The sequence below is a fragment of the Enterobacter cloacae complex sp. S3 genome (assembly GCF_014930495.1).
Taxonomy (GTDB): Bacteria; Pseudomonadota; Gammaproteobacteria; order Enterobacterales; family Enterobacteriaceae; genus Enterobacter; species Enterobacter asburiae_B.
Genome location: NZ_JADBRD010000004.1, coordinates 57,990 through 158,465 on the forward strand (window position 1 = coordinate 57,990; position 100,476 = coordinate 158,465).

The 100,476-nt window shown below is 57.9% G+C and carries 97 protein-coding genes and 1 tRNA gene; 62 read left to right on the forward strand and 36 right to left on the reverse strand.

All coding sequences use genetic code 11. The features are described from left to right. Nucleotides 1–103: 103 nt before the first annotated feature. A tRNA-Gln gene (locus IM317_RS00570) sits at nucleotides 104–178 on the forward strand. Nucleotides 179–288: 110 nt separating this feature from the next. Here the strand turns inward: IM317_RS00570 and ubiF are convergent. Beyond that, nucleotides 289–1,464, reverse strand: a complete 1,176-nt coding sequence (ubiF, locus tag IM317_RS00575; protein WP_033144936.1) for a 3-demethoxyubiquinol 3-hydroxylase — start codon at nucleotides 1,462–1,464, stop codon at nucleotides 289–291. 135 nt (nucleotides 1,465–1,599) lie between these two features. On the opposite strand from ubiF, the gene miaB reads away from it, so the two are divergent. The 10 genes from miaB (at nucleotide 1,600) to rihA (ending at nucleotide 11,825) form a co-directional block, all read left to right on the forward strand. Further along, nucleotides 1,600–3,024, forward strand: a complete 1,425-nt coding sequence (gene miaB, locus IM317_RS00580; protein ID WP_033144935.1) for a tRNA (N6-isopentenyl adenosine(37)-C2)-methylthiotransferase MiaB — start codon at nucleotides 1,600–1,602, stop codon at nucleotides 3,022–3,024. A 163-nt stretch (nucleotides 3,025–3,187) separates the two neighbouring features. Then, on the forward strand, nucleotides 3,188–4,234 hold the full coding sequence (locus IM317_RS00585) for a PhoH family protein (protein WP_008501053.1): 1,047 nt from the start codon (nucleotides 3,188–3,190) through the stop codon (nucleotides 4,232–4,234). Next, nucleotides 4,231–4,698 carry an rRNA maturation RNase YbeY gene (gene ybeY, locus IM317_RS00590; RefSeq protein WP_033144934.1) on the forward strand — a complete coding sequence of 156 codons (468 nt, stop codon included), beginning with the start codon at nucleotides 4,231–4,233 and terminating at the stop codon, nucleotides 4,696–4,698. The genes IM317_RS00585 and ybeY overlap by 4 nt, the downstream gene beginning before the upstream one ends. Before the next feature lie 89 nt (nucleotides 4,699–4,787). Next, nucleotides 4,788–5,666: a CNNM family magnesium/cobalt transport protein CorC gene (gene corC / locus IM317_RS00595; RefSeq protein WP_193362458.1), complete on the forward strand. Its 879-nt coding sequence runs from the start codon at nucleotides 4,788–4,790 to the stop codon at nucleotides 5,664–5,666. Between the two features lie 5 nt (nucleotides 5,667–5,671). Further along, nucleotides 5,672–7,210 carry an apolipoprotein N-acyltransferase gene (gene lnt / locus IM317_RS00600; RefSeq protein ID WP_033144933.1) on the forward strand — a complete coding sequence of 513 codons (1,539 nt, stop codon included), beginning with the start codon at nucleotides 5,672–5,674 and terminating at the stop codon, nucleotides 7,208–7,210. Nucleotides 7,211–7,562: 352 nt separating this feature from the next. Next, nucleotides 7,563–8,468: an amino acid ABC transporter substrate-binding protein gene (locus IM317_RS00605; protein WP_033144932.1), complete on the forward strand. Its 906-nt coding sequence runs from the start codon at nucleotides 7,563–7,565 to the stop codon at nucleotides 8,466–8,468. A 155-nt stretch (nucleotides 8,469–8,623) separates the two neighbouring features. Next, nucleotides 8,624–9,364, forward strand: coding sequence for an amino acid ABC transporter permease (locus IM317_RS00610; RefSeq protein ID WP_023310756.1), 741 nt, complete (start codon nucleotides 8,624–8,626; stop codon nucleotides 9,362–9,364). Further along, a complete protein-coding gene (gene gltK, locus IM317_RS00615) occupies nucleotides 9,364–10,038 on the forward strand; it encodes a glutamate/aspartate ABC transporter permease GltK (RefSeq protein ID WP_014883002.1) in 675 nt (224 codons plus the stop codon). The genes IM317_RS00610 and gltK overlap by 1 nt, the downstream gene beginning before the upstream one ends. Further along, the gene (locus IM317_RS00620; protein ID WP_014883001.1) at nucleotides 10,038–10,763 is read left to right on the forward strand and encodes an amino acid ABC transporter ATP-binding protein; all 726 of its coding nucleotides are present in this window, start codon (nucleotides 10,038–10,040) and stop codon (nucleotides 10,761–10,763) included. The genes gltK and IM317_RS00620 overlap by 1 nt, the downstream gene beginning before the upstream one ends. A 120-nt stretch (nucleotides 10,764–10,883) precedes the next feature. Continuing rightward, nucleotides 10,884–11,825 carry a pyrimidine-specific ribonucleoside hydrolase RihA gene (gene rihA, locus IM317_RS00625; RefSeq protein ID WP_033144931.1) on the forward strand — a complete coding sequence of 314 codons (942 nt, stop codon included), beginning with the start codon at nucleotides 10,884–10,886 and terminating at the stop codon, nucleotides 11,823–11,825. 149 nt (nucleotides 11,826–11,974) lie between these two features. Here rihA and IM317_RS00630 read toward each other — a convergent pair whose 3' ends face one another. Further along, on the reverse strand, nucleotides 11,975–12,457 hold the full coding sequence (locus IM317_RS00630) for a zinc ribbon-containing protein (protein ID WP_032661386.1): 483 nt from the start codon (nucleotides 12,455–12,457) through the stop codon (nucleotides 11,975–11,977). A gap of 214 nt (nucleotides 12,458–12,671) precedes the next feature. Between IM317_RS00630 and leuS the strand changes: the two genes are divergently transcribed. The 14 genes from leuS to lipA all read left to right on the forward strand — a co-directional run bounded on the left by leuS (nucleotide 12,672) and on the right by lipA (nucleotide 27,635). Next, nucleotides 12,672–15,254, forward strand: a complete 2,583-nt coding sequence (leuS, locus tag IM317_RS00635) for a leucine--tRNA ligase (protein WP_033144930.1) — start codon at nucleotides 12,672–12,674, stop codon at nucleotides 15,252–15,254. A gap of 14 nt (nucleotides 15,255–15,268) precedes the next feature. After that, nucleotides 15,269–15,838, forward strand: a complete 570-nt coding sequence (gene lptE / locus IM317_RS00640) for an LPS assembly lipoprotein LptE (protein WP_033144929.1) — start codon at nucleotides 15,269–15,271, stop codon at nucleotides 15,836–15,838. After that, nucleotides 15,838–16,869 carry a DNA polymerase III subunit delta gene (gene holA, locus IM317_RS00645; RefSeq protein ID WP_033146506.1) on the forward strand — a complete coding sequence of 344 codons (1,032 nt, stop codon included), beginning with the start codon at nucleotides 15,838–15,840 and terminating at the stop codon, nucleotides 16,867–16,869. The genes lptE and holA overlap by 1 nt, the downstream gene beginning before the upstream one ends. Further along, nucleotides 16,862–17,527, forward strand: coding sequence for a nicotinate-nucleotide adenylyltransferase (gene nadD, locus IM317_RS00650; protein ID WP_033144928.1), 666 nt, complete (start codon nucleotides 16,862–16,864; stop codon nucleotides 17,525–17,527). The genes holA and nadD overlap by 8 nt, the downstream gene beginning before the upstream one ends. 269 nt (nucleotides 17,528–17,796) lie before the next feature. After that, complete coding sequence (rsfS, locus tag IM317_RS00655; protein WP_023334893.1) at nucleotides 17,797–18,114, forward strand: ribosome silencing factor; 318 nt, start codon at nucleotides 17,797–17,799, stop codon at nucleotides 18,112–18,114. A gap of 3 nt (nucleotides 18,115–18,117) precedes the next feature. Next, nucleotides 18,118–18,585 (forward strand): 23S rRNA (pseudouridine(1915)-N(3))-methyltransferase RlmH, encoded by a 468-nt coding sequence (gene rlmH, locus IM317_RS00660; RefSeq protein ID WP_023310748.1) that lies wholly within the window; start codon nucleotides 18,118–18,120, stop codon nucleotides 18,583–18,585. Between the two features lie 28 nt (nucleotides 18,586–18,613). After that, nucleotides 18,614–20,515 (forward strand): peptidoglycan DD-transpeptidase MrdA, encoded by a 1,902-nt coding sequence (gene mrdA / locus IM317_RS00665; protein ID WP_033144927.1) that lies wholly within the window; start codon nucleotides 18,614–18,616, stop codon nucleotides 20,513–20,515. A gap of 2 nt (nucleotides 20,516–20,517) precedes the next feature. Next, nucleotides 20,518–21,630 (forward strand): peptidoglycan glycosyltransferase MrdB, encoded by a 1,113-nt coding sequence (gene mrdB / locus IM317_RS00670; RefSeq protein ID WP_023310746.1) that lies wholly within the window; start codon nucleotides 20,518–20,520, stop codon nucleotides 21,628–21,630. A gap of 16 nt (nucleotides 21,631–21,646) precedes the next feature. Next, on the forward strand, nucleotides 21,647–22,759 hold the full coding sequence (gene rlpA / locus IM317_RS00675) for an endolytic peptidoglycan transglycosylase RlpA (protein ID WP_033144926.1): 1,113 nt from the start codon (nucleotides 21,647–21,649) through the stop codon (nucleotides 22,757–22,759). Between the two features lie 139 nt (nucleotides 22,760–22,898). Continuing rightward, complete coding sequence (gene dacA, locus IM317_RS00680; RefSeq protein ID WP_032638844.1) at nucleotides 22,899–24,110, forward strand: D-alanyl-D-alanine carboxypeptidase DacA; 1,212 nt, start codon at nucleotides 22,899–22,901, stop codon at nucleotides 24,108–24,110. A 106-nt stretch (nucleotides 24,111–24,216) separates the two neighbouring features. Further along, the gene (gene ybeD / locus IM317_RS00685) at nucleotides 24,217–24,480 is read left to right on the forward strand and encodes a DUF493 family protein YbeD (RefSeq protein WP_006177135.1); all 264 of its coding nucleotides are present in this window, start codon (nucleotides 24,217–24,219) and stop codon (nucleotides 24,478–24,480) included. Between the two features lie 95 nt (nucleotides 24,481–24,575). Beyond that, nucleotides 24,576–25,217, forward strand: coding sequence for a lipoyl(octanoyl) transferase LipB (gene lipB / locus IM317_RS00690; RefSeq protein WP_033144925.1), 642 nt, complete (start codon nucleotides 24,576–24,578; stop codon nucleotides 25,215–25,217). Nucleotides 25,218–25,508: 291 nt separating this feature from the next. Next, nucleotides 25,509–26,462 (forward strand): YbeF family transcriptional regulator, encoded by a 954-nt coding sequence (locus IM317_RS00695; RefSeq protein WP_032665064.1) that lies wholly within the window; start codon nucleotides 25,509–25,511, stop codon nucleotides 26,460–26,462. Nucleotides 26,463–26,669: 207 nt separating this feature from the next. Then, on the forward strand, nucleotides 26,670–27,635 hold the full coding sequence (gene lipA, locus IM317_RS00700; protein ID WP_013097595.1) for a lipoyl synthase: 966 nt from the start codon (nucleotides 26,670–26,672) through the stop codon (nucleotides 27,633–27,635). A gap of 81 nt (nucleotides 27,636–27,716) precedes the next feature. Here lipA and tatE read toward each other — a convergent pair whose 3' ends face one another. Then, nucleotides 27,717–27,920: a twin-arginine translocase subunit TatE gene (gene tatE / locus IM317_RS00705; RefSeq protein WP_033144924.1), complete on the reverse strand. Its 204-nt coding sequence runs from the start codon at nucleotides 27,918–27,920 to the stop codon at nucleotides 27,717–27,719. A gap of 125 nt (nucleotides 27,921–28,045) precedes the next feature. After that, nucleotides 28,046–28,834: a deaminated glutathione amidase gene (locus tag IM317_RS00710; protein WP_033144923.1), complete on the reverse strand. Its 789-nt coding sequence runs from the start codon at nucleotides 28,832–28,834 to the stop codon at nucleotides 28,046–28,048. A 67-nt stretch (nucleotides 28,835–28,901) separates the two neighbouring features. Here IM317_RS00710 and crcB point away from each other — a divergent pair, with 67 nt between their 5' ends. After that, the gene (gene crcB / locus IM317_RS00715) at nucleotides 28,902–29,285 is read left to right on the forward strand and encodes a fluoride efflux transporter CrcB (RefSeq protein WP_033144922.1); all 384 of its coding nucleotides are present in this window, start codon (nucleotides 28,902–28,904) and stop codon (nucleotides 29,283–29,285) included. 219 nt (nucleotides 29,286–29,504) lie between these two features. Here crcB and cspE read toward each other — a convergent pair whose 3' ends face one another. Both cspE and pagP read right to left on the reverse strand, forming a co-directional pair. Further along, the gene (cspE, locus tag IM317_RS00720; protein ID WP_002439184.1) at nucleotides 29,505–29,714 is read right to left on the reverse strand and encodes a transcription antiterminator/RNA stability regulator CspE; all 210 of its coding nucleotides are present in this window, start codon (nucleotides 29,712–29,714) and stop codon (nucleotides 29,505–29,507) included. Nucleotides 29,715–29,904: 190 nt separating this feature from the next. Continuing rightward, nucleotides 29,905–30,522 (reverse strand): lipid IV(A) palmitoyltransferase PagP, encoded by a 618-nt coding sequence (gene pagP, locus IM317_RS00725; RefSeq protein ID WP_045142917.1) that lies wholly within the window; start codon nucleotides 30,520–30,522, stop codon nucleotides 29,905–29,907. 392 nt (nucleotides 30,523–30,914) lie between these two features. On the opposite strand from pagP, the gene dcuC reads away from it, so the two are divergent. Together dcuC and rna are read left to right on the forward strand one after the other, a co-directional pair. After that, nucleotides 30,915–32,282, forward strand: a complete 1,368-nt coding sequence (gene dcuC / locus IM317_RS00730; RefSeq protein ID WP_023310737.1) for an anaerobic C4-dicarboxylate transporter DcuC — start codon at nucleotides 30,915–30,917, stop codon at nucleotides 32,280–32,282. 94 nt (nucleotides 32,283–32,376) lie between these two features. Next, complete coding sequence (rna, locus tag IM317_RS00735) at nucleotides 32,377–33,186, forward strand: ribonuclease I (protein WP_033144920.1); 810 nt, start codon at nucleotides 32,377–32,379, stop codon at nucleotides 33,184–33,186. Here the strand turns inward: rna and IM317_RS00740 are convergent. Further along, nucleotides 33,180–33,797, reverse strand: coding sequence for a flavin reductase family protein (locus IM317_RS00740; protein WP_033144919.1), 618 nt, complete (start codon nucleotides 33,795–33,797; stop codon nucleotides 33,180–33,182). The genes rna and IM317_RS00740 overlap by 7 nt on opposite strands. A gap of 267 nt (nucleotides 33,798–34,064) precedes the next feature. On the opposite strand from IM317_RS00740, the gene rnk reads away from it, so the two are divergent. Together rnk and yldA are read left to right on the forward strand one after the other, a co-directional pair. Beyond that, complete coding sequence (gene rnk / locus IM317_RS00745; RefSeq protein ID WP_033144918.1) at nucleotides 34,065–34,475, forward strand: nucleoside diphosphate kinase regulator; 411 nt, start codon at nucleotides 34,065–34,067, stop codon at nucleotides 34,473–34,475. 139 nt (nucleotides 34,476–34,614) lie between these two features. Next, nucleotides 34,615–34,704, forward strand: a complete 90-nt coding sequence (gene yldA, locus IM317_RS24160; protein ID WP_272481390.1) for a small membrane protein YldA — start codon at nucleotides 34,615–34,617, stop codon at nucleotides 34,702–34,704. 8 nt (nucleotides 34,705–34,712) lie between these two features. Here the strand turns inward: yldA and IM317_RS00750 are convergent, their stop codons facing one another. After that, the gene (locus IM317_RS00750; RefSeq protein WP_032661072.1) at nucleotides 34,713–35,951 is read right to left on the reverse strand and encodes a zinc-dependent alcohol dehydrogenase; all 1,239 of its coding nucleotides are present in this window, start codon (nucleotides 35,949–35,951) and stop codon (nucleotides 34,713–34,715) included. 180 nt (nucleotides 35,952–36,131) lie between these two features. On the opposite strand from IM317_RS00750, the gene uspG reads away from it, so the two are divergent. Next, nucleotides 36,132–36,560, forward strand: a complete 429-nt coding sequence (uspG, locus tag IM317_RS00755; RefSeq protein WP_023310731.1) for a universal stress protein UspG — start codon at nucleotides 36,132–36,134, stop codon at nucleotides 36,558–36,560. A gap of 60 nt (nucleotides 36,561–36,620) precedes the next feature. Here the strand turns inward: uspG and ahpF are convergent, their stop codons facing one another. Together ahpF and ahpC are read right to left on the reverse strand one after the other, a co-directional pair. Beyond that, on the reverse strand, nucleotides 36,621–38,186 hold the full coding sequence (gene ahpF, locus IM317_RS00760) for an alkyl hydroperoxide reductase subunit F (protein WP_033144917.1): 1,566 nt from the start codon (nucleotides 38,184–38,186) through the stop codon (nucleotides 36,621–36,623). Nucleotides 38,187–38,313: 127 nt separating this feature from the next. Then, entirely contained in the window at nucleotides 38,314–38,877 is a 564-nt protein-coding gene (gene ahpC, locus IM317_RS00765; protein ID WP_008501015.1) for an alkyl hydroperoxide reductase subunit C, read from the reverse strand. Nucleotides 38,878–39,499: 622 nt separating this feature from the next. Between ahpC and IM317_RS00770 the strand changes: the two genes are divergently transcribed. The 3 genes from IM317_RS00770 (at nucleotide 39,500) to IM317_RS00780 (ending at nucleotide 42,406) form a co-directional block, all read left to right on the forward strand. After that, nucleotides 39,500–40,399, forward strand: a complete 900-nt coding sequence (locus IM317_RS00770; protein ID WP_049014980.1) for a LysR family transcriptional regulator — start codon at nucleotides 39,500–39,502, stop codon at nucleotides 40,397–40,399. A gap of 172 nt (nucleotides 40,400–40,571) precedes the next feature. After that, nucleotides 40,572–41,795: a phosphoadenosine phosphosulfate reductase gene (locus IM317_RS00775; RefSeq protein WP_033144916.1), complete on the forward strand. Its 1,224-nt coding sequence runs from the start codon at nucleotides 40,572–40,574 to the stop codon at nucleotides 41,793–41,795. Beyond that, nucleotides 41,780–42,406, forward strand: a complete 627-nt coding sequence (locus IM317_RS00780; protein WP_033144915.1) for a ParB/RepB/Spo0J family partition protein — start codon at nucleotides 41,780–41,782, stop codon at nucleotides 42,404–42,406. Before IM317_RS00775 ends, IM317_RS00780 begins: the two co-directional genes overlap by 16 nt. Here IM317_RS00780 and IM317_RS00785 read toward each other — a convergent pair whose 3' ends face one another. Further along, on the reverse strand, nucleotides 42,407–43,567 hold the full coding sequence (locus IM317_RS00785) for a pyridoxal phosphate-dependent aminotransferase (RefSeq protein ID WP_033144914.1): 1,161 nt from the start codon (nucleotides 43,565–43,567) through the stop codon (nucleotides 42,407–42,409). 122 nt (nucleotides 43,568–43,689) lie between these two features. Between IM317_RS00785 and IM317_RS00790 the strand changes: the two genes are divergently transcribed. The 3 genes from IM317_RS00790 to IM317_RS00800 are packed head-to-tail and all read left to right on the forward strand — an operon-like array spanning nucleotide 43,690 to nucleotide 45,529. Next, a complete protein-coding gene (locus IM317_RS00790; RefSeq protein ID WP_033144913.1) occupies nucleotides 43,690–44,304 on the forward strand; it encodes a methylthioribulose 1-phosphate dehydratase in 615 nt (204 codons plus the stop codon). Next, the gene (mtnC, locus tag IM317_RS00795; RefSeq protein WP_033144912.1) at nucleotides 44,301–44,990 is read left to right on the forward strand and encodes an acireductone synthase; all 690 of its coding nucleotides are present in this window, start codon (nucleotides 44,301–44,303) and stop codon (nucleotides 44,988–44,990) included. Before IM317_RS00790 ends, mtnC begins: the two co-directional genes overlap by 4 nt. Then, nucleotides 44,987–45,529: an acireductone dioxygenase gene (locus tag IM317_RS00800; RefSeq protein WP_033144911.1), complete on the forward strand. Its 543-nt coding sequence runs from the start codon at nucleotides 44,987–44,989 to the stop codon at nucleotides 45,527–45,529. Before mtnC ends, IM317_RS00800 begins: the two co-directional genes overlap by 4 nt. A gap of 96 nt (nucleotides 45,530–45,625) precedes the next feature. On the opposite strand, the gene IM317_RS00805 is transcribed toward IM317_RS00800, so the two are convergent. Beyond that, entirely contained in the window at nucleotides 45,626–46,096 is a 471-nt protein-coding gene (locus IM317_RS00805; protein WP_033144910.1) for an SRPBCC family protein, read from the reverse strand. Between the two features lie 42 nt (nucleotides 46,097–46,138). Beyond that, a complete protein-coding gene (mtnA, locus tag IM317_RS00810; RefSeq protein ID WP_033144909.1) occupies nucleotides 46,139–47,155 on the reverse strand; it encodes an S-methyl-5-thioribose-1-phosphate isomerase in 1,017 nt (338 codons plus the stop codon). 104 nt (nucleotides 47,156–47,259) lie between these two features. Between mtnA and mtnK the strand changes: the two genes are divergently transcribed. Beyond that, nucleotides 47,260–48,459: an S-methyl-5-thioribose kinase gene (gene mtnK / locus IM317_RS00815; protein WP_033144908.1), complete on the forward strand. Its 1,200-nt coding sequence runs from the start codon at nucleotides 47,260–47,262 to the stop codon at nucleotides 48,457–48,459. A 62-nt stretch (nucleotides 48,460–48,521) separates the two neighbouring features. Here mtnK and IM317_RS00820 read toward each other — a convergent pair whose 3' ends face one another. The 4 genes from IM317_RS00820 to IM317_RS00835 all read right to left on the reverse strand — a co-directional run bounded on the left by IM317_RS00820 (nucleotide 48,522) and on the right by IM317_RS00835 (nucleotide 53,432). Further along, nucleotides 48,522–49,763, reverse strand: a complete 1,242-nt coding sequence (locus IM317_RS00820) for an LVIVD repeat-containing protein (protein WP_033144907.1) — start codon at nucleotides 49,761–49,763, stop codon at nucleotides 48,522–48,524. A gap of 89 nt (nucleotides 49,764–49,852) precedes the next feature. Further along, the gene (locus IM317_RS00825) at nucleotides 49,853–50,917 is read right to left on the reverse strand and encodes a sugar ABC transporter substrate-binding protein (RefSeq protein WP_033144906.1); all 1,065 of its coding nucleotides are present in this window, start codon (nucleotides 50,915–50,917) and stop codon (nucleotides 49,853–49,855) included. Nucleotides 50,918–50,937: 20 nt separating this feature from the next. Continuing rightward, on the reverse strand, nucleotides 50,938–51,933 hold the full coding sequence (locus IM317_RS00830) for an ABC transporter permease (protein WP_033144905.1): 996 nt from the start codon (nucleotides 51,931–51,933) through the stop codon (nucleotides 50,938–50,940). After that, on the reverse strand, nucleotides 51,930–53,432 hold the full coding sequence (locus tag IM317_RS00835; RefSeq protein ID WP_033144904.1) for a sugar ABC transporter ATP-binding protein: 1,503 nt from the start codon (nucleotides 53,430–53,432) through the stop codon (nucleotides 51,930–51,932). The genes IM317_RS00830 and IM317_RS00835 overlap by 4 nt, the downstream gene beginning before the upstream one ends. A gap of 159 nt (nucleotides 53,433–53,591) precedes the next feature. Between IM317_RS00835 and IM317_RS00840 the strand changes: the two genes are divergently transcribed. The 4 genes from IM317_RS00840 (at nucleotide 53,592) to IM317_RS00855 (ending at nucleotide 56,346) form a co-directional block, all read left to right on the forward strand. Further along, complete coding sequence (locus IM317_RS00840) at nucleotides 53,592–54,680, forward strand: oxidoreductase (RefSeq protein WP_033144903.1); 1,089 nt, start codon at nucleotides 53,592–53,594, stop codon at nucleotides 54,678–54,680. Between the two features lie 57 nt (nucleotides 54,681–54,737). After that, complete coding sequence (locus IM317_RS00845; RefSeq protein WP_032661029.1) at nucleotides 54,738–55,481, forward strand: SDR family NAD(P)-dependent oxidoreductase; 744 nt, start codon at nucleotides 54,738–54,740, stop codon at nucleotides 55,479–55,481. 183 nt (nucleotides 55,482–55,664) lie between these two features. Then, nucleotides 55,665–55,961, forward strand: coding sequence for a type II toxin-antitoxin system RelE/ParE family toxin (locus IM317_RS00850; protein ID WP_033144902.1), 297 nt, complete (start codon nucleotides 55,665–55,667; stop codon nucleotides 55,959–55,961). Then, complete coding sequence (locus IM317_RS00855; protein WP_033144901.1) at nucleotides 55,942–56,346, forward strand: helix-turn-helix domain-containing protein; 405 nt, start codon at nucleotides 55,942–55,944, stop codon at nucleotides 56,344–56,346. The genes IM317_RS00850 and IM317_RS00855 overlap by 20 nt, the downstream gene beginning before the upstream one ends. Here the strand turns inward: IM317_RS00855 and IM317_RS00860 are convergent. From IM317_RS00860 to entC, 7 genes are all read right to left on the reverse strand, one after another. Next, nucleotides 56,343–56,540: a YbdD/YjiX family protein gene (locus IM317_RS00860; protein WP_006809671.1), complete on the reverse strand. Its 198-nt coding sequence runs from the start codon at nucleotides 56,538–56,540 to the stop codon at nucleotides 56,343–56,345. The genes IM317_RS00855 and IM317_RS00860 overlap by 4 nt on opposite strands. 96 nt (nucleotides 56,541–56,636) lie before the next feature. Continuing rightward, entirely contained in the window at nucleotides 56,637–58,742 is a 2,106-nt protein-coding gene (gene cstA, locus IM317_RS00865; RefSeq protein ID WP_033144900.1) for a pyruvate/proton symporter CstA, read from the reverse strand. 149 nt (nucleotides 58,743–58,891) lie between these two features. Next, nucleotides 58,892–59,305, reverse strand: coding sequence for a proofreading thioesterase EntH (entH, locus tag IM317_RS00870; protein WP_023310710.1), 414 nt, complete (start codon nucleotides 59,303–59,305; stop codon nucleotides 58,892–58,894). Between the two features lies 1 nt (nucleotide 59,306). Beyond that, entirely contained in the window at nucleotides 59,307–60,062 is a 756-nt protein-coding gene (gene entA / locus IM317_RS00875) for a 2,3-dihydro-2,3-dihydroxybenzoate dehydrogenase EntA (protein WP_033144899.1), read from the reverse strand. Then, entirely contained in the window at nucleotides 60,059–60,913 is an 855-nt protein-coding gene (locus tag IM317_RS00880; protein WP_033144898.1) for an isochorismatase, read from the reverse strand. Before IM317_RS00880 ends, entA begins: the two co-directional genes overlap by 4 nt. Nucleotides 60,914–60,923: 10 nt before the next feature. Further along, nucleotides 60,924–62,534, reverse strand: coding sequence for a (2,3-dihydroxybenzoyl)adenylate synthase EntE (entE, locus tag IM317_RS00885; RefSeq protein ID WP_033144897.1), 1,611 nt, complete (start codon nucleotides 62,532–62,534; stop codon nucleotides 60,924–60,926). Nucleotides 62,535–62,543: 9 nt separating this feature from the next. Next, nucleotides 62,544–63,719 carry an isochorismate synthase EntC gene (gene entC, locus IM317_RS00890; protein WP_033144896.1) on the reverse strand — a complete coding sequence of 392 codons (1,176 nt, stop codon included), beginning with the start codon at nucleotides 63,717–63,719 and terminating at the stop codon, nucleotides 62,544–62,546. Between the two features lie 188 nt (nucleotides 63,720–63,907). Between entC and fepB the strand changes: the two genes are divergently transcribed. Then, nucleotides 63,908–64,867: a Fe2+-enterobactin ABC transporter substrate-binding protein gene (fepB, locus tag IM317_RS00895; RefSeq protein WP_033144895.1), complete on the forward strand. Its 960-nt coding sequence runs from the start codon at nucleotides 63,908–63,910 to the stop codon at nucleotides 64,865–64,867. 83 nt (nucleotides 64,868–64,950) lie between these two features. On the opposite strand, the gene entS is transcribed toward fepB, so the two are convergent. Continuing rightward, a complete protein-coding gene (gene entS / locus IM317_RS00900) occupies nucleotides 64,951–66,186 on the reverse strand; it encodes an enterobactin transporter EntS (RefSeq protein ID WP_033144894.1) in 1,236 nt (411 codons plus the stop codon). Nucleotides 66,187–66,294: 108 nt separating this feature from the next. Here entS and fepD point away from each other — a divergent pair, with 108 nt between their 5' ends. From fepD to fepC, 3 genes are read left to right on the forward strand one after another with little or no spacing between them, the layout of a single operon-like run. Continuing rightward, nucleotides 66,295–67,299 (forward strand): Fe(3+)-siderophore ABC transporter permease, encoded by a 1,005-nt coding sequence (gene fepD, locus IM317_RS00905; protein ID WP_033144893.1) that lies wholly within the window; start codon nucleotides 66,295–66,297, stop codon nucleotides 67,297–67,299. Then, a complete protein-coding gene (gene fepG, locus IM317_RS00910; RefSeq protein ID WP_072196612.1) occupies nucleotides 67,299–68,288 on the forward strand; it encodes an iron-enterobactin ABC transporter permease in 990 nt (329 codons plus the stop codon). The genes fepD and fepG overlap by 1 nt, the downstream gene beginning before the upstream one ends. Next, on the forward strand, nucleotides 68,285–69,085 hold the full coding sequence (gene fepC, locus IM317_RS00915) for an iron-enterobactin ABC transporter ATP-binding protein (protein ID WP_033144891.1): 801 nt from the start codon (nucleotides 68,285–68,287) through the stop codon (nucleotides 69,083–69,085). The genes fepG and fepC overlap by 4 nt, the downstream gene beginning before the upstream one ends. Nucleotides 69,086–69,193: 108 nt before the next feature. Here fepC and entF read toward each other — a convergent pair whose 3' ends face one another. From entF to fes, 3 genes are read right to left on the reverse strand one after another with little or no spacing between them, the layout of a single operon-like run. Beyond that, the gene (gene entF / locus IM317_RS00920) at nucleotides 69,194–73,051 is read right to left on the reverse strand and encodes an enterobactin non-ribosomal peptide synthetase EntF (protein WP_033144890.1); all 3,858 of its coding nucleotides are present in this window, start codon (nucleotides 73,049–73,051) and stop codon (nucleotides 69,194–69,196) included. Then, nucleotides 73,048–73,260: an MbtH family protein gene (locus IM317_RS00925; RefSeq protein WP_033144889.1), complete on the reverse strand. Its 213-nt coding sequence runs from the start codon at nucleotides 73,258–73,260 to the stop codon at nucleotides 73,048–73,050. Before IM317_RS00925 ends, entF begins: the two co-directional genes overlap by 4 nt. Nucleotides 73,261–73,270: 10 nt before the next feature. Then, entirely contained in the window at nucleotides 73,271–74,467 is a 1,197-nt protein-coding gene (fes, locus tag IM317_RS00930; RefSeq protein ID WP_033144888.1) for an enterochelin esterase, read from the reverse strand. 146 nt (nucleotides 74,468–74,613) lie between these two features. Here fes and IM317_RS00935 point away from each other — a divergent pair, with 146 nt between their 5' ends. Continuing rightward, complete coding sequence (locus tag IM317_RS00935; RefSeq protein ID WP_033144887.1) at nucleotides 74,614–76,854, forward strand: TonB-dependent siderophore receptor; 2,241 nt, start codon at nucleotides 74,614–74,616, stop codon at nucleotides 76,852–76,854. A gap of 110 nt (nucleotides 76,855–76,964) precedes the next feature. Then, nucleotides 76,965–77,621 (forward strand): enterobactin synthase subunit EntD, encoded by a 657-nt coding sequence (gene entD, locus IM317_RS00940; protein WP_033144886.1) that lies wholly within the window; start codon nucleotides 76,965–76,967, stop codon nucleotides 77,619–77,621. Between the two features lie 95 nt (nucleotides 77,622–77,716). Here the strand turns inward: entD and nadS are convergent, their stop codons facing one another. The 3 genes from nadS to betT all read right to left on the reverse strand — a co-directional run bounded on the left by nadS (nucleotide 77,717) and on the right by betT (nucleotide 80,560). Next, complete coding sequence (gene nadS, locus IM317_RS00945) at nucleotides 77,717–78,001, reverse strand: NadS family protein (protein ID WP_033144885.1); 285 nt, start codon at nucleotides 77,999–78,001, stop codon at nucleotides 77,717–77,719. 40 nt (nucleotides 78,002–78,041) lie between these two features. Next, nucleotides 78,042–78,389, reverse strand: coding sequence for a type II toxin-antitoxin system RelE/ParE family toxin (locus IM317_RS00950; protein ID WP_033144884.1), 348 nt, complete (start codon nucleotides 78,387–78,389; stop codon nucleotides 78,042–78,044). Nucleotides 78,390–78,526: 137 nt separating this feature from the next. Then, nucleotides 78,527–80,560, reverse strand: a complete 2,034-nt coding sequence (gene betT / locus IM317_RS00955) for a choline BCCT transporter BetT (RefSeq protein ID WP_029741651.1) — start codon at nucleotides 80,558–80,560, stop codon at nucleotides 78,527–78,529. Nucleotides 80,561–80,688: 128 nt separating this feature from the next. On the opposite strand from betT, the gene betI reads away from it, so the two are divergent. The 8 genes from betI (at nucleotide 80,689) to IM317_RS00995 (ending at nucleotide 89,580) form a co-directional block, all read left to right on the forward strand. Next, nucleotides 80,689–81,276 (forward strand): transcriptional regulator BetI, encoded by a 588-nt coding sequence (gene betI, locus IM317_RS00960; RefSeq protein ID WP_032662864.1) that lies wholly within the window; start codon nucleotides 80,689–80,691, stop codon nucleotides 81,274–81,276. Between the two features lie 13 nt (nucleotides 81,277–81,289). Further along, nucleotides 81,290–82,762 (forward strand): betaine-aldehyde dehydrogenase, encoded by a 1,473-nt coding sequence (betB, locus tag IM317_RS00965; RefSeq protein WP_033144883.1) that lies wholly within the window; start codon nucleotides 81,290–81,292, stop codon nucleotides 82,760–82,762. A 13-nt stretch (nucleotides 82,763–82,775) separates the two neighbouring features. Further along, the gene (betA, locus tag IM317_RS00970; RefSeq protein WP_033144882.1) at nucleotides 82,776–84,440 is read left to right on the forward strand and encodes a choline dehydrogenase; all 1,665 of its coding nucleotides are present in this window, start codon (nucleotides 82,776–82,778) and stop codon (nucleotides 84,438–84,440) included. 590 nt (nucleotides 84,441–85,030) lie between these two features. After that, entirely contained in the window at nucleotides 85,031–85,594 is a 564-nt protein-coding gene (locus IM317_RS00975) for a fasciclin domain-containing protein (RefSeq protein WP_023334833.1), read from the forward strand. A gap of 43 nt (nucleotides 85,595–85,637) precedes the next feature. Further along, nucleotides 85,638–86,192 carry an RNA polymerase sigma factor gene (locus IM317_RS00980; protein ID WP_033144881.1) on the forward strand — a complete coding sequence of 185 codons (555 nt, stop codon included), beginning with the start codon at nucleotides 85,638–85,640 and terminating at the stop codon, nucleotides 86,190–86,192. After that, nucleotides 86,189–86,836, forward strand: coding sequence for an anti-sigma factor domain-containing protein (locus tag IM317_RS00985; protein ID WP_033144880.1), 648 nt, complete (start codon nucleotides 86,189–86,191; stop codon nucleotides 86,834–86,836). Before IM317_RS00980 ends, IM317_RS00985 begins: the two co-directional genes overlap by 4 nt. Nucleotides 86,837–87,111: 275 nt before the next feature. Continuing rightward, nucleotides 87,112–87,852 (forward strand): SDR family oxidoreductase, encoded by a 741-nt coding sequence (locus IM317_RS00990; protein ID WP_033144879.1) that lies wholly within the window; start codon nucleotides 87,112–87,114, stop codon nucleotides 87,850–87,852. Nucleotides 87,853–87,885: 33 nt separating this feature from the next. After that, nucleotides 87,886–89,580, forward strand: coding sequence for a thiamine pyrophosphate-binding protein (locus tag IM317_RS00995; protein ID WP_033144878.1), 1,695 nt, complete (start codon nucleotides 87,886–87,888; stop codon nucleotides 89,578–89,580). A gap of 33 nt (nucleotides 89,581–89,613) precedes the next feature. Here the strand turns inward: IM317_RS00995 and IM317_RS01000 are convergent, their stop codons facing one another. Then, on the reverse strand, nucleotides 89,614–90,312 hold the full coding sequence (locus IM317_RS01000) for a GNAT family N-acetyltransferase (RefSeq protein ID WP_033144877.1): 699 nt from the start codon (nucleotides 90,310–90,312) through the stop codon (nucleotides 89,614–89,616). Between the two features lie 201 nt (nucleotides 90,313–90,513). On the opposite strand from IM317_RS01000, the gene IM317_RS01005 reads away from it, so the two are divergent. The 5 genes from IM317_RS01005 (at nucleotide 90,514) to IM317_RS01025 (ending at nucleotide 95,593) form a co-directional block, all read left to right on the forward strand. Further along, nucleotides 90,514–92,082: an ABC transporter substrate-binding protein gene (locus IM317_RS01005; RefSeq protein WP_033144876.1), complete on the forward strand. Its 1,569-nt coding sequence runs from the start codon at nucleotides 90,514–90,516 to the stop codon at nucleotides 92,080–92,082. 144 nt (nucleotides 92,083–92,226) lie between these two features. Then, nucleotides 92,227–93,240, forward strand: coding sequence for an ABC transporter permease (locus IM317_RS01010; RefSeq protein WP_033144875.1), 1,014 nt, complete (start codon nucleotides 92,227–92,229; stop codon nucleotides 93,238–93,240). After that, nucleotides 93,240–94,073 (forward strand): ABC transporter permease, encoded by an 834-nt coding sequence (locus IM317_RS01015; protein ID WP_033144874.1) that lies wholly within the window; start codon nucleotides 93,240–93,242, stop codon nucleotides 94,071–94,073. The genes IM317_RS01010 and IM317_RS01015 overlap by 1 nt, the downstream gene beginning before the upstream one ends. Next, nucleotides 94,066–94,902: an ABC transporter ATP-binding protein gene (locus IM317_RS01020; RefSeq protein WP_033144873.1), complete on the forward strand. Its 837-nt coding sequence runs from the start codon at nucleotides 94,066–94,068 to the stop codon at nucleotides 94,900–94,902. The genes IM317_RS01015 and IM317_RS01020 overlap by 8 nt, the downstream gene beginning before the upstream one ends. Further along, nucleotides 94,889–95,593 (forward strand): ABC transporter ATP-binding protein, encoded by a 705-nt coding sequence (locus IM317_RS01025; protein WP_033144872.1) that lies wholly within the window; start codon nucleotides 94,889–94,891, stop codon nucleotides 95,591–95,593. Before IM317_RS01020 ends, IM317_RS01025 begins: the two co-directional genes overlap by 14 nt. A 69-nt stretch (nucleotides 95,594–95,662) precedes the next feature. Here the strand turns inward: IM317_RS01025 and IM317_RS01030 are convergent, their stop codons facing one another. The 4 genes from IM317_RS01030 to budA all read right to left on the reverse strand — a co-directional run bounded on the left by IM317_RS01030 (nucleotide 95,663) and on the right by budA (nucleotide 99,656). Next, nucleotides 95,663–96,136, reverse strand: a complete 474-nt coding sequence (locus IM317_RS01030) for a cold-shock protein (protein ID WP_023310683.1) — start codon at nucleotides 96,134–96,136, stop codon at nucleotides 95,663–95,665. A 256-nt stretch (nucleotides 96,137–96,392) separates the two neighbouring features. Beyond that, nucleotides 96,393–97,163, reverse strand: coding sequence for a (S)-acetoin forming diacetyl reductase (locus IM317_RS01035; RefSeq protein ID WP_024906954.1), 771 nt, complete (start codon nucleotides 97,161–97,163; stop codon nucleotides 96,393–96,395). A gap of 20 nt (nucleotides 97,164–97,183) precedes the next feature. Then, on the reverse strand, nucleotides 97,184–98,863 hold the full coding sequence (gene alsS / locus IM317_RS01040) for an acetolactate synthase AlsS (RefSeq protein ID WP_033144871.1): 1,680 nt from the start codon (nucleotides 98,861–98,863) through the stop codon (nucleotides 97,184–97,186). A gap of 13 nt (nucleotides 98,864–98,876) precedes the next feature. Further along, nucleotides 98,877–99,656, reverse strand: coding sequence for an acetolactate decarboxylase (budA, locus tag IM317_RS01045; protein WP_033144870.1), 780 nt, complete (start codon nucleotides 99,654–99,656; stop codon nucleotides 98,877–98,879). 105 nt (nucleotides 99,657–99,761) lie between these two features. Here budA and IM317_RS01050 point away from each other — a divergent pair. Further along, nucleotides 99,762–100,476: LysR family transcriptional regulator (locus tag IM317_RS01050; protein WP_193362459.1), on the forward strand; the 715-nt coding region annotated here is incomplete at its 3' end.

A 100,476-nucleotide genomic window follows, 5' to 3' on the forward strand; every position in this document is an offset into this window, starting at 1 on the left:
CGCCAAGCGGTAAGGCACCGGATTCTGATTCCGGCATTCCGAGGTTCGAATCCTCGTACCCCAGCCAATTTAAAAAGTCGTTAAGCAGTTTGTTTAACGCAATTGGGGTGTCGCCAAGCGGTAAGGCTCTGGTTTCTGATACCAGCATTCCGGGGTTCGAATCCCTGCACCCCAGCCACTTAAGTAACAAAAAAGCCCGCTCTGCGGGCTTTTTTGTTTTTGTTGTTCAGGATGGTGCGGCCTGATGCCCTCACCCTGCCCCTCTCCCACTGGGAGAGGGGAAAAAGATTAGAGTCCCAGCGCGTATTTCAGCGCCTGACGCTTCAGACCACCGGCACGTTCCGCTGCCATCAATCCAATATTACGCAGAATGCGCACCGGGGCTAAGTCATTGCTGAACCCGGCATAAAACAGATCCATCCCCGACTGCATAATAAAGTTATCCGCCATGCGTCGCGTCTGGTAACGCTTCAGGATCTGATGGCTGGCCCAGTTTTCCGCGTGCCCGCAGGCGCTGCTCAGCACATCCAGTAACGCATCGACATCACGGTACCCCAGATTCACGCCCTGCCCGGCCAGCGGATGAATGGTGTGCGCTGCATCGCCCACCAGCGCCAGCCCTTCACGGGCATACTGCAAAGCATGGCGCCGAGTGAGGGGAAACGCCCCGGCAGCCACCGGCGTAACGTTGCCCAGACGGCTTGGAAAATGCAGGCGAATTTCCCGCTGCAATTGTTCCATTGAAAGCCCCTGCAGCTGGCGAATGCGTGCCGGTTTGTCGTACCAGACCAGCGATGCCCAGTTATCAAACAGCGGTAAAAACGCATGCGGGCCATTCGGCGTAAAGTGCTGCCACGTGCTTTCTCCCGGCGCATTCTCGCACTCGACGGTAATCAGCATGCAGGATTGCTCATACTGCCAGGCATGAACGCCAATTCCCGCCATCTGTCTGACCTGCGAGTTAGCGCCGTCCGCTCCGACGACGAGCTTAACGGCCAGTTCATCGCCGCTGTTGAGCGTCAGCGAATACCCGCTCTCCTGGGGATGCAGAGCCTTAATCGACGCCGGAACGCGCAGCGTCACCTTCGGGTGCGCCTCCAGCGCCTGCCAGAGCGCCTGCTGAAGCACGTTGTTTTCCACCATATAGCCCAGGCGCGGCAGCTTCAGCTCAGCGGCATCAAACGCGACGTGGGCGTTTTCCCACTCCCAGGTTTCAAGACGGCTGTAAGGATGGGCGCGCATCGCCAGCACCGCCTCCCAGACGCCCAGCCCGCGCAGCAGATCGACGGACGCCGCGCTGATCGCGGATATGCGCACATCCGGTTTGCCGGCGGGATCGAAGGCCGGCGGAGCAGCCTGTTCAATTACCGTTACCTCAAATCCCTGCTGCGCCAGCCCCAGCGCCAGCGCGCCGCCGACCATACCGCCGCCGACAACGGCAACTTCGGTGTGTAGGAGTGTCATGGTCAATTTTCCTTATTGGAGAATCCCTTAAGTTTACCGGATTTTTGCGGTCCTGAGACACATAACCTTCATACTGGTCACAACCCCACCAAAGCATTACAATACGCGGCTTGCAATCCTGAGCTGAGCAAGTCGATGACTAAAAAACTCCATATAAAAACCTGGGGCTGTCAGATGAACGAATACGATTCATCCAAGATGGCCGATCTGCTGGATTCAACCCACGGATACCAGCTGACTGAAAATGCGAAAGAAGCGGACGTGCTGCTGCTGAACACCTGTTCGATTCGTGAAAAAGCGCAGGAAAAAGTCTTTCACGTGTTAGGCCGCTGGAAGCTTCTCAAACGAAAAAATCCGGATCTGATCATCGGGGTGGGTGGCTGCGTCGCGTCGCAGGAAGGTAAGCTGATCCGCCAGAGAGCCCCGTATGTGGATATCGTCTTTGGCCCTCAGACCCTGCACCGCCTGCCGGAGATGATCAATCAGGTTCGCGGCAACCGTAGCCCGGTCGTTGACGTCAGCTTCCCGGAAATCGAAAAGTTTGACCGTCTGCCGGAGCCGCGCGCCGATGGCCCGACCGCCTTCGTCTCCATCATGGAAGGCTGCAACAAATATTGCACTTACTGCGTGGTGCCTTACACCCGTGGTGAAGAAGTCAGCCGTCCGGCAGACGATATTCTGTTTGAAATTGCGCAGCTTGCCGCACAGGGCGTTCGCGAAGTGAACCTGCTGGGCCAGAACGTGAACGCCTGGCGCGGGGAAAACTACGACGGCACCACCGGCAGCTTTGCCGAACTGCTGCGTCTGGTGGCCGCGATTGACGGTATCGACCGCATTCGCTTTACCACCAGCCATCCGATGGAGTTTACCGACGACATCATTGACGTGTATCGCGATACGCCAGAGCTGGTGAGCTTCCTGCACCTGCCGATTCAGTGTGGATCTGACCGCGTGTTGAACCTGATGGGCCGCCCGCATACGGTGCTGGAGTACAAGTCCACCATTCGCAAGCTGCGTGAAGCGCGTCCGGATATCCAGATCAGCTCCGACTTTATCGTCGGCTTCCCTGGCGAAACCGCTGATGACTTCGAGCGCACCATGAAGCTCATCGGTGAAGTGAATTTTGACGTCAGCTACAGCTTCATCTTCTCTGCGCGTCCTGGAACACCTGCGGCCGATATGGTTGACGATGTGCCGGAAGAAGAGAAAAAGCAGCGTCTGTATATTCTGCAGGAGCGTATTAACCAGCAGGCCAACGCGTGGAGCCGCCGTATGCTCGGCACCGTTCAGCGCATTCTGGTGGAAGGCACCTCCCGCAAGAGCATTATGGAACTCTCCGGTCGTACCGAAAACAACCGCGTGGTGAACTTTGAAGGCACCCCGGATATGATCGGTAAATTCGTGGACGTCGAGATTGTCGAAGTGCTGACCAACTCGCTGCGCGCGAAGCTGGTACGCACCGAGGACGAAATGGGCCTGCGTATTGCCGAGTCACCGGAATCCGTGATCTCTCGTACCCGTAAAGAAAACGATTCTGGCGTGGGGATTTACCAGCCTTAATCCTCCTGGCCTGCCTTTCCGGCAGGCCTTGTATTTCCTCTCATCGTCCCCAATATCTTCCGCAACGCTTGCGCCTTTATTCTGTGGCGTGAATAATTTCGGTAATGACCGTTTTATTACGTCCTATCGCAATGGGTCAGTTAACCAATTAAAGAGGAACAGTTTGAATATAGATACGCGTGAAATTAGCCTTGAGCCAGCAGACAACGCTCGCCTGCTGAGCCTGTGCGGGCCGTTTGATGACAACATCAAACAACTGGAGCGACGTCTGGGTATCGAAATCAATCGTCGCGATAATCATTTCAAACTTACCGGACGCCCTATCTGCGTCAACGCCGCTGCGGACATTCTGCGTAGCCTGTATGTGGATACATCACCCATGCGCGGCGAAATTCAGGATATCGAACCGGAACAAATTCACCTCGCCATTAAAGAGGCGCGCGTGCTTGAGCAGAGCGCGGAAAGCGTGCCGGACTACGGCAAGGCCATTAACATCAAGACCAAACGTGGCGTTATTAAGCCGCGTACGCCAAACCAGGCGCAGTACATCGCCAATATCCTCGACCACGACATCACCTTCGGGGTGGGGCCGGCGGGGACGGGTAAAACCTATCTGGCCGTTGCCGCTGCGGTAGATGCGCTGGAACGCCAGGAGATCCGTCGTATTCTGCTGACCCGTCCGGCCGTTGAAGCGGGCGAAAAGCTGGGCTTCCTGCCGGGCGATCTGAGCCAGAAGGTCGACCCGTATCTGCGCCCGTTATACGATGCGCTGTTCGAGATGCTCGGCTTTGAGAAGGTTGAGAAGCTCATTGAGCGTAACGTTATCGAAGTTGCCCCGCTCGCCTACATGCGCGGTCGTACGCTGAACGATGCGTTCATCATTCTCGATGAGAGCCAGAACACCACCATCGAACAGATGAAGATGTTCCTGACGCGTATCGGCTTTAACTCGAAAGCGGTCATTACCGGTGACGTCACCCAGATCGACCTGCCGCGCAGCACCAAATCCGGCCTGCGCCACGCCATTGAGGTGCTGGCCGAGGTCGACGAAATCAGCTTTAACTTCTTCCACAGTGAAGACGTGGTACGCCACCCGGTGGTCGCGCGTATCGTTAACGCCTATGAAGCCTGGGAAGAGGCGGATCAGAAGCGTAAGGCCGAACTGGCCGCAGAACGTAAGCGCGAAGCGCAGGAGCAAGAACAGAAATGAGTCAGGTGATCCTCGATTTACAGCTGGCCTGTGAAGACAATTCCGGCATGCCAGATGAGGCACAGTTTCAGAAATGGCTGGATGCCGTTATTCCTCAGTTTCAGGAAGAATCAGAAGTGACGATTCGCCTGGTTGATGAAGCAGAAAGCCATGAGCTTAACCTGACCTATCGCGGGAAAGATAAGCCGACCAACGTGCTCTCATTCCCGTTCGAAGCGCCGCCGGGCATTGAGATGCCGCTGCTGGGCGATCTGATCATCTGCCGTCAGGTGGTTGAACAGGAAGCGAAAGAGCAGCAAAAGCCGCCTGAGGCCCACTGGGCGCATATGGTGGTACACGGCAGCCTGCATCTGCTGGGCTACGATCACATTGAAGATGACGAAGCGGAAGAGATGGAGTCCCTCGAGACAGAGATAATGCTTGCTCTGGGCTATGAGGATCCGTACATTGCCGAGAAAGAATAGTCCGTCACCTGACGGACTCACATGCCGCCACGAAAGGATATCGCGTGGCGGTAAACGTTGAACTAACAAGAGAACCCTTAACAAACGCCATGAGCGACGACAATTCACACAGTAGCGACACGACAACCAGTAAAAAGGGATTTTTCTCCCTCATTCTGAACCAGCTTTTCCACGGCGAACCCAAAAACCGTGATGAACTGCTGGAGCTGATTCGTGATTCCGGGCAGAACGACCTTATCGACGAAGATACGCGCGAAATGCTCGAAGGGGTTATGGACATCGCCGACCAGCGCGTTCGCGATATCATGATCCCCCGCTCGCAGATGATCACCCTGAAACGTAACCAGACCCTGGACGCGTGCCTCGATGTGATCATCGAATCCGCCCACTCGCGTTTCCCGGTCATCAGCGAAGACAAAGATCACATCGAAGGGATTTTGATGGCCAAAGATCTGCTGCCGTTTATGCGCAGCGATGCCGAAGCTTTCAGCATGGAAAAAGTGTTACGCCAGGCCGTGGTTGTGCCGGAAAGTAAACGTGTGGATCGGATGCTGAAAGAGTTTCGCTCTCAGCGTTACCACATGGCGATTGTTATTGATGAGTTTGGTGGCGTTTCCGGTCTGGTCACGATCGAGGATATTCTTGAGCTGATCGTGGGCGAAATCGAAGACGAGTACGACGAAGAAGAAGATATCGACTTCCGGCAGCTTAGCCGCCACACCTGGACCGTACGCGCGCTGGCCTCGATTGAGGACTTTAACGACGCCTTCGGTACCCACTTCAGCGATGAAGAGGTCGATACCATTGGCGGGCTGGTGATGCAGGCCTTTGGCCACCTCCCGGCGCGCGGTGAGACCGTTGACATTGACGGTTACCAGTTCAAAGTGGCAATGGCCGACAGCCGACGTATTATACAGGTTCACGTCAGAACGCCGGACGACTCACCGGTGCCAAAACTGGAAGATTAATGTAAATGGCATTTGCCCCACTGCTTGAACGCCAGCGCATCCGTTTGCTGCTGGCGCTGTTACTCGGAGCCAGCGGTACGCTGGCTTTTTCTCCTTACGATATCTGGCCCGCCGCCATTCTCTCCCTGATGGGGCTTCAGGGCCTGACCCTGAATCGTCGTCCGGTACAGGCTGCGGCTATCGGTTACTTCTGGGGACTGGGGCTGTTTGGCTCAGGCATCAACTGGGTCTATGTCAGCATCGCCCAGTTTGGCGGTATGCCTGGCCCGGTTAACGTCTTCCTGGTGGTATTGCTCGGCGCGTATCTCTCGCTCTATACCGGTCTGTTCGCCGGCATCCTTTCTCGCCTGTGGCCAAAAACCACCTGGCTGCGCGTCGCCATTGCCGCGCCGGTGGTCTGGCAGATAACCGAGTTCCTGCGCGGCTGGGTGCTGACGGGCTTCCCGTGGCTGCAGTTCGGCTACAGCCAGATTGACGGCCCGCTGAAAGGACTGGCGCCGGTAATGGGCGTTGAGGCCATCAACTTCCTGCTGATGGTGGTGAGCGGCCTGCTGGTCCTGGCGCTGGTCCAGCGCTGCTGGAAGCCGCTGGCTGTGGCGCTGGTGCTGTTTGCCCTGCCCTTCCCGCTGCGTTATATCCAGTGGTTCACGCCCGAGCCAGAGCGCACCCTGCAGGTGTCCATGGTGCAGGGGAATATTCCGCAGTCTATGAAGTGGGATGAGAAAGAGCTGCTGAATACGCTGAAGATCTACGCCAACGCCACCGAAGAGGTGATGGGTAAATCCCAGCTGATTATCTGGCCGGAATCTGCGATCCCCGATCTGGAAATTAACCAGCAGCCGTTCCTCAACATGATGAACGACCTGCTGCTGGCGCACGGCAGCACGCTGATCACCGGGATTGTCGATGCGCGTCTGAATCAGCAGAACCGCTACGACACCTACAACAGCATCATTACGCTGGGGAAAGATAGCGAGTACAGCTACCACTCCACTGACCGGTACAACAAGAACCACCTGGTGCCGTTTGGTGAATTTGTCCCGCTGGAGTCGATTCTGCGCCCGCTGGCCCCGTTCTTTGACCTGCCGATGTCCTCTTTCAGCCGCGGCCCGTACGTACAGCCTCAGCTGCACGCGCACGGCCTGGCCCTGACGGCGGCCATCTGCTACGAAATCATTCTCGGCGAGCAGGTACGCGATAACTTCCGCCCGGATACTGACTATCTGCTGACCATCTCCAACGACGCCTGGTTTGGTAAGTCAATCGGCCCGTGGCAGCACTTCCAGATGGCACGTATGCGCTCTCTGGAGCTGGCGCGTCCGCTGCTGCGCAGCACCAACAACGGCATCACGGCTGTGATTGGTCCGCAGGGTGAAATTCAGGCGATGATCCCGCAGTTTACCCGTGAGGTACTGACCACTAAAGTCACGCCAACCACCGGGCTGACGCCATACGCGCGCACCGGCAACTGGCCGCTGTGGATACTGACCGTGCTGTTCGGCTTTGGCGCGGTGCTGATGAGCCTGCGTCAGCGTCGGAAATAACCTTCCCTCCTGTTGCCGGGTGGCGTAGCCGCCACCCGACAATTTTCTCCAGACTCCCATTCTGGCACGCCTATTGCTTTGTTTATTCAGGTAAACGCAGTTTGGCTTAACGTGCAACTTTGTCGCACCAGCGTAGATCATCGGTAGCACCGAAACGGTGCAACGGGAGATATTTGCCTCTGCTTGGTGCGGCGCGCTTCGCAAAAATAAACAATAACGCAGCAAAATCTTTACATTAAGCCAGACTAAATGTTAACAAGCTTGCATAACACTGCACTCGCACTGCGCGAGATATAACAACATCACAATGGGTATCAATGCGTCGCTGGCGCTGATAAAAAAGGAGTTGGGTATGCAATTACGTAAACTGGCCACAGCAATGCTGGTTATGGGAATGTCTGCAGGCGTGGTTCACGCTGAAGATGCGCCTGCAGCAGGCAGCACTCTCGACAAGATTGCCAAAAACGGCGTCATCGTGGTCGGCCACCGTGAATCTTCTGTCCCGTTCTCTTACTACGACAACACGCAAAAAGTCGTGGGCTATTCACAGGATTACTCCAACGCCATCGTTGAAGCTGTGAAGAAAAAGCTGAACAAACCTGACCTGCAGGTGAAGCTGATCCCAATCACTTCACAGAACCGTATTCCACTGCTGCAAAACGGCACCTTTGACTTCGAGTGTGGCTCCACCACCAACAACCTCGAGCGTCAGAAACAGGCTGCCTTCTCTGACACCATCTTTGTCGTGGGCACTCGTCTGCTGACGAAGAAAGGCGGCGAGATCCAAGACTTCGCTGACCTGAAAGGCAAAGCGGTTGTTGTGACCTCCGGTACCACGTCAGAAGTGCTGCTGCACAAGCTGAACGACGAGAAGAAAATGGATATGCGCATCATCAGCGCGAAAGACCATGGCGACTCCTTCCGTACCCTGGAAAGCGGTCGTGCCGTCGCGTTTATGATGGATGACGCCCTGCTGGCGGGCGAACGTGCGAAAGCGAAGAAACCAGACAACTGGGATATCGTCGGTACCGCGCAGTCCAAAGAAGCCTACGGCTGTATGCTGCGTAAAGACGATCCGCAGTTCAAAAAGCTGATCGATGACACCATCGCTCAGGTGCAGACCTCCGGCGAAGCGGAAAAATGGTTCGACAAATGGTTCAAGAACCCGATTCCACCAAAAAACCTGAACATGAATTTTGAACTGTCTGACGACATGAAAGCGCTGTTCAAATCTCCAAATGACAAGGCTCTTAACTAATTAGAACAACAGGGGCGGGATCTCCTGCCCTCTCGATTGTCGGGAAGCATGGACAGACTATACGTTGAGTGGTCGTTCCCCACTCAGCGCGAAAAATGAGCTTCTCACCAATCTTCGAGGGTAGCGCTGCTACCCTTTTTTTTCTGGAGTTTATTATGTCAATAGACTGGAACTGGGGCATATTCCTGCAACAAGCCCCGTTCGGCAACACCACCTATCTTGGCTGGCTGTGGAGCGGCTTTCAGGTCACCGTGGCACTATCGATAACGGCGTGGATTATCGCGTTTCTTGTCGGTTCTCTGTTCGGTATTCTGCGCACCGTCCCTAACCGTTTTCTTTCAACGCTTGGCACCCTGTATGTGGAACTGTTCCGTAACGTTCCGCTGATCGTGCAATTCTTTACCTGGTATCTGGTTATCCCGGAACTGCTGCCGGAAAATATTGGCATGTGGTTCAAGTCGGAACTGGATCCGAACGTGCAGTTCTTTGTCTCCTCCATGATGTGTCTGGGGCTGTTTACCGCTGCGCGCGTTTGCGAGCAGGTGCGTGCCGCCATTCAGTCATTGCCGCGCGGACAAAAAAACGCGGGCCTGGCGATGGGCCTGACGCTGCCCCAAACCTACCGCTACGTGCTGCTGCCTAACGCCTACCGGGTTATCGTTCCACCGATGACCTCCGAGATGATGAACCTGGTGAAAAACTCGGCCATCGCCTCGACTATCGGCCTGGTCGACATGGCCGCGCAGGCGGGCAAGCTGCTGGATTATTCCGCTCACGCGTGGGAATCCTTCACCGCGATCACGCTCGCGTATGTTCTGATTAACGCTTTCATCATGCTGGTGATGAACCTGGTTGAACGCAAAATCCGCCTGCCGGGTAATCTGGGGGGCAAATAATGTACGAATTTGACTGGAGTTCTATCGTTCCATCCATGCCTTACCTGCTTGATGGCCTGGTGATTACCTTAAAAATCACCGTTATTGCCATCATCATTGGTATCGTCTGGGGCACCCTGCTGGCCGTCATGCGCCTGTCGAGCTTTAAGCCGCTCGCCTGGTTTGCGACCGCCTACGTTAACGTGTTCCGCTCCATCCCGCTGGTGATGGTGCTGCTGTGGTTTTACCTGATTGTGCCCGGCTTCCTGCAGAACGTGCTGGGGCTGTCGCCGAAAACCGATATCCGTCTGATCTCCGCCATGGTGGCGTTCTCAATGTTCGAGGCCGCTTACTACTCGGAGATTATCCGAGCGGGCATTCAGAGTATCTCCCGCGGGCAATCCAGCGCCGCGCTGGCGCTGGGAATGACGCACTGGCAGTCCATGCAGCTCATTATTCTGCCGCAGGCGTTTCGCGCCATGGTTCCGCTCCTGCTGACCCAGGGCATCGTGCTGTTCCAGGATACCTCGCTGGTCTACGTTCTGAGTCTGGCAGACTTCTTCCGTACCGCGTCAACCATCGGTGAACGTGATGGTACGCAGGTCGAGATGGTGCTCTTTGCGGGTGCGGTCTATTTTGTGATTAGTTTAAGCGCGTCGCTGTTGGTCAGCTGGCTGAAGAAAAGGACGGTATAATGATTTCCCTGAAAAATGTTTCTAAATGGTATGGGCACTTTCAGGTGCTGACCGACTGCTCCACCGAAGTCAAAAAAGGCGACGTGGTGGTGGTATGCGGGCCGTCCGGCTCCGGTAAATCGACGCTGATTAAAACCGTCAACGGACTGGAGCCGGTGCAGCAGGGTGAGATCGTTGTCAACGGCACCAAAGTCAACGATAAGAAAACTAATCTCGCCCAGCTTCGCTCTCACGTTGGCATGGTGTTCCAGCACTTTGAGCTGTTCCCTCACCTCTCCATTATTGAGAACCTGACGCTGGCGCAGGTAAAAGTGCTGAAGCGTGATAAAAAAGCGTCGCGCGAGAAAGGTCTGAAGCTCCTGGAACGCGTTGGGCTTTCGGCGCATGCCGATAAGTTCCCGGCACAGCTTTCTGGCGGCCAACAGCAGCGTGTGGCGATCGCCCGCGCGCTGTGCATGGATCCGGTGGCAATGCTGTTTGATGAGCCAACGTCGGCGCTCGATCCAGAGATGATCAATGAAGTGCTGGACGTAATGGTCGAGCTGGCGCACGAAGGGATGACCATGATGGTGGTGACCCACGAAATGGGCTTTGCCCGTAAAGTGGCCAACCGCGTAATCTTTATGGACGAAGGGAAAATTGTCGAAGACTCACCGAAAGAAGAGTTCTTCGCTAACCCGAAATCCGAACGTGCGAAGGATTTCCTCGCGAAAATCCTGCATTAATCTTCCCGGTGCGCAATCTGCGGATTGCGCACTGCTTCACGCTTTCACTCACTTCCGCTCGTCGGCGTCACATTGCAGCGTTAACCTTGTCACAAAATAACGCTACGTATGGAGAACGCTATGGCACAGCCTATTATTCTCGATTGCGATCCGGGTCATGACGACGCGATCGCGCTCGTCCTCGCTCTTGCCTCCCCTGAACTCGAGGTAAAAGCCGTCACCTCGTCCGCCGGAAACCAGACGCCGGACAAAACCCTGCGCAACGTGCTGCGCATGCTCACGCTGCTTAAACGCACCGACATTCCTGTCGCCGGCGGGGCCGTGAAGCCACTGATGCGCGAGCTGATTATTGCCGACAACGTTCATGGTGAAAGCGGGCTGGACGGTCCGGCACTGCCGGAGCCGGGTTTCACGCCGCAAAACTGTACCGCCGTGGAGCTGATGGCGAAGGTTCTACGTGAGAGTGCAGAACCGGTAACGCTGGTGGCAACCGGACCGCAAACCAACGTTGCGCTGCTGCTGAACAGCCATCCTGAGCTGCATAATAAAATTGCCCGAATTGTGATTATGGGCGGGGCCATGGGGCTGGGGAACTGGACGCCTGCGGCGGAGTTCAACATCTTTGTCGACCCGGAAGCCGCGGAAATCGTCTTCCAGTCCGGCTTACCGATTGTAATGGCGGGACTGGACGTTACCCACCGCGCGCAGATTATGGCGGACGATATTGAGCGATTCCGCTCCGTGGGTAATACGGTCGCGACAACCGTGGCCGAGCTGCTCGACTTCTTTATGGAGTATCACAAAGTAGAGAAATGGGGCTTCCACGGCGCGCCGCTGCACGACCCGTGCACCATTGCCTGGCTACTGAAGCCGGAGATGTTCACCACGGTGGACAGATGGGTTGGTGTTGAGACGCAGGGAAAATACACCCAGGGAATGACGGTGGTGGATTACTACTCGCTGACGGGGAATAAACCGAATACCACGGTGATGGTGGACATCGACCGCGAGGCGTTTGTGGATTTGCTGGCGGAGAGACTTGCTTACTATAGTGCGGCCTGATGCCCTCACCCCAACCCTCTCCCACGGGGAGAGGGGGCAAACACTAAAAACGGCAACGTGGTTGCCGTTTTGCTTTTACCATGTGCAGCCTGATGCCCTCACCCCACCCCTCTCCCACTGGGAGAGGGAGCAGAGAGTTTTGCTTTTATTTATGGCTCAAACGGCCGACGCTGGAACTGATCGTGGCCGCATTTCGGACACAGCGGCAGGACATCCGGCGTATATACCGCAATATGATGGTGGCAATTCTCACACACCAGATTTCCCAAGCCGACCACCTCACCACTGTGATACACGCCGTGATGGTTCAAATCCTGAAAGACCTCGCGCCACTCCAGCTGCGTTTTATCCGTGATGTCGGCCAGCTCTTGCCACAGGCTCTCTTTAATCACCCGCATAAAAACGCTGTCCGTGACCTCCTCCTGGCTCTCCTGGTAGCTGCGCGCGAACTCTTCCAGATCGCGACGCACGGCGCGCGTCACCTCTTCCACTTCGGTTCGCGTTAACTCACCCGTTTGCGTCACGCGGGCACGCGCTTGCTCCACCAGCGCGTCGATATCTCGCTCGCCGTTACGCAGCCGTTCCGTCAGTGTCGCCACCAGTTCGCGGTAAAATTGAGCAACCTTGTTCATCATTTTGCCTCCCGGGTAAGTAACTATTTCTAATAATAGACCTTATTTCATCGCCGCTTTGTCAGGTGAAGCACAGACCCGGTAAATTCCTGCAAAGCGCATTTGTGCGAAAGGCTGTTTTGACGCGGGCGTTTGGGCTATGCTATGCGGATCTGAATTACCACATACATTGGCTACATTTGTAGCTGTATTGAAAACAGGACCACTGGCTGCCATGCAAGAGCAATACCGCCCGGAAGAGATAGAATCAAAAGTCCAGCAACACTGGGACGAGAAGCGCACCTTTGAAGTAACCGAAGACGAGAGCAAAGAGAAGTATTACTGCCTGTCGATGCTTCCCTATCCTTCTGGTCGACTACACATGGGCCATGTGCGTAACTACACCATCGGCGATGTGATTGCACGCTACCAGCGCATGCTGGGTAAAAACGTTCTGCAGCCTATCGGCTGGGATGCGTTCGGTCTGCCTGCGGAAGGCGCGGCGGTCAAAAACAACACCGCACCGGCGCCGTGGACGTACGACAATATCGCGTACATGAAAAACCAGCTCAAGATGCTGGGCTTTGGCTATGACTGGAGCCGCGAGCTGGCAACCTGTACCCCGGAATACTATCGCTGGGAGCAGAAGTTCTTCACCGAGCTGTATAAAAAAGGCCTGGTTTATAAGAAGACCTCTGCCGTTAACTGGTGTCCGAACGACCAGACCGTTCTCGCGAACGAACAGGTTATCGACGGCTGCTGCTGGCGCTGTGACACCAAAGTTGAGCGTAAAGAGATCCCACAGTGGTTTATCAAAATCACCGCTTACGCTGATGAGCTGCTGAACGATCTGGATAACCTCGACCACTGGCCAGATACCGTTAAGACCATGCAGCGCAACTGGATCGGCCGTTCTGAAGGCGTGGAGATTACCTTCAACGTTGAGAACTACGACCAGACCCTGACTGTCTACACCACCCGTCCGGACACCTTCATGGGCGCGACCTACCTGGCCGTGGCCGCAGGTCACCCGCTGGCGCAGAAAGCGGCAGAGAATAACCCGGAGCTGGCCACCTTCATTGACGAGTGCCGCAACACCAAAGTGGCCGAAGCCGACATGGCGACGATGGAGAAAAAAGGCGTCGCGACAGGCTTCTATGCGAAGCATCCGCTGACTGGCGAAGCGATTCCTGTCTGGGCAGCGAACTTCGTGCTGATGGAGTACGGTACAGGCGCGGTAATGGCCGTTCCGGGCCACGATCAGCGCGACTACGAGTTTGCCACCAAATACAGCCTGCCGATTAAAGCCGTTATTCTGGCCGCCGATGGTTCTGAACCCGACCTGTCCGAACAAGCGCTGACCGAAAAAGGCACCCTGTTCAACTCCGGTGAATTCAGCGGCCTGAGCTTCGAAGAGGGCTTCAACGCCATCGCCGATAAGCTGGCCTCTCTGGGCGTAGGCGAGCGTAAAGTTAACTTCCGTCTGCGCGACTGGGGCGTGTCCCGTCAGCGTTACTGGGGCGCGCCAATCCCAATGGTAACGCTGGAAGATGGCACCGTGATGCCAACGCCGGAAGATCAGCTCCCGGTGATCCTGCCGGAAGACGTGGTCATGGACGGTATCACCAGCCCGATCAAAGCCGATCCTGAGTGGGCAAAAACCACCGTCAACGGTCAGCCTGCGCTGCGTGAAACCGACACCTTTGACACCTTTATGGAGTCATCCTGGTACTATGCGCGCTACACCTGCCCGCAGTATCAGGACGGTATGCTCGATTCCGATGCGGCAAACTACTGGCTGCCGGTTGATATCTATATCGGCGGCATCGAACACGCCATCATGCACCTGCTCTACTTCCGCTTCTTCCACAAACTGATGCGCGATGCAGGCATGGTGAACTCTGACGAACCAGCAAAACAGCTGCTGTGTCAGGGCATGGTACTGGCAGATGCGTTCTATTACGTCGGTGCTAACGGCGAGCGTAACTGGGTTTCTCCGGTTGATGCGATCGTCGAGCGCGACGAGAAAGGCCGTATCGTTAAGGCGAAAGACGCCGAAGGTCATGAACTGGTCTATACCGGCATGAGCAAGATGTCTAAGTCGAAAAACAACGGCATCGATCCGCAGGTAATGGTTGAGCGTTACGGTGCGGACACCGTGCGTCTGTTCATGATGTTTGCCTCTCCGGCCGACATGACCCTGGAATGGCAGGAGTCCGGCGTGGAAGGGGCGAACCGCTTCCTGAAACGCGTCTGGAAACTGGTTTACGAACACACTGCACTGGGCGATGCCCCGGCGCTGAACGCCGCCGCACTGACTGAAGATCAGCAGGCGCTGCGTCGCGATGTTCATAAAACGATTGCGAAAGTGACCGATGATATTGGTCGTCGTCAGACCTTCAATACCGCAATTGCGGCTATTATGGAACTGATGAACAAGCTGGCGAAAGCCCCGCAGGACGGTGAGCAGGATCGTGCCTTAATGCGTGAAGCGCTGCTGGCCGTCGTTCGCATGCTGAACCCGTTCACTCCGCACGTCAGCTTTACCCTGTGGCAGGAGCTGAAAGGCGAAGGCGATATTGACAACGCGCCGTGGCCGCAGGCTGACGAAGCCGCGATGGTGGAAAACACGACGCTGGTTGTGGTCCAGGTAAACGGCAAAGTCCGCGGTAAAATTACCGTGGCGGTCGATGCAACCGAAGAACAGGTTCGCGAGCGCGCGGGCCAGGAACCTCTGGTCGCAAAATATCTTGAGGGCGTTACCGTACGTAAAGTGATCTACGTACCGGGTAAACTGCTCAATCTGGTCGTTGGCTAAGCGCGGGAGGAAACGTGCGACAACTGGCAACAATACTCTTATCACTGGCGGTGCTTGTCACCGCTGGCTGTGGCTGGCACCTGCGCAATACCACGGCGGTGCCTGCTGAGATGAAAACGATGATTTTCGACTCATCGGATCCGAATGGTCCACTCAGCCGGGCAGTTCGTAATCAGCTGCGTCTGAACGGCGTTGAGCTTGTTGAGAAACAAACGCTGCGCCAGGATGTACCGTCTCTGCGTATCATCGGAGGAGGTCTGTCGAGAGATACGGCCTCCATCTTCCAGGACGGTCGTACAGCTGAATATCAGATGGTGCTGACGGTCAACGCAGCGGTCCTGATCCCGGGTAAAGACATCTATCCGATCAGCACGAAAGTGTTCCGTTCGTTCTTCGATAACCCGCAGACGGCGTTGGCAAAAGATGCCGAACAGCAGATTATCATCAACGAAATGTACGACAAGGCGGCGGAACAGCTGATCCGTAAACTGCCAGGTATTGCAGCGTCTACCCGACAAGGCTCTGACATTATTGAAAAACCGGTTGCTGGCACGCTTCCTGCTGCTAACTCTCTGGGCAAATGATGATCAGGCTGTATCCTGAACAACTCCGCGCGCAGCTCAAAGAAGGGCTGCGCGCGGCGTATCTGCTTCTTGGAAACGATCCGTTATTGCTTCAGGAAAGTCTGGATGCCGTGCGGCATGAAGCCGCCTCTCAGGGCTTCGATGAACACCACACCGTCCAGCTGGATAACAACACCGACTGGAATGCCCTCTTCTCACTCTGTCAGGCGATGAGCCTTTTTGCGTCGCGCCAGACTATTCAGATCCTGCTGCCGGAGAACGGCCCTAACGCGGCCATCAATGAACAGCTGACCACGCTGGTCAGCCTGCTTCACAGCGATCTGCTGCTGATTGTGCGCGGCAACAAGCTCACCAAAGCGCAGGAAAATGCGGCGTGGTTCACCCAACTCGCAGCCCGCGCGGTACAGGTTACCTGTCAGACGCCTGAACAGGCGCATCTGCCAAAATGGGTGGCAGCGAGAGCGAAGCAGAACAACCTTCAGCTGGATGATGCGGCGAACCAACTGCTCTGCTACTGCTATGAAGGTAACCTGCTGGCCCTGGCGCAGGCGCTGGACAGACTCTCCCTGCTCTGGCCAGATGGCAAGCTGACCTTGCCGCGCGTCGAGCAGGCCGTTAACGACGCGGCACACTTCACGCCGTTCCACTGGGTGGACGCGCTGCTGTCGGCGAAAAGCAAACGCGCCCTGCATATTCTGCAACAGCTGCGTCTCGAAGGGAGCGAACCGGTTATTCTGCTGCGTACGCTGCAGCGCGAATTATTGCTGCTGATTACGCTCAAGCGTCAGTCGGCCCATACGCCGCTGCGTTCGCTGTTTGATAAACACCGCGTGTGGCAAAATCGCCGGGCTTTGATCACCGAAGCCGTCAACCGCCTGAGTCATGAACAGCTTCGTCAGGCTGTGCAGCTTCTGATGCGCGCTGAGCTCACGTTAAAACAAGATTATGGCCAGTCGGTCTGGGCGGAGCTGGAAAGCCTTTCTCTGCTGCTCTGCCACAAGGCGCTGGCAGACGTTTTTATTGATGGATAGCATGCATTCTTTACAGGCCTTATATGGCGGCACCTTCGACCCGGTACATTACGGGCATCTGAAGCCGGTTGAAATTCTGGCGAATCTGATCGGCCTTCAGCGCGTCACCATCATGCCCAACAATGTCCCGCCCCATCGTCCACAGCCCGAGGCGACCAGCGAGCAGCGAAAAGAGATGCTTGCCCTTGCCATCGCAGATAAACCGCTATTCCGACTTGACGAGCGTGAGCTGCGTCGCGACACGCCCTCCTGGACGTCTCAGACGCTTCAGGAGTGGCGCGCCGAACAAGGGCCAGACCAGCCGCTTGCCTTTATCATCGGCCAGGATTCTCTGCTGAATTTCCCTACGTGGCATCAGTATGAAACCATCCTGGAGAACAGCCACCTGCTCGTCTGCCGCCGTCCCGGCTATCCGCTGACCATGCGCGAAGAGCAGTACCAGCAGTGGCTGGAAGACCACCTCACGGATAATGTTGAAGATCTTCACAACCAGCCTGCCGGGAAGATCTATCTGGCGGAAACGCCGTGGTTTGATATCTCTGCAACCCTCATTCGCGAGCGTTTACAGCAGGGTTTAGCGTGTGACGATCTGCTGCCATCTCCGGTGCTGGCCTATATCCATGCGCACGGTTTGTATCAGAAAAGCGCAGATGAATAGCCGGAGAGCATAAAAAGCGGCATATTGTTTATCCCGCCTTGACAGGGTAAGCCATACTGTTATTCTCCGCTGCCAGACTTTCCCGCCGATCATTGCTTTACAGAAATTGTTTTACAAAAATGGCAATGCAATCTCAGGCGGAGGGTGGGATGATACCCGCCTTCAAAAGCCCGGCCGGAGACATTTGTCCCGACGCAGGCGTGAGTTCAGGTATACTGTCTGGCTTCGAATTCAAAGTTTTACAATCTCATTCACCCCAGGGGGAAAACTTGCAGGGTAAAGCACTCCAGGATTTTGTTATTGACAAAATTGATGACCTGAAAGGTCAGGACATCATCGCTATCGACGTTAAGGGTAAATCCAGTATTACCGACTGCATGATCATCTGCACCGGTACATCGACGCGTCATGTTGTTTCAATTGCCGATCACGTGGTTCAGGAATCGCGTGCAGCAGGGCTGTTGCCGCTGGGTGTTGAAGGTGAAGCGACGGCTGACTGGGTGGTAGTCGACCTCGGCGATGTGATTGTCCACGTCATGCAGGACGAGAGCCGTCGCCTGTATGAGCTGGAAAAACTCTGGGGTTAATGCGTGAAGTTGCAGCTGGTCGCCGTCGGCACCAAAATGCCGGACTGGGTACAAACCGGTTTTACTGAATATTTGCGTCGTTTTCCAAAAGACATGCCGTTCGAGCTGGTGGAAATTCCCGCCGGTAAGCGCGGCAAGAACGCTGATATCAAACGTATTCTCGATAAAGAGGGCGAACTGATGCTGGCTGCCGCTGGCAAAAACCGCATCGTCACCCTTGATATTCCAGGTAAACCCTGGGATACGCCGCAGCTGGCGCAAGAACTGGAGCGCTGGAAGCAGGATGGCCGTGACGTCAGTCTGTTGATTGGCGGACCAGAAGGGTTATCCCCTGCCTGCAAAGCAGCGGCTGAACAAAGTTGGTCCCTCTCCGCGCTGACGCTTCCCCACCCGCTCGTTCGGGTACTGGTGGCAGAAAGCCTGTATCGCGCGTGGAGCATTACTACCAACCACCCCTATCACCGCGAGTAATGACTGACCAGGGTAGATTAAGCAGCGGATGAAACTACAGAATTCTTTTCGCGACTATACGGCTGAGTCCGCGCTGTTTGTGCGCCGGGCGCTGGTCGCCTTTACCGGGATTTTGCTGCTTACCGGCGTGCTGATCGCCAACCTCTATAATCTGCAAATTGTCCGCTTTACCGACTACCAGACGCGTTCAAACGAAAACCGCATTAAGCTGGTGCCTATCGCACCCAGCCGCGGCATTATTTACGATCGTAACGGCACCCCGCTGGCGTTGAACCGCACCATCTATCAAATCGAGATGATGCCGGAAAAAGTCGATAATGTTCAGGATACGCTGGAAGCGCTGAAAAGCGTTGTCGACCTTAACGATGACGATATCGCGGCGTTTAAAAAAGAGCGCGCCCGCTCTCACCGCTTCACCTCGATTCCGGTTAAAACCAATTTGACGGAAGTCCAGGTGGCCCGCTTTGCGGTGAATCAGTACCGTTTCCCCGGCGTGGAAGTGAAGGGATATAAGCGTCGCTACTATCCCTACGGCTCCGCGCTGACGCATGTGATTGGCTACGTTTCCAAGATTAATGACAAAGACGTCGACCGCCTTGATAAAGATGGCAAGCTGGCCAACTACGCTGCTACGCACGATATCGGTAAGCTGGGGATCGAACGTTACTACGAAGACGTTCTGCACGGGCAAACCGGCTATGAAGAGGTTGAGGTTAACAACCGTGGACGCGTGATCCGTCAGCTAAAAGAAGTGCCGCCTCAGGCGGGGCATGACGTCTATCTGACGCTCGACCTCAAACTTCAGCAGTATATCGAAACCCTGCTGGCGGGTAGCCGTGCAGCCGTTGTGGTCACCGATCCTCGTACCGGCGGTATCCTGGCAATGGTCTCCATGCCTAGCTATGACCCGAACCTCTTTGTTGATGGGATTTCGAGTAAAGACTATTCCGGTCTGCTGAATGACCCGAACACGCCGCTGGTCAACCGCGCGACGCAAGGGGTTTACCCGCCGGCATCCACGGTTAAACCGTACGTGGCGGTCTCTGCGCTGAGTGCCGGCGTCATCAACCGTAATACCAGCCTGTTTGACCCGGGCTGGTGGCAGCTGCCGGGTTCAGATAAGCGCTATCGTGACTGGAAAAAATGGGGCCACGGTCATCTCAACGTCACCAAATCGCTGGAAGAATCTGCGGATACCTTCTTCTATCAGGTGGCGTATGACATGGGTATCGACCGCCTGTCAGAGTGGATGAGCAAATTCGGCTACGGGCATTACACCGGCGTGGACCTTTCAGAAGAACGTTCTGGCAACATGCCAACGCGTGAATGGAAGCTGAAGCGCTTTAAAAAACCGTGGTATCAGGGTGACACCATTCCGGTAGGTATCGGTCAGGGCTACTGGACGGCAACGCCGCTTCAGATGAACAAGGCCATGATGATCCTCATCAATGACGGCGTGGTAAAAGTGCCGCATCTGCTACAGAGTACGGTTGAAGACGGCAAAAAAGTGCCGTGGAATCAGCCGCACGAGGCCCCGGTGGGTGACATCCATTCCGGCTTCTGGGAAATTGCGAAAGACGGTATGTACGGCGTGGCAAACCGCCCGAACGGTACCGCGCATAAGTACTTCACCGGTACGCCGTACAAAGTGGCCGCGAAATCCGGTACTGCGCAGGTGTTTGGTCTGAAAGCCAACGAAACCTATAACGCGCACCGCATTGCTGAACGTCTGCGTGACCATAAGCTGATGACGGCGTTTGCCCCTTATGATAACCCGCAGGTCGCGGTGGCGATGATTCTGGAGAACGGCGGTGCCGGGCCAGCAGTAGGGACCATCATGCGCCAGATCCTTGACCACATTATGCTGGGTGATAACAACACCGAACTGCCGGCTGAAAACCCGGCCGCCGCTGCGGCGGAGGACCAATAATCATGACGGATAATCCAAATAAAAAATCGCTGTGGGATAAAATCCACATCGACCCAGCCATGCTGCTGATCCTGCTGGCTCTGCTGGTATACAGCGCCCTGGTTATCTGGAGCGCCAGCGGCCAGGACATCGGCATGATGGAGCGCAAAATCGGCCAGATCGCCATGGGTCTGATCATCATGGTGGTGATGGCGCAAATCCCGCCGCGCGTCTACGAAGGCTGGGCGCCCTACCTCTACATCTTCTGTATTATTTTGCTGGTTGCGGTAGATGCGTTTGGCGCCATTTCAAAAGGGGCGCAGCGCTGGCTGGATCTGGGCGTTGTCCGCTTCCAGCCCTCGGAAATTGCCAAAATCGCCGTTCCATTGATGGTGGCACGCTTTATCAACCGCGACGTCTGTCCGCCGTCGCTGAAAAACACCGCCATCGCGCTGGTGCTGATTTTCCTGCCGACGCTGCTGGTTGCGGCGCAGCCTGACCTTGGCACCTCAATTCTTATCGCCCTTTCCGGCCTGTTTGTCCTTTTCCTGTCGGGACTGAGCTGGCGCCTGATTGGCATCGCGGTGGTGCTGATTGCAGCGTTCATTCCTATCCTCTGGTTCTTCCTGATGCATGATTACCAGCGCCAGCGCGTCATGATGCTGCTCGATCCGGAAACCGATCCGCTGGGCGCGGGCTATCATATTATTCAGTCCAAGATTGCGATTGGCTCCGGCGGCCTGCGCGGTAAAGGCTGGCTGCACGGCACGCAGTCGCAGCTGGAATTTTTACCGGAACGCCACACCGACTTTATCTTTGCCGTACTGGCGGAAGAGCTGGGGCTGGTTGGTATCTTAATATTGCTGGCGCTGTACGTACTGCTGATCATGCGGGGATTGTGGATTGCAGCACGCGCACAAACCACTTTTGGTCGCGTCATGGCCGGCGGGTTGATGCTGATTTTATTCGTTTATGTCTTCGTAAATATTGGTATGGTGAGTGGTATTCTGCCGGTGGTAGGCGTACCGCTGCCGCTGGTGAGTTACGGAGGCTCGGCACTGATCGTGTTGATGGCCGGGTTTGGTATCGTGATGTCGATCCATACCCACAGAAAAATGTTGTCAAAAAGCGTATAAAAATAAGGGGATCGGAATGCGTAAGCAGTGGCTGGGGATCTGCATCGCGGCAAGTTTACTTGCGGCCTGCACAAGTGATGATGGTCAGCAACAGGCAACCGTCGCGCCGCCGCAGCCTGCGGTGTGTAATGGCCCGATCGTTGAAATTAGCGGTGCCGATCCCGTTTATGAACCGCTGAATGCCAGTGCCAATCAGGATTACCAGCGCGACGGCAAAAGCTATAAAATTGTTCAGGATCCTTCCCGTTTCAGTCAGGCGGGCTTTGCCGCCATTTATGATGCCGAGCCAGGCAGTAACCTGACGGCTTCCGGGGAAGTGTTCGACCCAATGCAGCTGACGGCAGCACACCCGACGCTGCCGATCCCGAGCTACGCCCGTATCACCAACCTGGCGAATGGCCGTATGATCGTCGTGCGGATCAACGACCGTGGTCCTTACGGAAATGACCGGGTGATTTCCCTGTCGCGCGCGTCTGCCGATCGCCTGAACACCTCGAACAACACCAAAGTCCGTATTGACCCGATTATCGTCGCACAGGATGGTTCGCTCTCCGGGCCGGGTACCGCGTGTACGACGGTGGCAAAACAGACCTATGCCCTTCCTGATCGCCCAAATCTTGACGGCGGAATGGGAAGCGTCTCGTCTCCGGCAGAGCCTGCTCAGCCGGGGGGAGAAATACGCCCGATCAGCAATGACACGCTGCAAAGCGAGGATTCTACCGGCGCGCCGGTAAAGAGTAGTGGCTTTCTTGGCGCACCGACGACCTTAGCCTCGGGCGTGCTGGAAGGCAGTGAGCCGACTCCAGCCCCTGCTCCCGTTGCGGCACCAGTAACCCAGCCGGCTCCCGTAACGGCGCCTGCAGCCACGCAAAGTGCGGTGGTAGCGGCTCCAGCAGCGGCAAGCGGCAGCTATGTGGTTCAGGTAGGCGCAGTGAGCGATCAGGCCCGGGCCAGGCAGTATCAACAGCGTCTGAGCCAGCAGTTTGGCGTACCGGGACGCGTTGAGCAGAACGGCGCGGTCTGGCGCATTCAGATGGGACCGTTTGCCAGCAAATCGCAGGCCGCGTCCCTGCAGCAGCGTCTGCAGAATGAAGCTCAACTTCAGTCATTTATCGCTGTTGCGAAATAATTAACCGGCGGTATCCGAATTGTCAGTTAGTGTAAAACACATTCACAAACTCATGCTTAAAGTCGGATGCCTGCCTGAATAGCATTTGCTATAGTAAGGCACTTTTTTTAATTCCATCACGGATGTCGTAGTTCTGACCATGAAGACCACTTTTTCTGCTCGTTTTGTGCAGCGCATGGCGCTGACCACGGCCCTTTGCGCTGCTGCGCTCTCTGCAGCTCACGCCGATGACCTGAATATCAAGACCATGATCCCTGGCGTTCCGCAAATCGACGCGGAATCCTACATCCTGATCGATTACAACTCTGGCAAAGTGCTGGCAGAACAGAATGCCGATGCCCGCCGTGACCCGGCCAGTCTGACCAAAATGATGACCAGCTACGTTATCGGCCAGGCGATGAAAGCAGGTAAATTCAAAGAATCGGATCTGGTCACCATCGGTAACGATGCGTGGGCAACCGGGAACCCTGTTTTCAAAGGTTCCTCTCTGATGTTCCTGAAGCCGGGTATGCAGGTTCCTGTTTCCCAGCTGATTCGCGGTATCAACCTGCAGTCTGGTAACGATGCCTGCGTGGCGATGGCCGACTTCGCCGCCGGTAGCCAGGATGCCTTCGTGGGCCTGATGAACAGCTACGTTAACGCACTGGGTCTGAAAAACAGCCATTTCCAGACCGTACACGGCCTGGATGCAGACGGTCAGTACAGCTCTGCACGTGACATGGCCCTGATTGGCCAGGCGCTGATCCGCGATGTACCGAATGAATACTCTATCTATAAAGAGAAAGAGTTCACCTTCAACGGTATTCGTCAGACCAACCGTAACGGCCTGCTGTGGGATAACAGCCTGAACGTTGACGGCATCAAAACAGGCCACACCGACAAAGCGGGCTACAACCTGGTGGCCTCTGCCACTGAAGGTCAGATGCGTCTGATCTCTGCCGTGATGGGCGGCCGTACCTTTAAAGGTCGTGAAACAGAAAGCAAGAAACTGCTGACCTGGGGCTTCCGCTTCTTCGAAACCGTGAACCCACTGAAAGCAGGCAAAGAGTTTGCGTCTGAACCCGTCTGGTTCGGCGACAATGACCGTGCTTCACTCGGCGTTGATAAAGATCTCTATCTGACCATTCCACGCGGTCGCATGAAGGATCTGAAAGCCAGCTACGTGCTGAACAGCACCGAGCTGCATGCCCCGCTGCAGAAAAACCAGGTTGTGGGTACGATCAACTTCCAGCTGGATGGAAAAACGATCGATCAGCGTCCGCTGGTTGTTCTGCAAGAAATTCCTGAAGGCAATTTCTTCGGCAAAATCATTGATTACATTAAATTGATGTTCCACCACTGGTTTGGTTAAAAATTGAACACTTGAAAGTGTGATTTTGATCCCCATATACTAAGTATCCTGATAACTCCCACCTGACGTGGGAGTTATTATTTTTTGACGTTACGCCGGAGCTGACATGAAAACCAAACTTAACGAACTGCTTGAATTCCCAACCTCATTTACCTACAAAGTAATGGGTCTGGCGAAACCTGAGCTGGTTGATCAGGTGGTTGAAGTGGTACAGCGCCATGCGCCGGGTGACTACTCTCCGTCAGTAAAACCAAGCAGCAAGGGCAACTACCACTCGGTTTCTATTACCATCACTGCGACACATATTGAGCAGGTGGAAACGCTGTACGAAGAGCTCGGCAATATCGAAATTGTTCGTATGGTGCTGTAGTCCCTTTGCGGTTACCCGGTTTGCCGGGTAACCCCTCTCCCCCGCTGTGATATACTCCTCCACACCTTTTGTCCCTCGTCTTCGGAGACGCAGTTTTGTATCAGGATAAAATTCTGGTCCGTCACCTCGGGCTGCAACCTTATGAGCCTGTCTCCCAGGCTATGCATGACTTCACCGATTCACGCGATGACAGCACCCCAGATGAGATCTGGCTGGTCGAACACCTGCCGGTATTTACGCAAGGCCAGGCGGGTAAAGCAGAGCATTTGTTAATGACGGGAGATATCCCGGTTATTCAGAGCGATCGCGGCGGTCAGGTCACTTATCATGGGCCCGGTCAGCAGGTGATGTACGTCCTGCTCAATCTGAAGCGCAGAAAGCTGGGCGTGCGTGAACTGGTTACCTTACTGGAACAAACTGTCGTCAACACGCTGGCGGAATATGGTATTGACGCACATCCACGCGCCGATGCGCCGGGAGTCTACGTTGGGGAAATGAAGATCTGCTCACTGGGGCTGCGTATTCGTAAAGGTTGCTCATTCCATGGCCTGGCCTTGAATATTAATATGGACCTTGCGCCTTTCCAGCGCATTAACCCCTGCGGCTACGCCGGCATGGAAATGACGCAAATGCGTCAGTGGGTTGAAACCGCTACGCCAGAACATATTCGTCCCGTGCTTTTAAAGCAGATGTTAGCGCTACTTAACAATCCCCCATACGAATATATCCCTGCTTAATACATCATACAACATGGCTCGATAATTTGGCGGGCCACTGTTTATTTACAGCTTTTGCACTTTACAATAATCCACAGATTCTATATTTTCGAAGCGCCCGAATATTACCGTCACATATTATTTAGCCTCCAGCAAGCATGGCAAACACGGCATAAGTAAGGTGAGCAATTATCACACAACCGTTTGCCCTTGATAAACAAGTGAAACAAAACCAACACTTTACGAATCTCTACAAGCATAATAAATAAATTCAACTATCATTCATATTGTGAATGTATACGGAGTGAAAGCGTGGAGTATAATAATTTACCAGCCAAACGACTGAATGAACCCGGTGGCGAAGACAAGCCGCAAATTTTTCGGACTTTACGTAATATTGATCTCAATTTACTGACTATTTTTGAGGCGGTATATGTCCATAAGGGTATCGTTAACGCTGCGAAAATTCTTAATCTCACGCCATCAGCAATAAGCCAGTCAATCCAAAAGCTACGCGCTATATTTCCCGACCCGTTATTTATCCGTAAGGGCCAGGGGGTAACGCCGACGGCTTATGCCACGCATCTCCACGAGTACATCAGCCAGGGGCTAGAGTCGATTCTGGGCGCACTGGATTTAACCGGGAGCTATGATAAGCAGCGAACCATCACCATCGGCTGTTCCCCTTCTGTCGGGGTGCTGGTGATGCCGGCGATCTTCCAGGCCGTAAAAGAGCATGCTCCGCAGCTCCTGCTTCGCAATGTGCCTCTCAATGAACCTGACATTCAGCTTGCCCAGTTCCAGACGGACCTGATTATTGAAAGCGGCAGCTTCAGTGCCAGAGCGCTGGGGCAAAATGTGCTTTATGCGGATAACCTGGTACTGGTTTGCCGCCAGCAGCATCCTGCTCTTAGCGAGCCGTTAACCATCGAAAACCTGCGCAACTACGATCACTCGTCTTTCATGACCGAAGGGCAATCTAATCATGCACTTCGTCAGCGTATTGATGAAATTTTCCCGGAACGTCAGATCAGCTTCAGCAGTTACAATATGTTTACCACCGCATCCCTGATCGGCAGCAGCGATATGCTGTGCGTTATGCCATCACGCCTGTACAGCCTGCTACAAAAATGCTGGCCGCTGGAAAGCATCCCGCTCAGCCAGCTTAATGCGGAATCTATCGAGATTTCACTGCATTACAACAAGCTGAGTTTGCGCGATCCGGTCCTGGAAAACGTCATCCGCATCATCCGTCAGGCCTTCTGACAGGTTTAGCCAGCACAAGCCCCTGCAACCCGCAGGGCAAAAGGCACAAAACAACAACTATTTTACAAATTGGCGATCTGGCAGGCTGCTTTAACGACCGTTTCAATGATATACTGCCTGTCGTTCGTTCAAAAATAGTTGATAAATACAACATTCCCTTGAATTGAAACGCTTTCCTTCGATATTCGCAACTGGAACACGCACGCTATGAGTAAACCCATTGTGATGGAACGCGGTGTTAAATACCGCGATGCCGATAAAATGGCCCTTATCCCGGTTAAAAACGTGGCTACAGAGCGCGAGGCGCTGTTAAGAAAACCGGAATGGATGAAAATCAAACTTCCGGCCGACTCTTCGCGTATCCAGGGGATCAAAGCGGCGATGCGCAAGAATGGTCTTCACTCCGTGTGTGAAGAAGCCTCTTGTCCGAACCTTGCTGAATGTTTCAATCACGGTACCGCGACGTTTATGATTCTGGGTGCTATCTGTACCCGCCGCTGCCCGTTCTGCGATGTTGCTCATGGCCGTCCAGTCGCGCCTGATGCTAACGAACCCCAGAAACTAGCGCAGACCATCGCTGACATGGCGCTGCGTTATGTGGTTATCACATCCGTTGACCGTGACGACCTGCGTGATGGTGGTGCTCAGCACTTCGCCGACTGTATTACGGCCATTCGCGAGAAAAGCCCTAACATCAAAATCGAGACGCTGGTGCCTGACTTCCGCGGCCGTATGGACCGCGCGCTGGATATCCTGACCGCGACGCCGCCAGATGTGTTTAACCACAACCTGGAGAACGTGCCGCGTCTTTACCGTCAGGTCCGTCCGGGCGCTGACTATAACTGGTCCCTGAAACTGCTGGAGCGTTTCAAAGAAGCGCATCCGCATATTCCGACCAAGTCTGGTCTGATGGTGGGTCTGGGTGAAACCAATGATGAAATCATCGAGGTGATGCGCGATCTTCGCCGCCACGGTGTGACCATGCTGACCCTGGGACAGTATCTGCAGCCAAGCCGTCACCACCTGCCGGTGCAGCGCTACGTGAGCCCGGACGAGTTCGATGAAATGAAAGCCGAAGCGATGGCGATGGGCTTCACCCACGCTGCCTGCGGCCCATTCGTTCGCTCCTCATACCATGCCGATATGCAGGCTAAAGGCGAAGAAGTTAAATAATGCTGTAATATTCATTTACAGTAATACAAAAAAACCGGCCTCATGAGCCGGTTTTTTTTCGCAAGCCCTCAGGCGTTGCTGTCACTCTTTGTGAGAAAGCTTGTCTGCCGGGACGTTATCCTCGGCGCTTTTCTTCACCGCTGCATCATCATCGTTCATCGCTTTCTTAAAGCCTTTGATGGCAGCCCCCAGGTCACCACCCAGCGTGCGTAACTTCTTGGTACCAAACAGCAGGACGACCAGTGCGGCAACCACCAGCAGTTTGGTAATACTAATCTCACCCATAGATACCTTCTTTACTTAAAACAGGCTGCATTCAGCGCCAAAACCTGACTGTATTAACGGTCATTTTGCGCGTGCACACAATAGCAATCTGTAACAAGGTGAATCAAGCATTGTTGAAAAAAACATCACAATAATTGCGGTGGCGCAAACCGACGATTGCGAAGAACGGGTAATTGCTGACGCGCAAGCGCAATTCTCTCTAAGTTTATCTCCGCCACCAGCACATGCGGGGCTTCAGCGGCGGCGGCGATCGTCACCCCCAGCGGATCAACCACCCTGCTTTGCCCGATGTTTTTCGTGCCACATTCCCCTGCGGCAACGACATAGCAGGTTGTATCCAGCGCGCGTGCCGCAAGCAGCGTTGCCCAGTGATGCTCTTTTAACGGCCCTTTGACCCACGCGGCAGGCAGTACCAGCACGTCAGCCCCCTGCAGCGCCAGATGGAGCGCCAGCTCGGGAAAACGCAGGTCATAGCAGGTCATCAGTCCGATCTTAAATCCGTCAATCTCCAGCAGCGGAGGGATATTGTCTCCGGGGTCAACGCGTCGCGACTCCTGGATGCTGAACGCATCATAGAGGTGAAGCTTGGCGTAATGTGCCACGATGGCCCCGTCACGAATCGCCACGAGCGTATTCACCGCGCGACCCGGCGTGGAGGGAACATGGATCGTTAAGATCGTCGTCATCGTATTGCCTGCGCTTTGGCCGAGCAATTGCTGTAAGAATTCGCCATCCAGCGGCTGCGCGGACTTCACGGATAAATCCGGATCGTTATCATCCCTGGCCAGCAGCGCCTCGGGGAGAACCAGCAGCGATGCGCCTTTCTGCCGGGCCTGCATCATCAGTTCGACGCACGTGAGCGCATTTTCACGCCAGTCAGGCGTGACCACAAATTGCCCTACCGCTACATACATATTTGTCCCCTCATCATAAACGGCGTTAAACTCGCTTCTCTTACACATCAAATAGCAGGTATTTAGCGTGTTACAACTTCTTTTAGCCGTTTTTATTGGTGGGGGAACGGGTAGCGTTGCGCGATGGTTTCTGAGTATGCGGTTTAACCCCCTGCATCAGGCGATTCCTATGGGGACACTTGCCGCAAACCTGATTGGTGCCTTTATCATTGGTATGGGGCTGGCTTGGTTTAACCGAATGACGCACATCGACCCAATGTGGAAGGTGTTGATTACCACCGGATTCTGCGGCGGTTTGACCACCTTCTCAACCTTTTCTGCGGAGACGGTTTTTCTCTTTCAGGAAGGCCGTATCGGCTGGGCGCTGATGAATGTGGCGATCAATATGCTCGGCTCCTTTGCGATGACGGGGATCGCATTTTGGCTATTTTCTTCCGCAAGCGCGCATTAACAGCCGAACCGTTAATGTTGGCTTAATTTTTCTCTGTCACTCTGAATGTAATACTGAACGAGGGTGACAGAATGAAACAGAGTCTGATGAGCGCAGGAATGGTGTTGTTGAGCGTGCTGATCGTTGCCAGCTTCCTGAAAATGTATCTGCTTGGCTGATTCAAAACGAAAAAAACCCGCTCAGTGAGCGGGTTTTGAAATTCTTGCTGACGCGTCTGAATTACAGAGCGATTACGTTAGCAGCAGAAGGGCCTTTGGCACCGTTAGTGATTTCGAACTCTACACGCTGACCTTCAGCCAGAGTTTTGAAACCATTAGACTGGATTGCAGAGAAGTGTACGAACACGTCTTTGCTGCCATCTTCAGGAGTAATGAAACCGAATCCTTTGGACTCATTAAACCACTTAACGTTACCTTTAATCTTAGACATCAAAATTACCTTTACATTAAAAAACGACACAAATGCTGTGTCGGTTATCAGTACATCAATTGTGGGACCTTTTGTCCAGCGGATCTTTGATAAAAAGTGACTAAAGTCGCGTTAATTTTCACTGACAGATTTTTATCGCTTATGAATCAACGCCTGCGCGTTTTTTCACCAGCATGTAACGTTTTGTCAGTTAAAACTGAAAACGCATCCAGGCGAAGTAAACGTTACCGTTGTTGTACGTACCCGGAATGTAGGTCATCTGGAACGTTGCGGGGCCATAGCCGATAGAGGCCAAAGGCAGCAGTACCGGGATTGGAATGTATTTCCAGTTGTCACGTGCAGTAACCCCGGCGGTATAGCCCAAACCGACGTGGAAGTTCTCGTCCGCTAGCGGGCGCCAGGTTTTTTCCCAACCATACCCCCCAATCGGCTCCCATTTATTAAACGAGTCTTTGAAGGCCATCAAATAGATGCCATGCCAGTTTCCCTTTTCATCCCAGCGCGACTGGCCAAAACCCGCGCCCCACGGACGCTCGTTGTATTTATCGGTTTTCTCTTTGTCATAAGCAAAACGCGCATGCCACGTTATTGCCGGGACATAGAGATCATAATGTTCAGGTGCCGTCCATGTCTGGGAAACATTATCCGTAAAGGTTGAGAACCAGCCTTTATCCGTCGCGTTGCCTTCTGCCTGTGCAACAGAACAAAACGTTAACTGCCCAAAAATAAACAACAAAATAGAGAAAAATGTATTACGTACAATCACAATGCAATTACCATTCTTAGTATTCGAGGCAAAGTTTACCATAAAGTAGTTGAATCAAAGCTTAACGACATCGGCGTTATTCCTAATTATTCAGCTTCTTTTCGGGAATATTCTTAAGGAAAGGCGGCAATGCGTTCAAAATAAACCCACAAGGGGTGTGACTTTACCCATTTAATGTTCTGAATCAGTGACATGTAAAACCACACAAAACATTAACAATTTGTTATCATTATTAGGACATATTGCGCTATTTCTGACGGTCAAGGCCCTCATGACATAAATGTATGGGCCATGGCAAAAAGACGGTTGTTCTGTTCTTTAGTCGTCTGTTTATTGATTTTAATCAGCAAGAACAGGCCAATTATTCGGCACATTTTCATCCTTCTTTTTTTTGATTTTTTGTGCTCCATTGCAGCAGAGATACAGGGGAAATCATGCTTACGTTATTCGAACTCCTTATTGGAGTCGTCGTCATTGTCGGCGTCGCACGCTACATCATTAAAGGCTACTCGGCCACGGGCGTATTATTTGTCGGCGGTCTAACGCTGCTGATTATCAGCGCAATAATGGGGCACCAGGTGTTACCTGCCAGCGCGACCAGCACCGGTTACACGGCTACAGATATTGTTGAATACATTAAAATATTGCTCATGAGCCGCGGCGGCGATCTGGGTATGATGATCATGATGCTGTGCGGTTTTGCAGCCTATATGACCCATATCGGCGCCAACGACATGGTCGTTAAGCTTGCCTCTAAACCCCTGCAATACATCAACTCGCCGTATCTGCTAATGGTCGCAGCCTATTTCCTCGCCTGCCTCATGTCACTGGCCGTTTCGTCGGCTACAGGGCTTGGCGTACTGCTCATGGCGACGCTGTTCCCGGTCATGGTGAACGTCGGTATCAGCCGTGGCGCGGCCGCGGCAATTTGCGCGTCTCCGGCAGCGATTATTCTCTCCCCGACCTCCGGCGACGTTGTGCTGGCGGCAAAGGCGGCGGAGATGTCACTCATCGACTTCGCCTTTAAAACCACGTTACCGATCTCAATTGTTGCCATCGTGGGCATGGGGATCGCGCATTTCTTCTGGCAGCGCTATCTCGATAAGAAAGAAAACATCAGCCATGAAATGATGGACGTGAGTGAAATCACCACGACCGCTCCCGCGTTCTATGCCATTCTGCCGTTCACCCCGATCGTCGGAGTGCTGATTTTTGACGGAAAATGGGGTCCACAGCTGCACATCATCACCATTCTGGTCATCTGTATGCTGCTGGCCGCCGTGCTGGAGTTTGTGCGCGGTTTTAACACGCAAAAAGTCTTCTCGGGTCTGGAAGTTGCGTATCGCGGTATGGCGGATGCCTTCGCTGGCGTGGTGATCCTGCTGGTTGCAGCGGGCGTTTTTGCCCAGGGTCTGAGCACGATCGGCTTTATCCAGAGCCTGATTTCTATCGCCACCTCGTTCGGCTCCGCCAGTATTATCCTGATGCTGGTTCTGGTGGTGCTCACCATGCTGGCGGCGATGACCACCGGTTCCGGTAATGCGCCTTTCTACGCTTTCGTTGAGATGATCCCGAAACTGGCTCACTCCTCCGGTATTAACCCGGCCTACCTTTCCATTCCCATGCTGCAGGCGTCAAACCTGGGCCGTACCATTTCGCCGGTGTCGGGTGTGGTCGTCGCCGTTGCCGGGATGGCGAAAATCTCGCCATTCGAAGTCGTCAAACGCACCTCAGTGCCCGTTATAGTTGGTCTGATTATCGTGATTATCGCCACGGAAGTGCTGGTACCCGGCGCGGCCTAAGCTAAATTAGGGATATCCAAAAAGCGCCTGTAGGCGCTTTTTGTGCTTTAATAACTTCCAGAAATTAATCGTGCTCATTCGATCAGGAAATCATATGTTCAGGAAGGATATCGTCATCCCGTCTGGCGCAATCGCGCTTGCTCTCTGTCTCTTCTCCGCACAGGCGGAACCGCTGAAGGCAACACAGTATGGCGATTTCGATCGCTATGTGCTGGCTCTGTCCTGGCAAACCGGTTTTTGCCAGAGCATGGTCGAACGCAACCGCAATGAACCTGACGAATGTCGCCTGCAAAAAGAGCGCGATAATAAAGCCGATATTCTGACCGTTCACGGTCTATGGCCTGGCCTGCCGAAATCTATTGCCGCACGCGGCGTGGATGAACGTCGGTGGATGCGTTTTGGCTGCGCCACGCGCCCCATTCCGAACATGCCGGAAGTAAAGGCTAGCCGCAAATGCGATGCCGCCGAAACCGGACTGTCGCTTTCCGCAGCCGCAAAGCTCAACGACGTGATGCCGGGCGCGGGCGGTAATTCCTGCCTGGAACGTTATGAATATGCCAAACATGGCGTCTGCTTTGGTTTCGATCCGGATGCCTATTTCGGCACGATGGTGCGGATGAATCAGGAAGTTAAAAACAGCGCGGTCGGTAAATTCCTCGCCGATAATTACGGGAAAACCGTCAATCGCAGCGACTTTGACGGTGCCGTTGCCAAAAGCTGGGGCAAAGAAAACATCAAAGCGATCAAGCTGACCTGCAACGGCAATCCGGCGTATCTGACCGAGATGCAGGTTTCGCTGAAGGCGGACACCATTAACAACCCGCTTTCTGCGGCGTCATTTGCCCCGCAGCCACATCCGGGTAACTGCGGAAAACAGTTCGTGATTGATAAAGCCGGCTACTGATCCGCGCCCGGGCGCACCATATCAAACCGGTTTTCGTCACTGATGCCATAATACGCCGTCGGCCCACCCGCACGCAGGATGGGCTGCGCTTTCGCCGTCTGGTAAATCCCCTCTTCCAGCAGCGTTTCGGCAATATGGATACCGACCACCTCCCCCAGCACCAGCCACGTATCGACCGGTGTGCCGTCGGCACAGGTAAGCTGAATGCACTGCGACAGGCGGCACTCAAAGTTCACAGGGCTTTCTGCGACGCGGGGCGCTTTGACCAGCTGGCTCGCCGCTGGCGTTAACCCGGCAAAGCTAAATTCATCCCGATCGTGCGGAAGCATCGCAGAGGTTTGGTTCATCGCTTGCGCGAGATCGCGCGTCGCCAGGTTCCAGACAAATTCCTTTGTTTCGGTAATATTACGCACGCTGTCCTTCCAGCCGTTGCTGGAAAAGCCGATGATCGGCGGGCGATAGTTAAAGCAGTTAAAGAAGCTATACGGTGCGAGGTTGAGCTGACCGGCCTTGTCGCATGAGGAGATCCAGCCGATCGGACGTGGACCAATAATGGCGTTCAGCGGATCGTGCGGCAGGCCGTGCCCCTGAGACGGTTGGTAGAAGTACATAGTTCTCTCTCGTTGGTGGGCGGACGCGAATTGCGCTTCGCGCAACGCCCGGGTTCAGGACACTCAGCGTAACGTATTCCGCCCGGAATGAAGACTGAATAAATTTCAGCGAAAATTCATATGGACCATGAATGTGACCTTCATCACTTCAAACTTGCGCGCTCAGCCAGTATCATCGGGAGAGTTAAACCCTCGCTGCCAGACGGCGAGGGTTTTCTTTTGGATTGGTTTCTGCGTTACGCGCAGCATTAACGACATGGAGTAAAAATGTCCAGACCTACAATTATCATCAACGAGCTCGACGCAGAACGTATCGACAGGCTGCTGGAAAAAGCGGAGTTTGCCTCACTTCCCGTGGCCGACGCCCTGAATGAGGAGCTCGACCGGGCGCAGATGTGCACGCCTGAGACGATGCCGCATGACGTGGTCACCATGAACAGCCAGGTAAAATTCCGCAACCTGACCACCGGTGAAGAGCTGACCCGCACGCTTGTTTACCCGGCTCAGATGACCGACAGCAGCACACAGCTTTCTGTTCTTGCGCCTGTGGGTGCCGCACTGCTGGGCCTGCGCACGGGCGATACCATCCACTGGGAGTTGCCGGGCGGCGCCTCTGCCCATCTTGAAGTGCTGGCGCTGCTCTACCAGCCAGAAGCCGCGGGCGATTACCTGCGTTAACCACTTCTGAACAAGCGCCCACCCGCTTTGCACAGAGGATGCAGCCGCATCCTCTTTCCGTAAATTCACCCCATTTTCTTATATCGCGCAAAAAGCCCTTAATCCACGCTTAATCTGTTTTGGTGCCGTGGGGACGGTCATGAGTGAGATACTGGTTATCACACTTATTTTTCTGATTATTGCGGCGATTATCGTCATGGCCGTGCTTTATCTTGAACGCCACAGCTAGGCGAGCACTTATGCAACCCCACCCGGGAAAGCGTTCACCAGGCCCTTAACTTTTTGCTCTGCGGCCTCAGGCGTTTCTGCGCCAGGGACCAGAATCACCTTCCGGCACTCCTCCTCCCGTTTTTCGAATACCTTATAGGCGCGTTCCGCATCGGCAAGGGGGAGATAATGGGTCACGATCTCTTCCGGAGTAAGCAGCCCTTTTTCGATCAGCGGCAGCAGCTCACCCAGCCAGGCATGGACGTGCGTCTGGCCCATCTTAAACGTCAGCCCCTTATCAAAGGCATCGCCAAACAGGAAGCCATGAATAAACCCGGCGTACACGCCGGGTACGCTAACTACGCCACCGCGTCGAACGGCAGCAATGCACTGCCGCAGCGCTTTGCCGCTGCTGCCTTCAATTTTAAGATTGCTGAGGATCGTTTCGGTGGTGCTGCCTTTCGCTTCGAACCCTACCGCATCAATCACGGCATCAACGCCGCGCTGGCCAGCGGTCTGCTCGATGATTTTTTCCGCTGCGTCGTTATCATCATCAAAGTTGATGGGGATTGCGCCGTAACGCGCCTCGGCAAATCGCAAACGGTACGGGTGGTGATCGATAACAAAGATCTGCTCGGCCCCTAACAGCCGCGCGCAGGCAATGGTCAGGAGCCCCACCGGCCCGGCGCCGAAAACCGCAACGCTTGAGCCTTTTTCAATCTGCGCATTTTTTGCCGCCTGCCAGGCCGTGGGCAAAATATCGGAAAGGAACAGCGCCTTATCATCGGAGAGGAGTTGCGGGACCTTAAACGGCCCGACGTTGCCTTTTGGCACGCGGACATATTCCGCCTGTCCCCCCGGCACGCCGCCGTAGAGATGGCTGTAGCCAAACAGCGCGGCCGGCGCGGGGATTTGCTTTTTGTTCAGCGCGGCGCCCTGCCCGGCATTGGTATTCTCACAGGCCGCGTATTGCTGCAGACGGCAGAAGAAACAGTCCCCACAGGCAATGACAAAGGGGATCACCACGCGATCGCCTTTTTGCAAATTCTTCACCTCTGCGCCGCACTCGACGATTTCCCCCATAAACTCATGGCCAAAAATGTCGCCGTGCTGCACCTTCGGGATCTTTCCGCGATAGAGATGCAAATCGGAGCCGCAGATAGCCGTGGCCGTGACGCGCAGAATGATATCGTCGGGCTGTTCGATAATGGGATCGGGGACATTCTCGACGCGTACATGGTGCGGACCGTGATACGTAAGTGCTTTCATGCGACCTCCGAAAGGTTCCAGGTAAGTGTATAAGGGTAGCTACCCCTGAAGGTCTGCCCCGGAATACGGGCCTTTTGAGATTTATCCTGGCAACTTAAGAAAACTGACGGGGCGCTTACAGAAACCATATCTATTTTATGGTTGAATGAGTTCAGCGTTTATAAACAAGGAGAAACGGGTATGTATCAGAGAATCATTATGCCGGTTGATGTTTTTGAGATGGAGCTGAGCGACAAGGCCGTACGCCATGCGGAGTTCCTGGCGCAGCAGGACGGTGTTATCCATCTTTTACACGTACTGCCGGGTTCCGCCAGCCTGAGCCTGCACCGCTTTGCCGCCGATGTGCGTCGCTTCGAGGAGCATTTGCAGCATGAAGCGGAAACTCGACTGCAAACCATGGTCAGCCACTTCAGCATCGACCCTTCGCGCATCAAAACGCACGTCAGATTCGGCAGCGTACGCGATGCGGTAAACGAACTGGCGAACGAGCTGAAAGCAGACGTGGTGGTCATCGGTTCGCGCAACCCTTCCATTACCACGCATCTGCTGGGCTCTAACGCCTCCAGCGTGATCCGCCACACCCATATACCGGTGATGGTCGTAAGATAAAAAAAGAGGCCACCTTTCGGTGGCCTCTCGCTATTGCAGGTGTAGCCTTACTTTCTTCTGTTATGCGGTTTTGGTGCGAATCAGGTAGTCAAAGGAACTCAGAGACGCCTTCGCCCCTTCGCCCGTGGCGATAATGATCTGTTTGTACGGCACGGTGGTGCAGTCGCCCGCCGCAAACACGCCTTTCACGCTGGTTTCACATTTCGCATCGATGATGATTTCGCCCATGCGGTTGCGCTCAATCGAGCCTTGCAGCCAGGTGGTATTTGGCAGCAGACCAATCTGCACGAAGATCCCTGACAGCTGAACGCTGTGCACGTCGCCGCTCACGCGGTCGCGGTATTCCAGGCCGGTCACTTTGCTGCCGTCGCCCTTCACTTCCGTGGTCTGCGCGTTCAGTACGATGTCTACGTTTTTCAGGCTGCGAACTTTATCCTGCAGAACCTGGTCGGCCTTCATCTCTGGAGCGAACTCCAGAAGGGTAACGTGCTCAACAATCCCCGCCAGGTCGATAGCCGCTTCCACGCCGGAGTTACCGCCGCCGATCACCGCCACGCGTTTACCTTTAAACAGCGGGCCGTCGCAGTGCGGACAGTAGGTCACGCCTTTGGTACGGTACTGATCTTCGCCCGGAACGTTCATGTTGCGCCATTTCGCGCCGGTGGCAATGATAATGCTGCGCGCTTTCAGCACCGCGCCGGACGCGGTTTCAATCTGGTGTAAACCACCCTCGACCGCTGCCGGAACCAGCTTGCTGGCGCTCTGGCTGTCAATCACGTCCACGTCGTAGTCGCTGACGTGCGCCTTCAGCGCCCCCGCCAGCTTCTGGCCTTCGGTCTTCGGCACGGAGATGTAGTTTTCGATGTCCACGGTATCGAGCACCTGGCCGCCAAAACGTTCGCCCATCAGGCCGGTACGAATACCTTTACGCGCAGAGTACACCGCTGCCGCCGCGCCCGCAGGGCCGGAACCGACGATAAGCACGTCGTAAGCATCGCGTTTATTCAGCTCTTCCGCCGCACGTTTTTCAGCACCGGTATCCACTTTGGCAACGATTTCAGTCAGCGTCATGCGGCCCTGGCCGAACTCTTTGCCGTTCATGTAGACGGCCGGAACGCCCATCACGTTACGATCGGTGATTTCATTCTGGAAGGTACCGCCGTCAATCGCCGTGTGCTTGATGCGCGGGTTCAGAACCGACATCAGGTTCAGCGCCTGCACCACGTCCGGGCAGTTGTGGCAGGAGAGCGAGTAATAGGTTTCAAATTCGAAATCACCGTCGATATCGCGGATCTGCTCCAGCAGCGCCTGCGCTTCTTTTGACGGATGACCACCGGTCCACAGCAGCGCCAGCACCAGTGAGGTAAATTCGTGACCCAGCGGCGAGCCGGCAAAGCGCGGTCCCTGGTCGGATCCTGGGTTGGTAATCAGGAAAGAGGGCTTACGGACCGGCAGCGCGTTGTCTTCTTTGAAGGTCACTTTCGGCGACAGCTCGGCGATCTCCGCCAGCAGTTCCTTGATCTCTGCCGATTTGGCGCTGTCGTCCAGCGTGGCAATCAGCTCAACGGGTTTGGTCAGTTTCTCAAGGTAGGCCTTGAGCTGGGTTTTCATGTTAGTGTCGAGCATTGTTCTTCCCTCTCTTAAGACGTCATCATGCAAGCTGCCTTATACGGGCGGCCTGAATGCAACTTGCATCATGGTGCTGGAATGAAATGGGCGCGGGTGCGCCCATTAATTACCGAATGGGCAAAACTTAGATTTTACCAACCAGATCTAAGGATGGAGCCAGCGTCGCTTCGCCTTCTTTCCATTTCGCCGGGCACACTTCGCCTGGGTGAGAAGCCACGTACTGAGCGGCTTTCACTTTACGCAGCAGGTCAGACGCATCACGGCCGATACCTTCAGCGGTAACTTCGATAGCCTGGATAATGCCCTGCGGGTCAACAACGAAGGTGGCGCGGTCAGCCAGGCCTTCATCTTCACGCATGTTGTCGAAGTTACGGGTCAGGGCGCCAGTCGGGTCGCCGATCATCGCGTATTTGATTTTCGCGATGGTTTCGGAGCTGCTGTGCCATGCTTTGTGGGTGAAGTGGGTATCGGTAGAGACGGAGTAAACGTCTACGCCCAGCTTCTGCAGTTCATCGTAATGGTCTGCAACGTCACCCAGTTCAGTCGGGCAAACGAAGGTAAAGTCAGCCGGATAGAAGAAGAAGACGCTCCAGCGGCCTTCGGTATCTTTCTCGGTAACTTCGATGAACTCACCGTTTTTGAACGCCTGGTTTTTGAAAGGTTTAATTTTGGTGTTAATCAAAGACATCTGTACTTCCTCCGTGTTTTCGTTGAGATGTAAGGTAACCAACTTTATTCATCGGGGCTAATGCGTATGCTTTATCAAATCAATCAGCCAAACCTTACAACGTCGACAAGACAACAAGGTGAACCTTTTACAGGAAAGCCTGAAAGTAAAAAGGCCGCCTCAACGGGCGGCCCTGATACCTGAATTCCCCGCAGGTACATTCAGTGCCAGCCGAGACTGGCGTTGCGTTGCGCTCTACAACCCTTTATATCAAGGCGGTAACAGCCGTTTGATTACACCACCCGCACAGGGATTGAGCAATCCATAAGAGAGGCATTCCTGCCTATGGCTGTGATAGGTTGTGCCGAACATCATTACGGTGCGTTATAAATTTATTTTTATTATAAAACTATCGCAATATATAAATGACAGTTGTTATTTAAAATCATTGTTCCCTTTCTTAAGATAAAATTGTCTTAATCGCTTTTGAAGCGCTATTTCAATAATCTGCCACCGTGATATATTAAGATGATTTAATTTAAAACTAAGAGAGCTAACCGAAAGAGTTATAAATGGTTAGCCTTAAACTATTGTTATCAGTTATATGATAACCACAGCAAACGCAGTACCTTCAGGACGAAACATGGCAAACCTGTATGACCTTAAAAAATTCGATCTTAATCTGTTAGTCATTTTCGAGTGCATTTACCAGCACCTTAGTATCAGTAAAGCCGCCGAGACGCTGTATATCACACCCTCTGCCGTGAGCCAGTCACTGCAGCGTCTGAGAGGACAACTCAACGATCCTCTGTTTATCCGTTCCGGTAAAGGGATCACGCCCACGACCGTCGGCGTCAATCTGCATCATCATCTGGAACAGAACCTGAACCAGCTGGAGCAGACTATCAATATCATGCACAGCAGCGGATTGAAGAAGAACTTTGTCATTTATTGCCCGCATTTTATGAGTACGAAAGCAACGCTTGACCCTATAAAACTGCTGATGGAAAACCATAACTATTCAATTGAATTACATGATGTTTTTCTTTCGTCTGATTCAGCAGAAGATCTCTTAGCCTACAGAAGAGCCGACCTGATATTTTCGTTTTCTTCTTCTAACAATCATTCTGTCGCCTGTAGCCTCTACCATAAACTTCCTTTCGTCCTCGTTTGTCGGGAGGGCCATCCCCGTCTCAGTGAAAATCCCACCCGTGAAGAAATTCTGAATGAAAACTTCACCGCCTACCTGAACGATGAAAACAGCTTCAAAGACTATCAGGAAAAGGCCGAAAACCTGTTAACCGAAAGAAATATCGTCTATCGTAGCGACTCTTTTATATCCCTTCTGTCGGTGATAGGTTCGTCCGACCTCATAGGATTAGTGCCCGCACCGGCCTTCGAACAATATGGGCCAGCCCTCAACCTGCGAAAAGTGGAAACTGACATTCAATTCCCCGGCATTGATATTTACATGATGTACAATCGTTCCGCACTCAATAGCTCGGCATTCGCGAGTTTTATTGAAGAAATATCCTTACCGTGAGATATTGCTGTGGTTCTCGCACAAAATGGGAACCACACCGTTAAAACATACACCACCGTTATAGAATTACGCGGCATAACCGTTACATATCCAATTAATTATTGACTGATATAATCCTCTTATTAGTATTAACGCTACAGTCAGGTATTTATTCCTCAGGATGAGAATAAGCATGTCAATTTATAAATACCCTTTAAATCAGGATGTTCTTACCGCTGCTCGGGAGCGAATAAAATGGACGCTCGAAAACTTACCCAGAATCTGTGTTTCTTTTTCAGGAGGTAAAGACTCCACCGTCATGCTGCATCTGGTTGCCCAGCAGGCGCGACTGATGAACATCAAAATAGATGTGCTCTTTATCGACTGGGAAGCGCAGTTTTCCCATACCATTATCCATGTGGAACATATGCGCGAGTTGTACAGCGATGTTATCGACCATTTCTGGTGGGTCGCGCTCCCCCTGACAACGCAAAATTCACTGTCGCAATTCCAGCCGGAATGGCAATGCTGGGAACCCGGCACACAATGGGTCCGCCAGCCTCCTGACGATGCGATAACCGATCCCACTTTTTTTCCCTTCTACCAGCCAGGCATGACGTTTGAAACCTTTGTCCGCGGTTTCTCAGACTGGTTCTCTTGCAATCGCCCGGCGGCGGTACTGATTGGCATCCGCGCCGATGAGTCATACAACCGTTTTCTGGCTGTCGCGTCGGCGCGTAAACAGCGGTTTGCCGACGATAAACCCTGGACAACCGTCGCACCGGGAGGACATGCCTGGTATATCTACCCTCTCTACGACTGGAAAACCGCCGATATATGGACCTGGTTCGCCAAATCAGGGTGTTGCTATAACCCACTCTATGACCTGATGTTTCAGGCCGGCGTGCCGCTACGCTACATGCGGATTTGTGAACCCTTTGGTCCGGAACAGCGCCAGGGATTATGGCTCTACCACGTTGTTGAGCCCGATCGCTGGGCGGCCATGTGTGAGCGCGTGAGCGGTGCGCGCAGCGGGGGGATGTACGCCGGACACGATAACCATTTTTATGGTCACCGAAAAATTCTGAAACCCGAACACCTGTGCTGGCGCGAATATGCCATGCTGCTCCTCGACAGCATGCCGCAAAATACGGCTGAGCATTACCGCAATAAAATCGCCATTTATCTGCACTGGTATCAGAAGAGAGGCACAGAGGAGATTCCCGATACGCAGGACGGTGATATCGGTGCCAAAGATGTTCCCTCATGGCGCCGTATTTGTAAGGTTCTCCTGAATAACGACTACTGGTGCAGGGCGCTATCGTTCAGCCCAAATAAACCCAAACATTATCAGCGCTACAGCGACAGAGTGAAGGCGAAACGCAAGGAGTGGGGCATATTATGCGACAAAAACTAATCAACGAGATGGAAACGTACCTTCAGTCACTTCCCGAAGAGGAACGCATTAACGCCATAAATGCCTTTCGTGAAGCGATCCATAAACACAGTCCGTTTCGTGCACAACCGATAGACTGCGTCCTCTGGATCAGACAGGACGCTATTACCGCTAACGACTACAACCCCAATAATGTTGCCCCGCCAGAAAAAAGGCTGCTCAGTAAGTCGCTGGAACTCGATGGATTCACCCAACCTATCGTTGTGACAGAAAGTGAACCGCAACACTACGAAATTGTGGATGGTTTTCATCGCCATGAAATCGGTACAAATCGGGCGGCACTGAAGCACCAGCTCAAGGGTTATCTCCCTGTGACCTTCCTGCGCCAGGACCGACAGGATAAACATGACCGTATGGCTGCCACTATTCGTCACAACCGGGCGCGGGGTCGACACCAGATTAACGCTATGTCGGAGATCGTTCGCGAGCTGGTGCAGCTTGGCTGGAATGACGAGAGAATAAGCAAGGAGCTGGGAATGGACGGCGATGAAGTCTTGCGCCTCAAGCAAATCAACGGTCTGCTGGAGCTGTTTGCAGACCGTCGTTACTCAGAAGCCTGGACGGTGAAATAATCAGAGCGTGTTCAGGCGCTCTGCCGCCGCCAGCAGCGTCGATTCCTGCTTCGCAAAGCAAAGACGAATCAGCTTATGCGGGAAGGGATCGGCGCAGAATACCGACAGCGGAATGGCGGCTACGCCCACCTCTTTCGTCAGCCACTGGCAGAAACTCACGTCGTCCAGATCCGATATCGCGCTGTAGTCGGCGAGCAGGAAATAGGTCCCTTCTGAGGGCAAAATCTCCAGACGGCTTTTGCTGAGCGCCGTCACAAACAGATCCCGACGTTCACGATAGAAATGCGGCAGCTCGCGATAGTGCTCCGGCTCGGCGCGCAGCATATCCGCCAGCGCCAGCTGAGCCGGCGTGTTCACGGCAAAGGTCAGGTACTGGTGCACCTTGCGCAGCTCGGCGCTAATAGCCGCCGGTGCGACGCAGTAGCCCACTTTCCAGCCGGTCATATGGTAAGTCTTACCGAATGACGAGACGGCGATAGCACGCTCGCGAAGCTGCGGATGGGCCAGCACGCTGGCGTGTCCTTCTTCTGCAAAGCAGATGTGCTCGTAGACTTCATCGCTCAGCACGTAAATTTCACGTTCCGCAATCGCCTGCCACAGCGCGGCGAAATCGGCCTTTTGCCACACCGTCGCCGACGGGTTGTGCGGGGTATTCAGGATCACCAGGCGGGTTTTGTCGCTCAGCAGCGCAGCAAACGCCTGCCAGTCAGGGCGAAAATGCGGCGGCTGGAGCGCCACGCGTTTCACCACGCCGCCGGAGAGTTCAACCGCAGGCGCATAGCTGTCGTAGCTCGGATCAAAGCAGATAACTTCATCGCCCGTACGCACCAGCGCGGTGATGGCCGCATAGAGCGCTTCGGTCGCCCCTGCCGTCACCGTAATATCGCTGTTCGCATCGGGCTTATGGCCGTACAGCTCCGCCGTTTTATCCGCAATGGCTTCCCGCAGCGCCTGCACGCCCGTCATCGGCGCATACTGATTCGCCCCCTGCGCCACGTGGTACGCCAGGCGCTCCTGCAGATAGGTCGGGCCGTCGAAATCCGGGAATCCCTGAGAAAGGTTAATGGCGTTGTGCTGCTGCGCCAGAGCGCTCATCTGCGTAAAGATGGTAGTACCGAGATTGGGAAGTTTACTCTGAGGAATCAATGCGTTATTGCTCATTGTGTCGTGCCTGCTTGTAATACTTATGTTGCTGCCACTATAACACGATGTTAGTCTTTGGCAATCAAGACGCTTAGACGTCTAAACCATATGAATATTCCTGGCCGCGAGGGTAAAAGGAAATGACAGACAACCTGCAACTCACACATCTTGTCGACGCCTGCCGCTGGATTGGCGCCAAAGGCTGGGCACCCGCCACCGGCGGCAACATGTCGGTGCGTCAGGACGAGCGCCTCTGCTGGCTCAGCGAATCCGGCAAAGACAAAGGCAGCCTGACAACGGCGGATTTTCTGCAGGTTGAAATCGCCACCAACCGCGCGCCGTCTGGCCGCAGGCCGTCGGCGGAAACCGGTCTTCACACGCTGATTTATCGCCTGTTCCCGGAAGCCAACGCCGTCCTGCACGTTCATACCGTCAACGCCACGGTGCTGTCGCGTCTGGTCAAAGAAGCCGAGCTCAACATCAGCGGCTTTGAGATGCAAAAATCCCTCACCGGGCAGACCACGCATCTGGATACGGTGGCTATCCCGGTCTTCGATAACGACCAGGATATTGACGCCCTCGCCTCCCGAATCGCCCATTACGCACAGGAACGCCCGCTTAATTATGGTTTTCTTCTGCGCGGTCATGGCTTAACCTGCTGGGGACGCGACGTGGCCGAGGCCCGCCGTCATCTGGAAGGACTAGAATTCTTATTTGAATGCGAAATGCGTTTACGACAACTGGAGAGAGTATGATTCGCGCGATTGTGACGGATATTGAAGGGACCACCAGCGATATCCGTTTTGTCCATGACGTTTTGTTCCCCTACGCGCGTGAGCGGCTGGCGGCCTTCGTGACCGCGCAGCAGTACGCCGAGCCGGTCAAATCCATTCTGGACAACCTTCGTGATGAAATCGGTAACCCGCACGCCAGCGTCAGCGAGCTTATCGACGCCCTGTTTGCCTTTATGGATGAGGACCGCAAATCCACGGCGCTCAAAGCCCTGCAGGGGATCATCTGGCATGACGGCTACGTGAACGGCGACTTTACCGGCCACCTCTACCCGGACGTACTGCCTGCGCTGGAAAAGTGGAAAGCGCAAGGGATTGATCTCTATGTTTATTCCTCTGGCTCCGTCGCCGCGCAGAAACTGTTATTTGGCTACAGCGACGAAGGTGATATTACTCATCTGTTCAGCGGCTATTTTGATACCCACATCGGCGCCAAGCGCGAGGTGCAGTCCTATCAGAACATTGCGGCACAAACGGGCATCGCCCCGTCGCAGATCCTGTTCCTGTCCGATATTCATCAGGAGCTGGACGCGGCTGAACAGGCAGGTTTTCGCACACTGCAGCTGATTCGCGGTGATGATGACGGCGCAAGCCATCACCATCAGGTCCACCAGTTTGACGAGATTAATCCGGAGCAGATCCCTTCATGAGCGCATTGACCATTTATTCCGATAAAGACGCCAGTCAACACCAGTGGCACAGCACCGACGTCGCCGAGATCGCCCAGCAGCTCAATGCCAAAGGCGTGCGGTTTGAACGCTGGGCGGCGGATCGCGATTTAGGACACGATCCCGCGCCCGAAGCCGTGATCGAGGCGTATCAGCATGCGATCGACAAGCTGGTGGCGGAGAAAGGCTATCAGAGCTGGGACGTGATCAGCCTGCGCGCCGACAACCCGCAGAAAGAGGCGCTGCGCGCGAAGTTCCTGAACGAACACACCCACGGCGAAGACGAAGTGCGCTTCTTCGTGGAAGGCGCGGGACTGTTCTGCCTGCACATTGGCGATGAGGTATATCAGGTGCTGTGCGAAAAAAACGACCTGATTTCCGTTCCCGCGGGCACGCCGCACTGGTTTGATATGGGCTCCGAGCCGAACTTTACGGCGATTCGTATTTTCGATAACCCGGAAGGCTGGGTGGCGCAGTTTACGGGCGATGCCATCGCGGATGCGTATCCACGCCTCGCATAGGTAAAAGCAAAACGGCAGCTAGAGCTGCCGTTTTTAGTGTTTGCTCCCTCTCCCTGTGGGAGAGGGTCGGGGTGAGGGCATCAGGCCGCTCGAGCTTCAACGCTCCAGTCCTTTCACATACCCCACCAGCTGATCCAGCACAATCCCCCACCCTTCGTGGAAGCCCATCTGCTCATGCTGCTCGCGGATTTCCTTCGTCGGATGACGAGCAATCGCCGTGTAGCGGGTCTTGCCCTCGCCCACATCTTCCAGAAGCAGGATCGCCGTCATAAACGGCTTCTCGGCCGGTTTCCAGCCTTCGGTATAGCCGTCGGTAAAGACCAGCTTTTGACCGGGATCGATTTCCAGAAAGACGCCCCGGTTATCCATCCGCTGCCCGTCCACCTCAAACACGGTGTTGAACCGCCCGCCCACGCGGAGATCGAGATCGCATTCGGTCACCTTATGGGGAGCAGGAATGAAGAAGTTTTTGATGTGTTCCGGCGTGGTCCAGCAGAGCCACAGCAGGTCGCGCGGTGCGTCCACCACGCGCTCCAGTTTTAAGTCAGTTTCAGGATCGAGCGTCACGATATTGTCCTCTCAGGGGAATCCCTTAAAGGATAGCCGGACTCAGGCGAATTTCCCGTTTGCCACCGCTTCCGGCGTGACTACGCCCGTATCCAGCACCCAGCCGCTGATCAGCGAGGCAGGTGTGACGTCAAACGCCGGGTTATAGACCTGCGCGTTTTCCGGCGCCCACTGCACCGCGCCAAAGCTTCCGGCCACGCCCGTCACCTCGCTGGCGGCGCGCTGCTCAATGGGGATCGCATCCCCGTTCGGGCAGTCCGGATCGAGGGTCGTTTGCGGGGCGGCCACGTAGAACGGAACGCCGTGGAACTTCGCCAGCACCGCCAGGGAATAGGTGCCGATCTTGTTCGCCACGTCGCCGTTGGCGGCAATGCGGTCTGCGCCCACCCACACGGCGTCCACTTCCCCTTTTGCCATCAGGCTGGCGGCCATGGAGTCGGTAATCAGCCGATACGGCACCCCCAGCTCGCCAAGCTCCCACGCGGTCAATCTGCCGCCCTGCAGCAGCGGACGGGTTTCATCCACCCAGACGCTGCTGACGTTACCCTCCTGATGCGCGCGGGCAATCACGCCCAGCGCGGTGCCGACACCCGCCGTTGCCAGCCCGCCGGTGTTGCAGTGGGTCAGCAGACGGCTGCCGGGCTTCACCAGCGCGCTGCCGGCTTTGGCAATCGCGTCGCAAAGCCGTTTGTCTTCGTCAATCAGGCGCAGCGCTTCGGCGACCAGCGCCGGTACAAAATCTTCCTGCCACAGGGCGAGCTTCATTCGGTCGAGATTGTTCATCAGGTTCACCGCCGTCGGGCGGGATGCGCGCAGGGTTTCCAGCGCCGCCGCCAGCTCGTCGCGGCTTTTGCCGTTTTCCGCCAGCAGCGCCAGCAGCAGGCTTGCAGAGAGACCAATCAGCGGCGCGCCGCGCACGCGCAGGGCGTGGATATGTCCGACCAGCGCCTCTACCGTCGAGGCATCCAGCCAGCGTTTCTCCTGCGGAAGCGCCTGCTGATCGAGAATAAAGAGCTGATTATCCGCCACCCGCAGGCTGGTCGTCTGTAATGTCTGCATGTCGTTAATTCCCTGTTGCGTTGTTGTAGCACATTGTGTCAGGATGAAATCCAGATGTATAGACGTCTACATGTCTTAATTAGAAAACTCGTGAGGAGCAGGCCATGTCGCAATACCGTACCTTTACCGCTCAGGACGCCGTGGAGTATGCCAGGCAGTTTGGCGGACTTGACGATCCTTCATCGCTGGTAGAGGCGCAGGAAGTAGGCGACGGCAACCTCAATCTGGTATTCAAAATTTTCGACGGCGCGGGCGTGAGCCGAATCGTCGTTAAGCAGGCGCTGCCCTACGTGCGCTGCGTCGGCGAATCCTGGCCGCTGACGCTGGACCGCGCCCGCCTTGAAGCGCAAACGCTGGTCGAGCACTACCAGCACAGCCCGCAGCACACCGTGAAAATCCACCACTTTGACCCGGAGCTGGCGGTGATGGTGATGGAAGACCTCTCCAGCCATCGCATCTGGCGCGGCGAGCTGATTAAAAACATTTACTACCCGCAGGCGGCCCGTCAGCTGGGCGAATACCTCGCCCACGCGCTGTTCCACACCAGCGATTTCTACCTGCACCCGCACGCGAAAAAAGCGCAGGTGGCGAAATTCATCAACCCGGAGATGTGCGAGATCACCGAAGATCTGTTCTTCAACGATCCGTACCAGATCCACGAACGCAACAGCTACCCGGCCGAGCTGGAAAATGACGTCGCGGCCCTGCGCGACGACGCTCAGCTTAAAATTGCCGTAGCTTCCCTGAAGCACCGCTTCTTCTCGCACGCCGAAGCGCTCCTGCACGGCGATATTCACAGCGGCTCGATTTTTGTGGCTGACGGCAGCCTGAAGGCCATCGACGCCGAGTTCGGCTACTTTGGCCCGATTGGCTTTGACGTCGGTACCGCCATCGGCAACCTGCTGCTGAACTTCTGCGGCCTGCCGGGGCATCTGGGCATTCGCGATGCCGCCGCCGCGCGCGAGCAGCGCCTGACCGATATTCAGGAGCTGTGGAACACCTTCGCGGAACGCTTCCAGGCGCTGGCAAACGAGAAAACGCGCGACGCCGCGCTCGGCGCGCCGGGCTATGCCTCCGCGTTCCTGAAAAAGGTCTGGCATGACGCCATCGGCTTCTGCGGCACCGAGCTCATTCGCCGCAGCGTCGGGCTTTCCCACGTCGCGGATATCGACACCATCCAGGACGAGGCGATGCGCCACGAGTGCCTGCGCCACGCGATAACGCTCGGTAAAGCGCTGATTGTCATTGCCGACCGCATCGACAGCGCCGAAGATCTGGTGGCACGGGTGCGGCAGTACAGCTGATTACATTTGGTTTTCTCCCTCTCCCTGTGGGAGAGGGCCGGGGTGAGGGCATCAAACCGCACTCATCCCAGATACTCAATCACCGACAGCCCGCCGTTATAATCCGTGCTGTAAATTATCCCCTGCGCATCCACAAACACGTCGCACGACTGGATCACCTGCGGGCGATTTGGCCGCGTGTCCATCATTCTCTCCGGCGCGGCGGGCACCAGCGCACCGGTTTCCACCGGTCGATACGGATTGGAAATGTCATACGCCCGCACCCCCGCGTTCTGATAGGTCGCAAAAATCAGCGTCGAGCTGACAAAGCTCCCCGGCCGGTTCTCGTGCAGGTTATGCGGGCCAAAATGCGCCCCTTTCGCCACGTAGTCGGTTTCATCCGGCTGCGGGAAGGTCGAGATGCTGACCGGGTTCGACGGCTCGCGGATATCAAACAGCCAGATCAGCTTTTCGCCGTCCTCCTGGTTATCCAGCACCGCTTCGTCCAGCACCACCAGCAAATCGCGGTCCGGCAGCGGCAGCGCGGTGTGCGTCCCGCCGCCAAACGGCGGACTCCAGTTGCGGTGGCTAATCAGCTTCGGCCGGGTGCGGTCCTTCACGTCCAGCAGCGTCAGGCCGCCGTCGCGCCAGCTGCCGTAGGCGGTATCGCCCGCGATAATCGCGTGATGCAGCGCGTAGCGTTTCCCTTCCGGCCAGTTCGGCTTCTCCCCTTCGGCCTGGTTCATCCCCGGCAGCCACCAGCGCCCCGCCACTTCAGGCTTACGCGGATCGGCCAGATCGATGGTCAGGAAGATGTAGTCGGTAAAGCCGTCGATCAGCGCTGACACATACGCCCAGCGGCCGCCGACGTACCAGATGCGGTGGATGCCGATGCCGCTCAGCGACAGAAAGCCGATTTCGCGCGGCCTGTCGGGCGTGGAGATATCAAACACCCGCAGCCCGGCGCTCCAGCCTTTGTCCTGCACGTCGCTGACGGTCTCCCCCACCTGGCGTGTGTAGTAGACCTTCTCGTCGGCAAAGCGGGCATCGGCAAACAGATCCCGGGCGTTAATCACCAGCAGCAGGTCGTCATGCGCCTGCAGATGCACGTTCCAGGTGCCGGGCGGCGCGGGCACGTAGCCCGCCGCTTTCGGGTTTTTCGGGTCGCGCACGTCGACAATCGAAAATCCCTGCGACACCATATGGCCGATATAGGCGAAACCGCGATGGACCATCAGCTGCACGCCGTCCGGGCGACCGCCCTGATCGCTATGGCCAATCAGCCGCATATTGCGGCTGTATTCTGGAAGGGGTACTTGCGTCACCGTTAGCTCCTTTGGGTTTTCCCCCTCTCCCTGTGGGAGAGGGCCGGGATGAGGGCATCAGGCCGCACCTGACGCCACCCGGCCTGGTTTTATTTATTCTTCGCTTCCAGCGTCGCAAACCACGGCGCGATAAAATCTTCCGTCTGGCCCCAGCCCGGAATGATTTTCCCCAGCGACGCCACGTTCACCGGGCCCGGCTGGGCGGTCAGCAGCGCCTGAGGAATGGCCGCCGCTTTGAAATCGTAGGTCGCAGGCGTGGCTTCCCCGGCAATCTTGTTCGCCACCAGACGCACGTTAGTTGCGCCAATCAGCTTCGGATCCACCGCCACGCTCACCTTCCACGCGCTGCCCGGCTCGCGCATCAGCTGCAGATCCTGGTTAGAGATGTCGATGCTGTAGAGCTTGATCTCGGTGCGGCCGTTCTCTTTCAGCGCCTTATACGCGCCCTGACTGAAGGCGTCCCAGGTTCCCCAGATGGCGTCAATTTTGCCTTTCGGGTATTTCGCCAGGATCGCCCCCACCTTGTTGGCGGTATCGCCCTGCACGTCAGAGGACACGGCGCCGATAGACTCCAGCTCTTTGATGTCCGGATACTGCTTTTGCAGCTCTTTATAGGCCGCCTGACGACGCTCCATCGGCGGGAAGCCCGCCACCCACAGCTTGACGATATTGGCCTTGCCGTTAAAATCTTTCGCCAGCTGGCCGAAGGAGAGGTTCGTCAGGGAGGCATCGTCCTGCTGGGTGACGGTCACGCCCGGGATCTCACCGTTAACGGCGGTATCAAAGACGGCGACTTTGATCCCGGCATCCACCGCTTTCTTCACCAGCGCGGTGGAGTACGGATCGCGCCCCTGAGAGAGAATAATCCCGTCATACTTCTGGCTGATGGCCTGGTTCACAAAGTCCTGGAATTTGGCGTCGTCCCCGTTGCTTAAAAAGGTGCTGACCTTAAAGCCGAGCTTTTTCCCTTCCTGAATTGCGCCAGCAATAAACTGCGTGGTGTTGTCATCTGAGCCGAGGTTACGGATCACCGCGATGCGGATCGGGCCGTCATGGTTCGCAATGGCTGCCGGAAGCGGCGCGGGCGTGGCCGCGAAGCCTGGCAGAGCCGTGAGCAACCCAAGTGCCACCAAAGAGAGTGCAATCTTTTTCATTTTTTTATCCCGTTGTGTTGTCAGCGTTTTTGTATGTAGGTAATCGCCAGCGCTACCGCGAGCACCAGCCCTTTTATAATGTCCATGGCGTAATACGGCACGGAGAGCATCACCAGCCCGTTCGACAGCACGCCGAGAATGACCGCCCCAACCAGGGTTCCCAGCGCGTTCGGCTTGCCGGATCCGGCCAGCGAGAAGCCAATCCACGCCGCCGCCACCGCATCCATCAGGTATCCGCCGCCCGCATTCACCTGCGACGAGCCGATGCGTGAAGCCAGCAAAATCCCGCCCAGACCCGCCAGCAGCGAGGCAATCACGTAGGCCGCCACCTTGTAGCGCGTGGTGCGAATGCCGGAGAGGCGCGCCGCTTCGGGGTTGCCGCCGATGGCGTACATGCGTCGGCCATGCGTAGTGAGCGACAGGCCCAGCTGCGCCAGCACGGTCACCACCAGCATGACGATCACGATGGTCGGCACCTGCCCCAGCAGGCTGAACGCCGCCGGAATGATCCCTTCCGCCATGTCGCCGCTCGGCAGCACCATGTTCTCGGTAATCGACCCGCCGTAGCTGTAGGTCATCGCCACGCCCTGGATCACAAACAGGCTGGCAAGCGTCGCGAGCATGTCCGGAATGCGCAGGATGACGATCAGAAAGGCGTTAAACAGCCCCACCAGCGTGCAGAGCGCGAGGGTGATCAAAATCGACTCGGTGGTGCCAAAACCGTGCCAGACGAAAAGCGAAATCACCAGCGCGTTCGCCAGCGAGGCGGTGGATCCCACGGAGAGATCGAACCCGCCGATGGTCAACGAGATCGACACGCCAATGGCAATCACCGTCACGATGGCAATCGAGCGCAGGATATTGATGATGTTGTTCGGATCGAGGAAGCTGTCCGACGCCAGGCCAAAGACGGCCACCAGCGCGACGACGGTTAACAGCATGCCCCACCTGTAGAGAAAATCGAAAATCTGCTGGCGGCCAGACGCCGCCGCGTTCACTGAAAGGGCCTTGCTCACGACGCCGTTCCTCCGGTTGAATAATAAAGTAGTGTCTCTTCGCGGGCCTCGGCCCCGGCGATTTCCGCCACGATGCGCCCGTCCCATAGCACGCAGATGCGGTCGCATAGCCCGACCAGCTCGGAAAACTCGCCCGAGGCGTAAATCACCCCTTTGCCCTCGCGCGCCAGGCCGTCAATCAGCTGGAACAGATCGGTTTTGGCCTTCACGTCCACGCCTTTGGTCGGCTCGTCGAATATCAGCACGCTGGCGTCATTGCGCAGCCATTTACCGATGGCGACCTTCTGCTGGTTGCCGCCGGAAAGACGGCGCAGCACCTGCCCCGGCCCACGCGCGCGCACGCCGATGCGGGCGATGACCTCTTCCGCCCAGCGCCACGCCTGACGATGGCCAAACAGGCCCCAGCGCGAAAAGCTGTTATCGGCGCACACGGCGAGGTTCATGCTCACCGGCTCGTCGATAAAAATGCCCTCTTTCCGCCTCTCCTCCGGCACCAGCGCCAGACCGCGCAGCACGGAGTCGGCCGGGTCGCGCGGCTGCCAGGATTGATGATTCAGCTCACCGCGCGCCACGCGGCTTTTGCTGGCGCCAAACAGCGCCTTGCAGAGTTCGGTTTTCCCCGCCCCCGCCAGCCCGGCAATCCCGAGAATTTCGCCTTTGCGCAGGTGCAGGGAGATATCTTTCAGCAGCGCGTCGTCGTGAAGCCCCTCAACGCGTAACAGCGTTTCGTCGCCGTGCGGCGGCCGCGCGGGCGGATAGATATCGCTCAGCACGTGGCCGAGCATCTTCTCGACGATCGCTTCGCCGCTAAGATCGGCCATCGGGCCGGACTCGATCAGCTTGCCGTCGCGCAGCACCGTCAGGGTGTCGCAGATGGCCTTCAGCTCGTGAATGCGGTGAGAGATAAACACCACGCCGATGCCCTGCTGCTTTAAGCGTCTCACTACCTCAAACAGGCGCTCGCTCTCGTGCGCGTCCAGCGGCGCGGTGGGTTCATCAAGAATCAAAAAACGGCAGTGATGGGACAGCGCCCGCGCCAGCAAAATCTGCTGCTTTTCGGCCAGCGAACAGCCGTCGATGGAACGGCGAACGTCCAGCGTCACGTCGAGCTGCGCCAGCGCCTGTCTCGCCTGCTGGCGGATCGCGCGCCAGCTGAAGCGATGCCCCGGCAGCGCCAGCTGGTCGAGCATGATGTTTTCGGCAATGCTTAACCCCGGGATCAGCGCTACGTCCACTTCCTGCTGCACAAGGTGGATCCCCAGCCGTTTGGCATCGAGCGGTTCGCGGATGCTCACCGGCTGGTTGTTGATGCTGATCTCGCCCTCATAGTGGTCGTGCGTCCCGCACAGCACCGCCATCAGGGTCGATTTTCCCGCGCCGTTGGCACCGGTCAGCGCGTGTACGGATCCGCCGGTTAAGGTGAAATTCACGCGCGACAGCGCCTGAAAGCCGGAAAAGGCCAGGCTGATACCGCGCATCTCAAGGCGACTGGAAACCATCCGCGTAAATCCTTCATTACTCTTCTGATTTATCGAATTTTTCACAGCTCTGGTTGACTGACAACGACGGAAAAGGCATAAGTTAAAGCGAAATATTATTAGCCATCCGGATGTCCAGACATAACATCGGGTTAGCGCTTCCGCAAAAAGGACACCATCATGAGCAACACCGATATCCGCGTCGTGCCTGGCCCGGCGAACTACTTCTCTCATCCCGGAAGCCTTGCGCAGCTGGATAACTTCTTTACCCCGCAGCAGCTCTCCCGCGCGGTGTGGATTTACGGCGAGCGCGCTATCGAAGGCGCGCGCCCTTTCCTGCCCGAGAGCTTTAACGCGCCGGGAGCGAAACGCCTGCTGTTTAAAGGCCACTGCAGCGAGCGCGACGTCACCCATCTGGTGAATGAATCCGGCAGCGACGCCAGCGTGGTGATTGGCGTCGGCGGCGGCGCGGTGATGGATACCGTCAAGGCCGTGGCGCGCCGCTTAGGGGTGCCGTTTGTGGGCATCCCCACCATTGCCGCCACCTGCGCGGCGTGGACCCCGCTCTCCGTCTGGTACAACGATGCCGGTCAGGCGCTGCATTTTGAGATCTTCGACGACGCCAACTTCCTGGTGCTGGTGGAGCCGCAGATCGTCCTTAACGCTCCGGCGGAGTATCTGCTGGCGGGCATCGGCGATACGCTGGCGAAGTGGTACGAAGCGGTGGTATTGGCACCTGAGCCGGAGAACCTGCCGCTGACCGTGCGGCTGGGCATTAACGGCGCGCTGGCGATCCGCGACGTGCTGCTGGCGCGCAGCGAAGAGGCGCTGGCCGACCAGCAGCGCGGCGAACAGACGCAGGCGTTCCGGGACGTGGTGGATGCAATCATCGCCGGCGGCGGGATGGTCGGCGGCCTGGGCGAACGCTATACGCGCGTGGCGGCGGCGCATGCGGTACACAACGGCTTAACCGTGCTGCCGCAGACGGAGAAATACCTGCACGGCACCAAGGTGGCCTACGGCATTCTGGTGCAGAGCGCCCTGCTCGGCCAGGACGACGTGCTGGCGCAGCTGGTGACGGCTTACCAGCGTTTTAACCTGCCGACCACGCTTCGCGAGCTGGACGTCGACATCAATAACCGCGACGAGCTGGATCGGGTCATCGCCCACACCCTGCGCCCGGTGGAGTCGATTCACTATTTACCTGTTACGTTAACGCCTGACGTTCTGCGCGCCGCGTTTGAGAAAGTAGAATCCTTCAGCCGTTGATCGCGCCGACAGGCTATACCTAATGATGATTCTTACCACTCTCGTAACGAGGTCATCATGCAGATCGATTTAACAGGTAAAAAGGCGCTGGTTACCGGTGCCAGCCGCGGGTTGGGTCGTGCGATTGCCCTGTCGCTGGCGCGCGCCGGTGCGGATGTGATTATTACGTATGAAAAATCTGCCGATAAAGCCCAGGCGGTCGCCGATGAGATTAAGGCGCTGGGACGACACAGCGAAGCCGTGCAGGCCGACAGCGCCAGCGCGCAGGCGATTCAGGATGCCGTCACCCATGCGGCGCGTTCTCTTGGCGGGCTGGACATTCTGGTCAACAACGCCGGGATCGCGCGCGGCGGCCCGCTGGAGTCTATGACGCTGGCGGACATTGACGCCCTAATCAACGTCAACATTCGCGGCGTGGTGATCGCCATTCAGGAAGCGCTGGTGCACATGTCCGACGGCGGGCGCATTATCAACATCGGCAGCTGTCTGGCAAACCGCGTGGCGCAGCCGGGCATTGCCGTTTACTCGATGACCAAATCGGCGCTGAACTCCCTCACCCGCGGGCTGGCCCGTGATTTAGGGCCGCGCGGCATTACCGTTAACCTGGTGCACCCCGGCCCCACCAACAGCGATATGAACCCGGAAGACGGGGAACAGGCTGACTCTCAGCGTCAGCTTATTGCTTTGGGTCATTACGGTCAGCCGGAAGACGTCGCGGCGGCGGTCACGTTTCTTGCCAGCCCGGCGGCCGGGCAGATCTCCGGCACCGGCCTGGATGTGGACGGCGGTTTGAACGCCTGATCGCAATCTCCCTGCAAGCCTCTGTCGCCCGGCAGAGGCGTTTCCGAGCATCCTCGACGGTTCGCGTTTTGCCGCTTTCTCCGGTTATTTCCCCGCTCTACAGTACCCCATTAGAAATTCGGAATTTATCTAATAGCCTTATTATTTCCTTATACTTTGTGTGGGCGTACAGTGGAGGTACGGATGAAGATTGTCTGGTCAAAGAATGCAAAGAAAGAGTTTTTCAAAATCGATGGCCGATATCAGCGAAGAATCAAAACAAAACTTGCTGAGCTGGACGATCGCTCAGCTCCCCGGCCCGATATCAAAAAAATATCGGCAACAGAAAATCAATTCCGGCTACGCGTTGGCGATTACCGCATTCTGATTACACTTCGGGACGATCCCGATAACCATTGTTATGTTTTGGCCGTCAAGCGCAGAACATCAACGACCTACCTTCACGAGGAGAAAGCCCCCTATGGCTGTTCAGCTAATTAAGGACGATGACGGAAAAGCGCAGTACGTCGTTATTCCCTATGATGAATACTTTCGTATGTGCTTACAGATGGCAGAAATCGACGACGAAACCGATGATGATCTAGAGGATATTGAAGTCGAACACGATTGTTATGATGACGTAGGATTACCTGGTGAAGTGTGCGACGTCATGCATAACGAGAACGTCAGCCTGCAGGCCGCGTGGCGTATCCTGCGCGGCATGTCCCAGCAGGAGGTGGCGGAAAAACTCGGCATCACCCAGTCCGCCGTGTCGCAGCTGGAAGCGCTCGACTCCCGTCCGCAAAAGCGCACCCGTGAAAAGCTGGCAGCGATCTACGGCTGCAGGCAGGAACAGATCAGCCTCTATTTACCGAAAGAGGGTTAACAGCACTTCGCCCCGCCCTTGCCGCCGTAGCGGGCGTCCTGGCGGTCGCGGAAAAATTCTTCGTAGGTCATGGGCGTCTGGTCCGGATGGTTGACGCGCATATGCTCGACGTAGTTGTCGTAGTCCGGCACGCCAATCATCATTTTGGCGGCCTGGCCCAGGTATTTACCTGCTTTGGATAGAGTGTCGAACATAATCAGTTTCTCGTTTGTTTCCGGCCCTCTCCCGGAGGGTGAGGGCGGAGAAGAAATGTAGGCCGGGTAAGGCGAAGCCGCCACCCGGCAAACAGGTTAGTGCGCCCCTTTCGCCTGGGTCACAATCTCTTCCAGGTTTTCAGGCATCGGCTCGTACGGTGTTTCTTTCGCCGTTGGCTGATCGTTTTTCAACGCCGCGAGCGCGGTCTTGAGAGAATACAACGCCAGCACCACGACCACCACCATAAAGAAGATGGTCAGCCCGGCATCCAGACGGTTGTTAAACACCAGTTGGGACAGCTGCGACTCGGTGTACTGCGCCGGGATCTTGCCGCTGTCGATCATCGCCTGGAACTTGTTGGCGATCGCCAGGAAGCCCACCTTGTTGTCCGGGCTGAAGGCTTTCTGCCAGCCCGCCGTCAGGGTACAGATCAGCAGCCACGCGGTTGGCACCAGTGCCACCCACGCGTAACGCTGGCGCTTCATCTTGAACAGCACCACCGCGCAGAGCATCAGCGCCATGCCTGCCAGCATCTGGTTGGCGATACCAAACAGCGGCCACAGGGTGTTAATCCCGCCCAGCGGATCGACTACCCCCTGATGCAGGAAGTAGCCCCACGCCAGCACGCACAGCGCCGTCGCCAGCAGGTTAGCCGGGAGCGAATCGGTACGCTTCAGGTTCGGGGAGATCACCCCCAGCAGGTCCTGCAGCATAAAGCGCGCCGCACGGGTTCCTGCATCCACCGCCGTCAGGATAAACAGCGCCTCGAACAGGATGGCGAAGTGATACCAGAACGACACGTCCATCAGCCCGCCCAGCGCGCCGTGAAGAATATACGCCATGCCGACCGCCAGCGTCGGCGCTCCGCCCGCACGGGAGATAATCGACTGCTCGCCCACTTCACTGGCGATGCTCGTCAACGTATCAGGGGTAATCGCAAAGCCCCAGCCGCTCACCACCTGCGCGGCGGACGCCACCACGTCAACGGTGCCAGCCGGTGCCAGTACCGCCATCGGGCTGTTCATCGCGAAATACACGCCCGGGTCGATGATACAGGCAGAGACCAGCGCCATGATGGCGACAAAGGATTCCATCAGCATGCCGCCGTAGCCGATCAGGCAGGCCTGATTTTCATTCGCCAGCATCTTCGGCGTGGTTCCGGATGCGATCAGCGCGTGGAAGCCCGACACCGCGCCGCAGGCGATGGTGATAAACAGGAACGGGAACAGGTTACCGGTCCAGACCGGGCCGGTACCGTCGATGAATTTGGTTAACGCAGGCATGGTCAGGGTCGGACGCATAATCAGAATGCCGATCGCCAGCCCGACGATGGTGCCGATTTTCAGGAACGTAGAGAGATAGTCACGCGGAGCCAGCAGCAGCCATACCGGCAGCACCGCCGCCACAAAGCCGTAGCCCACCAGCATCCAGGTCAGCTGGACGCCGGTAAAGTCGAAGAACGGCGCCCAGGTCGGGCTTTCCGCCACCCAGCCGCCGGAGATAATGGCGAACACCAGGAATACCAGGCCAATTACCGACACCTCACCAATGCGGCCCGGGCGCAGGTAGCGAATATAAATCCCCATAAACAGCGCCAGCGGAATGGTGAAGGCAACGGTATAGGTCCCCCACGGGCTGTGGGTCAACGCTTTCACCACGATCATCGCCAGCACCGCGAGGATGATCACCATGATCATAAAGGTCGCCACCAGCGCAATTACCCCGGCGGTTGCCCCCATCTCCTCTTTCACCAGCTCACCCAGCGAACGCCCGTCGCGGCGGGTCGAGACGAACAGCACCATAAAGTCCTGCACCGCGCCCGCCAGCACCACGCCCGCGAGGATCCAGATCATCCCCGGCAGGTAACCCATCTGCGCCGCCAGCACCGGCCCCACCAGCGGGCCCGCTCCGGCAATCGCCGCAAAATGGTGACCGAACAGCACTTTTTTGTCGGTCGGCACGTAGTCCAGCCCGTCGTTATGGCGGACGGCAGGCGTCATGCGCGTCGCGTCAACGCCCAGAACGTTCTTTGCGATATAGCGGCCATAAAAACGGTACGCGATCAGATAAATGCAGACGGAGGCGACAACGATCCAGAGCGCATTGATCTGCTCCCCCCGGTTGAGGGCGATGTAGCCCAGGGCAAAGGCTCCCACAACGGAGAGCCCTGCCCATATAAGGTATTTCCCTGAGTTGTTCATAGTTGTTGTCCGTTGTTGTGAAACAGTGAGATGTTACATTTTGTTTCTAGAACAACCGGAAAAATTTAACAACTTTGAAACGCAATAATGCGTGGTCAAACCAGAGATTTACACCACAGTGTTAAGCCGATCACTTTGATCTGCCTGGCTTAGCCCAACACCATCGTACTCAACCGACAGGTGCAGCACCGCCGCCCCTGCTCGTCGAATACCACAATCTCCCAGCTCTGACTCGAACGCCCCAGATGCAACGGCTGGCATACCCCGCGCACTTTGCCGTGAGAGACCGCACGATGGTGCGTGGCGTTAAGCTCCGTCCCCACCACGCTCTGCCCGTCGCGGGTCATCAGAAAACCGGCCATCGACCCCAGCGTTTCCGCCAGCGCCGCCGACGCGCCGCCGTGCAGCAGGCCAAACGGCTGATGGGTACGCGCATCCACCGGCATCTCCGCTTCCAGCGTGTCGTCGCCGAGGCGGGTATAGACGATACCGAGATGCGCCACCAGGGTGTTCAGGCTGGTCGCGTTCAGCTCCTCGAGCGGTAAATGACGTTTCCAGATCATCTTACGCCCCCAGCGTGGAGCCGCCGTCCACCACGATATCCTGCAGGGTGATATGGCTGGCGGCATCGGAAGCAAGGAACAGCACCGTGCTGGCAATCTCCTGCGGACGAGCGATTTTGCCCAGCGGAATGCCGAGCTTGAACTGCTCGCCAAAGCCGCGAATACGCTGCTGCTCCGCGTCGTCGCTTTTCCACAGGGTGCGCTGCATATCGGTGTCCGTTGAGCCCGGCGACACCAGGTTACAGCGCACGCCGCTGCCCGCCAGCTCCAGCCCGACGGTCAGGGCCAGGCTTTTCAGCGCCGCCTTCGACGCGCCGTAGGCGCTCATGCCGATGCGCGGCGCGTGCGCCGCGTCGGACGCCACGGTGACTATCGCCCCGCCCTGCTGACGGCGGAACTGGCCCATCGTCTGCTGGAACAGGTTGAACGCGCCGCCGACGTTGACCGCGAAGGTCTGCTGCCAGTCCTCCTGCGAAAGCTGGTCCGTCGCCCCCATGCGCAGAATGCCCGCCGCGTTGACCAGCACGTCCAGCCGTTCAAGCGACGCCAGCGCCCGCCCGCACACTTCATGCACCTGCGCGGCATCCGCCACGTCCAGGGTTTCAGTGGCGAACGGATAATCCCCCAGCGGAAAAGCCAGATCGAAGCCGGTCACCCGTGCGCCCGCCTCCACAAACGCCAGCGCCGTCGCGTAGCCAATCCCCTTACCCGCGCCCGTCACCCAGACGGTTTTACCGGTGAAATCCAGCCCCATCACTTCACCTCGCGGGACAGCAGCGCCCACCAGGCGTCGATGGTTGGATTTTTGGCCAGCATCACGAAGTCAATATCGCCGTGCACTTTGCGCCAGCGGGCGGCCAGCGCCATCATGCGCACCGAGTCCAGGCCGTAGTCGATCAGGTTTTCGTCATCCATCGGCTCGTCGGACTCGTCCAGCAGCGGCAGGATCAGCTCACGCAACGCGGCTTTGGTCGCCGGAACGGACGGCAGCAGCTCGTCGGTCATCACCACGCGGCCCGAGCGTCCGGCCACATAGTTCAGCGACATCAGGTGCTCGTCACGGGTGAAATCCGCCAGCGCGTCGGCGATAAAGAACGGTTTGATGTCGCGCATAAAGGCATCGGTGGCGGTGGTCATACAGCCGATGTGGGCGTAAACGCCGGTAATCAGCAGCTGGTTGCGTCCGGTTTCTTTCAGCATCTGCTCCAGCGGCGAGCGGTGAAACGCGCTGTAGCGCCACTTCACCAGCACCGTGTCCGCTTCGTCCGGGGTCAGTTCGCGGACAATGCGCTGCTGCTCCGGCGAGCGGGTCAGGCCCGGCCCCCACATGTCGTTCAGCAGGGCGCGGTCTTCGTCGCTCTGCTCTTTCGGCTGAGCGGTGTAGTACACGGGAATATTGTGCGCTTTGCAGTAAGCGCGCAGTCTGGCGATATTCGCCACCACCTGCTGCATCATTGCGCTGTTTTCGCCCCAGAAGTTCAGGAAATACTCCTGCATATCGTGGATCAACAGCGCGGCACGTTCAGGCTCAAACGCCCAGTTTACTTTACTGGTCGGCAACTCTGCGGCGGTCGGCAGCGCGTAAGCGGTTAATTTTGGAATGGCCATACTCTGTTCCTCAGCCCCGGGCGCGTTCAGCAAGCCACAGGCGCAACTGTTTCTTATCGACTTTGCCGACCGGCGTCAGCGGGAGCGCATCCACGCTCTCCACGCGGTCCGGCAGCTTGAATTCGGCAACGCCCTGCTCGCGCAGGAAGCGGCGCACCTCGACCGCGCGCAGGGGCTGTTTCACCACCAGATACGCACAGCTTTTTTCGCCCAGCAGGCTGTCCTCCATGCTCACCAGCGCGGCGTGGATCACCGCCTCGTGGCGCAGCAGCAGGTTTTCAATCTCTTCGGCGGCGATCTTCTCGCCGCCGCGGTTGATCTGATCCTTCTCGCGCCCCTGCACGGTGATGTAGCCCTGCTCGTCGATGGCGATCAGATCGCCAGAGCAGTAAAAGCCGTCGGCGTCAAAGGCGCTGGCGTTGTGTTCCGGGCTGTTGAAATAGCCGCGGAAGGTGTACGGCCCGCGCGTCATCAGACGCCCGACCTCACCGCGCGGCAGCGGGTTGCCGTGTTCGTCCGCCACCCACACTTCGTCGTCCGGACACATCGGGCGACCCTGGGTGTTGATGATGCGCTCCGGCAAGTCGTCGAGCGCGGTGTAGTTCACCAGCCCTTCCGCCATGCCGAACACCTGCTGAAGCTGGCAGCCGATTTCCGCCGGAATGCGCGCCGCGAGCGTGGCGGAGAGGCGTGCGCCACCCACCTGCAGCAGCCTGAGGGATTTGAGCTGCGCGTTGCCCGCGCCGTCGGCAATCGCCTGCAGCCAGAGGCTTACCGCCGGAGGAACCAGCGAGGTGACGTTAATCTGATGCCGTTCAATCAGCGGGAAGCAGAGCGTGGCGCTCGGATCGTTCGCCAGCACCACGCAGCCGCCGGCGGTGAAGACGCCTAACGATCCCGGCGAGCTCATGGCGTAGTTATGCGCCGCGGGCAGCGCGTTCAGATAACGGGTGTGTGTATTGATTCCGCAGATCTCGTTGCTGCGGCGGATGCTGTAGTCGTAGTCGTTGTGCGTGCGCGGGATGAGCTTCGGCGTGCCGGTGCTGCCGCCGGAAAGCTGGAAAAACGCCACTTCGTCAGCGGGCGTCGGGTTCGGAATGAAGTTATCCGCCGGACGCGCAATCGCCGCTTCCAGGGCGTGTTCGTCCTTATCGCCGCGCAGCAGTACAAGGCGTACCGAGCGATGCGCATCCACAAAGGCGTTGAGGAAATCATCGCCCGCAAACAGCGCGTGGTCGCGATCGCCAATCAGCACGGCGGGTTTGATCTGCTCCGCGTAGGCGTTCAGCTCGCTGCGCTGATGGCTAAAGAGCGCGTTAACCGGCGCGACGCCAATTTGCAGCAGCGCAAAGAAAGTGACGTAGAACTCGGCCACGTTACCGAGCTGCACCAGCGCGGTCTCGCCGCGCTGCAGCCCGCGCACCTGAAGAGCGGACGCCAGGTTGTTCACCGCCTGATTAAACGCGCGGTAGGTGATGTGCCGCTCGCCGTCGACAATCGCCACGGCATCGCTTTCAGCGCGATCCGTCAGGATGTGGGTCAGCGGCAGATCCTGCCAGTAGCCTTTTTCGCGGTAGCGGCGGGCGAATTCCTCAGGCCAGCGGGTAAAGGGAATGGTCATGAGCGATCCTTAGTGCAAGCCAAACACGTTGAGCATGGTGGAGAGCTTCACGCCCGTTTCGCGCCATTCGCCCACCGGCGAAGAGGCAGGCACAATGCCCGCGCCGGCAAACAGGCGAACGCTATTTTCGCGAAGACGCGCGCAGCGGATGGTCACCACCCACTCGCCGTTGCCTTCGCTGTCGCACCAGCCGACGATGCCGCCGAACAGCTCGCGGTCGAACGGCTCCAGCTCGGCGATCAGCTCTTTTGCCGCCTCATGCGGGAAGCCGCTCAGCGCCGGGGTCGGGTGCAGCAGGCAGGCCAGAGTCAGGGCGTTTTCGTTTTCACGCGCGTCACCTTCAACCGGCGTCGCCAGATGCCACAGCGTCGGCGTGGTGATGAGCTGCGGGGAAGACGGCATGCTCAGGTGGTGGCTTCGCTGTGCCAGAATGGCCTTCATCGCCTGGGTTACGAGATCGTGCTCGTGACGGTCCTTTTCGGAGGCCAGCAGCTTATTGCCCGCTTCGCGATCTAATACGTCGTCCGGCTGACGACGCGCCGAGCCTGCCAGCGGCAGCGAGCTAAAGTGCGCGCCCTCTTTACGCAGCAGCAGTTCGGGGCTGGCGCCGAGCAGCACGCCGCCGTCTTCCAGCGGCACGTGGAAGTTAAAGCTCGCCGGGTTCTGGGCGATCAGCCTCTCCATCAGCGCGCCGCTGTCCATGTGTTTGTCGGTCGCGATATCAATCAGACGCGACAGCACCACCTTGTTCACCTGCGGCGTGGCGGTAAGCGACGCGGCGCGAGCGACCATCTCTTCAAACACGGGCTGCGGCGGGATCTCGGTGCGTTGTTCCACCTTCAGCGCCTGCGAGCCGGAAAAATAGCGTGCGGACTGCTGACGTGCCGGACGGGAAAAGGTCTGCCAGCGCTGCGGAATAAACAGAGAAGATGGCTTGCGGGTATCGAACGGAATAGCCCCCACCATCACCGGATGAGCGATACCGTTAGCTTTCGCATTCCGGAAGGCCTGGGCTAATTTTTGCTGGAATTGCCCGGCCGGATCGTCACCGCCGACGGCGGGTTCAGAGAAGCGGGCAAAACAGCCTGAGGTAGTAAAACTGCGGTAAGGCGACATAAAGAAAAAGCTGTCTGATTGCAGCGTGGTCGCGGTGTGCTGAACTTCCTCAGCCAGGGACGTGTCCATATCATCCTCCTCAAAATGATAAAAGAAGCAATAATGATTATCATTTATATTTTCGTCGGCTAACCTAATCCCACATCGCTTCGCTGTCAACCGTCGGACAAATAACTTATGCGACAAAAGCTTGCATCCCTTCGCATCAACCATGAAAATGAGAAGCATTATCTTCAACAAAAACAGGATGTCGCGCTGTGAAATTCCCTGCCCTATTCCGTAATACCCTGCTTTTATCTGGACTTTTTGTTTTAGGACTTGCCTCAGCCGTTGCCGCCGACTGGCCGCGTCAGGTGACCGACAGCCGTGGCGTTCACACGCTTGAGAGCAAACCGACGCGCATTGTCTCCACCAGCGTGACCTTAACCGGCTCCCTGCTGGCGATTGACGCGCCGGTCGTTGCCAGCGGCGCGACCACGCCGAACAACCGCGTGGCGGATGCGCAGGGCTTTTTGCGTCAGTGGGGTGATATTGCGAAACAGCGCAAGGTTGCGCGGCTGTACATTGGCGAGCCGAGCGCCGAAGCGGTTGCCGCGCAAATGCCGGATCTGATTTTGATCAGCGCTACCGGCGGGGATTCCGCGCTGGCGCTGTACGATCAGCTCTCCGCCATCGCCCCAACGCTTATCATCAACTACGACGACAAAAGCTGGCAGGAACTGCTGACGCAGCTGGGCAGCCTCACCGGGCAGGAAAAACAGGCCGCAGAGCGCATTGCCGCGTTTGATAAACAGCTCGCGCAGGTGAAACAGCAGATGAAATTGCCGCCGCAACCGGTGAACGCCATCGTCTACACCGCCGCCGCGCACAGCGCCAACCTGTGGACTGCGGAATCCGCTCAGGGCAAGCTGCTGCACCAGCTGGGCTTTACGCTTGCGGAGCTGCCCGCCGGACTGCACACCTCAAAAAGCCAGGGCAAACGCCACGACATCATCCAGCTGGGCGGTGAAAACCTGGCGACGGGGCTGAACGGCGAAGGGCTGTTTGTGTTTGCCGGCGATCGGAAAGACGTGGATGCGATTTACGCCAACCCGCTGCTGGCGCATTTGCCGTCGGTGAAAAACAAACGGGTCTGGGCATTGGGAACGGAGACGTTCCGCCTGGATTATTACAGCGCGGTGTTGGTGTTGCAGCGTTTAGAAGCAATCTTTGGGTAACAGCTGCGCCCGGTGGCGCTTCGCTTACCGGGCCTACGAGTGCAAAATGTAGGCCGGGTAAGGCGCAGCCGCCACCCGGCAAATCACACCGGAGCACTCTCCTGCCTGAACCGCCGCAATTCCACCAGCGCCACTAACAAAATCACGCCAATAATTGCCAGTACAAACCCGCCGCAGCTCGCCGAGGCCACCGGAGTCATCATCGCCCCCAGCCCGCCGAGGATCGCCGCGCCAATCGCATCGCCCGTGACGTTCTGCGCCGTCCACAGGCCGTTAATGCGCCCGAGCATCCCTTCCGGCGTCTGGGTCTGGATCAGGGTGTACTGCAAAAGCGAGCTGATGGCGCTCAGCCAGCCGAAAATCACCAGACACAGCACCCCGAGCGCCCACACCGGCATCAGGCTGAAGAAGCCGATGGCGATAAACGAGGCCAGCGTGGCAAGCAGCATAATCAGCCCCGGACGCGCGTTCTGCGCCAGGTTGCCGCTGGTCAGCGCCCCGCACGCCGCGCCGAGCGGAATGGCAGCGTAGAGAATGCCAATCTCCGAGGCGCTCATCTGCCACTCTCCCGCCAGCGCCGGGTAGAGCACGCGCACGGCGCTCGCCATGGTCAGCAGGCCGCCGAGCAGCGCAATCCCGCCAATCAGCGGGTTGCTGAACAGGAAACGAATCGCGGCCATCAGCGATTTCAGCGGATGCTCGCGCGGCTGCGGCGGAGGCGGCAGCAGCGGCAGGCGCAGCAGCGTCAGCGTGGTGATAAAGGTTCCCGCCGCCGCAAGCCCGTAGTTCCAGGCCACGTTGCCGGTCGCCAGCAGCAGGCCGCCCACCATCGGCGAAATCACCGAGCCCAGACGCACGGTGAGCATGGTGATCGCCCCCGCCTGCATCAGGTTCTCGCGCCCGACCAGCGCGGGCGTCGCCGCCAGCAGCGCCGTCACGCCCAGCGAGGCGAAGAAACCGTCCCACAGCCCCAGGGCATAAATCGCGATCAGCGACGGCTCCGGCAGCATCGCGTTCAGACACAGCCCAATAAAGCCCACGCCGCAGGTGCCGCGCGCCAGCAGGATCAGCTTTTTACGCTCGTAGCGGTCCGCCAGCACGCCGCCGACCATCAGGCCGATGAACATCGCCCCGCCGGTTAAGGTGACGGATAACCCCACCAGCCAGCTGGAGTGCGTCATGGTCTGGATCTGGACCGGCACGGCGACGCCAAGCAGCCCGAGGGACAAAATGGAGATAAAGCGAGCGATAAAAACGGCGCGATACGCCGGATGCGTTTTAAGCAGGCTGAGATTGAGCAGCCAGGATTTTTGATTCATGACAAAGCCTTGAGTCTATTTCTACCCATTCCATGGGCGCACATGCTAACATAGCCAAATAAGATAGATAACGATAATCACTATCATTATCAAATCATGGATGTTGCTATGTCGTTTTCCTCTTCTTCGGTGCGCGCCGTTGCCGTGCCCGTTTTATTGCTGCTGTTGATCCTTGCGGCTGCACTCAGCCTGCTGGTCGGCGCGAAGCCGCTGCCCGCGTCCGTTATCGTTGATGCGCTCTCCGGCACCTGCCAGAGCGCCGACTGCGTCATCGTGCTCGACGCCCGTCTGCCCCGCACGCTTGCCGGACTGCTGGCCGGTGGCGCGCTCGGCCTTGCCGGTGCCCTGATGCAAACCCTTACCCGTAACCCGCTGGCGGATCCCGGTATTCTCGGCGTTAACTCCGGCGCCAGCTTTGCCATCGTGCTCGGCGCGGCGCTGTTCGGGTTGACCTCGCCCTCCGAACAGCTGGTGATGGCCTTCTGCGGCGCGCTGGCCGCCTCGCTGGTGGTCGCCTTTACCGGCAGCCAGGGCGGCGGGCAGCTGAGCCCGGTACGCCTGACGCTTGCGGGCGTGGCGCTCGCGGCGGTGCTGGAGGGCTTGTCCAACGGCATCGCCCTGCTCAACCCGGACGTCTACGACCAGCTGCGCTTCTGGCAGGCCGGCTCGCTGGATATCCGCACCCTCGAAACCCTAAAAGTGGTGGCGATCCCGGTCATTATCGCCGCCGCCGTGGCGCTGTTTTTAAGCCGGTCGCTCAACAGCCTGAGCCTCGGCAGCGACACCGCGACCGCCCTCGGCAACCGCGTGGCGCGCACGCAGCTGACTGGACTTCTGGCCATCACGATTCTGTGCGGCAGCGCGACCGCCGTGGTCGGTCCGATCGCCTTTATCGGCCTGATGATGCCGCACATGGCGCGCTGGCTGGTGGGGGCGGATCACCGCTGGTCGCTGCCGGTGACCCTGCTGGCGACCCCTGCCCTGCTGCTGTTTGCCGACGTGCTGGGCCGCCTGCTGGTGCCCGGCGAGCTGCGCGTCTCGGTGGTCAGCGCCTTTATCGGCGCGCCGGTGCTGATTTTCCTGGTACGCCGTAAACGCGGAGGTGGCGCATGATGGCCCCGTCCCGTCGTTTACTCACCAGCGTATGCCTGCTGACTATCGTCATTCTGCTGCTGGCTGTCTGGAGCCTGCGCAGCGGCGCGGTGACGCTCGACTTTACTCAGGTATTCAACGCCCTGCTCGGCAGCGCGCCGCGCAACATCACCATGGTGGTGACGGAGTGGCGACTGCCGCGCGTGGCGATGGCGATTCTGGTCGGCGCGGCGCTCGGCGTGAGCGGTGCGATATTCCAGTCGCTGATGCGCAACCCGCTCGGCAGCCCGGACGTGATGGGCCTTAACACCGGGGCCTGGAGCGGCGTGCTGGTGGCGATGGTGCTATTTGGTCAGCACCTGACGGCCATTACCTTTACGGCGATGGCGGGCGGCATTCTGACGTCATTACTGATCTGGGCGCTGGCCTGGCGCAACGGTATCGACACCTTTCGCCTGATCATCATCGGGATCGGCATCCGCGCCATGCTGATGGCCTTTAACACCTGGCTTTTACTGCAGGCCTCGCTGGAAACCGCGCTCTCCGCCGGGCTGTGGTACGCCGGATCGCTCAACGGCCTGACGTGGGGCAAAACCTGGCCCGCCGCGCCGCTGATTTTGCTGATGTTTATCGGCGCGCTGCTGCTGGTGCGGCGCATGCGTCTGCTGGAGATGGGCGACGACAGCGCCTGCGCGCTGGGCGTGGGCGTCGAGCGCTCGCGCCTGATGCTGATGCTGGTCGCCGTACTGCTGACCGCCGCCTCCACCGCGATTGCCGGGCCAATCTCGTTTATCGCCCTCGTGGCACCGCACATCGCCCGGCGACTTAGCGGCACGGCGCGCTGGGGATTAACCCAGGCGGCGCTGTGCGGCGCGCTGCTGCTGCTGGCCGCCGATCTCTGCGCCCAGCGGCTGTTTATGCCTTATCAACTGCCGGTGGGCGTGGTGACCGTCAGCCTCGGCGGGATTTACCTCATCGTCTTGCTCGTTCAGGAGTCACGCAGGAAATGACTGATTCAACCACCCGCTTGCGCGGCGAAAACTTAACCCTCTGCTACGGCAAAAAAATCATTGCCCGTGACTTATCCGTCGCCATTCCGGACGGCCATTTCACCGCGATTATCGGCCCGAACGGCTGCGGCAAATCGACCCTGCTGCGCACCCTGAGCCGCCTGATGACGCCGGCTGAAGGCAGCGTGTTCCTCGACGGGGAGCAGATCCAGCGCTTCGCCAGCAAAGAGGTGGCCAGACGCATCGGTCTGCTGGCGCAAAACGCCACCACGCCGGGCGACATCACGGTGCAGGAGCTGGTCTCGCGCGGGCGCTACCCGCATCAGCCGCTGTTTACCCGCTGGCGCAAAGAGGATGACGAGGCGGTGAACCGCGCGATGCTGGCGACGGGCATCACCGATCTCGCCCAGCAGAGCGTGGACACCCTCTCCGGCGGACAGCGTCAGCGGGCGTGGATCGCCATGGTGCTGGCGCAGGAAACGTCGATCATGCTGCTGGACGAGCCGACAACCTGGCTCGACATCAGCCATCAGATTGACCTGCTGGAGCTGCTGAGCGAGCTGAACCGCACGCAGGGGTATACCCTGGCGGCGGTGCTGCACGACTTAAACCAGGCGTGCCGCTATGCGACGCATCTGATTGCGCTTCGCGACGGTGAGATCGTGGCGCAGGGCGCGCCGAAAGAGATTGTAACGCCGGAGCTGATCGAGCGGATCTACGGCATGCGCTGCATGATTATTGACGATCCGGTGGCGGGTACGCCGCTGGTGGTGCCGCTGGGCAAGCGTGCGGTCTGATGCCCTCACCCCGGCCCTCTCCCACAGGGAGAGGGAGCAAACCCAACAAACATCAACCACGGATGCGTAGGCCGGGTAAGGCGTAGCCGCCACCCGGCGCTTTTGACGTTACCCCAATATCTCCCTCAACACCGGCCCTATCTTCTCAAACGCCTGCGGTGAAATGATATCCACGTGGGCGCAGTCCTGGCTGTACACCTCAAGCTCCGCCACCCACGGCGCCCAGGCGACCTGCGGATCCATCGTTCGCGTGCGCTCGGCGACAAACAGCGTCGCTTTGCCGTCAAAGCGCGCGCTGCGCGCCGTGGTGAGCAGCCGCACCGCGTCGGCGTAGTTGCCCTCGATAGCGTTAAACAGCTCGCTGGAGCCCTGACCCTGCTGGGCGGCGATAAACGCCCGGCGCTCGCGCTCGATTTCCGCCAGCACCTCGGGGTCGAGGCCGTTGGCCTCTTTCTCCGACCAGTTCTGGGTTTCCGGCGGCCAGGTGTCCAGCAGGCCGAGGAAGGCCACCGCTTCACCCTGCTCGCGCAGACGGGCGGCAATACCCTGCGCCAGCGTGCCGCCGAGGGAATAGCCGAACAGATAATACGGCCCCTGCGGCTGCTGTTTACGCAGCGTAGCCAGATGATGCTCAATCACCCCATCCAGATCCGCACGCTGCTGCATTGGACCGTCCGGACGCGGCGACTGAATGCCGACGATGGACCAGCGCGGGCTGAGGTAGCGTGCCAGGACGCTAAACTGCCAGGCAAAGCCGGACGCCGGGTGGAAACAGAACAGCGTCGGGCCGTCGCTTTCGCGCAGCGGAAGAAGGGTTTCATACCCCAGTCGCTGCGCCTGCTCGTCGCTCATCTGCGAGTCCAGCAGCGCGCTGAGCTTGCTCACCGTCGAGGCGACCATTATCTGCCCCGGCGTGACCCTGCGGCCAAACGTGCGGCTGAGCTGTGCCGCCAGGCGCATCGCCAGCAGCGAGTGTCCGCCGAGGGCAAAGAAATCGGCGTCGATATCGTTCACCTCGCAGCCCAGCAGGACAGAAAACGCCTGCGCGACGGCGATTTCGGATTCGTTTTCCGGCACGCGTCCGGAGGTTTTACTCGTCAGCTCCGGCAGCGGCAGCGCCTTGCGATCCAGCTTGCCGTTCGCACTGAGCGGCAGCGCGCTGATTTGCAGCAGCACCACCGGCACCATATGCGGCGGCAGCTGTGCTTTTAGTGCTTCCATCAGCGCGTCGAGATCCAGCGGTAAGCCGGATTCGGAAACCACATACCCCACCAGCTGGCGGGCATCGCCGCCGGTGGCTGCCGCCTGGTTGAACACGCAGGCGTGCGCCACGGCCTGGGCCACGTCCGGCAGCGACAGCATCGCCCGGTCGATTTCGCCCAGCTCGATGCGCTGTCCGCGGATTTTTAACTGGTCATCGCTGCGGCCGAGATATTCCACCGCGCCGTTGTCCAGCCAGCGGGCAACGTCGCCGGTGCGGTACATCCGCTCGCCCGGGGCGAACGGGTCGGCAATAAAGCGGCTGGCGGTGAGGTCCGGACGGCCCAGATACCCCTGCGCCAGCTGAATGCCGGTGAGATACAGATCGCCCGCCACGCCGAACGGCACCGGGCGCATCATCGCATCCAGAATGCGCAGCCCCGTGTTCCACACCGGGAAGCCGATCGGCACGCTGTTGCCTTCCACCGCCGCCAGCTCGGGGCCAAACGCCGGATACCAGCTGACGTCCACCGCCGCTTCGGTTGGGCCATAGAGGTTGTGCAGCGGCGCACGGGTGAGCTGCTCCCACTCGCGGCACAGCCCGGTCGGCAGCGCTTCGCCGCTGCAGAACACCTGCTTAAGCGTCGTGCAGCAGTCGACGTTTTCCGGCGTCAGAGAGGCGACAAACGCCGCCAGCATCGACGGCACGAAGTGGGTAGTAGTCACGCCGTACTGCGCGAAGAAGCTCTGCATCGCCTGCGGGTCGCGGTGCGCGTCCGGCTCGGCCATCACCAGCTTCGCCCCGGCGATAAACGGCCACCAGAACTCCCACACCGACACGTCAAAGCTGCACGGCGTTTTCTGCGCCACCACGTCAGTCGCGTCCAGCGGGTAGTGGTCCTGCATCCACTTCAGGCGGTTAACGATGGCGGTATGGCCAACCATCACCCCTTTCGGACGCCCCGTCGAACCGGAAGTAAAGATGATGTACGCCGTCTGCTCCGGCTTCGCCAGTCGCAGCGGTTTTGCATCCGCAGCCGGTAAAAGGGTGTTGTAACTAAATGCACTAATCGGCAGATCGCTAAAGCGCGGAAGCTGCTCGTCGGTAGTAATGAGCAGGGATGGCTTCGCGTCTTCCAGCATCATCCGCAGGCGGTCGTCCGGGTAGCCGGTGTCGAGCGGCAGCCACGCGGCGCCGGCCTCGACGATGCCGTGCAGCGCCAGCGTCAGGAAAACCGAGCGCGGCAGGGCCACCGCCACGCTGTCGCCCGGCTTCACGCCGCGCGCGCGCAGGAGGTTTGCCAGCGCAACCACCTGCTCGCGCATCTGGCGGTAGCTGAGCTCAATATGCGCGTCCGCCAACGCGGGGGCGTCCGGCGTTTTGCTCGCCTGCTCCGCCACCAGATCCGCCAGCGTGGTGGCCGGCAGCGCCAGTCCGGTATCGTTGATGCGCGCAAGCCTCTGGTATTCCTGCTCTGAAACGGTTTCCACTTCGCCGCAGCGCAGGTCCGGGTTGGCCGCAAACTGCATCAGCATCGCGTTCAGGCGCGCGACGTGACGGGAAAGCGTCGCCTCATCGTAACGCTGCTTACTGGCGAGGATCTCAATGCTCAATCCGCCCTGTTCGTCCGGGAACAGCGCCAGTTCAAGGTCGTTCACCGGGCCGGTGGCCAGCGTGTGGGTGATGGCCTCCACGCCGTCGATATCCAGCTGATAATCAAACACCTTCACGTTCAGCACCGGGCCAAACAGGGCTTCTTCGCCTGCGGCACGCCCGCTGTCGCGCACGATCTGCTCGGCGTCGTAGCGCTGGTGGCGGCGCATTTTTTTCAGCTGATTGGCCAGGCGCAGCGCCAGCTCCGGCAGGCTCTCCTGCGGGTTGATATTCACCCCCAGCGGCAGGACGTTGAGCACCGGCCCGGTCGCGGTCAGCGCGGCGGAGCCCATGCGGCGCATAAAGATAAACCCGGCGGCGTAGTCCAGCCTTCCGGTCAGGCGGCCCAGCCACAGCGCCACCAGCGCAAGGGCCAGATCGGTACGCTGCGCCTGCCCTGCCGCCTGTGCAAGCTGGCTAAAGGCGCGACCGTCGGCGGCGATTTTGAGGCGCAGAATATCGGTAGTGGCGGCGCGTCCCGGCAGCGGCGCGGAAGAGAGCGAGACCGGAGAAGGAAGCTGCCTGCGCTGCTCCGCCCAGAAGGCGCCGTCGCGCTGATACGCCTCGCTGTCGCGATAGCGCTGATACTCTTCCACCACTTCGGCAAATGGCGTAAACGGGGAGTCAGGAGTCGGTTCATCCTTTTTCCACGCGGCGTAAATCGCGGCGATCTGGCGGGTAATGGCCGGGAAGCTGAAGCCATCCACCACCAGATGGTGATAGCGCTGATACCAGTACCAGTGGCTTTCACCCACCTGAATCAGCTGGTGAAACGCCAGCGGCTGACCGCTGTCGACGCGCAGGTTCTGGTTGAGATCGGCCTCCATCAGCGCCACGGCATCTTCGTGAGAGGCAACGCGAACGATGGACGGCTCCGGCAGAATGAGAGTGTCATCCACCCACTGCCACACCTCGCCGTTATCCTCGGCAAAACGCATCCGCAGGGTATCGGCCTGCATCATGCCCTCAGCGATGGCTTTTGCCAGCAGCGGCGCGTCGATATCGCCTTTCAGCTCGGTGTAGTGCGCCACGCTCCAGGCGTTTGGCAGCGTGGACAGCTGCTCCGCCATCCAGATACCCGGCTGGGCGGCGACGAGGGGAAGACGGTTCATGCGTTCTCCCCCGCAAAATGAGACGGTTCAAGCGTGCGCCAGTGCCCGGCCAGCCACTGCTGGCACGCCTCCTGAGACTGCGCTTCGCACACCACGCGCCACCCCGCCGGCAGTTCGCACTGATGCGGCCACAGGCTGTACTGCCCCTGGTCGTTTTGCAAAATGGCGAACTGTCCCTGCGGATTATCGAAAGGATTGCTGAATTCCATACAGACTCCGTTATTGAATGAGCGGCTGCCAGAGGGTCATCAGCCCCTGCGTCAGCCCACCGCGCCAGCAAAGCGCATCGTGTCCGCCGTCAACCTGACGCCAGGTAACCTGCTGCGCGTGTAGTTCGGCGTAAATCGCCTGATTGGCATTGAAAATCAGCGGCTCGTTGCGCCCGGCCTCGAGGACGATACGCAGCCCGCTCGCGGTCAGCTCACCGGCTCTGAGCTGTTCGATGAGGCATCCTTCCTGCTGCCCGCCGCGGTGCGGCCACCAGTACGAGCCGGACTGGCTCAGCACGCAGCCAAAACGCTGCGGCCAGCTGAGGCCAGCATAAAGCGAAGAGAGTCCGCCAAAGCTCTGGCCCGCCACCACGGTACGGTCGGCGAGGTCGCTGAAGGGGGCGAGATGTTTTACAAGAGGGAGAAGTTCTTCCTGTACCGCCAGCCAGAAATCGGGGTTACAGGGCAATTCGCGGTTGCGGTGTTCCATGTCGATCGCATCGATTAATACGTAGACCGCAGGGGGCAGTTGGCGCCCGGTGGTGAGCGACGTCAGCGCAGGCCAGACGGGCATGCTTTCGGCCCAGAACTGCCCGTCGAGCAGCAACGCCAGCGGGCGCTCGGTGCCGTCGTCCCCGGTGGTAAAAATCCACACGCGGCGACGGTTGTTGAGACGCTCGCTGTTCCACTCAATGCAGACCGGCTGGTGATACTGCGTATCGGGATGGTCCCAGCCGGGCTGAACGGGCGCGTCCGGCATCTCCAGCGCCGAAACGGCATGACCGCGCCCGCCGCGCCAGCTCTGCCGATTCAGCGGGTCGGAAACCGCGTGCGGCAGCAGCCTGCGCCAGCCTTCGCGCAGCGCCATGCGGTCCGGCAGTTCGCCTTCAAACACGGTATCGGCAAAATCGTTTTCATTTACAGAAGGGATAAAACAGTAGCTCCCGCGCCACTCGGGGCTGAATTCGCCCTGCCACTGCCAGACGTCGGTATCCGGGATGCGCTCGAGGGACTGCGGGCGGGCATTTTGATGGTGATCGGTCACGCCGGTAACGTAGAGCCAGACGCGTTTGACCAATGAGGTTTTCTGCGTTCCTGCCGGATCCCGCCACCAGAAGGTGACGCGACACTTCTCCTTCTGACGTTCCCATTCAGGTCCGTTTTTCGACTGCCACCACGCTTCACTTCCGGTTGTTAACGTCGTCACCCTTATAACCCCATGTTTCACAGTCTTTTTTGTTTCAGAGCAAATTTTATTGATAATATTATTGATAACTATTTGCATTTGCAATAGCGTAATGCCCGCGCTGTGGGAAGCGCGCTCATTAAATAACCATAAAAGCGGGACGTACAATGAATAAGAAGATTCACTCTCTGGCCTTGCTGGTCAATTTAGGGATTTATGGTGTCGCGCTGCCCGCCATGGCAGACGACAACACCGCCTCTGCGCAGCACGAAGATACGATGGTGATCACCGCCGCCGAGCAGAATTTACAGGCGCCGGGCGTGTCGACCATTACCGCCGACGAGATCCGCAAAAACCCGCCCGCGCGCGACGTGGCGGAAATCATCCGCACCATGCCGGGCGTTAACCTGACCGGGAACTCCACCAGCGGCCAGCGCGGCAACAACCGTCAGATTGACATTCGCGGCATGGGCCCGGAAAACACCCTGATCCTGATCGACGGCAAGCCGGTCACCAGCCGCAACTCTATTCGTCTGGGCTGGCGCGGCGAGCGCGACACCCGCGGCGATACCGGCTGGGTGCCGCCGGAGATGATCGAGCGTATCGAAGTGATCCGCGGTCCGGCAGCCGCGCGCTACGGCAACGGCGCGGCAGGCGGCGTGGTAAACATCATCACCAAAAAATTCGACGACCAGTGGCACGGCTCCTGGAACACCTACCTGAACGCGCCAGAACATAAGGACGAAGGTTCCACCAGGCGCACCAACTTCAGCCTGAGCGGCCCCCTGGGCGGCGACTTCAGCTTCCGCATGTTCGGTAACCTCGATAAAACCCAGGCCGACGCGTGGGACATCAACCAGGGTCATCAGTCCGATCGTACCGGTGCCTACGCCAACACCCTGCCGGCTGGCCGCGAGGGCGTGGAAAACAAAGACATCAATGGCGTGGTGCGCTGGGACTTCGCGCCCATGCAGTCCCTGGAGTTCGAAGCGGGCTACAGCCGCCAGAACAACCTCTACGCGGGCGACACGCAGAACACCAACAACGACAGCGCGCTGGTGAAGAAGAATTACGGCAAAGAGACTAACCGTATCTACCGCCAGAACTTCGCGGTGACCTGGAACGGCGGCTGGGATAACGGCATCACCACCAGCAGCTGGGCGCAGTACGAACACACCCGCAACTCCCGCCTGGGCGAAGGTCTGGCGGGCGGGACGGAAGGGTTATTCAACAGCAATAAATTCACCGACACCGACCTGGCCGACGTGATGCTGCACAGCGAGATCAACCTGCCGATTGATTTCCTCGTCAACCAGAACCTGACGCTGGGCACCGAGTGGAACCAGCAGCGCATGAAGGACTCCACCTCCTTTACGCAAACCCTGCAGGGCGGCACCGTTCCGGGCATGAGCAACGACCGCAGCCCGTACACTTCGGCGGAGATTTTTTCCCTGTTCGCCGAAAACAACATGGAGCTGACCGACAGCACTATGCTGACCCCTGCCCTGCGCTTCGATCACCACACTATCGTCGGCAACAACTGGAGCCCGTCCCTGAACCTGTCGCAAGGTCTGGGCGATGACTTCACGCTGAAGATGGGGATCGCGCGCGCCTATAAAGCGCCGAGCCTGTACCAGACCAACCCGAACTACCTGCTCTACAGCAAAGGCCAGGGCTGCTACGCCAGCTCGGACGGCGTGGGCTGCTACATGATGGGCAACGACGATCTGAAAGCGGAAACCAGCATCAACAAAGAGATTGGTCTGGAGTGGAAACGCGACGGCTGGCTGGCGGGCGTGACCTGGTTCCGCAACGACTATCGCGACAAGATTGAAGCGGGCTACGCGCCGATCGGTCACACCTCTTCCGGTAAAGTGCAGACGGATATCTACCAGTGGGAAAACGTTCCGAAAGCGGTCGTCGAAGGGCTGGAAGGCTCCCTGAACGTGCCGGTCAGCGACACGATCAACTGGACCAACAACATCACCTGGATGCTGCAGAGCAAAAACAAGGAGACCGGCGACCGTCTGTCGATCATTCCGGAGTACACGCTGAACTCGACCCTGAGCTGGCAGGTTCATCAGGACGTGTCGCTCCAGTCGACCTTTACCTGGTACGGCAAGCAGCAGCCGAAGAAGTATAACTACAAAGGTCAGCCGGTGACCGGGTCTGAGAAAGACGAAATCAGTCCGTACAGCATCGTTGGCCTGAGCGCGACCTGGGACATGACCAAAAACGTCAGCCTGACCGGCGGCGTGGATAACGTCTTCGACAAACGCCAGTGGCGCGCGGGTAATGCCCAGACCACGGGCAACGCCACCACCGGTGCGTATATGTACGGTGCGGGAGCGTATACGTATAATGAGCCGGGTCGTACCTGGTACATGAGCGTGAATACGCGCTTCTAAGGTAAAAACAAAACGGCAACTGAGTTGCCGTTTTTCGTGTTTGCTCCCTCTCCCCGTGGGAGAGGGCCGGGGTGAGGGCATCAGGCCGCACAATTCTGAAGGGAAAAAACATGCACACAACCCACACCACGTTCATTCTTGCCGGCCACACCGTCCACAACGTCACCTTCGCCCCCACCACCTTCACCGACGCCGACCTTCTCTGGCTCCCCCACTACGCTGAACTTTCAAACGCCGGACGCAAACGCAAAGCCGAGCATCTGGCAGGCCGCATCGCCGCCGCGCATGCGCTCGGTGCGATAAATGAACGCGCGATCCCCGGCATCGGCCCCAGCGGCGAACCGCTCTGGCCGGAAGGGGTTTCGGGAAGCATTACTCATAGCGGCACGCAGGCGATGGCGGTTGCCGTCCGTCATCAAGATGCGCTCGTAGGTATTGATTGCGAAGCCATTCTTCCAGACCACGAAGCCCGCGAAATCCAGGACGGCATCGTTGATGCGCAGGAAGCGATATGCCTGACGCACTCGGGCTACCCTTTTGCGCTGGCGCTGACGCTGGCATTTAGCGCCAAAGAGAGTTTGTTTAAGGCGCTCTTTCCAAAGGCAAATACTTACATGGGGTTTGAGTGGGCGAGAGTCACAGAGTTAACGGAAAAAACAATCACGCTGGCGCTTTCGAACCCGGCTGGAGACTATCCTGAGGGTAAACGCTTCATCCTCATCTGGCAGAATAATGATACGAGCGTGTTTACGCTGCTAAAAGCCTGATGGCGCTACGCTTATCAGGCCTATGGTAAAGCGGTGTTGTAGGCCGGGTAAGGCATCGCCGCCACCCGGCATAAATTGTACAGATAGATATCAGCTCACTGCCCCGCAAGCGCTCTGAAAAACGCGGGATTATCTCTAATCACATTTAGCACTTTCGCCGCTAATCCCGTTGGGTTTCGCCGTTTCGACTCCCAGCTTTTAATCGTATCAACACTTGTACCCAGAGCCTTCGCCATTTCGCTTTGAGTGACATTTAACTGCTCTCTTATCGCCCGAACGTCCGCGACCTCATAGCGAGTGACTCGTGATGGAGTTTTCTTACCACGTTGGATCTCGGCAGCCTCTTCAAGCGAAGCCTTAAGTTCATCAAAGATACTCATTGTCTGCCCCTTCTTGCCTGATGGAGTACATAGTACACCTTTAATTGACGGAACTGGAAGCGCTATTGGTGAGAACAGACGTGAGTTTTCTGAGTTCGGCTTTCTCTACATCGGTCAGGCTGTCCTTCATGCTTTTTGGATAGGCCATGAGGAAAAAAATCACCTCTTCAGTAGCCAGAAAGTAGATGACTCTGGCCCCGCCGCTTTTTCCCTTTGAGCCAACAGCCATTCTTATTTTACGTAGCCCGCCTGTATGCTGGATCAAATCGCCTTTATGAGGCCAGGCAATGAGTTCCTTTTGGAGATCCCTTAATTCATCATCCGTAGCAATACTTTTGAACTGCCGGGTAAAAAGTGATGTTTCGATAAATTCTATCGCGTGGCTCATGCATGATTCCTTCCCTGATGCAGCAAAAGCCTGAATGCTTCAGCATCAGGCTTTTGCTGCAATATGACTCTTCCATGAGTAATATCGCATTGAAAAACTGTATTTATATACAGATATATTGTTATTTAAGAATCCGTTTAGACATCCGGGAACATCACGCTATTCCCCGGCGCTTCCCTGTGCAGATGGATAAAGTTCAGGTGCCGTTCATACTGGTCCAGAATGTCCGTAATCACCTGCTCCTTGCTGTAGTCCATCAAATCATTCCCCTGGCTCCCTTCCAGCAGGAAGGTCTCAAGCCGGTAGTAGGTCGATTTCCCGCTGCGCGCCCGGTAGGTAAACCCGGGTACTGAATACTGCTGCGGCCAGATCTGATAAACAAAGTTCTGCTCGTCGCCCATGTGCACCAGCAGATCCAGGTGCCCCAGGGTCTCGCCCTCCTCCGGCGGCAGGTTTTTCAGCTCCACGTAGGCTCCACGCAGCTTCAGCTCCTGCGCGACCTCTTCCATCGCCGGGAAGCAGACTGTCTCCATCATCTGTTTGGTGTAGCGCGTGCCCGGGTAGTTCATCAGGCGCGAGAGACGTTTCTTCCAGCTCAGCCTGTCCTGCGCGCCCATCGGACGCGGCGCGGTGTCGCGGCTGGCGCTGACGCGGCGGTAGTCTTCCACCTTGAGCGATTTATACAGCCCGGCCATCACGAAGAAGATGACGAAGCTGAACGGCAGGCCCATGATCACCGTGGTGTTCTGCAACGCCGAAATGCCGTTGGTCATCAGCATGCCGAGCGTCAGCAGGCCGATGGCGACGGACCAGAAGATGCGCAGCCAGTTCGGCGCATCGCTGTTGATGTCTTTGAGCTTCGAGGTGAAGTTGCCCAGCACCAGCGCGCCGGAATCCGCCGAGGTGACGTAAAACAGCAGGCCGGTGATGGTCGCCACGGAGGCGCTAAAGGTGAACGCCGGGTACTGCGCCAGCAGGCTGTAGAAGCCGCGCTCCGGGTGCGCCATCGCTTCCTGCGCGAAGGTCGCATTGCCGTGGATGATCTCGTGCAGTGCGCTGTTGCCGAAAATCGACAGCCACAGCAGGGTAAAGGTGAACGGGATTATCAGCGTGCCCATCACGAACTGGCGGATGGTGCGGCCACGCGAAATACGCGCCAGGAACAGGCCGACAAACGGCGACCACGCCACCCACCACGCCCAGAAGAACAGCGTCCAGTTGTTCATCCACTCTACCGGGCGGTCGAAAGCGAAGCTGTTCAGCGTCATGCCCATAAAGCGGTTTACGTAGTCGCCCACGTTGAGCACTAGGGCATTGAGCAGGAACGAGGTATCGCCCATAAACAGCACGAACAGGATCAGCCCCAGCGCCAGCGCCACGTTCAGCTCGGAGAGCACGCGGATGCCTTTATCGACGCCCGACGTCACCGAAATGGTGGCGATAATGACGGAGAGCGCAATCAGCGCCGCTTTGGCCGCCATCGAATCCGGGATATCAAACAGCACGCTCAGCCCGTAGTTGAGCTGCACCACGCCAATCCCGAGCGTCGTCGCAATACCAAAGATGGTGCCGATCACCGCCGCGATATCGACGCTGTGGCCAATCGGGCCGTTAATCTTTTTACCGAAGATCGGGTACAGCGCGGAGCGGATGGTGAGAGGCAAATTATAACGATAGCTAAAGTATCCGAGCGCCATGCCCATCAGGGCGTACATCGACCAGCCCGTCAGGCCGTAGTGGAACAGTGTCCAGACCATCGCCTGGCGCGCGGCCTCCATCGTCTGCCCCGCCCCTTCCGGCGGCTGCATATACTGCGTGACCGGTTCGGCCACGGAGAAGAACATCAGGTCAATGCCGATGCCGGCGGCAAACAGCATCGCGGCCCAGCTCAGCAGGCTGAATTCGGGCTTGGACTGCTCAGGCCCGAGCTTCACGGAACCAAAGCGCGAGCAGGCAATGCAGACCACGAAGACGATATAGAGCGTCGCGGCCAGCAGATAGTACCAGCCGAAGGTCTTCGACACCCAGTTCAGGGTGCGCCCAATCCACTCGGCAGAAAAATCACGAAAGAAGATGGTCGTCAGGGAAAACAACAAAATCAGCCCGGCGGACGTATAAAAAACGACCGGGTTGATTTTGTCTTTTTCTCTGTCTTGTGAAAGGTCTGTCATCCAGTATCCCCACTGTTTTTGTAACTATTAAAATCCAAATCCGCAACAATTAAGACACATTTTATATTGAACGTCCAATCAAAAACCGCTTTAATGTATTACCAACGCTGATGAATGGAGTGGCAAAAATGCCCAAAGTGGGGATGCAGCCGATCCGGCGCAGGCAGCTTATCGACGCCACGCTGGAAGCAATAAATGAAGTGGGAATGCACGACGCGACGATCGCGCAGATCGCCCGTCGGGCGGGCGTTTCCACGGGGATCATCAGTCACTACTTCAAAGACAAAAACGGTCTGCTGGAAGCGACCATGCGCGACATCACCGGCCAGCTGCGCGACGCGGTTTTGAGCCGCTTACGCGCTCTGCCGGACGGCAGCGCGGAGCAGCGCCTGCAGGCCATTGTCGGCGGCAATTTTGATGAAACCCAGACCAGCGGCGCGGCAATGAAGGCCTGGCTGGCCTTCTGGGCGAGCAGCATGCACCAGCCGATGCTCTACCGCCTGCAGCAGGTGAGCAGCCGTCGCTTGTTGTCAAACCTGGTGTACGAGTTCCGCCGTGAGCTGCCGCGCGAACAGGCTGAAGAGGCGGGCTACGGCCTGGCGGCCCTGATCGACGGGCTGTGGCTGCGCGCCGCGCTGAGCGGCAAGCCGCTGGATAAGACCCTGGCGCAGTCGCTCACCAGCCACTTTATCAGCCAGCATTTACCGACCGAATAACCGAGGAGAATTTATGTCCCGAATGGCAGAACAGCAGCTTTATATCAATGGTGGTTATACCTCCGCCACCAGCGGTCGCACCTTCGAGACCATCAACCCGGCCAACGGTGAAGTTCTGGCGAGCGTACAGGCCGCCGGGCGCGAAGACGTCGACCGCGCCGTGGAAAGCGCAAAACGCGGGCAAAAAATCTGGGCGGCGATGACCGCCATGGAGCGCTCGCGCGTTCTGCGTCGCGCCGTTGATATCCTGCGCGAGCGCAACGACGAGCTGGCGAAGCTGGAAACCCTCGACACCGGTAAAGCGTACTCCGAAACCTCCACCGTCGACATCGTCACCGGCGCGGACGTGCTGGAGTACTACGCGGGGCTGATCCCGGCGCTGGAAGGCAGCCAGATCCCGCTGCGTGAGACCTCATTCGTCTACACCCGCCGCGAGCCGCTGGGCGTGGTGGCGGGCATCGGGGCGTGGAACTACCCGATCCAGATCGCCCTGTGGAAATCAGCCCCGGCGCTGGCGGCGGGCAATGCGATGATCTTCAAGCCGAGCGAGGTCACCCCGCTCACCGCCCTGAAGCTTGCGGAGATCTACACCGAAGCGGGCCTGCCGGACGGCGTATTTAACGTCCTGCCGGGCGTGGGCGCGGAGACCGGCCAGTACCTGACCGAGCATCCGGGCATCGCCAAAGTCTCCTTCACCGGCGGCGTCGCCAGCGGCAAGAAGGTAATGGCCAACTCGGCTGCCTCCTCCCTGAAAGAGGTAACGATGGAGCTGGGCGGCAAATCCCCGCTGATTATTTTCGACGACGCCGATCTGGATCTCGCGGCGGACATCGCCATGATGGCGAACTTCTTCAGCTCCGGCCAGGTGTGCACCAACGGTACCCGCGTGTTCATACCCGCGAAATTCAAGGCCGCGTTTGAGCAGAAAATCGTTGAGCGCGTGGGCCGCATCCGCGCGGGCGATCTGTTCGATGAACGCACCAACTTTGGCCCGATGGTCAGCTTCCCGCACCGCGACAGCGTGCTGCGCTACATCGCCAAAGGCAAAGAGGAAGGTGCGCGCGTGCTATGCGGCGGCGACGCGCTGAAGGGCGAAGGTTTTGACAACGGCGCGTGGGTCGCCCCGACCGTGTTCACCGACTGCACCGACGAGATGACCATCGTGCGCGAAGAGATCTTCGGCCCGGTGATGTCCATCCTCACCTATGAAAGTGAAGAAGAAGCGATCCGCCGCGCCAACGACACCGACTACGGCCTGGCGGCGGGCATCGTCACTGCCGACCTGAACCGTGCGCACGGCGCCATTCATCAGCTCGAAGCGGGCATCTGCTGGATCAACACCTGGGGTGAATCCGCCGCAGAGATGCCGGTCGGCGGCTACAAACACTCCGGCATTGGTCGCGAGAACGGCGTGATGACGCTGCAGAGCTACACCCAGGTGAAGTCCATCCAGGTTGAGATGGGTAAATTCCAGTCCATATTTTAACCGGGAGGTTTATTTGCAATTTGACTACATCATTATCGGGGCCGGCTCTGCCGGCAACGTACTGGCAACGCGACTGACTGAAGATCCGAATACCACCGTCCTGCTGCTTGAGGCGGGCGGGCCGGACTACCGCTTTGACTTCCGCACCCAGATGCCCGCCGCGCTGGCGTTCCCGCTGCAGGGCAAGCGCTACAACTGGGCGTATGAAACCGAGCCAGAGCCGTACATGAACAACCGCCGCATGGAGTGCGGGCGCGGCAAAGGGCTGGGCGGCTCGTCGCTGATCAACGGCATGTGCTACGTGCGCGGTAACGCCATGGACCTCGACCACTGGGCCAAAGAGCCGGGTCTGGAGCACTGGAGCTACCTCAACTGCCTGCCCTACTACCGCAAGGCCGAGACGCGCGACGTGGGGCCGAACGACTACCACGGCGGCGACGGTCCGGTGAGCGTCACCACCTCTAAGCCGGGCGTGAACCCGCTGTTTGAGGCGATGGTGGAGGCGGGCGTGCAGGCGGGCTACCCGCGCACCGACGATCTCAACGGCTATCAGCAGGAGGGCTTCGGCCCGATGGACCGCACGGTCACGCCGCAGGGCAGACGCGCCAGCACCGCGCGCGGCTATCTGGACCAGGCCAAAAAGCGCCCGAACCTGACCATCCGCACTCACGCCATGACCGATCATATTATTTTTGACGGCAAGCGCGCGGCGGGCGTCGAGTGGCTGGAGGGCGAAAGCACCATCCCGTCCAGAGCGACGGCGAATAAAGAGGTGCTGCTGTGTGCGGGCGCGATTGCCTCCCCGCAGATCCTCCAGCGCTCCGGCGTGGGCAACGCGGAGCTGCTGAAGCAGTTCAATATTCCGCTGGTGCACGACCTGCCCGGCGTGGGCGAAAACCTGCAGGATCACCTGGAGATGTACCTCCAGTACGAATGCAAAGAGCCGGTCTCCCTCTACCCTGCCCTGCAGTGGTGGAACCAGCCGAAGATTGGCGCCGAGTGGCTGTTTGGCGGCACCGGCGTGGGCGCGAGCAACCACTTCGAAGCGGGCGGGTTTATCCGCAGCCGCGAAGAGTTCGAATGGCCGAACATTCAGTACCACTTCCTGCCGGTAGCGATTAACTACAACGGCTCGAACGCGGTAAAAGAGCACGGCTTCCAGTGCCACGTTGGCTCCATGCGCTCCCCAAGCCGCGGGCACGTGCGCATCAAGTCGCGCGATCCGCACCAGCATCCGGCGATCCTGTTCAACTATATGTCTCACGAGCAGGACTGGCAGGAGTTCCGCGACGCTATCCGCATCACCCGCGAGATCATGCGCCAGCCCGCGCTGGACAAATATCGCGGTCGCGAAATCAGCCCGGGCGTCGAATGCGAGACCGACGAGCAGCTCGACGAGTTCGTGCGTAACCACGCCGAAACCGCCTTCCACCCGTGCGGCACCTGCAAGATGGGTTACGACGAGATGGCGGTGGTCGACGGCGAAGGCCGCGTTCACGGGCTGGAAGGGCTGCGCGTGGTGGATGCGTCGATCATGCCGCAGATCATCACCGGCAACCTGAACGCCACCACTATTATGATTGGCGAAAAAATTGCCGACGCGATCCGCGGGCGCGAGCCGCTGGCGAAGAGCACGGCGGCGTATTATGTGGCGAACGGGGCGCCGGTTCGACGCTGAGGGTATTTCCCCTCCCCTTAACCCTCTTCCATACGGGGGAGGGATCCCCACAAAACAATGCCTGTACGGACGACTCCCTCTCCCTTGAGGGAGAGGGCTGGGGTGAGGGGGAACATACGGCTGCGGTGGTCATTCCGTTCACTTGACGTTCCTTGCCACTCTGTAACGACGTAACTTGTGAACGTGCCAGGGCGGCTCAATCGCCACCGCCCTGGCAACCCGGGCTCCCGGCGGTAAATCGCCGCTTCGCGGTGCCCTCAGCTTATTCCTTCAGGCTATCGGGTCGGGCATGAGCCTGCATCCCTGCAGGCCACGCCCTCTCGGCGCATCCCTGCGCCTCGCCCCGGCCTTACGGAAACGCTTCGGCGATTTACAGCCGGACCAGGACATCGCTGTAAGGCGTTCATTTTCCTGAAACCACATGCATCGCTTCAGGTTAAAAAATGACTGGGGATCTCTCACTCCATACGGGAGAGGGAGTTTATCTTCCCGCCCAAAATTTATTTTCATTTGCCTGCATCCAGTTTCCACCCTGCCCTCGTATGTGAGTATGTGAGCAACGCCTTTGCTCCTTAATCCGAGGATAAATGATGAAAAAGCTACTCAGTGTTGCATTCGTATCCAGCGCTTTACTCTTCTGTGCAGGCGCATCAGCAGCCATGACGTCAGGCTCCGTGATGGTGGGCGGAGCGGAAATGTTCCCGAGCAAAAACATTGTTGAAAACGCCGTGAATTCTAAAGATCACACCACGCTGGTGGCGGCGGTTAAAGCGGCCGGGCTGGTGGATACGCTGCAGAGCAAAGGGCCATTCACCGTCTTTGCGCCCACCGATGCGGCGTTTGCGAAATTGCCTGCGGGTACGGTCGACAATCTGGTGAAGCCGGAAAATAAAGCGCTGCTCACCAGTATTCTGACCTATCACGTGGTCGCCGGTAATTACGATATGAAAGCGCTGGAGCAGAAAATTAAACAGGGCGGCGGCCACGCGGAGCTGAAAACCGTTAACGGTCAACCGCTGTGGATCATGAGTAACGGCCCGCACAATATTCAGCTCAAGGATGGTAAAGGCAACGTGGCGAATATCAGCACCTATGACGTCCATCAGAAAAATGGCGTAATCGATGTGATCGATACCGTCCTGATGCCTAAGTAGTTGTCTATACTTCGGAAGTGTGACGTTGCCTTCCGGGAAAAACATGGATAACGCGCTGGCTGAACAGCAGTTGAAATTAATGCAGGCGATCGCTAACGGCGATCGCCGCGCATTTGAACAGCTTTACCGACTCACATCGCCTCACCTGTTTGCCGTCGCGCTGCGCATGCTACGCCATCGCGCCTGGGCAGAAGAAATCCTTCACGACTGTTTTGTCACCGTCTGGAGTAAAGCCGACACCTATAACGCCGCCCTGAGCTCTCCGATGACCTGGCTTACGCATATTGTTCGCAACCGCTGTATTGACTGGCTGCGCAGCGGGCAAACCCGCGCTGCCGCCCGCGAGGAGTCGTATTCCGAAGAGAGTCTGCTTAGCGAAAACGATGAGCAAAACAACTGGTACGACGACGCGCAGGCAGCACGACTCAGGCATTGTCTGGATCATCTAAGTCAGGAACAGCGCCAGAGCATTACGCTCGCCTACTATCAGGGCATGTCCCACAGCGACATTGCCGACTGGCTCCAGCAGCCCGTGGGCTCGGTAAAAAGCTGGATCCGCCGCGCGATGGATCATCTTCGGGAGTGCGTGGGCCTATGAATGACAGCGAAAAACGCGATGACATGCTGGCTGCAGAATATGCCCTCGGCACCCTGCGCGGAGGGGCGCGGCTTCAGTTCCAGAAGAGGCTTGCCGCTGAGCCCGGTCTGGCTGCCCGCGTGGCGTACTGGCAGGAAATGTTCAGCACGCTCGATAGTCACCTTACGCCCGTTCACCCACCCGAGACGGTGTGGAAGAGGATAGCCCTCGATCTGCCACCGAAAAAGCCTTTGCGCCAAAGCCGGCCCTATCTCGGCTGGGTGGTCGCGGCCGGCCTCGCCGCCGTTACCGTCGTGACCTGGTATTCCACCCGAACGCCGGAACTCGCACCGCTGATGGTGCTCAACGATGCCCAACAGCACGGGCAATGGATCGTCAGTGCGGACAGCCGCCGCCAGTATCTGAGCATCACCCCTCTCAGACCGAACGCTGTCGCGGCGCAAAACAGCCTGCAGCTTTGGCTTATTCCTGCCGGGAAGGCCCCGATATCCCTTGGGCTGCTGCAACGTGATATACCGACTCATGTTGCCCTCGGGAACAACACCCTTACCCCTGACGCGATGATAGCCATAAGCCTCGAGCCCGAAGGTGGGTCACCCACCGGTCAACCCACCGGCCCCGTGCTGTACAGCGGCAAGATTTAATCCTCCGGCCTTGTTCGCAGGGCCGCGGGGATCACCAAATTTTATTCTGTTCATATGATTGTTACATATAAGAATTAAATATTAAGCTTGCAATTAATTTAATTATTAAAAAACGTCATTGACATTTTCTTCCGCACTCCATTAAGTTTTAAGCGAGCATTATTTCATTCCAGATACAGAATATATCAAAAACGAGCATTTAAGAATTTTTCATAATTCTTAAACCGCTCCCTTATTTTTATTTATTTTGAATCATACAACAGTGAGATAAGATCATGAATAATAGTGCAAACAAAGTTGTTGTTATCACCGGTGCCAGCAGCGGTATTGGTGAGGCCATTGCCCTTCATCTGGCAAATAAACCTTTCTCTCTGGTGCTGGTTGCCCGTCGTCTGGAGAGAATTAACGCCCTGGTGGATCGCATTATTCAGCAGGGCGGCCAGGCGATTGCCGTGAAGGCGGACGTGACCCGACAGGAGGAGGTTCAGCGCGCGATTGACGCTGCCGTCGCCGCATACCAGCGCGTCGACGTGCTGATCAACAACGCAGGCTTTATGGCAATTGCTCCCCTCAGCGAGCTGAAAACCGACGAGTGGGACCGGATGATCGATACCAACATCAAAGGCGTGCTGTACGGTATCGCAGCGGCATTCCCGGTATTCCAGCGTCAGGGGAGCGGACACTTTATTAACGTGGCCTCCGTGGCGGGTATCAAGGTCCTTGCCCCCGGCGGCGTGGTGTACAGCGCCACGAAATTCGCCGTCCGCGCCCTGAGTGAAGGCTTACGTCAGGAAGCGGGGAAAACCGTTCGGACGACCCTTATTTCCCCCGGCGCCGTTGAAAGCGAGCTGCAGTTTGGCAGCTCTGATGCCCCGAGCAAACAGTTCCTGCATGAATTTTATAAGCAGGCTATTCCGGCAGAGTCGATTGCCAGGGCCGTATTATTTGCTATCGAACAGCCTGGCGACGTTGATGTAAATGAAATAATTGTCCGTCCTACGCAGGAAGAATTTTAGCATGAGTTAAATAACGCTGAATGAGGTGTCATTATGATTAAATCATTAACGTCCCTGTCAGATTTAAATATGCGATCGGGTGCCGATATTCTCCTTGAAGTGCTGGAGAGTGAAGGTGTGGAATATATTTTTGGCAACCCCGGCACCACCGAACTCCCGCTCATTGATGCCCTTCTTCGCCATGAAAATATTCACTATATTCTGGCACTCCAGGAGAGCAGCGTGGTCGCCATTGCCGACGGCTACGCGAAAGCCTCCGGCAAGACCGGTTTTATCAATTTGCATACCGCCAGCGGTCTTGGGCACGGCATGGGGAATCTCATTAATTCGCGGATCATGAAAACGCCGCTGGTTGTCACCGTCGGGCAGCAGGATACCCGGCACTACGTGCGCGACCCGCTCCTGTACGATGACATTGTCTCCATTGGATCGCCGGTGGTGAAATGGGCGCAGGAGGTCACCAGCGCCGACCAGCTTCCGGTGCTGGTGCGTCGGGCGTTTCATGCCGCCAGCTACCCTCCCGCGGGTCCGGTTCTGCTTTCGCTTCCGATGAACGTGATGGAAGAGCTGAGCGACGCCGGGATACAAACGGCCTCTAAAGTGAACTACCACACAGTGGCGGGCTCGCTGGACGAGCTGGCGCAGGCGCTAAGCGAAGTCACCCCCGGCAGGATCATGATTGTGGCGGGGGATGAAGTTCACTCCAGCGGCTCGACGCAGGAGATTGTCCAGCTTGCTGAAGCGCTCGGCGCCCATGTCTACGGCTCCTCCTGGCCGTTGAATTTGCCCTTTCCCACGCAGCACGCGCTATGGCGAGGCAATATGCCCACCACCGCAAATGAAATCGCCAGCGTCGTTAATGCCTACGATGCGGTGTTTATCATCGGCGGCAGAAGCCTGATTACCATTTTGTATAGCGAGGGCGAGGCCATTCCGGAAACCTGCGCGGTGTATCAGCTCTCGGCGGATATGAACGAGCTGGGACGCACCTACGCCACGCGCCTCTCGGTGATGGGGGATATAAAACTCTCCCTGAAGGAACTGCTGCCGAAGCTTGAGCAGCGCCGGGTGGCAAGCAAATTGACGCATCAGCGGCTGCTTAAAGCTGCACGCGCTGAACGTGAAAAAGAGTGGCAACTGCAGGAAGAGCGTCTGGCAGCCGAGCGGCTGCGCCCGGCGATTTCGCCGATGGTCGCGGCCTACGAGGTGATAAAGTCCGTTCCACCGGGCACCACGATTGTCGACGAAGCGATTGCAACGGCCAGACACGTTCGCCGGTTTATCTCCGACCAGCAGCACCCGCGCTACTACTTTATGCGCGGCGGCGGTCTGGGCTGGGGAATGCCTGCAGCAGTAGGTCACTCGCTGGGGCTGGGGCGCGAGCCGGTTGTGTGTCTGGTTGGCGACGGCGCCTCCCTGTACTCGCCGCAGGCGCTCTGGACGGCGGCGCACGAAAATCTGCCCGTCACCTTTATCGTGATGAATAACCTGGAGTACAACATCCTGAAAAACTTCATGAAAGGACAGCCGGGCTACAGTTCGACAAAGCTGGGTCGCTTTATCGGGATGGATCTGATTAACCCGCGAATTGATTTCCAGTCGCTGGGCACCACGATGGGTATCCGCTGCTGCCGGGTGACCCAGGCCGCGGATATCGCCACGGCGGTGACGCAGGGGCTACAGTCAGGAAAAACCAATTTGATTGAAATTGCCATTTCCGCAGATTGATCGACCGTTTCAGATGTACCCTACATAAAACACTTATAACCGAAACGCCTCAAGCCGCTTAATCTGCTGCCCTTCTCCGTCAAAATTCTCCGCCGCCAGCCAGGCGCGCAGTTCGGCATCGCGCTGCGGCCACTCGCCGTCAATAATAGAAAGCATATCGCTGTCGCGGTTGCGCCCTTTGCGCACCAGCTTCTGGCGCAGGCGTCCTTCCCAGACAAACCCCAGCCGCTCCGCCGCATTGCGTGACGCAACGTTCATGGAATCGCACTTCCACTCGACGCGCCGGTAGCCGTGCTCAAACGCATTTTTCAGCAGCAGCCACACCGTTTCGGTGCCCATCCGGGTTCCTTTCATCCTGCGCGACCAGGTCACGTGCCCGATCTCCACCGACCCCAGCAGCCGCTCGTCAGCCATATAGCTCACCAGCCCCACCGCGCGTTCGGTGCGTAAATCAATGACGGCAAACGGCACCAGCTCATCGTCCATCACCTTACCCACGATCCAGTGCGCGGTGGCTTCCACGCTCGCTGGCTGCGTGCTGGCAAGCCACGTCCAGTCGCTGTCATCGCCCAGCGCATAGGCCTCGTAGAGATCGGCCGCGTGGCGATCGGCATCCAGCGGCTCCAGGCGGCAATACTGGCCGAACAGCGGCGTGCGGGTTAATACGCGCGCGCCTCTCCAGTCGGGAACGATATCGTTAACGGTTTGACCATGTTGATTAATTTCGGGCACGGCGGTGACTCCCTGAAAGGTAAGGAGTTTGTTATAGCAGGTTAAAAAGCGGGCGAAAAGCAGCGTATTTTAATAGCCCGAACGCATGCGATATTCCTGGAAGGCATAAGCAAAGCTGAATTTCGACTTTGCGGAATGTCAGAGTCGCCCTAACGTAGCGGAGCATAAAACAATCACAATATATTCTTCTCAGGGATCGCTATGACGAAAAAACTGTTGCCGTTACTGGTGCTGGCTGCGCTCTCAGGCGCTGTCCACGCCGCTACTCCGCCCAACACGCTGGTTGTTGCCCAGGGGCTGGATGACATCGTGAGCCTCGACCCGGCCGAAGCCAACGAGCTTTCCAGCATCCAGACCGTGCCGAGCCTGTATCAGCGTCTGGTACAGCCGGACCGCGATAACCCGGAAAAAATCACCCCGATTCTGGCAGACAGCTGGGAAGCGGACGCGGCAGCCAAAACCCTGACGATTAAGCTTAAGCCCGATGCCAGATTCGCCTCCGGTAACCCGCTGCGCCCGGAAGACGTGATTTTCTCTTACACCCGCGCCGTGACGCTCAACAAATCCCCGGCCTTTATTCTGAACGTACTGGGCTGGGACGCGAGCAACATCGCCAGCCAGCTGAAAAAGGTGGACGACCATACCCTCCAGCTTCACTGGACGGCGGACGTTAGCCCGTCGGTGGCGCTGAATATTCTCTCCACGCCGATTGCCTCCATCGTCGATGAAAAGCAGGTCGCGGCAAACGTGAAGGATAATGACTTCGGCAACGCCTGGCTGAAAATGCACTCGGCGGGCAGCGGCGCGTTCAAAATGCGCGTCTATCAGCCGCATCAGGCCATCGTGCTGGAAGCTAACGAATCAGCGCCCGGCGGCGCGCCGAAGCTCAAAAGCATCATCATTAAAAACGTCCCCGATCCGGCTTCACGCCGCCTGCTGATCCAGCAGGGTGATGCGGACGTGGCGCGCGATCTCGGAGCAGATCAGATAAGCGCCCTGGACGGCAAGCCGGGCGTGAAGGTACTGAGCATTCCGTCCGCCGAGCAAAATTACCTGGTGTTTAACACCGGCAACAGCGCCAACCCGCTGCTGAACAACCCGGCGTTCTGGGAAGCCTCGCGCTGGCTGGTCGATTATGAAGGCATCACCAAAAATCTGCTGAAAGGCCAGTACTTTGTTCATCAGAGCTTCCTGCCGGTCGGCCTGCCGGGCGCGCTGGAAGACAACCCGTTTAAATTTGACCCGGCAAAAGCGAAAGCCATTCTCGCCAAAGCGGGCATTAAAGACGCGCACTTCACGCTGGACGTGGAGAACAAGCCGCCGTTTATCACCATCGCCCAGTCGATGCAGGCGAGCTTTGCCCAGGGCGGCGTGAAGGTCGATCTGCTGCCTGCCGCCGGGAGCCAGGTTTATGCCCGCGTGCGCGCGAAGCAGCATCAGGCGGCGATTCGTCTGTGGATCCCGGACTACTTCGACGCGCACTCTAACGCCAGCGCCTTTGCGTGGAACGACGGCAAATCCAGCACCGTGGCCGGGCTTAACGGCTGGAAAATTCCGGAGCTGAACAAAGCCACGCTGGCGGCGGTAGCCGAGCCGGATCCGGCGAAGCGTCTTGATCTCTACAAAAAGATGCAGGAACAGCTGCAGCAGAATTCGCCGTACGTGTTCGTCGATCAGGGGAAAACCCAGATCGTGGTGCGCGATAACGTGAAGGGGTATCAGCAGGGGCTGAACGCGGATATGGTCTGGTACGATCGCGTCACGAAGTAGCCCTTCTCCTTCTCCCTCTCCCGTGGGAGAGGGTTGGGGTGAGGGCAACATCGTGCAACAGAGCCGCCTGTTCCCCCTCACCCCCGCCCTCTCCCACAGGGAGAGGGGGTCGTCCGTGCATATTTTCAGGATAACGATTTACCCATGCCACATCTTTCCACCCGCGTGCTCCAGGGTCTGCTGACCCTGCTGCTCACGCTCCTCGGGCTGCTGCTCGTCACGTTTGCGCTCTCGGCGTTTTCACCGGTCGATCGCGTGCTGCAGATCGTCGGCGATCACGCCAGCCAGTCAACCTACGATCAGGTTCGCCACCAGCTTGGGCTGGATCGGCCTCTGCCCGTGCAGTTCTGGCACTACCTGCAAAACCTTGCCCACGGGGATTTAGGCACCGCCAGCGCCACCGGGCAGCCGGTGCTGCAGGATCTGCTGCACGCGTTTCCCGCCACGCTGGAGCTGGCGACTTTGGCGTTAATCATCGGCGCCGTGCTCGGCGTGATTGCCGGGGTGCTGTGCGCCCGCTACGCCGGTTCGCCGCTCGATTTAGCCATCAGAACGCTCACCCTGCTCGGCAACTCGGTACCGATTTTCTGGCTCGGCCTGCTGATGCTGGCCCTGTTCTACGCGAAGCTGCAGTGGAGCGCGGGTCCCGGCAGGCTGGATGATATCTGGCAGTTCACCGTCGAGCCGCGTACCGGCTTTGCGCTGGTGGATACCTGGCTTTCCGGCGATCGCGAGGCGTTCCGCAACGCCCTCAGCCACCTGGTGCTGCCGGTGCTGCTGCTGGCCTATTATTCGCTGGCGAGCATCACGCGCCTGACGCGTTCCGCCTGCCTGAGCGAAATGAACAAAGAGTACATCCTGCTTGCCCGCGCCAAGGGCGCCGGGGAGATGACCATCCTGCTGCGCCACGTGCTGCCGAACATTCGCGGCACCCTGCTGACGGTGATCGCCCTCGCCTACACCAGCATGCTGGAAGGCGCGGTACTGACTGAAACCGTCTTCTCCTGGCCGGGGATCGGGCGCTACCTCACCACCGCCCTGTTCGCCGGAGACACCACCGCCGTCATGGGCGGCACGCTGCTGATTGGCGTCTGCTTTGTGCTGATCAATAACCTCACCGACCTGCTTGTGCGGGCGACCGATCCCAGGGTGCGCTGATGCCGTTTTATCTTTTCTTACGCCGCCTGCGCCGCTCCCCCGCCGCGTTTTGCGGGCTGGCTGCCATCGCGCTGCTGGTGGTTATCGCCCTGTTCGCGCCGTGGCTCGCGCCGCTTGACCCGAACTGGCAGGACGCCGCCGCGCGCCTGCAGGCACCGAACAGCCAGCACTGGCTGGGCACCGACAGCTACGGGCGCGATCTGCTTTCACGCCTGATTTACGGCACCCGTCCGGCGCTCGGGCTGGTGGCGTTAGTCACCGTAATCACCCTGCCCACCGGGCTGCTGGTGGGGATTTTGTCCGGCTACTACGGCGGCTGGCTGGAGCGCATCCTGATGCGTTTTACCGACGTGGTAATGTCGATGCCGCGCCTGATCCTCGCCTTCGCGTTTGTGGCGATGCTTGGCCCCGGGCTGGTCAACGGCGCGCTGGCGCTGGCCTTAACCACCTGGCCGGCCTACGCGCGTCAGGCGCGGAGCGAGATCCAGCGGCTGCGCCACAGCGATTATCTGGCCGCCGCCGAGATGATGGGCATTCGCGGCCCGCGCCTGCTGGTCGGCCATATCCTGCCCCTGTGCCTGCCGTCCGCGATTGTGCGGCTGGCGCTGGATCTAGCGGGGATTATTCTGGCAGCCGCCGGTCTGGGCTTCCTCGGCCTTGGCGCGCGTCCGCCGATGGCCGAATGGGGCGCGATGATCGCCGACGGCATGCAGGTGATTTTCGACCAGTGGTGGATTGCCGCCATTCCGGGCGGAGCGATTCTGTTTGCCAGCCTCGCCTTTAACCTGCTGGGCGACGGCCTGCGCGACGTACTGGAGCCACAGCATGACTGAACAACGCGTCATCGTCGATGCGCTGAACATCGACTATCCCGCCGCGCGCGTGGTCAACAACCTCAGCTTCACGCTGGGCAACGAGCGGCTGGCGCTGGTGGGGGAATCCGGCTCGGGCAAATCAATGTCCGCCCGCGCCCTGATGGGGCTGGTGCGTAAGCCCGGCATCGTGAGCGCGAACCGGCTTAACGTGCTCGGCAACGACCTGCTGACCCTGAGCACCCGCCGCTGGCAGGCGCTGCGCGGCAACGGGATTGCGATGGTCCTGCAGGACCCGCGCTACGCGCTGAATCCGGCGAAAAACGTCGCCGCTCAGCTCGATGAAGCGCTGACCCTGCACCAGCGCCTGCCCCGCGCCGAGCGCCTGGGGCGCATTCACGACATCATCCGCGCCGTCGGGCTCAACGAACACGTCCTCACTCGCTACCCCGGCGAACTCTCCGGCGGCATGGGCCAGCGGGTGATGATCGCCATTGCGCTGATCAACAACCCGCAGGTGCTGATTGCCGACGAACCCACCTCCGCGCTGGACGCCCGCCTGCGCAACCAGATCCTCGAACTGCTGGTGCAGCAGAGCGAAGAGCGCCAGATGGCGATGCTGTTAATCAGCCACGATCTGCCGCTGGTGGCGGAGCACTGCGACCGCGTGCTGGTGATGTATCAGGGCGAGAAGGTCGATGAGATGGCGGCAAGCCGACTTCCGCAGGCGACGCACCCGTATACGCGAACCCTGTGGACCTGCCGACCCAATGCGCAAACGTTCGGCCAGATGCTGCCGACGCTGGACCGCACGCAGCCGTGGAAGGAGGCCGATAATGGCGCTCGTTGAGGTTAAGGATCTCCAGGTGAGATTCGGGGAGAAAACGGCGGTGTCCGCCGCCAGCTTTGCCATTGAAAAAGGCGAAACCTTCAGCCTGATCGGCGAATCCGGCTGCGGGAAATCAACTATTCTGCGCGTGCTGGCGGGATTGCAGCGCGAGTGGAACGGGCGCATTTCGATCCTGGGAGACGCGCTACGGCCAGGACGGCGTTTTGAAGGCGAGCTTCGCCGCAACGTGCAGATGGTGTTTCAGGATCCGTGGGCGTCGCTGCACCCGAACCACACCGTTGCGCGCACCCTGTCGGAGCCGTTAAACATCCACGGCGAAACGCGGATTGCCGAAAAGGTAGCGGATGCGCTGCTGCAGGTGGGGCTTTCCGCCGACGCGGGCAGGCGTTATCCGCACCAGCTTTCCGGCGGCCAGCGTCAGCGCGTGGCCATTGCCCGCGCGCTGCTGCTGCGCCCGCAGCTTCTGCTGCTGGACGAGCCGACTTCGGCGCTGGATATGTCGGTGCAGGCGGAAATTCTGAACCTGCTCAACCGCCTGAAAGCCGAGCACGGCATGACCTACCTGCTGGTGAGCCACGATGCGGACGTGATTGCCCATATGTCCGACCGGGCGGCATTTATGGCGCACGGGGAGATCCAGAGGATGTTTGACCGTGAGGCGATGTTGCGGGGCGAGCACAGGATGGGGTAAACCGCGTGGCGGCGAGCGCCGCGCGGGTTTTCCAGGCCGGGTAAGGCGTAGCCGCCACCCGGCAAAACCTTACTTCAGCAGCTTCACCGTGGCGTCGATGTCGATCTCATCTTCGGTGAAGATCAGCGTCGTATTCTGGAAGGTGGTGATCGCCAGCTTCTTCACCGTGCGCATTTCGCCCGGCTTTTTCTCGGATTTAGGCTTGATGCTGTTCATCAGCAGCCCAACCGACAGCACCGCGTTCTCTTTGTCGATTTTGGTATCAGCCGGCTCTTCTTCGTTAAACACCACGAAGGATTTGATGGAGGAGAGCTTCACGCGCTCGCCGGCAATAAAGAGATGTTTGCTTTCGGGGATCACCTTCACCGCGTAGGCGGAAAGGCCTTTGTTGTTGGTGGTTGGCTCAAAGGTCACCGCGGCATCTTTCTTAATCAGATCGGGGTTCGCGACCTTAATCACATGAAAATAGCGGTTGTCGCCGTTTTCATCTTTGATAAATCCAAAGCCTTTATCTTTAAACCACGTTGTGATTGTACCGTTCATCGCTGTTACCGCCTGTCAGATCGTAATGACTAAAGTTTTGCAGCGCGCAGTGTAATGCACAATGACGGAGGAGACAAAAAAAAGCCCCTGCACGGGTGCAGGGGAAAACTCATGTCAGAGCTTTTACCCTAAATAATTCGAGTTGCATGAAGGCGGCGACGCAGCGAATCCCCGGGAGCGTACATCAGTACGTGACTGGGGTGAGCGAGGAAAGCCTACGCACAGGCAACTTGAAGTATGACGGGTATATTAGTATTTAGTTGAACACCATCCCTCCATCGATTAAGAGCGACTGGCCGGTCATGTAGTCGGAATCCGGGCCTGCCAGGTATGAGACGCAGGCGGCGACATCTTCCGGCTCGGACAAACGGCCAAGCGTAATGCGTTTGGCAAAGGTTTCGGTCCCGTAGCCGAGCGGTTTACCCGCCGCCTCGGAGACCTGACGGTCGATTTCCGCCCACATCGGCGTTTTGACGATGCCCGGGCAGTAGGCGTTAACGGTGATCCCCAGCGGCGCGAGATCCCGTGCCGCGGTCTGGGTTAAGCCGCGCACCGCGAACTTGCTGGAACTGTAGACCGCCAGTTCCGGGTTGCCGGTGTGGCCCGCCTGGGAGCAGGCGTTGATGATCTTGCCGCCGTGCCCCTCTTTGCGAAAGGCGTCAATCGCGGCCTGGATCCCCCAGATCACCCCTTTCACGTTGATGTTGTAGACCTTGTCGACAATGTCCGGCGTGATGGATTCGATAGGGGTAGACGGCGCAATCCCGGCGTTATTCACGATCACGTTAAAGCCGCCCAGCGCGGTGCGCGCTTTCTCCACCGCCGCAAATACCTGTTCGCGGTCAGAGACATCGACCTTCACGGCGACGGCGTTGCCGCCGTTACGGATGATTTCATCGGCGACGGCTCTTGCCGTCTCAACGTTATAGTCGGCGATGGCGACGGCAAAGCCGTCTTTCACCAGGCGAAGCGCGATCGCTTTACCAATCCCCTGGCCTGAGCCTGTTACGAGAGCAACTTTTTGCATTTCTCTGTCCTTATATTGAGTCACAAAATCTGGCTGAGATGGAGCTGACCCATCAGCAGCGGGTTATCGCTGTAGTCGACGGGAATGGCCACCACGGCCGGGCCATCCACATCCATCGCCGCACGCAGCGTCGGCTCAAGCGCCTCGGCGCTCTCCACGGCAAAGCCTTTCGCGCCGAAGGCGTCGGCATATGCTTTGAAATCGACCGGGCCGAACTCGACGCCGGATAGCCGCTGGTATTTTTTCTCTTCCTGAATCGCCACCATGTTGTAGGCGTTATCCACCCAGATGATATGCAGCACGTTGGCGTTGAGGCGCACCGCGGTTTCCAGCTCCATGCTCGACTGCAGGAAGCCGCCGTCACCGGAGACTGAAACCACCTTGCGGCCCGGGTTCACCAGCCACGCGCCAATCGCCCACGGCAGGGCAACGCCCATGGTCTGCTGACCGTTGGAGATCATCACCTGACGCGCCCGGAAGCTGTAGAGATAGCGGGCGATCCAGATGTGGAAGCTGCCCATGTCGACGGTGAGCGTCACGTCGTTATTCACAATGTCCTGCATGGCGCGCACGATGCGCAGCGGGTGAAGGGCAAACTGGTTGAGCGAGGCGCCGCGGCGGTCGAGGAGATCGCGCTGATGCTGGCGATCGACCAGAATTTCGGAGGCACGCTGGCTCAGCTCGAGCTTACGATCGATCCGGTTAGCGAGCAGGTTCAGCGTCTCGGCGATGTCCCCCACCAGCTCCAGATCCGGCACGTAGTTACGCTCTTCATAGGCGGGCAGCACGTCGATGTGCACCAGCGTCGCGTCGCCGCTGTTCCACATGGACGGCTCGTACTCCACCGGGCTGTAGCCGATGCAGATAATCAGGTCCGCCAGATGCAGCAGCCGGTCGCCCGCCTGGTTATTGAACAGGCCGACGCGGCCGGCGAAGCGGGTGAAGTGCTCCTGGTTTACCGCCCCGGCGGCCTGATAGGTGCTGGTCACCGGAATGCGGCTTTTCTCCAGCAGCTTGCGCAGCGCGGCGCTGTTCGCGGGCTGGCTGGCCATCAGGCCGAGTAAAATGACCGGGTTTTTGGCGTTTTCGATAAGCTTCGCCACGTCGTTAATCGCTGACTCCGGTGCCGGGCCCATCAGCGCGGGGCCGCTGGCGGGTAAAATCGCCCCCGTCGCGGGCTGGTCGACAATATCCTGCGGCAGGCTGACGAACGCGCCCCCCGGCCTGCCGTGCTCGGCGGCGCGAAACGCGTTCGATACCACCTCGGCAATCGCGTCCGGCGAGCTGACCTCCACGGCGTATTTGGTAACAGGGCTGAACATGGCGACGGTGTCCATGCTCTGGTGCACCAGCTTGGCTTTATCCGCCCGCTTCACCGCCCCGCCCAGCGCGACCACCGGGTCGCCTTCGCTGTTGGCGGTGGCGATGCCGGTGATCAGGTTAGAACAGCCCGGCCCGGAGGTGACCAGCGCCACCCCGGCCTTGCCGGTCAGCCGCCCGACCGCCGCCGCCATAAACGCCGCGTTGGCCTCGTGGCGTACCGGGATGATCTCGATGGAGGAGTCCAGCAGGGAGTCAAAGACCTTGTCGATTTTCGCACCCGGGATCCCGAACACCTGCTTCACGCCCTGCGCTTCCAGCTGGCCGACAACCATATCGGCGCCGTGCGCCCACTGACGTGACTGTTTCTCACTGTTCACGGTAGTTCTCCTGTTAGTTTTCGACGGAACGGATCGCTGCATCAAGATTGCTGGGGTGAAGGTTGGCCTGTAAGAACGCGCTGTCGGCGGGCAGGTCAATCATCAGCTTGTGAATTTCACCGAAGGTGAGCACGCCGCTCTCCAGCTGATAGTCGAGCAGATGGCCCCCGCCCTGACGGTCGTCGGTGATGAAATGCTCGTGATAGCCCGCCACGTTGATGCCCTGCATGTGCTGCGGCGTGCGGAACCCGACCAGCACCCCTTCGCGTTGGTTAAAGCGGAACACCGGCTGGTCGTCCAGCACGTCGGTCATCGCGCGGTACGGCGGCTTCTGGCGCGGTACCGTGCGGGTGTGGGCGTGGCGGAAGTTGCCGTCAATGCGCAGCGCGCAGAACAGGTTATCGGAGGGGATCTGCTGGTCGATGACGTCGTGGATCTGCTGACGGCTGACCGGCGCATCGAAGGTTTTGCGGTGCTGCGGCTGGAACCAGGTCATCACCGCGAACGGCGTTTTCTGTTCTGGCTTCGCGGCCCGGGCGCTGCCGTCGGCGCGCAGCTGGTACACCTGGCTGCTGAAGGCAATCATTTCACCGTCCAGCTCGTTGAAGGTGCCCAGACCAAAATCACCGTGTGCCAGAAGATCGGCGATGGTGGTCTCTCCTTCGTACACGCCGCTTAGCAGGGCGCTCATTAGCGATGTCTGATAGATCACGCTGTCAGGATGCTGGGCGGAGAACCCCCGCAGGGTCTCGCACAGGCTGGCCTCACAGTCGCAGGCAGATGAATGCATCATCGTGCTCGTCCTCTTCAACTTTATTTAGAAAGGTTAAATAAATGTTGACCCGATTCAGCAGAGAGTTCCAATATAGAAACCATGCTGGTTTGAGACGTTTTAGATATGGAACTTCGTTATCTGCGGTATTTTGTCGCGGTTGCACGCGAGCGACACTTCACCAGGGCGGCCGAAGCGCTGGGTATTTCACAGCCTCCTCTGAGTCAGCAGATCAAACGGCTCGAAGAGGAAGTGGGCACGCCGCTGTTCAGACGCCTGACGCGGGGCGTGGAGCTGACCGAGGCGGGAGAAGCCTTCTACGAGGACGCCTGCAAAATTCTGGCGCTGAGCGATGCCGCGCTGGAAAAAGCCCGCGGCATCGCGCGCGGGCTGAACGGCAACCTGTCGATTGGCATCACCAGCTCCGACGCTTTTCATCCCAAAATTTTCGCGCTGATCCGCCAGTTTCAGGTGCAGAACATGGCGGTGCAGGTTCACCAGGTGGAAGCCAATATGTCGTCGCTGACGACGATGCTGGCGGAGGGTGAACTGGATATCGCCTTCGTGCGCCTGCCGTGCGAGAGCAGCAAGGCGTTCGAGTTAAAAATCCTCGACCGGGAGCCGATGGTGGTGGCGCTGCATCGCGATCATCCGCTGGCGGCGTGCGATTCGCTGGCGTTAGAGCAGCTTCGGAATACACCGGTGGTGCTGTTCCCGCAGGAGGTCGCGCCGGGGCTGTACGAACGGGTTCACGGCTGCTGCGAGCGGGCCGGAATTGACGTGCAGCACGCGCTGCAGTCGTCGCAGCTTTCCTCCTCCCTGGGGTCCGCTTGGAAAACGG

Bases quoted from the DNA above. Each gene is read 5' to 3' on its own strand.
- fepG (WP_072196612.1), top strand. From the start codon at position 67,299: ATGGCCCCGTCCCGTCGTTTACTCACCAGCGTATGCCTGCTGACTATC.
- cspE (WP_002439184.1), bottom strand. From the start codon at position 29,714: ATGTCTAAGATTAAAGGTAACGTTAAGTGGTTTAATGAGTCCAAAGGA.
- miaB (WP_033144935.1), top strand. From the start codon at position 1,600: ATGACTAAAAAACTCCATATAAAAACCTGGGGCTGTCAGATGAACGAA.
- IM317_RS00740 (WP_033144919.1), bottom strand. From the start codon at position 33,797: ATGTACTTCTACCAACCGTCTCAGGGGCACGGCCTGCCGCACGATCCG.
- IM317_RS00790 (WP_033144913.1), top strand. From the start codon at position 43,690: ATGACAGACAACCTGCAACTCACACATCTTGTCGACGCCTGCCGCTGG.
- IM317_RS00825 (WP_033144906.1), bottom strand. From the start codon at position 50,917: ATGAAAAAGATTGCACTCTCTTTGGTGGCACTTGGGTTGCTCACGGCT.
- dacA (WP_032638844.1), top strand. From the start codon at position 22,899: ATGAAGACCACTTTTTCTGCTCGTTTTGTGCAGCGCATGGCGCTGACC.
- leuS (WP_033144930.1), top strand. From the start codon at position 12,672: ATGCAAGAGCAATACCGCCCGGAAGAGATAGAATCAAAAGTCCAGCAA.
- IM317_RS00860 (WP_006809671.1), bottom strand. From the start codon at position 56,540: ATGTTCGACACTCTATCCAAAGCAGGTAAATACCTGGGCCAGGCCGCC.
- IM317_RS00780 (WP_033144915.1), top strand. From the start codon at position 41,780: ATGCGACAAAAACTAATCAACGAGATGGAAACGTACCTTCAGTCACTT.
- dcuC (WP_023310737.1), top strand. From the start codon at position 30,915: ATGCTTACGTTATTCGAACTCCTTATTGGAGTCGTCGTCATTGTCGGC.
- lnt (WP_033144933.1), top strand. From the start codon at position 5,672: ATGGCATTTGCCCCACTGCTTGAACGCCAGCGCATCCGTTTGCTGCTG.
- fepD (WP_033144893.1), top strand. From the start codon at position 66,295: ATGTCGTTTTCCTCTTCTTCGGTGCGCGCCGTTGCCGTGCCCGTTTTA.
- IM317_RS00990 (WP_033144879.1), top strand. From the start codon at position 87,112: ATGAATAATAGTGCAAACAAAGTTGTTGTTATCACCGGTGCCAGCAGC.
- entS (WP_033144894.1), bottom strand. From the start codon at position 66,186: ATGAATCAAAAATCCTGGCTGCTCAATCTCAGCCTGCTTAAAACGCAT.
- nadS (WP_033144885.1), bottom strand. From the start codon at position 78,001: ATGAGTATCTTTGATGAACTTAAGGCTTCGCTTGAAGAGGCTGCCGAG.
- rnk (WP_033144918.1), top strand. From the start codon at position 34,065: ATGTCCAGACCTACAATTATCATCAACGAGCTCGACGCAGAACGTATC.
- IM317_RS01005 (WP_033144876.1), top strand. From the start codon at position 90,514: ATGACGAAAAAACTGTTGCCGTTACTGGTGCTGGCTGCGCTCTCAGGC.
- betI (WP_032662864.1), top strand. From the start codon at position 80,689: ATGCCCAAAGTGGGGATGCAGCCGATCCGGCGCAGGCAGCTTATCGAC.
- entF (WP_033144890.1), bottom strand. From the start codon at position 73,051: ATGAACCGTCTTCCCCTCGTCGCCGCCCAGCCGGGTATCTGGATGGCG.
- yldA (WP_272481390.1), top strand. From the start codon at position 34,615: ATGAGTGAGATACTGGTTATCACACTTATTTTTCTGATTATTGCGGCG.
- betT (WP_029741651.1), bottom strand. From the start codon at position 80,560: ATGACAGACCTTTCACAAGACAGAGAAAAAGACAAAATCAACCCGGTC.
- IM317_RS00935 (WP_033144887.1), top strand. From the start codon at position 74,614: ATGAATAAGAAGATTCACTCTCTGGCCTTGCTGGTCAATTTAGGGATT.
- IM317_RS00800 (WP_033144911.1), top strand. From the start codon at position 44,987: ATGAGCGCATTGACCATTTATTCCGATAAAGACGCCAGTCAACACCAG.
- IM317_RS00980 (WP_033144881.1), top strand. From the start codon at position 85,638: ATGGATAACGCGCTGGCTGAACAGCAGTTGAAATTAATGCAGGCGATC.
- ybeY (WP_033144934.1), top strand. From the start codon at position 4,231: ATGAGTCAGGTGATCCTCGATTTACAGCTGGCCTGTGAAGACAATTCC.
- IM317_RS00855 (WP_033144901.1), top strand. From the start codon at position 55,942: ATGGCTGTTCAGCTAATTAAGGACGATGACGGAAAAGCGCAGTACGTC.
- IM317_RS00840 (WP_033144903.1), top strand. From the start codon at position 53,592: ATGAGCAACACCGATATCCGCGTCGTGCCTGGCCCGGCGAACTACTTC.
- rihA (WP_033144931.1), top strand. From the start codon at position 10,884: ATGGCACAGCCTATTATTCTCGATTGCGATCCGGGTCATGACGACGCG.
- cstA (WP_033144900.1), bottom strand. From the start codon at position 58,742: ATGAACAACTCAGGGAAATACCTTATATGGGCAGGGCTCTCCGTTGTG.
- entD (WP_033144886.1), top strand. From the start codon at position 76,965: ATGCACACAACCCACACCACGTTCATTCTTGCCGGCCACACCGTCCAC.
- betB (WP_033144883.1), top strand. From the start codon at position 81,290: ATGTCCCGAATGGCAGAACAGCAGCTTTATATCAATGGTGGTTATACC.
- IM317_RS00710 (WP_033144923.1), bottom strand. From the start codon at position 28,834: ATGTATGTAGCGGTAGGGCAATTTGTGGTCACGCCTGACTGGCGTGAA.
- IM317_RS00770 (WP_049014980.1), top strand. From the start codon at position 39,500: ATGGCAAACCTGTATGACCTTAAAAAATTCGATCTTAATCTGTTAGTC.
- IM317_RS00975 (WP_023334833.1), top strand. From the start codon at position 85,031: ATGAAAAAGCTACTCAGTGTTGCATTCGTATCCAGCGCTTTACTCTTC.
- gltK (WP_014883002.1), top strand. From the start codon at position 9,364: ATGTACGAATTTGACTGGAGTTCTATCGTTCCATCCATGCCTTACCTG.
- IM317_RS01015 (WP_033144874.1), top strand. From the start codon at position 93,240: ATGCCGTTTTATCTTTTCTTACGCCGCCTGCGCCGCTCCCCCGCCGCG.
- IM317_RS00995 (WP_033144878.1), top strand. From the start codon at position 87,886: ATGATTAAATCATTAACGTCCCTGTCAGATTTAAATATGCGATCGGGT.
- lipA (WP_013097595.1), top strand. From the start codon at position 26,670: ATGAGTAAACCCATTGTGATGGAACGCGGTGTTAAATACCGCGATGCC.
- rlpA (WP_033144926.1), top strand. From the start codon at position 21,647: ATGCGTAAGCAGTGGCTGGGGATCTGCATCGCGGCAAGTTTACTTGCG.
- mtnA (WP_033144909.1), bottom strand. From the start codon at position 47,155: ATGCAGACATTACAGACGACCAGCCTGCGGGTGGCGGATAATCAGCTC.
- IM317_RS00985 (WP_033144880.1), top strand. From the start codon at position 86,189: ATGAATGACAGCGAAAAACGCGATGACATGCTGGCTGCAGAATATGCC.
- IM317_RS00605 (WP_033144932.1), top strand. From the start codon at position 7,563: ATGCAATTACGTAAACTGGCCACAGCAATGCTGGTTATGGGAATGTCT.
- ahpC (WP_008501015.1), bottom strand. From the start codon at position 38,877: ATGTCTTTGATTAACACCAAAATTAAACCTTTCAAAAACCAGGCGTTC.
- IM317_RS01030 (WP_023310683.1), bottom strand. From the start codon at position 96,136: ATGAACGGTACAATCACAACGTGGTTTAAAGATAAAGGCTTTGGATTT.
- mrdA (WP_033144927.1), top strand. From the start codon at position 18,614: ATGAAACTACAGAATTCTTTTCGCGACTATACGGCTGAGTCCGCGCTG.
- IM317_RS00880 (WP_033144898.1), bottom strand. From the start codon at position 60,913: ATGGCCATTCCAAAATTAACCGCTTACGCGCTGCCGACCGCCGCAGAG.
- entC (WP_033144896.1), bottom strand. From the start codon at position 63,719: ATGGACACGTCCCTGGCTGAGGAAGTTCAGCACACCGCGACCACGCTG.
- IM317_RS00950 (WP_033144884.1), bottom strand. From the start codon at position 78,389: ATGAGCCACGCGATAGAATTTATCGAAACATCACTTTTTACCCGGCAG.
- IM317_RS00925 (WP_033144889.1), bottom strand. From the start codon at position 73,260: ATGGAATTCAGCAATCCTTTCGATAATCCGCAGGGACAGTTCGCCATT.
- pagP (WP_045142917.1), bottom strand. From the start codon at position 30,522: ATGGTAAACTTTGCCTCGAATACTAAGAATGGTAATTGCATTGTGATT.
- holA (WP_033146506.1), top strand. From the start codon at position 15,838: ATGATCAGGCTGTATCCTGAACAACTCCGCGCGCAGCTCAAAGAAGGG.
- IM317_RS01035 (WP_024906954.1), bottom strand. From the start codon at position 97,163: ATGCAAAAAGTTGCTCTCGTAACAGGCTCAGGCCAGGGGATTGGTAAA.
- ybeD (WP_006177135.1), top strand. From the start codon at position 24,217: ATGAAAACCAAACTTAACGAACTGCTTGAATTCCCAACCTCATTTACC.
- ahpF (WP_033144917.1), bottom strand. From the start codon at position 38,186: ATGCTCGACACTAACATGAAAACCCAGCTCAAGGCCTACCTTGAGAAA.
- IM317_RS00850 (WP_033144902.1), top strand. From the start codon at position 55,665: ATGAAGATTGTCTGGTCAAAGAATGCAAAGAAAGAGTTTTTCAAAATC.
- IM317_RS01025 (WP_033144872.1), top strand. From the start codon at position 94,889: ATGGCGCTCGTTGAGGTTAAGGATCTCCAGGTGAGATTCGGGGAGAAA.
- fepC (WP_033144891.1), top strand. From the start codon at position 68,285: ATGACTGATTCAACCACCCGCTTGCGCGGCGAAAACTTAACCCTCTGC.
- entH (WP_023310710.1), bottom strand. From the start codon at position 59,305: ATGATCTGGAAACGTCATTTACCGCTCGAGGAGCTGAACGCGACCAGC.
- IM317_RS00630 (WP_032661386.1), bottom strand. From the start codon at position 12,457: ATGAACAAGGTTGCTCAATTTTACCGCGAACTGGTGGCGACACTGACG.
- IM317_RS00785 (WP_033144914.1), bottom strand. From the start codon at position 43,567: ATGAGCAATAACGCATTGATTCCTCAGAGTAAACTTCCCAATCTCGGT.
- mtnC (WP_033144912.1), top strand. From the start codon at position 44,301: ATGATTCGCGCGATTGTGACGGATATTGAAGGGACCACCAGCGATATC.
- mtnK (WP_033144908.1), top strand. From the start codon at position 47,260: ATGTCGCAATACCGTACCTTTACCGCTCAGGACGCCGTGGAGTATGCC.
- IM317_RS00845 (WP_032661029.1), top strand. From the start codon at position 54,738: ATGCAGATCGATTTAACAGGTAAAAAGGCGCTGGTTACCGGTGCCAGC.
- corC (WP_193362458.1), top strand. From the start codon at position 4,788: ATGAGCGACGACAATTCACACAGTAGCGACACGACAACCAGTAAAAAG.
- IM317_RS00750 (WP_032661072.1), bottom strand. From the start codon at position 35,951: ATGAAAGCACTTACGTATCACGGTCCGCACCATGTACGCGTCGAGAAT.
- budA (WP_033144870.1), bottom strand. From the start codon at position 99,656: ATGATGCATTCATCTGCCTGCGACTGTGAGGCCAGCCTGTGCGAGACC.
- uspG (WP_023310731.1), top strand. From the start codon at position 36,132: ATGTATCAGAGAATCATTATGCCGGTTGATGTTTTTGAGATGGAGCTG.
- IM317_RS00775 (WP_033144916.1), top strand. From the start codon at position 40,572: ATGTCAATTTATAAATACCCTTTAAATCAGGATGTTCTTACCGCTGCT.
- IM317_RS00835 (WP_033144904.1), bottom strand. From the start codon at position 53,432: ATGGTTTCCAGTCGCCTTGAGATGCGCGGTATCAGCCTGGCCTTTTCC.
- IM317_RS00610 (WP_023310756.1), top strand. From the start codon at position 8,624: ATGTCAATAGACTGGAACTGGGGCATATTCCTGCAACAAGCCCCGTTC.
- nadD (WP_033144928.1), top strand. From the start codon at position 16,862: ATGGATAGCATGCATTCTTTACAGGCCTTATATGGCGGCACCTTCGAC.
- IM317_RS00620 (WP_014883001.1), top strand. From the start codon at position 10,038: ATGATTTCCCTGAAAAATGTTTCTAAATGGTATGGGCACTTTCAGGTG.
- IM317_RS01020 (WP_033144873.1), top strand. From the start codon at position 94,066: ATGACTGAACAACGCGTCATCGTCGATGCGCTGAACATCGACTATCCC.
- tatE (WP_033144924.1), bottom strand. From the start codon at position 27,920: ATGGGTGAGATTAGTATTACCAAACTGCTGGTGGTTGCCGCACTGGTC.
- IM317_RS01010 (WP_033144875.1), top strand. From the start codon at position 92,227: ATGCCACATCTTTCCACCCGCGTGCTCCAGGGTCTGCTGACCCTGCTG.
- entE (WP_033144897.1), bottom strand. From the start codon at position 62,534: ATGACCATTCCCTTTACCCGCTGGCCTGAGGAATTCGCCCGCCGCTAC.
- ubiF (WP_033144936.1), bottom strand. From the start codon at position 1,464: ATGACACTCCTACACACCGAAGTTGCCGTTGTCGGCGGCGGTATGGTC.
- mrdB (WP_023310746.1), top strand. From the start codon at position 20,518: ATGACGGATAATCCAAATAAAAAATCGCTGTGGGATAAAATCCACATC.
- rna (WP_033144920.1), top strand. From the start codon at position 32,377: ATGTTCAGGAAGGATATCGTCATCCCGTCTGGCGCAATCGCGCTTGCT.